94 protein-coding genes are annotated in these 109,199 nt (G+C 59.9%); 54 read left to right on the top strand and 40 right to left on the bottom strand.

The genetic code is table 11. From position 1 onward, the window contains the following. Window positions 1–118: 118 nt before the first annotated feature. The 4 genes from ACYYKW_RS10915 to ACYYKW_RS10900 all read right to left on the bottom strand — a co-directional run bounded on the left by ACYYKW_RS10915 (window position 119) and on the right by ACYYKW_RS10900 (window position 4,047). The gene (locus ACYYKW_RS10915; protein ID WP_464990114.1) at window positions 119–967 is read right to left on the bottom strand and encodes a cache domain-containing protein; all 849 of its coding nucleotides are present in this window, start codon (window positions 965–967) and stop codon (window positions 119–121) included. Window positions 968–1,097: 130 nt separating this feature from the next. Next, window positions 1,098–1,955 (bottom strand): ATPase, encoded by an 858-nt coding sequence (locus tag ACYYKW_RS10910; RefSeq protein ID WP_093098836.1) that lies wholly within the window; start codon window positions 1,953–1,955, stop codon window positions 1,098–1,100. Window positions 1,956–2,071: 116 nt separating this feature from the next. Further along, entirely contained in the window at window positions 2,072–3,064 is a 993-nt protein-coding gene (locus ACYYKW_RS10905; RefSeq protein WP_093098833.1) for an NAD-dependent epimerase/dehydratase family protein, read from the bottom strand. 95 nt (window positions 3,065–3,159) lie between these two features. After that, window positions 3,160–4,047 (bottom strand): LysR family transcriptional regulator ArgP, encoded by an 888-nt coding sequence (locus ACYYKW_RS10900; RefSeq protein WP_464990113.1) that lies wholly within the window; start codon window positions 4,045–4,047, stop codon window positions 3,160–3,162. 96 nt (window positions 4,048–4,143) lie between these two features. Here ACYYKW_RS10900 and ACYYKW_RS10895 point away from each other — a divergent pair, with 96 nt between their 5' ends. The 10 genes from ACYYKW_RS10895 (at window position 4,144) to ACYYKW_RS10850 (ending at window position 18,127) form a co-directional block, all read left to right on the top strand. Further along, the gene (locus ACYYKW_RS10895) at window positions 4,144–4,545 is read left to right on the top strand and encodes an ACT domain-containing protein (protein ID WP_464990112.1); all 402 of its coding nucleotides are present in this window, start codon (window positions 4,144–4,146) and stop codon (window positions 4,543–4,545) included. Window positions 4,546–4,550: 5 nt separating this feature from the next. Beyond that, window positions 4,551–5,153 (top strand): LysE/ArgO family amino acid transporter, encoded by a 603-nt coding sequence (locus ACYYKW_RS10890; protein WP_093098825.1) that lies wholly within the window; start codon window positions 4,551–4,553, stop codon window positions 5,151–5,153. A gap of 176 nt (window positions 5,154–5,329) precedes the next feature. Then, window positions 5,330–5,926, top strand: coding sequence for a superoxide dismutase (locus tag ACYYKW_RS10885; protein WP_093098823.1), 597 nt, complete (start codon window positions 5,330–5,332; stop codon window positions 5,924–5,926). 328 nt (window positions 5,927–6,254) lie between these two features. Then, the gene (locus ACYYKW_RS10880) at window positions 6,255–8,306 is read left to right on the top strand and encodes a putative bifunctional diguanylate cyclase/phosphodiesterase (protein ID WP_090285796.1); all 2,052 of its coding nucleotides are present in this window, start codon (window positions 6,255–6,257) and stop codon (window positions 8,304–8,306) included. Window positions 8,307–8,490: 184 nt separating this feature from the next. Further along, window positions 8,491–9,843 carry an imelysin family protein gene (locus tag ACYYKW_RS10875; RefSeq protein ID WP_464990111.1) on the top strand — a complete coding sequence of 451 codons (1,353 nt, stop codon included), beginning with the start codon at window positions 8,491–8,493 and terminating at the stop codon, window positions 9,841–9,843. 293 nt (window positions 9,844–10,136) lie between these two features. Further along, window positions 10,137–11,564, top strand: coding sequence for a di-heme oxidoreductase family protein (locus tag ACYYKW_RS10870; RefSeq protein ID WP_464990110.1), 1,428 nt, complete (start codon window positions 10,137–10,139; stop codon window positions 11,562–11,564). A 28-nt stretch (window positions 11,565–11,592) separates the two neighbouring features. Next, on the top strand, window positions 11,593–12,657 hold the full coding sequence (locus tag ACYYKW_RS10865) for an imelysin family protein (protein WP_090285802.1): 1,065 nt from the start codon (window positions 11,593–11,595) through the stop codon (window positions 12,655–12,657). A 14-nt stretch (window positions 12,658–12,671) separates the two neighbouring features. Next, the gene (locus ACYYKW_RS10860) at window positions 12,672–13,772 is read left to right on the top strand and encodes a DUF1513 domain-containing protein (RefSeq protein WP_464990109.1); all 1,101 of its coding nucleotides are present in this window, start codon (window positions 12,672–12,674) and stop codon (window positions 13,770–13,772) included. A 157-nt stretch (window positions 13,773–13,929) separates the two neighbouring features. Further along, complete coding sequence (locus ACYYKW_RS10855) at window positions 13,930–15,078, top strand: efflux RND transporter periplasmic adaptor subunit (protein ID WP_336355326.1); 1,149 nt, start codon at window positions 13,930–13,932, stop codon at window positions 15,076–15,078. Window positions 15,079–15,091: 13 nt separating this feature from the next. Next, the gene (locus ACYYKW_RS10850; RefSeq protein ID WP_464990108.1) at window positions 15,092–18,127 is read left to right on the top strand and encodes a multidrug efflux RND transporter permease subunit; all 3,036 of its coding nucleotides are present in this window, start codon (window positions 15,092–15,094) and stop codon (window positions 18,125–18,127) included. Window positions 18,128–18,284: 157 nt separating this feature from the next. On the opposite strand, the gene ACYYKW_RS10845 is transcribed toward ACYYKW_RS10850, so the two are convergent. The 5 genes from ACYYKW_RS10845 to colR form a co-directional block, all read right to left on the bottom strand. Continuing rightward, window positions 18,285–18,512 carry a hypothetical protein gene (locus tag ACYYKW_RS10845; RefSeq protein WP_090285811.1) on the bottom strand — a complete coding sequence of 76 codons (228 nt, stop codon included), beginning with the start codon at window positions 18,510–18,512 and terminating at the stop codon, window positions 18,285–18,287. A gap of 2 nt (window positions 18,513–18,514) precedes the next feature. Beyond that, complete coding sequence (locus ACYYKW_RS10840; RefSeq protein ID WP_090285813.1) at window positions 18,515–19,231, bottom strand: lipopolysaccharide kinase InaA family protein; 717 nt, start codon at window positions 19,229–19,231, stop codon at window positions 18,515–18,517. Between the two features lie 3 nt (window positions 19,232–19,234). After that, the gene (locus ACYYKW_RS10835; RefSeq protein WP_464990107.1) at window positions 19,235–19,903 is read right to left on the bottom strand and encodes a class I SAM-dependent methyltransferase; all 669 of its coding nucleotides are present in this window, start codon (window positions 19,901–19,903) and stop codon (window positions 19,235–19,237) included. A gap of 152 nt (window positions 19,904–20,055) precedes the next feature. Next, window positions 20,056–21,339: a sensor histidine kinase gene (locus ACYYKW_RS10830; RefSeq protein WP_090285818.1), complete on the bottom strand. Its 1,284-nt coding sequence runs from the start codon at window positions 21,337–21,339 to the stop codon at window positions 20,056–20,058. Then, window positions 21,339–22,010, bottom strand: a complete 672-nt coding sequence (gene colR, locus ACYYKW_RS10825) for a two-component system response regulator ColR (protein ID WP_064119015.1) — start codon at window positions 22,008–22,010, stop codon at window positions 21,339–21,341. Before colR ends, ACYYKW_RS10830 begins: the two co-directional genes overlap by 1 nt. 221 nt (window positions 22,011–22,231) lie before the next feature. Between colR and ACYYKW_RS10820 the strand changes: the two genes are divergently transcribed. Further along, window positions 22,232–22,975: a phosphatase PAP2 family protein gene (locus ACYYKW_RS10820; RefSeq protein ID WP_464990106.1), complete on the top strand. Its 744-nt coding sequence runs from the start codon at window positions 22,232–22,234 to the stop codon at window positions 22,973–22,975. 198 nt (window positions 22,976–23,173) lie between these two features. Here ACYYKW_RS10820 and groL read toward each other — a convergent pair whose 3' ends face one another. The 4 genes from groL to ACYYKW_RS10800 form a co-directional block, all read right to left on the bottom strand. Beyond that, window positions 23,174–24,820, bottom strand: a complete 1,647-nt coding sequence (groL, locus tag ACYYKW_RS10815; protein ID WP_090285825.1) for a chaperonin GroEL — start codon at window positions 24,818–24,820, stop codon at window positions 23,174–23,176. 50 nt (window positions 24,821–24,870) lie between these two features. After that, window positions 24,871–25,164 (bottom strand): co-chaperone GroES, encoded by a 294-nt coding sequence (locus ACYYKW_RS10810; protein ID WP_007916610.1) that lies wholly within the window; start codon window positions 25,162–25,164, stop codon window positions 24,871–24,873. Between the two features lie 259 nt (window positions 25,165–25,423). Then, window positions 25,424–25,900, bottom strand: coding sequence for an FxsA family protein (locus tag ACYYKW_RS10805; RefSeq protein ID WP_090285827.1), 477 nt, complete (start codon window positions 25,898–25,900; stop codon window positions 25,424–25,426). A gap of 72 nt (window positions 25,901–25,972) precedes the next feature. After that, window positions 25,973–26,698, bottom strand: coding sequence for a HugZ family pyridoxamine 5'-phosphate oxidase (locus tag ACYYKW_RS10800; protein ID WP_336355328.1), 726 nt, complete (start codon window positions 26,696–26,698; stop codon window positions 25,973–25,975). A gap of 163 nt (window positions 26,699–26,861) precedes the next feature. Between ACYYKW_RS10800 and ACYYKW_RS10795 the strand changes: the two genes are divergently transcribed. After that, window positions 26,862–27,620 (top strand): SDR family oxidoreductase, encoded by a 759-nt coding sequence (locus tag ACYYKW_RS10795; RefSeq protein ID WP_093106508.1) that lies wholly within the window; start codon window positions 26,862–26,864, stop codon window positions 27,618–27,620. A gap of 133 nt (window positions 27,621–27,753) precedes the next feature. On the opposite strand, the gene apbC is transcribed toward ACYYKW_RS10795, so the two are convergent. Then, window positions 27,754–28,848, bottom strand: coding sequence for an iron-sulfur cluster carrier protein ApbC (gene apbC / locus ACYYKW_RS10790; RefSeq protein ID WP_464990105.1), 1,095 nt, complete (start codon window positions 28,846–28,848; stop codon window positions 27,754–27,756). Between the two features lie 154 nt (window positions 28,849–29,002). On the opposite strand from apbC, the gene metG reads away from it, so the two are divergent. From metG to ACYYKW_RS10750, 8 genes are all read left to right on the top strand, one after another. Beyond that, window positions 29,003–31,054, top strand: a complete 2,052-nt coding sequence (metG, locus tag ACYYKW_RS10785; RefSeq protein ID WP_464990104.1) for a methionine--tRNA ligase — start codon at window positions 29,003–29,005, stop codon at window positions 31,052–31,054. A 114-nt stretch (window positions 31,055–31,168) separates the two neighbouring features. Beyond that, window positions 31,169–31,738 carry an electron transport complex protein RnfA gene (locus ACYYKW_RS10780; protein ID WP_464990103.1) on the top strand — a complete coding sequence of 190 codons (570 nt, stop codon included), beginning with the start codon at window positions 31,169–31,171 and terminating at the stop codon, window positions 31,736–31,738. Continuing rightward, the gene (gene rsxB, locus ACYYKW_RS10775) at window positions 31,735–32,742 is read left to right on the top strand and encodes an electron transport complex subunit RsxB (protein ID WP_464990102.1); all 1,008 of its coding nucleotides are present in this window, start codon (window positions 31,735–31,737) and stop codon (window positions 32,740–32,742) included. Before ACYYKW_RS10780 ends, rsxB begins: the two co-directional genes overlap by 4 nt. Further along, entirely contained in the window at window positions 32,729–33,712 is a 984-nt protein-coding gene (locus ACYYKW_RS10770; RefSeq protein WP_464990101.1) for an RnfABCDGE type electron transport complex subunit D, read from the top strand. The genes rsxB and ACYYKW_RS10770 overlap by 14 nt, the downstream gene beginning before the upstream one ends. After that, on the top strand, window positions 33,709–34,314 hold the full coding sequence (locus ACYYKW_RS10765; RefSeq protein WP_464990100.1) for an RnfABCDGE type electron transport complex subunit G: 606 nt from the start codon (window positions 33,709–33,711) through the stop codon (window positions 34,312–34,314). Before ACYYKW_RS10770 ends, ACYYKW_RS10765 begins: the two co-directional genes overlap by 4 nt. Further along, the gene (locus tag ACYYKW_RS10760) at window positions 34,311–34,892 is read left to right on the top strand and encodes an Rnf-Nqr domain containing protein (protein ID WP_093098784.1); all 582 of its coding nucleotides are present in this window, start codon (window positions 34,311–34,313) and stop codon (window positions 34,890–34,892) included. The genes ACYYKW_RS10765 and ACYYKW_RS10760 overlap by 4 nt, the downstream gene beginning before the upstream one ends. Beyond that, on the top strand, window positions 34,889–35,527 hold the full coding sequence (gene nth / locus ACYYKW_RS10755) for an endonuclease III (protein ID WP_464990099.1): 639 nt from the start codon (window positions 34,889–34,891) through the stop codon (window positions 35,525–35,527). The genes ACYYKW_RS10760 and nth overlap by 4 nt, the downstream gene beginning before the upstream one ends. Before the next feature lie 107 nt (window positions 35,528–35,634). Further along, the gene (locus ACYYKW_RS10750; protein WP_090285849.1) at window positions 35,635–35,814 is read left to right on the top strand and encodes a PA3496 family putative envelope integrity protein; all 180 of its coding nucleotides are present in this window, start codon (window positions 35,635–35,637) and stop codon (window positions 35,812–35,814) included. Between the two features lie 90 nt (window positions 35,815–35,904). On the opposite strand, the gene ACYYKW_RS10745 is transcribed toward ACYYKW_RS10750, so the two are convergent. Further along, window positions 35,905–36,531 (bottom strand): response regulator transcription factor, encoded by a 627-nt coding sequence (locus tag ACYYKW_RS10745; protein ID WP_090285851.1) that lies wholly within the window; start codon window positions 36,529–36,531, stop codon window positions 35,905–35,907. Between the two features lie 476 nt (window positions 36,532–37,007). Here ACYYKW_RS10745 and ACYYKW_RS10740 point away from each other — a divergent pair, with 476 nt between their 5' ends. After that, on the top strand, window positions 37,008–37,724 hold the full coding sequence (locus ACYYKW_RS10740; RefSeq protein WP_464990098.1) for a hypothetical protein: 717 nt from the start codon (window positions 37,008–37,010) through the stop codon (window positions 37,722–37,724). Between the two features lie 129 nt (window positions 37,725–37,853). Here the strand turns inward: ACYYKW_RS10740 and ACYYKW_RS10735 are convergent, their stop codons facing one another. Then, window positions 37,854–39,071 carry an argininosuccinate synthase gene (locus ACYYKW_RS10735; RefSeq protein WP_007916658.1) on the bottom strand — a complete coding sequence of 406 codons (1,218 nt, stop codon included), beginning with the start codon at window positions 39,069–39,071 and terminating at the stop codon, window positions 37,854–37,856. A 129-nt stretch (window positions 39,072–39,200) separates the two neighbouring features. Next, window positions 39,201–40,115, bottom strand: a complete 915-nt coding sequence (locus ACYYKW_RS10730; RefSeq protein ID WP_464990097.1) for a flagellar protein MotY — start codon at window positions 40,113–40,115, stop codon at window positions 39,201–39,203. A 160-nt stretch (window positions 40,116–40,275) separates the two neighbouring features. Between ACYYKW_RS10730 and pyrC the strand changes: the two genes are divergently transcribed. Together pyrC and rnt are read left to right on the top strand one after the other, a co-directional pair. Next, window positions 40,276–41,322, top strand: coding sequence for a dihydroorotase (pyrC, locus tag ACYYKW_RS10725; protein WP_336355338.1), 1,047 nt, complete (start codon window positions 40,276–40,278; stop codon window positions 41,320–41,322). After that, window positions 41,319–41,996: a ribonuclease T gene (gene rnt, locus ACYYKW_RS10720; protein ID WP_090285860.1), complete on the top strand. Its 678-nt coding sequence runs from the start codon at window positions 41,319–41,321 to the stop codon at window positions 41,994–41,996. Before pyrC ends, rnt begins: the two co-directional genes overlap by 4 nt. 74 nt (window positions 41,997–42,070) lie before the next feature. On the opposite strand, the gene ACYYKW_RS10715 is transcribed toward rnt, so the two are convergent. After that, window positions 42,071–42,673, bottom strand: coding sequence for a peroxiredoxin (locus tag ACYYKW_RS10715; protein ID WP_003227723.1), 603 nt, complete (start codon window positions 42,671–42,673; stop codon window positions 42,071–42,073). 312 nt (window positions 42,674–42,985) lie between these two features. Here ACYYKW_RS10715 and ACYYKW_RS10710 point away from each other — a divergent pair, with 312 nt between their 5' ends. Together ACYYKW_RS10710 and bfr are read left to right on the top strand one after the other, a co-directional pair. Then, entirely contained in the window at window positions 42,986–43,204 is a 219-nt protein-coding gene (locus tag ACYYKW_RS10710) for a bacterioferritin-associated ferredoxin (protein WP_090285863.1), read from the top strand. 200 nt (window positions 43,205–43,404) lie between these two features. Continuing rightward, window positions 43,405–43,878 carry a bacterioferritin gene (bfr, locus tag ACYYKW_RS10705; RefSeq protein ID WP_039758367.1) on the top strand — a complete coding sequence of 158 codons (474 nt, stop codon included), beginning with the start codon at window positions 43,405–43,407 and terminating at the stop codon, window positions 43,876–43,878. Window positions 43,879–44,055: 177 nt separating this feature from the next. Here bfr and grxD read toward each other — a convergent pair whose 3' ends face one another. From grxD to ACYYKW_RS10690, 3 genes are all read right to left on the bottom strand, one after another. Continuing rightward, the gene (gene grxD, locus ACYYKW_RS10700; protein WP_093098775.1) at window positions 44,056–44,397 is read right to left on the bottom strand and encodes a Grx4 family monothiol glutaredoxin; all 342 of its coding nucleotides are present in this window, start codon (window positions 44,395–44,397) and stop codon (window positions 44,056–44,058) included. A 99-nt stretch (window positions 44,398–44,496) separates the two neighbouring features. Then, the gene (locus ACYYKW_RS10695; protein WP_336355339.1) at window positions 44,497–46,602 is read right to left on the bottom strand and encodes a molybdopterin oxidoreductase family protein; all 2,106 of its coding nucleotides are present in this window, start codon (window positions 46,600–46,602) and stop codon (window positions 44,497–44,499) included. 135 nt (window positions 46,603–46,737) lie between these two features. Continuing rightward, window positions 46,738–47,028 (bottom strand): hypothetical protein, encoded by a 291-nt coding sequence (locus tag ACYYKW_RS10690; RefSeq protein WP_090285872.1) that lies wholly within the window; start codon window positions 47,026–47,028, stop codon window positions 46,738–46,740. A 404-nt stretch (window positions 47,029–47,432) separates the two neighbouring features. On the opposite strand from ACYYKW_RS10690, the gene argF reads away from it, so the two are divergent. After that, window positions 47,433–48,353: an ornithine carbamoyltransferase gene (gene argF / locus ACYYKW_RS10685; RefSeq protein WP_093098769.1), complete on the top strand. Its 921-nt coding sequence runs from the start codon at window positions 47,433–47,435 to the stop codon at window positions 48,351–48,353. Continuing rightward, window positions 48,350–49,459, top strand: a complete 1,110-nt coding sequence (locus tag ACYYKW_RS10680; RefSeq protein ID WP_203419324.1) for an ABC transporter ATP-binding protein — start codon at window positions 48,350–48,352, stop codon at window positions 49,457–49,459. The genes argF and ACYYKW_RS10680 overlap by 4 nt, the downstream gene beginning before the upstream one ends. Window positions 49,460–49,571: 112 nt before the next feature. Here the strand turns inward: ACYYKW_RS10680 and ACYYKW_RS10675 are convergent, their stop codons facing one another. Continuing rightward, entirely contained in the window at window positions 49,572–50,354 is a 783-nt protein-coding gene (locus ACYYKW_RS10675; RefSeq protein ID WP_464990096.1) for a PhzF family phenazine biosynthesis protein, read from the bottom strand. Window positions 50,355–50,452: 98 nt separating this feature from the next. Continuing rightward, entirely contained in the window at window positions 50,453–50,923 is a 471-nt protein-coding gene (gene ybaK, locus ACYYKW_RS10670; RefSeq protein ID WP_093098760.1) for a Cys-tRNA(Pro) deacylase, read from the bottom strand. Between the two features lie 351 nt (window positions 50,924–51,274). Between ybaK and ACYYKW_RS10665 the strand changes: the two genes are divergently transcribed. From ACYYKW_RS10665 to glpD, 4 genes are all read left to right on the top strand, one after another. After that, a complete protein-coding gene (locus ACYYKW_RS10665; RefSeq protein WP_093098757.1) occupies window positions 51,275–52,126 on the top strand; it encodes an MIP/aquaporin family protein in 852 nt (283 codons plus the stop codon). Between the two features lie 77 nt (window positions 52,127–52,203). Next, the gene (glpK, locus tag ACYYKW_RS10660; RefSeq protein ID WP_464990095.1) at window positions 52,204–53,706 is read left to right on the top strand and encodes a glycerol kinase GlpK; all 1,503 of its coding nucleotides are present in this window, start codon (window positions 52,204–52,206) and stop codon (window positions 53,704–53,706) included. 95 nt (window positions 53,707–53,801) lie between these two features. Then, window positions 53,802–54,557 carry a DeoR/GlpR family transcriptional regulator gene (locus ACYYKW_RS10655; RefSeq protein WP_007963957.1) on the top strand — a complete coding sequence of 252 codons (756 nt, stop codon included), beginning with the start codon at window positions 53,802–53,804 and terminating at the stop codon, window positions 54,555–54,557. A 218-nt stretch (window positions 54,558–54,775) separates the two neighbouring features. Then, a complete protein-coding gene (gene glpD, locus ACYYKW_RS10650) occupies window positions 54,776–56,311 on the top strand; it encodes a glycerol-3-phosphate dehydrogenase (protein ID WP_464990094.1) in 1,536 nt (511 codons plus the stop codon). A gap of 271 nt (window positions 56,312–56,582) precedes the next feature. Here the strand turns inward: glpD and ACYYKW_RS10645 are convergent, their stop codons facing one another. Further along, window positions 56,583–57,470 carry a LysR family transcriptional regulator gene (locus ACYYKW_RS10645; RefSeq protein ID WP_464990116.1) on the bottom strand — a complete coding sequence of 296 codons (888 nt, stop codon included), beginning with the start codon at window positions 57,468–57,470 and terminating at the stop codon, window positions 56,583–56,585. Window positions 57,471–57,575: 105 nt separating this feature from the next. On the opposite strand from ACYYKW_RS10645, the gene ACYYKW_RS10640 reads away from it, so the two are divergent. The 9 genes from ACYYKW_RS10640 (at window position 57,576) to ACYYKW_RS10600 (ending at window position 66,594) form a co-directional block, all read left to right on the top strand. Further along, entirely contained in the window at window positions 57,576–58,928 is a 1,353-nt protein-coding gene (locus ACYYKW_RS10640; RefSeq protein ID WP_464990093.1) for an MFS transporter, read from the top strand. Further along, the gene (locus ACYYKW_RS10635; protein ID WP_464990092.1) at window positions 58,925–59,380 is read left to right on the top strand and encodes a DUF4440 domain-containing protein; all 456 of its coding nucleotides are present in this window, start codon (window positions 58,925–58,927) and stop codon (window positions 59,378–59,380) included. Before ACYYKW_RS10640 ends, ACYYKW_RS10635 begins: the two co-directional genes overlap by 4 nt. Before the next feature lie 226 nt (window positions 59,381–59,606). Next, window positions 59,607–60,533 carry a glutamate/aspartate ABC transporter substrate-binding protein gene (locus tag ACYYKW_RS10630; protein ID WP_093098745.1) on the top strand — a complete coding sequence of 309 codons (927 nt, stop codon included), beginning with the start codon at window positions 59,607–59,609 and terminating at the stop codon, window positions 60,531–60,533. 193 nt (window positions 60,534–60,726) lie between these two features. After that, window positions 60,727–61,473 carry an amino acid ABC transporter permease gene (locus ACYYKW_RS10625; protein ID WP_090285893.1) on the top strand — a complete coding sequence of 249 codons (747 nt, stop codon included), beginning with the start codon at window positions 60,727–60,729 and terminating at the stop codon, window positions 61,471–61,473. Continuing rightward, window positions 61,473–62,144 (top strand): amino acid ABC transporter permease, encoded by a 672-nt coding sequence (locus ACYYKW_RS10620; protein WP_090285895.1) that lies wholly within the window; start codon window positions 61,473–61,475, stop codon window positions 62,142–62,144. The genes ACYYKW_RS10625 and ACYYKW_RS10620 overlap by 1 nt, the downstream gene beginning before the upstream one ends. Further along, window positions 62,141–62,875, top strand: coding sequence for an amino acid ABC transporter ATP-binding protein (locus ACYYKW_RS10615; RefSeq protein WP_007916729.1), 735 nt, complete (start codon window positions 62,141–62,143; stop codon window positions 62,873–62,875). The genes ACYYKW_RS10620 and ACYYKW_RS10615 overlap by 4 nt, the downstream gene beginning before the upstream one ends. 157 nt (window positions 62,876–63,032) lie before the next feature. Beyond that, the gene (aauS, locus tag ACYYKW_RS10610; RefSeq protein WP_093098742.1) at window positions 63,033–64,934 is read left to right on the top strand and encodes a two-component sensor histidine kinase AauS; all 1,902 of its coding nucleotides are present in this window, start codon (window positions 63,033–63,035) and stop codon (window positions 64,932–64,934) included. Further along, window positions 64,931–66,256: a two-component response regulator AauR gene (gene aauR, locus ACYYKW_RS10605; RefSeq protein WP_464990091.1), complete on the top strand. Its 1,326-nt coding sequence runs from the start codon at window positions 64,931–64,933 to the stop codon at window positions 66,254–66,256. Before aauS ends, aauR begins: the two co-directional genes overlap by 4 nt. A gap of 8 nt (window positions 66,257–66,264) precedes the next feature. After that, a complete protein-coding gene (locus tag ACYYKW_RS10600) occupies window positions 66,265–66,594 on the top strand; it encodes a GlpM family protein (protein ID WP_464990115.1) in 330 nt (109 codons plus the stop codon). 205 nt (window positions 66,595–66,799) lie between these two features. On the opposite strand, the gene ACYYKW_RS10595 is transcribed toward ACYYKW_RS10600, so the two are convergent. Beyond that, complete coding sequence (locus ACYYKW_RS10595; protein ID WP_464990090.1) at window positions 66,800–67,834, bottom strand: alpha/beta fold hydrolase; 1,035 nt, start codon at window positions 67,832–67,834, stop codon at window positions 66,800–66,802. A 218-nt stretch (window positions 67,835–68,052) separates the two neighbouring features. Between ACYYKW_RS10595 and metR the strand changes: the two genes are divergently transcribed. Beyond that, a complete protein-coding gene (gene metR / locus ACYYKW_RS10590) occupies window positions 68,053–68,970 on the top strand; it encodes a transcriptional regulator MetR (RefSeq protein WP_090285902.1) in 918 nt (305 codons plus the stop codon). 127 nt (window positions 68,971–69,097) lie between these two features. Here the strand turns inward: metR and ACYYKW_RS10585 are convergent, their stop codons facing one another. From ACYYKW_RS10585 to nosR, 4 genes are all read right to left on the bottom strand, one after another. Next, window positions 69,098–69,595, bottom strand: a complete 498-nt coding sequence (locus tag ACYYKW_RS10585) for an N-acetyltransferase family protein (RefSeq protein WP_464990089.1) — start codon at window positions 69,593–69,595, stop codon at window positions 69,098–69,100. Between the two features lie 2 nt (window positions 69,596–69,597). Continuing rightward, window positions 69,598–70,236, bottom strand: coding sequence for a LysE family translocator (locus ACYYKW_RS10580; protein ID WP_093098727.1), 639 nt, complete (start codon window positions 70,234–70,236; stop codon window positions 69,598–69,600). Between the two features lie 23 nt (window positions 70,237–70,259). After that, the gene (locus ACYYKW_RS10575; protein ID WP_093098725.1) at window positions 70,260–70,694 is read right to left on the bottom strand and encodes an NUDIX hydrolase; all 435 of its coding nucleotides are present in this window, start codon (window positions 70,692–70,694) and stop codon (window positions 70,260–70,262) included. A gap of 65 nt (window positions 70,695–70,759) precedes the next feature. Then, window positions 70,760–72,118, bottom strand: a complete 1,359-nt coding sequence (gene nosR / locus ACYYKW_RS10570; RefSeq protein WP_464990088.1) for a response regulator c-di-GMP phosphodiesterase, NosR family — start codon at window positions 72,116–72,118, stop codon at window positions 70,760–70,762. 292 nt (window positions 72,119–72,410) lie between these two features. Here nosR and ACYYKW_RS10565 point away from each other — a divergent pair, with 292 nt between their 5' ends. The 4 genes from ACYYKW_RS10565 to ACYYKW_RS10550 are packed head-to-tail and all read left to right on the top strand — an operon-like array spanning window position 72,411 to window position 78,458. Beyond that, the gene (locus ACYYKW_RS10565; protein WP_464990087.1) at window positions 72,411–74,282 is read left to right on the top strand and encodes a putative bifunctional diguanylate cyclase/phosphodiesterase; all 1,872 of its coding nucleotides are present in this window, start codon (window positions 72,411–72,413) and stop codon (window positions 74,280–74,282) included. Further along, on the top strand, window positions 74,270–75,247 hold the full coding sequence (locus ACYYKW_RS10560; protein ID WP_464990086.1) for a cytochrome-c peroxidase: 978 nt from the start codon (window positions 74,270–74,272) through the stop codon (window positions 75,245–75,247). The genes ACYYKW_RS10565 and ACYYKW_RS10560 overlap by 13 nt, the downstream gene beginning before the upstream one ends. Then, window positions 75,244–77,058, top strand: coding sequence for a DAHL domain-containing protein (locus ACYYKW_RS10555; RefSeq protein WP_464990085.1), 1,815 nt, complete (start codon window positions 75,244–75,246; stop codon window positions 77,056–77,058). The genes ACYYKW_RS10560 and ACYYKW_RS10555 overlap by 4 nt, the downstream gene beginning before the upstream one ends. Beyond that, window positions 77,055–78,458 (top strand): ATP-binding protein, encoded by a 1,404-nt coding sequence (locus tag ACYYKW_RS10550; RefSeq protein ID WP_093098710.1) that lies wholly within the window; start codon window positions 77,055–77,057, stop codon window positions 78,456–78,458. Before ACYYKW_RS10555 ends, ACYYKW_RS10550 begins: the two co-directional genes overlap by 4 nt. Before the next feature lie 7 nt (window positions 78,459–78,465). Here ACYYKW_RS10550 and ACYYKW_RS10545 read toward each other — a convergent pair whose 3' ends face one another. Both ACYYKW_RS10545 and ACYYKW_RS10540 read right to left on the bottom strand, forming a co-directional pair. Continuing rightward, on the bottom strand, window positions 78,466–79,791 hold the full coding sequence (locus tag ACYYKW_RS10545; RefSeq protein ID WP_464990084.1) for an APC family permease: 1,326 nt from the start codon (window positions 79,789–79,791) through the stop codon (window positions 78,466–78,468). A 327-nt stretch (window positions 79,792–80,118) separates the two neighbouring features. Next, a complete protein-coding gene (locus tag ACYYKW_RS10540; protein WP_464990083.1) occupies window positions 80,119–80,940 on the bottom strand; it encodes a carbon-nitrogen hydrolase family protein in 822 nt (273 codons plus the stop codon). A 124-nt stretch (window positions 80,941–81,064) separates the two neighbouring features. Between ACYYKW_RS10540 and ACYYKW_RS10535 the strand changes: the two genes are divergently transcribed. Together ACYYKW_RS10535 and ACYYKW_RS10530 are read left to right on the top strand one after the other, a co-directional pair. Beyond that, window positions 81,065–81,865 carry a helix-turn-helix transcriptional regulator gene (locus tag ACYYKW_RS10535; RefSeq protein ID WP_336355354.1) on the top strand — a complete coding sequence of 267 codons (801 nt, stop codon included), beginning with the start codon at window positions 81,065–81,067 and terminating at the stop codon, window positions 81,863–81,865. A gap of 158 nt (window positions 81,866–82,023) precedes the next feature. Further along, window positions 82,024–83,643 (top strand): FMN-binding glutamate synthase family protein, encoded by a 1,620-nt coding sequence (locus ACYYKW_RS10530; RefSeq protein WP_464990082.1) that lies wholly within the window; start codon window positions 82,024–82,026, stop codon window positions 83,641–83,643. A 51-nt stretch (window positions 83,644–83,694) separates the two neighbouring features. On the opposite strand, the gene ACYYKW_RS10525 is transcribed toward ACYYKW_RS10530, so the two are convergent. Continuing rightward, window positions 83,695–85,116 (bottom strand): amino acid permease, encoded by a 1,422-nt coding sequence (locus ACYYKW_RS10525; protein ID WP_464990081.1) that lies wholly within the window; start codon window positions 85,114–85,116, stop codon window positions 83,695–83,697. A 553-nt stretch (window positions 85,117–85,669) separates the two neighbouring features. On the opposite strand from ACYYKW_RS10525, the gene ACYYKW_RS10520 reads away from it, so the two are divergent. Then, the gene (locus tag ACYYKW_RS10520) at window positions 85,670–88,807 is read left to right on the top strand and encodes a transglycosylase domain-containing protein (protein WP_336355356.1); all 3,138 of its coding nucleotides are present in this window, start codon (window positions 85,670–85,672) and stop codon (window positions 88,805–88,807) included. 192 nt (window positions 88,808–88,999) lie between these two features. Continuing rightward, a complete protein-coding gene (locus ACYYKW_RS10515; protein ID WP_464990080.1) occupies window positions 89,000–94,111 on the top strand; it encodes an NEL-type E3 ubiquitin ligase domain-containing protein in 5,112 nt (1,703 codons plus the stop codon). Between the two features lie 47 nt (window positions 94,112–94,158). Here the strand turns inward: ACYYKW_RS10515 and ACYYKW_RS10510 are convergent, their stop codons facing one another. From ACYYKW_RS10510 to ACYYKW_RS10485, 6 genes are all read right to left on the bottom strand, one after another. Continuing rightward, on the bottom strand, window positions 94,159–95,385 hold the full coding sequence (locus ACYYKW_RS10510; RefSeq protein ID WP_464990079.1) for a hypothetical protein: 1,227 nt from the start codon (window positions 95,383–95,385) through the stop codon (window positions 94,159–94,161). A 19-nt stretch (window positions 95,386–95,404) separates the two neighbouring features. Continuing rightward, the gene (locus ACYYKW_RS10505; RefSeq protein WP_464990078.1) at window positions 95,405–95,917 is read right to left on the bottom strand and encodes a CS1 type fimbrial major subunit; all 513 of its coding nucleotides are present in this window, start codon (window positions 95,915–95,917) and stop codon (window positions 95,405–95,407) included. 32 nt (window positions 95,918–95,949) lie between these two features. Continuing rightward, window positions 95,950–96,693, bottom strand: a complete 744-nt coding sequence (locus ACYYKW_RS10500) for a molecular chaperone (RefSeq protein ID WP_336355360.1) — start codon at window positions 96,691–96,693, stop codon at window positions 95,950–95,952. 44 nt (window positions 96,694–96,737) lie between these two features. Next, entirely contained in the window at window positions 96,738–97,952 is a 1,215-nt protein-coding gene (locus ACYYKW_RS10495; RefSeq protein ID WP_464990077.1) for a hypothetical protein, read from the bottom strand. Between the two features lie 4 nt (window positions 97,953–97,956). Further along, complete coding sequence (locus ACYYKW_RS10490; protein ID WP_464990076.1) at window positions 97,957–100,479, bottom strand: CS1-pili formation C-terminal domain-containing protein; 2,523 nt, start codon at window positions 100,477–100,479, stop codon at window positions 97,957–97,959. Between the two features lie 112 nt (window positions 100,480–100,591). Then, window positions 100,592–101,083, bottom strand: a complete 492-nt coding sequence (locus ACYYKW_RS10485; protein ID WP_093098665.1) for a CS1 type fimbrial major subunit — start codon at window positions 101,081–101,083, stop codon at window positions 100,592–100,594. 509 nt (window positions 101,084–101,592) lie between these two features. On the opposite strand from ACYYKW_RS10485, the gene ACYYKW_RS10480 reads away from it, so the two are divergent. Both ACYYKW_RS10480 and ACYYKW_RS10475 read left to right on the top strand, forming a co-directional pair. Continuing rightward, window positions 101,593–102,168, top strand: a complete 576-nt coding sequence (locus ACYYKW_RS10480) for a PadR family transcriptional regulator (protein ID WP_464990075.1) — start codon at window positions 101,593–101,595, stop codon at window positions 102,166–102,168. Further along, window positions 102,165–102,953 (top strand): siderophore-interacting protein, encoded by a 789-nt coding sequence (locus ACYYKW_RS10475; protein ID WP_464990074.1) that lies wholly within the window; start codon window positions 102,165–102,167, stop codon window positions 102,951–102,953. The genes ACYYKW_RS10480 and ACYYKW_RS10475 overlap by 4 nt, the downstream gene beginning before the upstream one ends. Before the next feature lie 87 nt (window positions 102,954–103,040). On the opposite strand, the gene ACYYKW_RS10470 is transcribed toward ACYYKW_RS10475, so the two are convergent. Both ACYYKW_RS10470 and ACYYKW_RS10465 read right to left on the bottom strand, forming a co-directional pair. Further along, window positions 103,041–103,679: a Pr6Pr family membrane protein gene (locus ACYYKW_RS10470; protein ID WP_464990073.1), complete on the bottom strand. Its 639-nt coding sequence runs from the start codon at window positions 103,677–103,679 to the stop codon at window positions 103,041–103,043. A gap of 1 nt (window position 103,680) precedes the next feature. Next, entirely contained in the window at window positions 103,681–103,911 is a 231-nt protein-coding gene (locus ACYYKW_RS10465) for a VF530 family protein (protein ID WP_090285959.1), read from the bottom strand. A 301-nt stretch (window positions 103,912–104,212) separates the two neighbouring features. On the opposite strand from ACYYKW_RS10465, the gene ACYYKW_RS10460 reads away from it, so the two are divergent. From ACYYKW_RS10460 to ACYYKW_RS10450, 3 genes are all read left to right on the top strand, one after another. Further along, entirely contained in the window at window positions 104,213–105,574 is a 1,362-nt protein-coding gene (locus tag ACYYKW_RS10460) for a carbohydrate porin (RefSeq protein ID WP_464990072.1), read from the top strand. A gap of 217 nt (window positions 105,575–105,791) precedes the next feature. Beyond that, window positions 105,792–108,203, top strand: coding sequence for a glucose/quinate/shikimate family membrane-bound PQQ-dependent dehydrogenase (locus ACYYKW_RS10455; protein ID WP_090285963.1), 2,412 nt, complete (start codon window positions 105,792–105,794; stop codon window positions 108,201–108,203). Window positions 108,204–108,726: 523 nt separating this feature from the next. Beyond that, the gene (locus ACYYKW_RS10450; RefSeq protein ID WP_464990071.1) at window positions 108,727–109,101 is read left to right on the top strand and encodes a DUF6124 family protein; all 375 of its coding nucleotides are present in this window, start codon (window positions 108,727–108,729) and stop codon (window positions 109,099–109,101) included. The last annotated feature ends 98 nt before the right edge of the window (window positions 109,102–109,199 follow it).

The following is a 109,199-nucleotide window of genomic DNA, read 5'->3' as shown; positions in this document are numbered from 1 at the left end:
CAAGCTTGCACGGGTGGTATTTGCTCTGTTGAAAAACCAGAGCGAATACTCACCCAAAGGCGTTTAGGGGCTAGGCATGAACCATAGAATCTCCCACAAGGCGGGGCCGGTGTTTCGGTCAAGGACTGTAGTAACCCACTGCGACGAGGAAATGCCCGACCTTTTTCAGGTAGGCGTGTTTGTCCTCGACCTTGCCGGTCACCGGGTTTTTCCAGCGGTATTCGTATTCGCCTTCATCCTGCTTGCCGATCAGCGCCAGAATGGGTTCGCCCACCGGTTTGCCTTCCGGATCCTTGACCTTGGTGAAATCGGTGTTGATCAGCCGCAGGTTGGTGCCATGCGCCACGTAACGGCGGGTATTGAGGTCGACAACGAACACATACAGGTCATCCTGCAGGTAACCGCCCTTGAGCGAATTGACCGCGGTCAGCGTGCCCTTTTCGTCCTTGCCGAGGTCCGTCGCGGCTTTATCCAGCAGCGCTTTGGCCTGCTCGGCCGAAGCGCGCGGCAAGTAATAACCCACCGCCAGAATCCGCTGCCCGACGCGCTGATAAAATACGTGCTTGCGCTCGACCTTGCCGTCAGCCCAGTTCTGCCAACGGTACTCGGCCTGCTGGACGCCATTGCCCTCCGGGACTTTCAGGGCGTCCTTGAAGGCTTTTTGCAAATCCGGACCAAGTACTTCGCTGACGTCGCGGCCGATCAATGCCGCTGAAGGCCCGCCGCTGGCGAGCATCACACCCTTGGTATCGACCACAAAGACGTAGCGATCCTTGTCGACGAACTCACCCTGTCGGCTGAACGCGGCGAACGCCTTGTCGCCGTTGTCGTGGTAGTAAGCCAGGGCTTTTTCCAGCAGGGCGACGGCAGCCTGACTGTCATCCTTGCCACCGGTCGCGGCGCTGGCCTGGCCGAAACCGGCCAACAGCATCACGCCGAGCCAGGTCAGTTTATGCAAAAACCCCATAGCGCATCCCTCGTTCTTGTTGGTGTTTCAAGAGCGTAGACGGCCTGGGCTGATGTAGGGATATTCAGAGGGTTTCTGAACGTTACGCGGTGGCTGTGATAAGGCATGCCCCACCACAGCCAATCGACTATCAAGGTCGCGCGTTGATCTGCTGTTGCAGGTTCTGGATCTGCGCCTGCAGCGTGTTGAGGTTGCGCGTCATCTGCGCGCGGAAGGCGTCGAACTCAGCGGTGTTGCCGCCACCCTGTGGGGTTGCCGGGCGATTGTCCTGCTCGCTTTTGAGCACGACGATTTCTTGCTCGAGTCGATCGATGGCTGCGCTCGGGTTGCCCTGTTTCTTCAAGGCCACGATATCGGCGCCGAGGCTCTTGAACTGCGCATCGAACGCTTTCAATTCCGCGTCGAGCTTGCTGGTGTCAGCCGGTGTGCTTTTCAGCGTGGTCAGTTCCGTGCTCAAGGTCTTCACCTGCGCCTGCAACTGGCTGTTGGCGTTCTGCAGCTCGCTGGTCTGTGCGGTCATCTGCGCCAGACGCTTGTCCAGATCGCTGGCCTGCCCGGCAACGCCTTGCTGCTGTTTGCTCTGATCGAGCAACTTGCCTTCCAGTTGCTTGATTTGCAGCTTCAGCGCTTCGCTGTCGCTGCTGACGTTGGACTGGCTGGCCACAACCTTGCCGGAAATGTCCTGCAGGCGCCCGGCCGCTTCTTCGCTGATCCGCGCGAAGCTTTCCTGAGTCGCGACCAACTGCTGCTCCATCAACGAGATCTGCTGGAAACTCCACCAGGCCAGACCGATAAAGGCAAAGAACAAGGCGCCGACCAACGCCCACAAAGGTCCGGTGCTGGCTGCCTTGACCTTGACCACCGGGGGCGTGCGCGAGTGCACGGAGGTGCGGGCGGTGGTGGGAATGTCATCGTCGTCGAAGGGGTCGGCGCGCAGGCTGGGCACGTTATCGAAATCGTCGTCGTGAGCATCGTTACGCATGGACATTGAGGCAACCTTTGAGAAACGCGGTGATGGCTAAATGCTGCGAAGTATAACCGCCGCAGCCGCAGGCATTGACCCCCATCCGGGTGTGCGGTTCATTGCCAGCCGACCGAATGGTTTCAACGAATGTCCTGAGCCTTCCACCAGGCGCAGAACTCGTCGAGGGCCGACCACAGGCTGACTTTCGGATCGTAGTCCAGATAATGCCGGGCGCGGCTGATGTCGAGGGTGAAATTTTTGTTCATCACTTGCATGCCCAGCCGCGACAGCGTCGGCTCCGGACGCCCCGGCCAGAGTTTGCAGGCGCCTTCGTTAAGCGCGGCAACGCTGTAGGCCAGCGCGTAGGAGCGATACTTGCGCACCTGCGGCACGTCCATGTTGCGCATCACGTAGTTGACCACGTCCCACAGCGGCACCGGCGTGCCGTTGCTGATGTTGTAGGCCTTGCCCAGCGCCGAACCCGCCGCCAGCAAACCGCTGAGCATGGCTTCGTTGAGGTTGTGCACGCTGGTGAAATCGACCTTGTTCAGGCCATTGCCGATGATCGCCAGACGGCCCTTGCGCTGCATGTTGAGCAGGCGCGGAAAGATGCTCATGTCGCCGGCCCCGGTGACGAAGCGCGGGCGCAACGCGATGGTTTCCAGGCCGAATTCCTGAGCGCCGAAGACCTTCTGCTCGGCCAGGTACTTGGTCGCCGCGTACGGATGCCGAAAGCGCTTCGGCACCTGTTCTTCGGTCAGACCGAGATGGTCGCGGCCATCGAAATAGATCGACGGCGATGACAGGTGCACCAAACGCCGGACCCGCTGCTTGAGGCAGGCCTCAACGACATTTTCGGTGACCTGCACGTTGCCCTGATGGAAATCCTGATAACGCCCCCACACGCCGACCGCACCGGCGCAATGCACCACGGCTTCGACATCCGCGCACAGCTCGCGGGCCAGTTCGGCATCGGTCAGATCGCCGGGCACGAACTCGGCGCCACGGCGCACCAGATGCTCGACGCTCTCGGCCCGGCGCCCGTTGACCCGCACCTCAAGGCCCTGCTCCAGGGCAAAACGCGCAAAGCGTCCGCCAATGAAGCCGCTTGCGCCGGTAACCAAAATCTTCATCAAAAACTCCACAGATACAGCTGCAAGCTACAAGCCATTAGCTGCAAGTTAAAACGCTGCGCTTGCCGCTTGCAGCTTGACGCTCGCAACTGCTTCTAAGCCACTAGCCATTGCGGTGACGAGCGCAGTAATTGCTCGGTGAGCAGGTTGAGCAATTGCCCGCCGTTGCGCCAATGATGCCAGTACAGCGGCACATCGATGGGTTTATCTGGCAACAACTCGCGCAATACGCCGCTGCGCAACTGTTCGCGCACTTGCAACTCCGGCACCAGTCCCCAGCCGATTCCGGCTTCGGCCAAGCGGATGAAACCTTCCGAAGACGGACACAAATGGTGTTCGAAACCACCATCGACGCCCAGCGATGCGAGATAGCGATGCTGCAGAAAATCGTCCGGCCCGAACACCAGTGCCGGCGTGCGCGGCAGTTGTTCGGCGCGCACACCCTGGGAGAAATGCCGCTCTATGAAGGCCGGGCTGGCCAAAGCGCGGTAACGCATCGCCCCGAGCAACACACTGCGCGCGCCGGCCACCGGTCGCTCGCTGGCGCAAAGGCAGGCTGCCACTTCACCGGCGCGCATGCGTTTGAGGCCGACCGTCTGGTCTTCTACGATCAGGTCGAGGAGTAAATGCTGGGCAGCGCAGAAATCCCCCACCGCTTGCCCCCACCAGGTGGCGAGACTGTCGGCGTTCAGCGCGATGCGCAGACGATCCGGCAGCCCCTCTTCGTCCAGCGCCGGGACGACGCTTTGCAGGTCGCGCTCCAGCAAACGCACCTGTTGCACATGGTTGAGCAAGCGTCGGCCGATCTCGGTCGGCGCAGGCGGTGTGCCGCGAATCAGCACCGGCTGGCCGACCCGTGCTTCGAGCAGTTTGATCCGCTGCGAGATCGCCGACTGCGACAAACCCAGTACCTGCGCAGCCCGTTCGAAGCCAGCCTGTTCAACCACGGCGGCCAAGGCAGACAGCAATTTATAGTCGAACATCAGTTTTCCTAATGAGCGATCAGCAATATTGGTTTTTCTTATACATCGCTCGACCGGAGAATAGCCAGCAAGCACTCTTTCCCAAGGATCACGTTCATGGCCGGCGAAACTTCACTCACCACTTTATTGCGCAGCATGAGCCCGCAACTCAACGCCGGCGAATACGTGTTCTGCACCCTGTCCGATGGCGTGCTGCCGAGCGATCTTGAGATTGTTGGCAGCTTTCGCGAGCAGGAAGGCCTGACGGTGATCGTGCAGCGTGCCCATGCCGAACAGGCCGGTTTGCACTTCGACTATGTGGCGGCGTGGATCACTCTCAACGTGCACTCCGCGCTGGAAGCGGTCGGTCTCACCGCCGCGTTCGCCAAGGCGTTGGGCCAGGCCGGGATCAGTTGCAACGTGATTGCCGGCTACTACCACGACCATTTGTTCGTCGGCCAGGCCGACGCCGAACGCGCCATGCAAGTGCTGCGCGATCTCGCAGCCAACGCGGAGTAAACGTTATGTGGCAAAGCTATGTGAACGGCCTGCTGGTGGCCCTCGGGCTGATCATGGCGATCGGCACCCAGAACGCCTTCGTATTGGCGCAGAGCCTGCGCCGTGAACATCATTTGCCGGTCGCCGCACTGTGCGTGGCGTGCGATGCGCTGCTGGTGGCGGCCGGGGTGTTCGGCCTGGCGACGATTCTTGCGCAGAACCCGACGCTGCTGGCGATCGCCCGTTGGGGCGGCGCGACGTTTCTGATCTGGTATGGCAGCCAGGCGTTGCGTCGGGCCTGTTCGAAACAAAGCCTGGATCAAGGCGCAAAGCAGACCGTGCGTTCATTGCGCGCCGTGATGCTCAGCGCGCTGGCGGTGACGCTGCTTAATCCGCACGTTTATCTGGATACCGTGTTGCTGATCGGCTCGCTCGGCGCCCAACAATCGGTGCCGGGGGCTTATGTGGTCGGCGCGGCAAGCGCTTCGCTGCTGTGGTTTTTCACCCTGGCGCTCGGCGCGGCGTGGCTGGCACCGTGGCTCGCTCGCCCGAGTACCTGGCGGATTCTTGACCTGGTGGTGGCGTTGATGATGTTCACGGTGGCCGGGCAGCTGATTATTGCGAACTGATTTATTCCAAACGGCTCTGGAACCTCTATCCCACACAGTTGTTGCGTGGTTATGCCGCAACCCCGGTGCTATGATCCAGACCCTGCGCCGCAAAGAGTAAAAACTCGCCGGTGCATTTCTGGCCGCCCGTGATCGGCCTTGCGCTCACCGCAACAGACCTGATTAGGAGAATCATCATGGCTTTCGAATTGCCGCCGCTGCCTTACGCACACGATGCCCTGCAGCCGCACATTTCCAAGGAAACCCTGGAATACCACCACGACAAGCACCACAACACCTATGTCGTGAACCTGAACAACCTGGTGCCAGGCACCGAGTTCGAAGGCAAGACCCTGGAAGAAATCGTCAAGACTTCCTCGGGCGGTATCTTCAACAACGCCGCTCAGGTCTGGAACCACACTTTCTACTGGAACTGCCTGGCGCCAAACGCCGGCGGTCAACCAACCGGTGCACTGGCTGAAGCGATCAACGCAGCCTTCGGTTCGTTCGACAAGTTCAAGGAAGAGTTCAGCAAAACCTCGATCGGCACCTTCGGTTCCGGCTGGGGCTGGCTGGTGAAAAAGGCTGACGGTTCCCTGGCGCTGGCCAGCACCATCGGCGCCGGCAACCCGATCACCAGCGGCGACACCCCGCTGCTGACCTGCGACGTCTGGGAACACGCCTACTACATCGACTACCGCAACGTGCGTCCGAAGTACGTAGAAGCGTTCTGGAACCTGGTCAACTGGAAGTTCGTGGCCGAGCAGTTCGAAGGCAAAGCCTTCACCGCTTAAGCTGCACGCCAGACAAGAAACCCGGCTATTGCCGGGTTTTTTTATGCTCGCGGATGGCGTTTTTCTCACGCTGAAAACAGCTTCGTGCCGTTTGTCGGGAGCGCACGGGAAGCTACCATCACAGAGCGCAAAAAATATCATGTGCAGGCTCAAGTTGAGGGCCGCCACTACCGACACAGTTAATTCAGAGCTAATACTCCAATTGGCAGCATTTTGACCAAGGCACGGGTGAATCTCCCTGAGCCCGATTGTCCCTTTGACTGCCACCCCGGGATTGCCAATACTCATGGCAACTTGACGCTACCCGCACGGAACAAGGAATACCCCTTTGAAGCTGGAACTCAAGAACAGCTTGTCGGTGAAGTTGCTCCGGGTCGTGCTCCTGTCGGCATTGATCGTCGGCGTGGTCTTGAGCTGTGCGCAGATCGTCTTCGATGCCTACAAGACCCGTCAGGCGGTGGCCGGCGATGCCGAGCGGATTCTCGACATGTTCCGCGATCCGTCGACTCAGGCTGTCTACAGTCTGGACCGGGAAATGGGCATGCAGGTGATCGAAGGCCTGTTCCAGGACGATGCCGTGCGTCAGGCGTCCATCGGCCATCCCAACGAAGCCATGCTCGCGCAGAAATCCCGCGAGCTGCAGCATTCCAACAGCCGCTGGCTGACCGACCTGATCCTCGGTCAGGAACGTACCTTTACCACCCAACTGGTCGGGCGCGGGCCGTACAGCGAGTATTACGGCGACCTGAGCATTACCCTCGACACCGCCACCTATGGCGAAGGTTTTCTCGTCAGTTCGGTGATCATCTTCATATCCGGGGTCTTGCGGGCGCTGGCCATGGGCCTGGTGCTGTATCTGGTTTATCACTGGCTGCTGACCAAACCGCTGTCGCGGATCATCGAGCACCTCACCGAGATCAACCCGGATCGCCCCAGCGAACACAAGATTCCGCAGCTCAAGGGCCACGAGAAAAACGAGTTGGGCGTATGGATCAACACCGCCAATCAGTTGCTGGAATCGATCGAACGCAACACCCATCTGCGTCACGAAGCGGAAAACAGCCTGCTGCGCATGGCCCAATACGATTTCCTCACTGGCCTGCCGAACCGCCAGCAGTTGCAGCAGCAACTGGACAAGATTCTGGTCGACGCCGGCAAGCTGCAACGCCGCGTCGCGGTATTGTGCGTAGGGCTGGATGATTTCAAAGGCATCAACGAGCAGTTCAGCTACCAGACCGGCGACCAGTTGCTGCTGGCGCTGGCCGACCGTTTGCGCGCCCACAGCGGTCGCCTCGGCGCCCTCGCCCGACTTGGCGGCGATCAGTTCGCGCTGGTCCAGGCCGATATCGAACAGCCCTACGAAGCGGCGGAACTGGCGCAAAGCATACTCGACGATCTGGAGGCGCCATTCGCCCTTGATCACCAGGAGATCCGCCTGCGCGCGACCATCGGCATCACCCTGTTCCCGGAGGATGGCGACAGCACCGAGAAGCTGTTGCAGAAAGCCGAGCAGACCATGACCCTGGCCAAGACTCGCTCACGCAACCGTTATCAGTTCTACATCGCCAGCGTCGACAGCGAGATGCGTCGCCGCCGCGAGCTGGAAAAAGATTTGCGCGATGCGCTGATCCGCGATCAGTTCTATCTCGTCTACCAGCCACAGATCAGCTATCGCGATCATCGCGTGGTCGGTGTCGAAGCGTTGATTCGCTGGCAGCATCCCGAACACGGCCTGGTGCCGCCGGACCTGTTCATTCCGCTGGCCGAGCAGAACGGCACGATCATCGCCATCGGCGAATGGGTGCTCGATCAAGCCTGCAAGCAGCTGCGCGACTGGCACGATCAGGGTTTTGCCGATCTGCGCATGGCGGTCAATCTGTCGACAGTGCAATTGCATCACGCCGAGCTGCCGCGAGTGGTCAACAACCTGTTGCAGATGTACCGCTTGCCGCCGCGCAGTCTGGAGCTGGAAGTGACCGAAACCGGCCTGATGGAAGACATCAGCACCGCCGCCCAGCATCTACTGAGCCTGCGCCGCTCTGGAGCGTTGATCGCCATTGACGATTTCGGCACCGGTTATTCATCGCTGAGTTATCTGAAAAGCCTGCCGCTGGACAAGATCAAGATCGACAAGAGCTTCGTGCAGGACCTGCTCGATGACGACGACGATGCGACCATCGTTCGCGCGATCATCCAGTTGGGCAAGAGTCTCGGCATGCAGGTGATCGCCGAGGGCGTGGAAACCGCCGAGCAGGAGACCTACATCATCTCCGAAGGCTGCCACGAGGGTCAGGGTTATCACTACAGCAAACCGCTGCCTGCCCGTGAGTTGAGCGCTTATCTCAAGCAGGCGCAACGCAGCAATGCCGCCATTCTGTGAAATGCCGTGAACGCGGCATCTCTTGCCGATCAGGATCGTGCGCTTGATCCAGCGCACCCATGTTGTAAACAAGAAATATTTCCAGCCACAACCCTTTACACATAATGCGAAAGATTTGCATTATGTCGCAGTTTTGCGCGCCCTCGGCGCCAGTCCACTCAACTACCGAAGCAGGATGTTCGCCATGATTCGTATGCCTCTGGCTACCGCCAGTCTGCTGGCCATCGCTATTTCCCTCGCCGGTTGCGGCGAAGGCAAGGACAAAGAAAAAGCCTCCGAAATGACGCCGGCTTCCAGCAGCGCTGCTCCAGCCCCTGCCGCTACGCCTGCGCCTGCTGCCGGTAAAGTCGACGATGCTGCCGCCAAGGCTGTGGTCGCGCACTACGCCGACATGGTCTTCGCCGTCTACAGCGATGCCGAATCCACCGCGAAAACCTTGCAGAGCGCGATCGACGCGTTCCTCGCCAAGCCGAACGCCGAAACCCTGAAAGCCGCCAAGGCTGTCTGGGTCGCCGCGCGCGTTCCGTACCTGCAAAGTGAAGTGTTCCGCTTCGGCAACACCATCATCGACGATTGGGAAGGTCAGGTTAACGCCTGGCCGCTGGACGAAGGTCTGATCGACTACGTCGACAAATCCTACGAGCACGCCTTGGGTAACCCGGGTGCCACCGCCAACATCATCGCCAACACTGAAGTTCAGGTTGGCGAAGACAAGGTCGACGTCAAGGACATCACCGCGGAAAAACTCGCCAGCCTCAACGAGCTGGGCGGTTCCGAGGCGAACGTCGCTACCGGCTACCACGCCATCGAATTCCTGCTGTGGGGCCAGGACCTCAACGGCACCGGCCCGGGCGCTGGCAACCGTCCGGCCTCCGATTACCTGGAAGGCGCCGGCGCCACCGGCGGTCACAACGATCGTCGCCGTGCCTACCTGAAAGCCGTGACCGAGCTGCTGGTCAGCGATCTGGAAGAAATGGTCGGCAACTGGAAGCCAAACGTGGCCGACAACTACCGCGCCACGCTGGAAGCCGAGCCGGGTGAATCCGGTTTGCGCAAAATGTTGTTCGGTATGGGCAGCCTGTCCCTCGGCGAACTGGCCGGCGAGCGCATGAAAGTTTCCCTGGAAGCCAACTCCCCGGAAGACGAGCAGGATTGCTTCAGCGACAACACCCACTACTCGCATTTCTACGATGCCAAAGGCGTGCGTAACGTTTACCTGGGCGAGTACACCCGCGTCGACGGCACCAAGCTGACCGGCGCCAGCCTGTCGTCGCTGGTGGCCAAGGCTGATCCGGCTGCCGACACCGCACTGAAAGCCGATCTGGCCGCAACCGAAGCGAAGATCCAGGTCATGGTCGATCACGCCAACAAGGGCGAGCACTACGACCAGTTGATCGCGGCTGGCAACACCGCGGGCAACCAGATCGTTCGTGACGCGATCGCCGCGCTGGTCAAGCAGACCGGTTCGATCGAAGCCGCTGCCGGCAAACTGGGCATCAGCGACTTGAACCCGGACAACGCCGATCACGAGTTCTGATCAACGCGTGCGCTTCAAAAAAGGCGACCTTCGGGTCGCCTTTTTCATCTCTGCCTTTTGTGGTGATGCTGGTGGCCCCATCGCTGGCAAGCCAGCTCCCACAGGGAAGGGTTGGCGTACACAGATTTTGCAAACACTGCAAAACCTGTGGGAGCTGGCTTGCCAGCGATAGGGGCAGCACGGTCTCAAGTGAAACTCTGCCGCAAATCAAGCAAACGATAATTCCTCTTATTCAAACTCCCCGGCCCTGTTAGACTTTGCGCCTTTGTTTTCGCCCGTCTGCAGGATGTCTGATGCCCTCGCTGCCTCTTCGCTTGTCTGCACTGTTGCTGGCCCTGGGCCTGAGTGCCTGCGATGACGCCCCGCGTTTCACCCAGGCCGAGCCCGGTGAGGCGCGTTCGGGTGGTGCGGCGACGGTGCGCAAGAGCGATCAGAACGCGTTTTCCCTGCCGTCTGCCAATCTCCCACCCTCGCGACGGGTGGATTTCAGCGTCGGCAACAGCTTCTTTCGCAGCCCGTGGGTGATCGCGCCCTCGACCACTACCGCGCGCGACGGCCTCGGCCCGTTGTTCAATACCAACGCTTGCCAAAATTGCCACATCAAGGACGGTCGCGGTCATCCACCGGCGCCGGGCGCAAGCAATGCGGTGTCGATGCTGGTCAGGCTGTCGATTCCCGACTCGTCGCAATTCACCAAAGTCATCGAACAGCTTGGCGTGGTCCCGGAGCCGGTCTACGGCGGCCAGTTCCAGGACATGGCCGTGCCCGGCGTTGCGCCGGAGGGCAAGGTGCGCGTCGACTACACACCGGTGCCGGTGCGGTTCGCGGATGGCACGGAGGTCGAGCTGCGCAAACCGGTCCTGCAGATTACGCAACTGGGCTACGGGCCGATGCACCCGGACACGCGGTTTTCCGCGCGGGTGGCACCGCCGATGATTGGCCTGGGTCTGCTTGAAGCGATCCCCGAAGAGGCGATTCTCGCCAACGCTGCCGCACAAGCCAAAGACAACCAGGGCATCAACGGCCGGCCGAACCGGGTCTGGGACGATGAACTGCAGAAAACCGTCATCGGCCGTTTCGGCTGGAAAGCCGGGCAACCGAACCTCAATCAACAGAATGTGCACGCGTTTTCTGGTGACATGGGCCTGACCACCAGCCTGCGCCCGTTCGATGACTGCTCCGACGCGCAAACCGCCTGCAAGCAGGCACCGAACGGCAACGGCCCGGATGGCGAACCGGAAGTCAGCGACAACATTTTGCGACTGGTGCTGTTCTATAGCCGCAACCTCGCGGTGCCCGCGCGACGCGGCGTCAATGATGCCGAGGTGCTGGCGGGCAAGAATCTGTTTTTCCAGGCGGGTTGCCAGTCGTGCCATACACCGAAATACACCACCGCCGCCAACGCCGCCGAACCGGAACTGGCCAATCAGGTGATTCGCCCGTACAGCGATCTGCTGTTGCACGACATGGGCGAGGGTCTGGCGGACAATCGCAGCGAATTCCAGGCCACCGGCCGCGACTGGCGCACCCCGCCGTTGTGGGGGATCGGCCTGACGCAAGCGGTCAGCGGCCACACGCAATTTTTGCATGACGGCCGCGCGCGCAATCTGCTTGAAGCCGTGCTCTGGCATGGCGGCGAAGCGCAAGCCGCGCAGCAGCAGGTTTTGTCTTTCAATGCCGAGCAGCGCGCTGCGTTGCTGGCATTTTTGAACTCACTTTAAATACTGAAAAAAGAATCGGGAGCCCGACATGTTCCGTCCCAAGCTACTGTTCACCAGCCTTGCCGCGCTCGCCCTCGGCGCCTGCTCGCCGCAGGACCCGCAAGCGGTCACGTCGGCGGCCATCGCCAAGTCGGTGATTCTGCCGACCTATACCCGCTGGGTCGAAGCCGATAAACAACTGGCGGTCAGCGCCCTCGCCTACTGCCAGGGCAAGGAAACCCTGGAGACCGCGCGCGCCGATTTCCTTCATGCGCAAAAGGCTTGGGCCGAACTGCAACCGTTACTGATCGGCCCACTGGCCGAGGGCAATCGTTCGTGGCAGGTGCAGTTCTGGCCGGACAAGAAGAACCTTGTTGGCCGTCAGGTCGAGCAACTGGTCGTTGCCCAGCCGCAGATCGATGCGGCGGCACTGGCCAAGTCAAGTGTGGTGGTTCAGGGCCTGTCGGCTTATGAATACATCCTCTTCGATGCCAAGCCTGATGTCGCCAATGCCGAGCAGAAAGCCAAATACTGCCCGCTGCTGATCGCCATCGGCGAACGCCAGAAGCAATTGGCCGAAGAGATTCTGCAGGGCTGGAACAACACCGACGGCATGCTCGCGCAGATGAGCAAATTCCCGAATCAGCGTTATGCCGACTCCCACGAAGCGATCGCCGATCTGCTGCGCGTGCAGGTCACCGCACTGGACACCCTGAAGAAAAAGCTCGGCACGCCGATGGGCCGCCAGAGCAAGGGCGTGCCACAGCCGTTCCAGGCTGATGCGTGGCGCAGCCAGTCGTCGCTGACCGCACTGCAAGCCAGCCTTGCAGCGGCCAAAACCGTTTGGGAAGGCGTCGACAACAAAGGCCTGCGCGGTCTGTTGCCAGCCGAGCAGAAGCCGTTGGCCGACAAGATCGACGCCGCCTACGCCGCCTCGCTGAAACTGTTCGACAGCACCCAGCGCTCGCTCGGCGAAATGCTTGAAGACGACGCCGGTCGCCAGCAACTGAACGACATCTACGACAGCCTCAACGTCGTCCATCGCCTGCACGAAGGCGAACTGGCCAAGGCGCTGGGCATTCAACTGGGCTTCAACGCCAACGACGGTGACTGATGAGGGCAAGTGCCATGCTGCGACGCCAGGCTCTGACTTTAGGTAGTGTGCTGCTGGGAGCAGTGACGCTGGGCGGCTGGACGCTGTTCAAACGCAAGGATCAGAGCCCGCTGCTGCTGTCGGCGCGCGACGACACTGACGGCAGGCATTACGCCGTCGGTTATCGGCTCGACGGTACGCGGGTGTTCGCCACCCAGGTCGGCCAGCGCTGCCACGACATCATCAACCACCCGACGCAGCCGATCGCGCTGTTCGTGGCCCGGCGTCCGGGCACTGAGAGTTATCTGATCGACCTGCGCGACGGGACCTTGCTGCAAACCGTGACCTCGCAGCCGAACCGGCATTTCTACGGGCATGCCGTGGTGCACAAGGATGGCGAGTATTTGTACGCCACCGAGAACGACACCTCCGATCCAGGCCGTGGTTTGCTCGGCGTGTATAAATTCGAAGGCGAACGGCTGGTGCACAGCGGTGAGATTTCCACCCACGGCCTCGGTCCGCACCAGGTGTCGTGGATGCCCGACGGCGAAACCCTGGTGGTGGCCAACGGCGGGATTCGCACCGAGGCGGAAAGCCGCGTCGACATGAACCTCAACGCCATGGAGCCGAGCCTGGTGCTGATGCAGCGCGACGGTACGCTGCTGAGCAAGGAAACCCTCGCCCAGCAGATGAACAGCGTGCGTCACCTGGGCATCGCCAGTGACGGCACCATCGTCGCCGGTCAGCAGTTCATGGGCGCCTCTCATGAGCGCTCGGAGCTGTTGGCGATCAAGCGTCCGGGGCAACCCTTCGTGGCATTCCCGGTGCCGGAACACCAGCTGCAAGCGATGGGGCATTACACCGCCAGCGTCGCGGTGCACAGCGAGTTACGGCTGGTCGCGCTGACCGCGCCGCGGGGCAACCGTTTTTTCATCTGGGATCTGGACAGCGGCGAAGTGCGCCTCGACGCGCCGTTGCCCGATTGCGCCGGGGTCGGTGCGGTGCAGGACGGTTTTGTCGTGACCTCAGGTCAAGGCCGTTGCCGTTACTACGATTGCCGTCAGGCGGAGTTGCTGGCAAAGCCGCTGGAATTGCCCGCAGGGCTCTGGGACAACCATCTGCATCTGATGGCATAAGCCGCGCGCGGCAGCGGCTGACAGCATCTCGAGGGCGAGCGTCATTTCATGGCCCTCGCCCTTTTCATCGCCTGTAATAACTGCCAGTTGGAATACCCCTTGTACTCGGAGTAATGTGCCCGCCTGTCTCACCTGATTTATCCAAGGAACTGGAAATATGCTGCGTCGCCGCATGCTGATCATGTTGGGTGTTGTGTTGCTGATCGTCCTGGTGCTGGGCGGGTACAAAGCCTTTTCGATCTACACGATGATCCAGGGCTTTTCCAAACCGAAACCGCCGATCAGCGTCGCCGTGGCCAGGGCAAGCGAACAGCCATGGCAGATGCGTCTGCCGACAGTCGGCACGCTCAAGGCGCTGCAAGGTGTCGAACTGAGCCTGGAAGTCGCCGGCACGGTGACCGAACTCAAGTTCGAATCGGGGCAGAAGGTCAAGGCCGGGCAGCCGCTGCTGCAACTCGACAGCGCCGTCGAAACCGCGCTGCTGGAAACGGCCAGGGCTGATCTCGGCCTGGCACAACTGGATTTCGGCCGCGGCAGCCAACTGGTCGACAGCCGCGCCATCTCCAAAGGCGAGTACGACCGCCTCTCCGCTGTGCTGCAAAAGAACAAGGCCACGGTCAATCAGCTCAACGCGTCGCTGGCGAAAAAACGCATTCTCGCGCCGTTCAGCGGCACCATCGGCATCCGTCAGGTCGACGTCGGCGATTACCTCGCCAGCGGCACCCGAATCGCCACGCTGCAGGATTTGAGCAGCCTCTACGCCGACTTCTACCTGCCTGAACAATCGGTGCCGAAACTGGCCATCGGTCAACCGGTACAGATCGCCGTCGCCGCTTATCCGAAACAGAACTTCGCTGGCAAGATCAGCGCGATCAACCCGATCGTCGAAAGCAGCACGCGCAACATTCTGGTTCGCGCGACCCTGGCCAACCCCGATGGCAAGCTGCTGCCGGGCATGTTCGCCAGTCTCGAAGTGCTGCTGCCGGAGCCGCAGAAACACATCGTGGTGCCGGAGAGCGCGATCACCTACACCCTCTACGGCAACTCGGTGTACGTGGTCGGGCAGAAGAAAGCCGAGGACGGCAGCGTCGAAAAAGACGACAAGGGCCAACCGGTGCTGATCGCCGAACGCCGTTTCATCGAAACCGGTGAGCGCCGCGATGGCCTGGTGATGATCAACAAGGGCGTGCAGAGCGGCGAGCAAGTGGTGACGGCCGGCCAGATCAAACTGGACAACGGTGCACACATCGCCATCAGCGACGACAAGACCCTCGGCGAGCAGAACAGTCCGCCACGCGCCGACTGATCAAGGAATCCCCATGGCTTTTACCGACCCGTTCATCCGTCGCCCGGTGCTCGCCACCGTGGTCAGCCTGTTGATTGTGCTGCTCGGCTTCCAGGCCTGGAGCAAGTTGCCGCTGCGCCAGTACCCGCAGATGGAAAACGCGCTGATCACGGTGACCACCGCCTACCCCGGGGCCAATGCCGAAACCATTCAGGGCTACATCACCCAGCCGATGCAGCAAAGTCTGGCGAGTGCCGAGGGCATCGACTACATGACCTCGGTCAGCCGGCAGAACTTCTCGGTGATTTCGATCTATGCGCGAATCGGCGCCAACACCGATCGCCTGTTCACCGAACTGCTGGCCAAGGCCAACGAGGTAAAAAACAAGCTGCCGCAGGACGCCGAAGATCCGGTGCTGAGCAAGGAATCCGCCGACGCCTCGGCCCTGATGTACATCAGTTTCTTCAGCGAGGACCTGAGCAACCCGCAGATCACCGATTACCTGTCACGGGTGATCCAGCCAAAACTGGCGACCCTGCCGGGCATGGCCGAAGCAGAGATTCTCGGCAATCAGGTGTTTGCCATGCGCCTGTGGCTCGACCCGGTGAAACTCGCCGGTTTCGGTCTCAGCGCCGCCGATGTGACCAACGCGGTTCGCCAGTACAACTTTCTCTCCGCCGCCGGCGAAGTGAAAGGCGAGTACACCGTTACCAGCATCAACGCCAACACCGAGCTGAAGTCTGCCGAAGCCTTTGCCGCGATTCCGCTCAAGGTCGATGGCGACAGCCGCGTATTGCTCAGCGATGTCGCACGGGTGGAGATGGGCGCGGAAAACTACGACTCGATCAGCTCGTTCGGCGGCACGCCATCGGTGTACATCGGCATCAAGGCGACACCGGGGGCCAACCCGCTGGACGTGATCAAGGAAGTGCGCAAGCTGATGCCGGAGCTGGAAGCGCAGTTGCCGCCGAACCTGAAAAGCGAAATCGCCTACGACGCCACGTTGTTCATCCAGGCTTCGATCGACGAAGTGGTGAAAACCCTGTTCGAAGCGGTGCTGATCGTCATCGTCGTGGTGTTCCTTTTCCTCGGTGCGCTGCGCTCGGTGGTGATCCCGGTGGTGACCATTCCGTTGTCGATGATCGGCGTGATGTTCTTCATGCAGATGATGGGCTACTCGATGAACCTGCTGACGCTGCTGGCAATGGTCCTCGCCATCGGCCTGGTGGTCGACGATGCGATTGTCGTGGTGGAAAACATTCATCGTCACATCGAGGAAGGCAAGACACCGTTCGACTCCGCGCTGGAAGGCGCCCGCGAAATCGCCATGCCGGTGGTGTCGATGACGATCACCCTGGCGGCGGTGTATGCGCCGATCGGTTTTCTCACCGGCCTGACCGGCGCGCTGTTCAAGGAGTTCGCCCTGACTCTGGCCGGCGCGGTGGTGATTTCCGGCGTCGTGGCCCTGACCCTGTCACCGATGATGTGCGCGTTCCTGCTGCGGCATGACCAGAACCCCAGTGGCCTGGCTCATCGTCTGGACCGGATCTTCGACAGCCTCAAACGCCGCTATCAGAGCATGCTGCATGGCACGCTCAATACACGGCCGGTGGTGCTGGTGTTTGCGCTGATCGTGCTGTGCCTGATTCCGCTGTTCCTCAAGTTCACCAAGTCGGAACTGGCGCCGGACGAAGACCAGGGCATCATTTTCATGATGGCCAGTGCGCCGCAGCCGACCAACCTTGATTACCTGAGCACCTACACCGACGAATTCATCACGATCTTCAAGGAATTCCCCGAGTACTACTCCTCGTTCCAGATCAACGGCTACAACGGTGTGCAGGCGGGGATTGGCGGCTTCCTGCTGAAACCGTGGAACGAGCGCAGCCGCACGCAGATGGAAATCCTGCCGCAAGTGCAAGGCAAACTCGAAAGCATTCCGGGCTTGCAGATCTTTGGCTTCAACCTGCCCTCCCTGCCCGGCACCGGCGAAGGCTTGCCGTTCGAATTCGTGATCAATACGGCCAACGATTACGAACTGCTGCTGCAAGTCGCCGACCGAATCAAGAAACGTGCGATGGAGTCGGGCAAGTTTGCCTTCGTCGACCTTGATCTGGCGTTCGACAAACCGGAAGTGGTGGTCGATATCGATCGCGCCAAGGCCGCGCAGATGGGCGTGTCCATGCAGGACCTCGGCGGCACCCTGGCGACATTGTTGGGCGAGGCGGAAATCAACCGTTTCACCATTGAGGGACGCAGCTACAAGGTGATCGCGCAGGTCGAACGCGCCTACCGTGACAACCCGGACTGGCTGAACAACTACTACGTGAAGAACACCCAGGGCGAACTGTTGCCGTTGTCGACGTTGATCAAGGTCAGCGACCGTGCGCGACCGCGTCAGCTCAACCAGTTCCAGCAACTCAACGCGGCGAAGATTTCCGGTTTCCCGCTGGTGAGCATGGGTGAAGCCATCGACACGGTGTTGCAGATCGCTCGTGAGGAAGCACCCGCTGGCTTTGCTTTTGACTATGGCGGCGCCTCCCGCCAGTTCGTCCAGGAAGGCAGCGCCTTGTGGGTCACCTTCGCCTTGGCGCTGGCGATCATCTTTCTGGTGCTGGCGGCACAGTTCGAAAGCTTCCGCGATCCGCTGGTGATTCTGGTGACGGTGCCGTTGTCGATCTGCGGGGCGCTGATTCCGCTGTTTCTCGGCTGGTCGAGCATGAACATCTACACCCAGGTCGGGCTGGTGACGCTGATCGGCCTGATCAGCAAGCACGGGATCCTGATCGTCGAGTTCGCCAACCAGTTGCGCAAGGACAAAGGCCTGACCGCGCGTGAAGCGGTTGAAGAAGCCGCGGCGATTCGCTTGCGCCCGGTGCTGATGACCACGGCGGCGATGGTGTTCGGCATGGTGCCGCTGATTCTCGCGACGGGCGCGGGGGCGGTCAGCCGCTTTGATATCGGCATGGTGATTGCCACGGGCATGTCCATCGGCACGCTGTTCACGCTGTTCGTGTTGCCGTGCGTTTATACCCTGCTGGCGAAACCCGATCCCCAACCCACCACTTAGCCCCTTGCAGGAGTGAGCCTGCTCGCGATGGCGGTATGTCAGTTTCCATAATGTTGACTGACACACCGCTATCGCGAGCAGGCTCACTCCTACAAGGGGGAGCGGTGTGTAAAAAAAAGGCCTCGCATCTGCGAGGCCTTTTACGTGGGCATCAATTTCAACTGGCTGGCCTCATCCCTTGAGATAGCCCGAACATGAACAACAGCAGATCATGATCGGGTTTGGTCGCCACGGAGGCTTTCGCCACCCGAGGCAGCGTGCAATGAGCGTCCGTCGTGGACGCTCCGATGACCTGCATGCGGGGCTGCTCCCAGGCAGCCACCGCCAATGAAGCGACTGCCAAGGCTCCGACCAGAAACAAACCTCGTGCAATTTCTAGTTTCATCGCTATAAACCTTTGATAGCGCTGCCAAACGCCGTCTCATAAAAATAGACGAGTTTTTTCCAGTCGGCATCGCGGAACGACGAATGGCGACGCAGTTGCTTCATGTCGTGCTGTGCGGCGCGATAGGCGGTCAGGCGCTGGCGGCATTTTTCCAGATCGATCAACGCTACTTCGACCTTGGCCGACTCACCCTCGCCGGTCACCCGCACGAATACGTGCTTGATGTAGATGCAGCTGTGCTGCCAGCGACCCTTGTGCATGCGCGCGAGATTTTCCGCCAGGTCCTTGAGCACGCGCTCATAGACCACGTCGCCACATTGATCGCGACCGCCGGCAGCGGCCAGCCAATGCTCCAGTTCCTGGAAACCGTCCAGGGATTGGGTCACCAGCAGTGCGCGCCATTTGTGCTGCGGATCAGGCTGAGCACCACAGAAAACGATTTGCGGTACGCGTACACCGAGCTTGCTTACGCCGGTCAGCGCATCGAGTTCGCGCAATACGGTAGGACGACCGAACGGGTGCAACCAGCTGCGATAGATGTGTCCGGTCTGGCGCTTGGCGTACAGCAACTGACCGTCGCGACCAACGATGCGCTGTACCCCGCTTTCGCCACCGCGGCGTACGTTGGGTTCTTCAACCCATTCGCCACGCTGGGCCCAGTAATAATCGAAACCATCTTGCGAAGCGACGTTCGCTTCAACTGCTGCTTGCACTGCCATCCCTTACCTCTTGCGTAATACGTAAACCCGCCACATCGCATAGAGCGGTATAAAGTCCAGTTGTTCCTGAATGCGGAACCCGGCCTGTTGAAATTCTTTCTCGATCGTCGCCGCCGGAATCAGAAAACGATTCTGGTAATCACGATTCGGCCGGTCCAGCTCGGCGCGCTTGCGCTTCCAGGCTTTGAAATTGCCGTCTACCCACAATGAAACAATCACACTGTCGCGGCTCACGCGCTCGAATTCGCGCAGGATCACCTGGCGGTGCTCGGACTCACCGATGTGGTGCAGCAGCCGCATGCAGAAAATGCTGTCGACCGAGTTGTCCGGCAAGGCAATGTCGAACGCCGAGGTGTGCAGCGGTTGGACCCGCTTGACCACATCGGCCGGTTGCCCCTGCATTGCTGTCTTGATCATCGATTCGGAGTTGTCCGCACCGATGATCACCCGGTTGGGTTTTTCCGCGAGCATTGGCCAGAAACGCCCGGCACCGCAGGGCAAATCCAGCACCAGACCGGGATCGCCTGCGAGTGACAAGGCCTTGCGCGCCAACTGTTCATCGCGCCAATGCGACAAGCGACGGCCCATACTTTCCTTGTGCTTGCGCAGATATCTCTGCGCATGCTGGTCGTCGTACTTTTCCGAAAAATCGAGCTTGATCGGGTCGGCCATGATCTGGACTCCTGAATGTCTGATGACGCCACCTTAGTCAGCGGCGTGTCAGCGTCAGGTCATCCAATTGTGAAAAAAATGTCAGGTAAACCGGCAAAGTATTACAACGTTATACAGGAATCAGACAGCTTGACGGGAGTAGCCTGTCGCGACTATTTGCCTGCATTCACGCCAAGATCTACCTCGAATCGGCAGCCATTGGGTTCCATCGTGCTCAAGCTCACGGTCCAGCCCTGGTTTTCACAGATGCGCTGCACCAGCGATAAGCCAAGCCCGAGGCCGTCACCGCGTTTCTCACTGCCGCGCACGAACGGTTCGAACATCGCTTCGCGCTTTTCCTCGGGAATCCCAACGCCGGAATCCTCGACGATAAAGCCGTGAGCCGTCAGGGTCAGGCGAATGAAACCCTCCTCGGTGTAATGCAGCGCGTTGCGCAGCAGGTTGCCCATCACCGCGTTGAGTAACGTCGCGTTGTAGCGGGCGTCCGATGGGCTGCCCGGCTCGAACACCAGCCTCAGGCCCTTGCGCTCGATCGGCTCGCGCCACAGGCACAGCAGGCTTTGCGCCACTTGCGTAAGGTTGTGTTGCGGCGCCGCTCCGGGCTCTTCGTTTTGCGCGCGCGCCAGCATCAGGAACGTCTGCACCAATTCGCGCATCTCCTCACTGGCACGAGCGATACGCTCGACCTGCGAGCGACCGCGCTGATCGATGCCCGGATTCTCCAGCAGCAGCTCGCAGGAACTGGCCAGCACCATCAGCGGCGTACGCAATTCATGACTGACGTCGCTGGTGAACAAGCGCTCGCGGGTCAGCGCCTGACGCAGGCGCCCCAATGTCGCGTCGAACGCTACCGCCAGCTCACCGACTTCATCCGCCGCATAATCCGGCGCCAACGGCGGTGCCAGCCCGAGCAACTGATCGCGATGACGGACCTGCCGCGCCAGCCGTACCACCGGCGCCATCACCTTGCGCGCCAGCACCCAGCCGAGGAATACCGCCAGCGCCAGGCTGAGCACGAAACCCACCAGCACCACGGCAAACAGAACGCGTTCGCGCTCTTCGAAATCGCTTTGATCCTGCAACAGAACGTACCGGCGGCCATCGACGATCTCGACCATCGCGTGATACGACAGCTGCTCGCGGAACACTTCATGAAAACCGGCATCGAGATGGCGCAGGTCCTTGGGCAGATCGAAATCGCCCGGCCCGCCGCTGAAATAGAACAGCTGATCCGGTTCGGGGCGGTGGCTCCAGTCGGAAACGTTGTCCATCAGCAACAAGCGCTGCAAGTCGCCGCCCAGCCCCGCCGAAATCAGTTTTTCCTCGACCAGATGCACCGTCGCGACAATGCCCATGGCGAACGCGCCGGCCACCAGTGCACTCATCAAGGCAAAGGCAATGATGATCCGCTGCGAAAGGCTTTGCCTGAACTCCATTACACGTCGGCCAAGCGGTAACCCACCCCGTGCACGGTGTGCAGCAGTGGCTTGGCGAATGGCTTGTCGATCACCTGGCGCAACTGGTGCACGTGGCTGCGCAGGCTGTCACTGTCCGGGCAGTCATCGCCCCACAGCGCTTCTTCGAGAATTTCCCGGCGCAACACATGCGGGCTCTTCTGCATCAGCACGGCCAGCAGCTTCAGGCCGACCGGGTTGAGCTTGAGCAGTTTGCCGTCGCGCGTCACTTCCAGGGTGTCGAGGTCATAGCTCAGGTCGGCGACCTGCAAGGCGCGCCGGCCACCGCCCTGAGCGCGACGCATCACGGCTTCGACCCGCGCCGCGAGTTCGGACAAGGCAAACGGTTTGATCAGGTAATCGTCGGCACCCGACTTGAAGCCCTGCAAGCGGTCGTCCAGTTGATCGCGCGCGGTGAGCATGATCACCGGTGTGTCACGCCGTGCATCTTCGCGCAGGCGTTTGCACAGGGTATAGCCGTCGATCCCCGGCAACATGATGTCGAGGACGATCAGGTCGTAATGCTCGGTGGCGGCAAGGTGCAGGCCCGACAAACCGTCCTGCGCGCAATCGACGGTGTAGCCCTTGAGGCCCAGGTAATCGGCCAGATTGGCCAGGATGTCGCGGTTGTCTTCGACCAACAGAATTCGCATGGGCACCTCCTCCGAACGGGGTTACGGCCGTCTTGGCCCGCGCAGCTTACGGCCAAGTGTGGCTCACGGCTAGGCGTGTGTCGGGTTGTTTGGCGATAAAAGTGCTGATGCCGCCCGCCAACGTTTTTTTCACTTTCGATTAACGAATCGGCAACGCCCGTCCGCGCAGACTCCGCGCGATTGCGCTCCCCTGAACATACTTGCCGACCAAGGAATTGCCCATGGCGTTGACCTCTGCCCGTCCCGTTTCCCGGCCGCTGAATCTGTGGTTATGCCTGGGCATACCTGCGGTCGCGGCGATCATTCTGGTGTTGCTCGAACTGACCGATCTGGACATGGATCTGGCCCGACTGTTCTATGACCCGGTCGCCGGCGACTTCATCGGACGGCACAGCTATTTTCTCGAAGACATCCTGCATGACCGCGCCAAACAAGTGGTCATCGCCTTCTCGGTGTTCGCGATCCTCGGTTTCATCGCCTCGTTTTTCCTCGCCCGACTTAAACCGTTCAAGCGTGAGCTGGGCTGCCTGGTGCTGTCGCTGGGCCTGGCCACTTCGTTCGTCACCCCGGTCAAAGCCGTGACGGCGGTGCAGTGCCCGTGGAGCCTTGAGCAGTTCGGTGGGCATGAAACGTACAGCAAACTGATGGAACATCGTCCCGCCACCGACAAGCCGGGGCGTTGCTGGCCCGGCGGGCATGCGGCGACGGGTTTCACCTTGTTTGCGCTGTTTTTTGTTCTGCGCGATCGTCGCCCACGGCTGGCGCGGCAGGCGTTTGTTTTTGCCTTTGCGCTGGGCTCGGTGTTTTCGATCAGCCGGATGATGCAGGGCGCGCACTTCTTTTCGCATAACGTCTGGACGGCGATTTTCTGCTGGCTGATTTGTCTGGGGGCTTATTACTGGGTGCTGTATCGCCCGGCGGGCAAGACTGCAACGGTTGTCAAAGCACGCCCCGTCAGCGCTTGATCGGACGCAATCGCTGGCAAGCCAGCTCCCACAGGGACTGAGAGTGTTCACACACTATGTGCCTGACCTTGGACTCCTGTGGGAGCTGGCTTGCCAGCGATGGCCACACCTCGGTCTGTAGCCCACCCCAGAATTCGGGCAATAAAAAACCCCGCTGGCTTGCGCCGGCGGGGTTTTTCGTTACAGGGTAAGGCTGGCTTACATCATGCCGCCCATGCCACCCATGCCGCCCATGTCTGGCATACCGCCGCCAGCCGAGCCTTCTTTCTTCGGTGCGTCAGCAACAGCTGCTTCGGTGGTCAGGATCAGACCGCCGATCGAGGCTGCGGCTTGCAGAGCCGAACGAGTTACCTTGGTTGGGTCCAGGATGCCCATTTCGATCATGTCGCCGTATTCGCCAGAAGCAGCGTTGTAACCGAAGTTACCTTTGCCGTTCTTCACTTCGTTGACGACGACGCTTGGCTCGTCACCGGAGTTGGCAGCGATCTGACGCAGCGGCGCTTCAACAGCGCGACGCAGCACAGCGATACCGACGTTCTGGTCAGCGTTGTCGCCGGTCAGTTCGGTCAGGGCTTCCAGAGCACGGATCAGCGCTACGCCACCGCCAGGTACCACGCCTTCTTCAACGGCTGCACGGGTTGCGTGCAGGGCGTCTTCAACGCGGGCCTTCTTCTCTTTCATTTCAACTTCGGAACCAGCGCCAACCTTGATCACTGCAACGCCGCCGGACAGCTTGGCCAGACGCTCCTGCAGTTTTTCACGGTCGTAGTCGGAGGAAGTTTCGGCAACCTGGGCACGGATCTGAGCGATACGGCCTTCGATGTCTGCCTGCACGCCAGCACCGTCAACGATGATGGTGTTTTCCTTGGACAGGGTCACGCGCTTGGCGTTACCCAGGTGCTCCAGAGTGGTGCTTTCCAGGCTCAGACCGATCTCTTCGGAGATCACGGTACCACCGGTCAGAACAGCGATGTCCTGCAGCATGGCCTTGCGACGATCGCCGAAGCCTGGTGCCTTGACGGCAGCGACTTTAACGATACCGCGCATGTTGTTCACAACCAGAGTCGCCAGGGCTTCGCCTTCAACGTCTTCGGCAACGATCAGCAGCGGACGGCCGGCTTTGGCAACCGCTTCCAGAACAGGCAGCATTTCGCGGATGTTCGAGATCTTCTTGTCGACCAGCAGGATCAGCGGGCCGTCGAGCTCGGCAACCATGGTGTCCGGCTTGTTGACGAAGTACGGCGACAGGTAGCCACGGTCGAACTGCATGCCTTCTACAACCGACAGTTCGTTTTCCAGGCCCGAGCCTTCTTCAACGGTGATCACGCCTTCTTTACCGACCTTTTCCATGGCTTCGGCAATGATGTCGCCGATGGAGTTGTCGGAGTTGGCGGAGATGGTACCGACCTGAGCGATGGCCTTGAAGTCAGCGCATGGCTTGGACAGGGCTTTCAGCTCTTTGACAATGGCGATGGTTGCCTTGTCGATGCCGCGTTTCAGGTCCATCGGGTTCATGCCGGCAGCGACGGCTTTCAGGCCTTCGTTGACGATCGACTGAGCCAGAACGGTGGCAGTGGTAGTACCGTCACCGGCGTCATCGTTGGCACGGGAGGCAACGTCTTTGACCAGCTGCGCGCCCATGTTTTCGAAGCGATCTTCGAGTTCGATTTCTTTGGCGACGGATACGCCGTCCTTGGTGATGGTCGGAGCGCCGAAGCTCTTCTCAAGGATCACGTTACGGCCTTTCGGGCCCAGGGTCGCTTTTACCGCGTCAGCCAGAACGTTGACGCCTTTGAGCATCTTGGAGCGGGCGGCATCGCCGAACTTAACTTCTTTAGCAGCCATGATCGATATTCCTTAAATACTTTGTAGTAACGGGAAAATGAACGGGAGTATCAGCCTTCGATAACCGCGAGGATTTCGTTCTCGCTCATTACCAGCAGGTCTTCACCATCGACTTTCACAGTGTTGCTGCCGGAGTAAGGACCGAACACAACCTTGTCGCCTTCCTTCACGGACAGTGCACGCACTTCGCCGTTTTCCAGAGCTTTGCCCGGGCCTACAGCGAGAATCACACCGTGGTTGGCTTTTTCAGCAGCCGAACCTGGCAGGACGATACCGCCAGCGGTTTTCTTTTCTTCTTCGCTGCGACGGATGACGACGCGGTCATGCAGAGGACGAAGCTTCATTGTCGATCTCTCCTAATTGTGGTTTTCATCGGCCGGTGTAGTCCCGGCGGGTTTAACAAATCCGGCCTGTGCCGGGTGCGGCTCGTCGAGCGAACCGCGCAAGTCTGTCCGGTGTAATCACCGGAAACCTTTCGGTGACCGATACATAGGGGCGTACAAGCTGATTACAAGGGCTGGGGCAAAAAAAATTTTGACGCCGTCCGGCGATTTGGCCCCATAAACGAGCACGGCACCCGAAGGTGCCGTGCCGATGTTGACGTTACTTGTGGTCGCGGTGTTCGAACTCGCCTTCGATCACATTCGGCTCACGGCCCAACGGCTCGCGTGGTGCCGGACCGCCACGGGGTTGCAGGTCATCGGCGAAGGCGCGCTGGCGCATGGCCTGGTCTTCGGCACGCTGGCGCATTTTGTTCGCCAGCAGACGCCGGGTGAACGGCAGCAGCATGACCAGACCGACCACGTCGCTGATAAAGCCTGGAATGATCAGCAAACCGCCGGCCAGGGCCAGCATCAGCCCTTCGAGCATGGTTTGTGCCGGCAGTTCGCCGCGGTTCAGGCTTTCACGGGCACGCAGCGCCGTGGCCAGGCCGGCGATGCGCAGCACAAACACGCCGAACATCGAGCCGACGATAATCAGCAGCAGGGCCGGGAAGAACCCGATCGCCCCTGCCACTTTGACGAATACGAACAGCTCCAGCACTGGAAACAGCAGAAAGAGCAACAGAAAAGGGCGCATCAAAATTGTCCTCAACGCAAGAAATGCCTTGCAGTAAGCCTTAGATGACGTCGCCTTTGCGTGAATTCAACCTTAAGAAGGCGTATTTTTTGGCCAGACCTCAGCGTGAGCCAATGAAACCAGGGCTTCGCGCACTTGTGTCGGAGTATTGCAAGGGCTTGGGAAGCCTAGCCAGTACAACGCCTGACCGATGCGCAAGTGCATGCCTTCGCTGTCAATCCCGGCCAGTTGCGCCGGCACGCTGTTCGGCAAACCGGCGAGCTCGACGTAATGGGCGATAGCCTTGGCATGGTCGCTGTTCATGTGATCGACCATGCTGATCTCGGCCTTGCCGGCGAACGGGTTGGCCAGGGTCAACTGATCGATCCAGTGAATCGCACCGAAACCGCCGATGTAGCGGTGGCGTACCGGATCCAGTACCCAGAAGTCGAAATCGTGAGCCTTGTGGTAGTTCTGCGAATCCGGGAAGTAGCGGTAGTAACGTTCGGCGGCGGCTTCGATGGCGGCAGGGTCTTCGAGCTTTTGCGCTTGTGCAAGATAAGTAAGGCGCCCCACCGCTTGCACGTCATCGGCCTCGCGCTCGCCCACCAGCATCGAGCATTTCGGGTCTTTTTGCAGATTGTGGGTGTGCTGGGCGATGCGGCTGATCAGGATCAGCGGCCGGCCCTGCTCGTCCAGGCAATACGGGACCACGGAGCCGAACGGAAAACCGGGCATCGATCTGGAGTGGGTCGAGAGCACTCCACGGTATTCCTTGAGAAGCAATTCTCGGGCATTCTTCGCCACTTCAACGCTCAATTTATGACTCCTTGAATAGATTCCGTCGAAAAAACGGACGGGCGCGCGAAAACAGGTTTCGGCTACGCCATCGGGCAATTCTCCATTGCAACCCGGCCACGGCCGGGGCGGAACGGGAGCCGCCAAGAATAAAAACCATCAGACCAGCAATCGGGGCATGCGCATGCAACTCAACGACAAAGTAATCATTATCACTGGCGGTTGCCAGGGTTTGGGCCGCTCCATGGCCGAGTATCTCGCCGGCAAAGGCGCGAAGCTCGCGCTGGTCGATCTCAATCAGGAAAAGCTCGACGACGCCGTCGCGGCGTGCAAAGCCAGGGGCGTCGAGGCGCGCAGCTATCTGTGCAACGTCGCCAATGAAGAACAGGTCGAGCACATGGTCGCCCAGGTGGCCGCTGATTTCGGCGCAATTCACGGGCTGATCAACAATGCCGGGATCCTGCGTGACGGCCTGCTGCTGAAGGTCAAGGACGGCGAAATGAGCAAGATGAGCCTGGCCCAGTGGCAGGCAGTCATCGATGTCAACCTGACCGGCGTGTTCCTTTGCACCCGTGAGGTGGCGGCGAAAATGGTCGAGCTGAAGAACAGCGGCGCGATCATCAACATCTCGTCGATCTCCCGCGCCGGCAATGTCGGCCAGACCAACTATTCCGCGGCCAAGGCCGGTGTTGCGGCAGCGACGGTGACCTGGGCCAGGGAACTGGCGCGCTACGGCATTCGCGTGGCCGGCATTGCACCGGGCTTCATCGAAACCGAAATGACCTTGGGCATGAAACCCGAAGCGCTGGAGAAAATGACCTCGGGCATCCCGCTCAAGCGCATGGGCAAACCAGAAGAGATCGCCCATTCGGCAGCGTATATCTTCGAAAACGACTACTACACCGGGCGGATTCTGGAGATGGATGGCGGCTTGCGTATCTGACTGCCAACCCAAAACCAGATGTAGGAGTGAGCCTGCTCGCGATAGCGGTAATCAATTCACCACCGCTGGTGAATGTTAAACCGCGATCGCGAGCAGGCTCACTCCTACAAGGGATCTCAGCGTTGCTGATAGATCAGTCGTCGCTGATGGTGATATTCGGCATCGCCGGCGTCGCCGCTTCCTGCAACACGATCCGCGCGCCGACGTGGCGGGCCAGTTCCTGGTAGACCATGGCGATCTGGCTGTCCGGCTCGGCGATCACAGTGGGCTTGCCGCCATCGGCCTGTTCACGAATCAGCATCGACAGCGGCAGCGAGGCCAGCAATTCCACGCCGTACTGGGTGGCAAGCTTCTCGCCACCGCCCTCACCGAACAGATGCTCGGCATGCCCGCAGTTCGAGCAGATGTGCACGGCCATGTTTTCCACCACGCCCAACACCGGAATGTTGACCTTGCGGAACATTTCCACGCCTTTGCGCGCATCGAGCAGGGCCAGATCCTGTGGCGTGGTGACGATCACTGCGCCCGCCACCGGGACTTTCTGCGCCAGGGTCAGTTGAATGTCGCCGGTGCCTGGCGGCATGTCGATGACCAGATAATCCAGATCGCCCCACGCGGTTTGCGTGACCAGTTGCAGCAGCGCGCCGGAGACCATCGGCCCGCGCCAGACCATCGGTGTGTTGTCGTCGGCGAGAAATGCCATCGACATGACTTCGACACCGTGGGCCTTGAGCGGCACGAACCACTTCTGATCCTTGACCTCCGGGCGGGTGCGCTCGGGAATGCCGAACATGATGCCTTGGCTCGGGCCGTAGATATCGGCGTCGAGAATCCCCACTTTGGCGCCTTCGCGAGCCAGCGCGAGAGCGAGGTTGGCAGCCGTGGTCGACTTGCCCACGCCGCCCTTGCCCGAGGCCACGGCAACCACGTTCTTGACGTTGGCCAGCCCCGGAATCTGCGCCTGGGCCTTGTGCGCGGCGATCACGCTGTTGACCTCGACGCGGGCGATGACCACGCCCTCGATGTTTTCGATGGCCAGTTGCAGCAATTGCGCCCAACCACTCTTGAACAGACCGGCGGCGTAGCCGATTTCCAGCTGCACATTGACGCGGTCACCGATGATCTCGATGTTTTTCACGCAACCGGCGCTGACCGGGTCCTGGTTCAGGTAAGGGTCGGTGTATTGGCTGAGGACGGCTTCCACCGCTGCGCGAGTGACGGCGCTCATGGGCAACTCCGATAACAAGACTGGAAAAGATGGCGGCTATCCTACCCCTTCTATCCTCCGGACGGCATGCCCGGCAACGATTTGCAGGGGTGAAATATCTTGTCCGGCGCTTTATAGTGGCCGACCTCCGTTTCATCAAGTAGCGAAGCCCTACATGTCCGAGCCACGCAAGATCCTCGTCACCAGCGCCCTGCCCTACGCCAATGGTTCGATCCACCTTGGCCACATGCTGGAATACATCCAGACCGATATGTGGGTGCGCTTCCAGAAGCATCGCGGCAACCAATGCATCTATGTCTGCGCCGACGACGCCCACGGTTCGGCGATCATGCTGCGCGCAGAAAAGGAAGGCATCACTCCGGAACAACTGATCGCCAACGTGCAGGCTGAACACAGCGCCGACTTTACCGACTTCCTGGTTGATTTCGACAATTTCCACTCCACTCACGCCGAAGAAAACCGTGAGCTGTCGAGCCAGATCTACCTCAAGCTGCGTGACGCCGGGCATATCGCCCAACGCTCGATCACCCAGTATTTCGACCCGGAAAAGAAAATGTTCCTGGCCGATCGTTTCATCAAGGGCACCTGCCCGAAATGCGGCACCGAAGACCAGTACGGCGACAACTGCGAAAAATGCGGCGCGACCTACGCCCCGACCGACCTGAAGGATCCGAAGTCGGCGATCTCCGGTGCTACCCCGGTGCTCAAGGATTCCCAGCACTTCTTCTTCAAGCTGCCGGACTTCCAGGACATGCTGCAGGCCTGGACCCGCAGCGGCACCCTGCAGGACGCCGTCGCCAACAAGCTTTCCGAATGGCTCGACGCCGGCCTGCAACAGTGGGACATCTCCCGCGATGCGCCGTACTTCGGCTTCGAGATTCCGGGCGAGCCGGGCAAGTATTTCTACGTGTGGCTGGATGCGCCGATCGGCTACATGGCCAGCTTCAAGAACCTCTGCAACCGCACGCCGGAGCTGGACTTCGACGCGTTCTGGGGCAAGGATTCCACCGCCGAGCTGTACCACTTCATCGGCAAGGACATCGTCAACTTCCACGCGCTGTTCTGGCCAGCGATGCTCGAAGGTGCTGGTTTCCGCAAGCCGACCGCGATCAACGTGCACGGCTACCTGACCGTCAACGGCCAGAAGATGTCCAAGTCGCGCGGCACTTTCATCAAGGCCCGTACGTATCTGGACCACTTGTCGCCGGAATACCTGCGTTACTACTACGCGGCGAAACTGGGCCGTGGCGTCGATGACCTCGACCTGAACCTCGAAGACTTCGTGCAGAAGGTCAATTCCGATCTGGTCGGCAAAGTGGTCAACATCGCCAGCCGTTGCGCCGGGTTCATCCACAAGGGCAACGCCGGTCTGCTGGTCGACAACAATGCCGCGCCGGAGCTGACCGAGGCCTTCCTCGCCGCCGCGCCGAGCATTGCCGACGCCTATGAAGCACGCGACTTTGCCCGCGCCATGCGCGAAACCATGGCCCTGGCCGACCGCGCCAACGCGTGGATCGCCGACAAGGCACCGTGGTCGCTGAACAAGCTGGAAGGCAAGCAGGATGAAGTCCAGGCGATCTGCGCCACCGGCATCAACCTGTTCCGCCAACTGGTGATCTTCCTCAAACCGGTGCTGCCACTGCTGGCCGCCGATGCCGAGGCGTTCCTCAATGTTGCGCCGCTGACCTGGAACGACCACACCACGCTACTGGCCAACCATCAGCTCAACGAATTCAAGCCGTTGATGACCCGCATCGACCCGGTAAAGGTGCAAGCCATGACCGACGCCTCGAAAGAAGACCTCAGCGCCAGCCAGACCGACACCGGCGCAGCCGCACCGGCCGGCAATGGCGAACTGGCCAAGGACCCGCTGTCGCCGGAAATCGATTTCGATGCGTTCGCCGCCATCGACCTGCGCGTGGCGCTGATCGTCAAGGCTGAGCACGTTGAAGGCGCCGACAAGTTGCTGCGCCTGACCCTCGATATCGGTGACGAGCAACGCAACGTGTTCTCCGGCATCAAGAGTGCTTACCCGGATCCGTCGAAACTCGACGGCCGCCTGACGATGATGATTGCCAACCTCAAGCCGCGGAAAATGAAGTTCGGCATCTCCGAAGGCATGGTGATGGCGGCCGGGCCTGGCGGTGAAGAGATCTACCTGCTGAGCCCGGACAGCGGTGCCAAGCCAGGTCAACGTATCAAGTAAGAAGCTGCGGTAAATCGATCCCACCGGCGTGTCCCGCATGCCGGTGGGATTTTTCATAGGCGGCTGGATAAGGCCTAACCTTGAGAGACACCCGCCCGTTTCGCTGGCAGAACCATGACCGAATTCGTCCTAACGCTGATCAGTGCCGCGCTGCTCAACAACTTCGTCTTGCATTGGCCGCTGGGCGTCGATCCGCTGTTGGCGGCCAGCCGGCGCCAGGTGCATGCGTTGGGACTGGCGACCTTGTGTCTGATGGTTGTCGTCGGCGTGCTCGGCTACGCGATCTGGCACTGGCTGCTGGTGCCGCTGCAACTGCAAGCCCTGCGCCTGTTCGTGTTTCTGCCGTTGAGCGTTTTGCTGATCGCGCCGTTGTTGAAATGCCTGGCGCGCGGGTTGCCGAACCTGCCCTTCGACGGGTTGTGGCCGCTGTTGCTGGGCAATGCGGGCGTACTTGGCCTGACATTGATCAATGCGCTAAACGACCAAGGTCTGCTTCACACAATGGCGCTGAGCCTGGGTGCCGGGTTGGGGTTCTGGTTGGTACTGAGCCTGTTCAGCGACTTGCGTGAACGCACGGCGGGTAACGATATCCCTCTGCCCTTTCGCGGCTTGCCGATCGATCTGCTCGGCGCCGGATTGATAGCAGTGATTTTTCTCGGATTCACTGGACTGATCAAAACATGAGTCTGATCCAACGCATCGATGCCCTCCTGCCGCAGACCCAGTGCGGCAAGTGCGGCCATCCCGGATGCAAGCCCTATGCGCAAGGCATCGCCGCCGGCGAGCCGATAAACAAGTGTCCGCCCGGTGGCGAGGAAACCATCGCCGCGCTGGCTGAACTGTTGAAAGTACCGGTGCTGGAACTGGACATCAGCCGCGGTTCGGCACCGGCCCAGGTGGCGTTCATTCGCGAGGCCGAGTGCATCGGCTGCACCAAATGCATTCAAGCTTGCCCGGTCGACGCGATTGTCGGCGCGGCGAAACTGATGCACACCGTCCTGATCGACGAATGCACCGGTTGCGACCTCTGCGTGGCGCCATGCCCGGTGGACTGCATTGAAATGCACCCGCTGCCACCCGAGACCTTACCGGTGGTGGGCGGACTGGCGCTGAGCCTCGACGAGCAACGCGCACGCGCGGCCAAACGTGATCACGCACGGCAACGTTTCGAGCGGCGCAAAGAGCGCCTGCACCGCGAAGAGCAGGAGAAACAGGCTGAGCGTGAAGCGCGGGCGAAAAGGCCGGCGCAAGCGCAAGTGAGCATCACCGACCCGGTGCAGGCGGCACTCGAACGGGTGCGCACGCAAAAAGCGGCGAACGCGGACGCGGCCGTGAAGAAAGCCAAAGTCGATGTCGCGATGAGCCGCGCGCAACTGCACAAATCGCTGAAAGCCTTCGGCCATCCACCGACTTTCGAGCAGCAGGCGCAACTGATCGTCCTGCAACGCCAGTTCGAAGCGGCCGAAGCGGCGCTGGCGCAACTGGAAAAAACCGCCGTACCCACAGCTCCAGCACCGCCGCCCGCCAAAGACGCCGACTTGAAGCGCGCCAAGATCCAGCTGGCGATGTGTCGCGCAGAATACGGCAAGCTCGAACGTAACGCCGACACTCCCGCCGAGATTCTTGAAGAGGCCCGCGCACGACTGCAAGCCGCCGAGCGTCAGGTAAGCGAACATGCCGCCCCTTGAGGCAGCGGACGATCGCCTGCAACAGGCGATGAAAACCTTGCTGCTGGCCGCTATGCCAGGATTGCTGACGCTGTTGTGGTTTTACGGTTGGGGCGTGTTGATCAACCTGATGCTGGCGATCGTCACTGCGCTGATTGTCGAAGCGGGCGTTGCGCAACTGCGTCGGCGGCCTCTGCAGCCAGCGCTGCGCGACGGCAGTGCGCTGGTCAGTGCGACCTTGCTGGCGGTAGCGCTGCCGGCCTATTGCCCTTGGTGGCTGACGGTGACGGCAACCGCCGGGGGCCTGCTGTTTGGCAAGCACGTGTACGGCGGCACGGGGGAAAATCCGTTCAATCCGGCGATGCTCGGTTTTGCGTTGGTGATGATCATGTTCCCGCGCGCGATGACGCAGTGGCCGGCGCACGCTCTGGATATTGCAGCAGCCCTGCAGCAGATATTCGGCTCAGGTCAGGCGCCAGACGCTTGGGCACAGGCGACCGCGCTGGACACTCTGCGCGTCAACGCCAGCCTGACCATCGACGAACTGTTCGTCAGCCATCCGGCATTCGGGCATTTTGGTGGACGCGCTGCCGAGTGGGTGAATCTGGCCTTTTTGGCCGGTGGCGTGTTTTTGCTGCAACGTCGAGTGTTCAGCTGGCACGCTCCGCTGGGCATGCTCGCCAGTCTGTTGGTGATCAGCCTGCTGTGCTGGAATGGCTCGGGGTCGGATTCGCATGGCTCGCCGCTGTTTCATCTATTCAGCGGCGCGACCATGCTCGGCGCGTTCTTCATTGTCACTGAACCGGTATCCGGCGCGAAAACCGCGCTGGCGCGCCTGCTCTTCGGCGTTGGGGTCGGACTGCTGACATACGTGATTCGCACGTGGGGCGGCTACCCGGATGGGCTGGCGTTTGCGGTGTTGCTGATGAATCTCTGCGTGCCGGCACTGGAGCGATTCGCCGCGAATCGCCAGATCAAGGTGAACCCGTGAAGCGCCGGGCCAGCACCGTGATGGTGCTGCTGGTGGCCATCAGCGGGATTACCGCGACTTACCTTGTACAGCGTGGGAGCGCGCCACAAATCGCCGCCGCGCAGCACTTGCTCGACAGCCGTAAATGGCTCGACATGCTGGCGCCGGAGAGCTACGACAACCAGCCGCTGCAACAACCACTGAGCTTGACCGACACCCGACTGGACCACAGCCAGTTGAGCGCAGGCTATCGCGCGACCCGCAATGGCAAGCCCGTCGCAATACTGTTGCGCAGTCAGACTCAGGGCTATGTGGGCGCCATCGAATTGTTGATCGCCATCGAACCGAATGGCAGGTTGCTCGCGGTGAAAACGTCAGAACAGCACGAAACACCAGCGCTTGGCGGGCACCTGGCGAACCGACCGAATGCCTGGCTGCAGGCGTTTACCGGAAAGTCGAGCGATGCGCCGACGGCAGCAGGTTGGGCACTGAAGAAGGATGACGGACAATTCGATCAGATCGCCGGAGCCACCATCACTTCTCGCGCAGTCATCAATGCGGTGCATGACGCCCTGCGTTATTTTGATGACCATCGCGCGGCACTGCTGGGGAGCGGAACATGAAGCCGTCGCCGGGTCTGGCCCATTGCATGATGCTGCCGTTGCTGCTGGGCAGCAGTGGTTCACTGGTCAGCGCAATCGGCACGTTATTGATATTCAGCGTTGTCGTGGGCCTGTACGGTCTGTTCATGCCCGCGTTACGCCCGCGATTGACGGAAACAGGCCGATTACTGGTCAGCGTCTTGCTCGCCGCCACGCTCAGCAGTTGCACTGATGTGTTGGCGCAACGCTGGTTTCTGCCCTGGCAGCAAGCCTTCGGCTTGTATGCCAGCTTGATCGCCTTGCAATGCGTGGTGCTGGAATACAATGGCTTCTGGCGCCAGACACTGACTGAGCGCGGCAAACTCTGCGCTCTGTTCGGCGCATTGCTGTTGCTGCTGGGGACGTTGCGCGAGGTCGCAGGGAGCGGCAGCCTTGGCCGTGGCCCTTTCGACAGCTGGCAAGGCATCGTCCTGTTCAGCGACGCACTGCCACTGATCAGTCTGATCCCCGGCGCTTTTATTGTGTTGGCGCTGCTGCTGGCTGCGCGTCAGGCGCTGGTTCGCCCGAAATTGAATTCAAAGGAAATGCATCGCCCATGAATGCCGCAAAACGTCTGGAGATTTTCCGCCGTCTGCACGAAGACAATCCGGAGCCGAAAACCGAACTGGCGTATTCATCGCCATTCGAGCTGTTGATCGCGGTGATTCTATCGGCGCAGTCGACGGATGTGGGCGTCAACAAGGCCACGGCCAAGCTGTTTCCCGTAGCGAATACACCGGCCGCGATCCATGCCTTGGGCGTCGAAGGGTTGTCCGAATACATCAAGACCATCGGCCTCTACAACAGCAAGGCGAAAAACGTCATCGAAACCTGTCGTCTGCTGGTCGAACGCCATGGCGGCGAAGTGCCGCGAACCCGTGAAGAACTCGAAGCCCTGCCCGGCGTGGGCCGCAAAACCGCCAACGTGGTGCTCAATACCGCTTTTCGGCAACTGACCATGGCCGTCGATACGCATATCTTTCGGGTCAGCAACCGCACCGGCATCGCACCGGGCAAAAACGTGGTTGAAGTGGAAAAGAAACTGATGAAATTTGTACCAAAGGAATTCCTGCTCGATTCCCACCACTGGCTGATTCTGCACGGGCGTTATGTGTGTCTGGCGCGCAAGCCACGCTGCGGCAGTTGCCGGATAGAAGACCTGTGCGAGTACAAAGCGAAAACTTCGGACGATTGAGCGCTTATTGCCATTATTGATACGTCGATTGAAAAAATCTTTTTTACCCGCCATCCGAATGTCGATATAAGGAGCGCCAAAGGCAATCTTGGCCGGGAGTTAACCTTATGAGTACCGACAAAGAGCAATTGGACGTAGAAGACGATTTTGTCGCCGTTGAGCCCGACGAGGTAGAGCCCGTCGTCGAAGTTGCAAAGACCAACCTGAGCAAGCGCCGCACCATCGATAACCTGCTTGAGGAGCGCCGACTGCAAAGGCAATTGGCTGATTACGATTTTGATCTTTGATACCTGAAAGCCTCCCGAACCGGAGGCTTTTCACTTTCTGCAACTCGCTGAAATCCGCCCCTGCCCATGACCCGTCAGCTTTCGGGATATTCAGACCAGGCCGTTTCGCTGTGCCAACTCGATCAGGTCGACCAGCGAACGCGCATTGAGCTTCAATAACAAGCGCGTTTTGTAGGTACTTACGGTCTTGTTGCTCAAGAACATGCCGTCGGCAATTTCCTTGTTGGTCTTGCCTCGCGCCAACTGCTGCAACACCATCATTTCCCGACCGGACAGACGATCTACCATGTCCGCTTCGCTGGCATTGCCCAGACTGGTGCGCACGGTATGCAAGGCCTGATTGGGAAAATAGCTGTAGCCAGACAACACGGCCTTGATTGCACTGAGCAATTCGGTGAGGTCCTGCTGTTTGCACACATAGCCAGCGGCCCCCGATTGCATGCAACGCATTGAAAAGTGCCCGGGCGCCTGCGACGTCAACACCAATACTTTTATGGGCATAGCGGTCGAGCTCAGGCGCGCGATAACTTCCAGGCCGTCAAGTTTCGGAATACCAATATCCAGAATGACAATATCCGGCATTTGCTCTCGAGCAAGTTGTAATGCATCCACACCGTTGTCCGTCTCTGCGATGACTTCGTAGCCATGACGCTCCATCAGCATACGCACCGCAAGACGAATGACAGGATGATCATCCACGATCAGCACTTTATTCATGGGCAAGTCCAGTTTCGCTGTTCGAATTTTTAGAGCACGCACAATATCCCACTCACTTGCTCCATGGCATGCCAGGGTTGACATGCACTTGCATCGAGAGACATGCCCTACAGCGATCGCGGATTATTCCTACAAAAAAACAATAACTTCCTAATCACCCATCACTTTTACTGTTTGGCCTACGAAGAAATTTCACCTTTACTTTTGTTACAGGGTACGTCGTACAGAACTGAGAGCAGGACTCATCGCGATCTGTTTCTGCGCTCAAACGACGATTCAAGCCGCAGAATCCGCACCCTGAAACATATGCTTTAACGATTGGACATATGCTGAACCCACTGTTTCTCCGGCATACAAAACCCTCAAGAATATAAACACTTGAAACAAGATATTTGTACCCAACACAATATTTTTTCTATAAACATGAGTTCTTGGAACCCAACTAAAAATTCAACCAACACATAAAGAGCACACACATGATAAAACTCAAAAACAAGATCGCAAACCCAATGACGGTAATCGCCATATTCGCAGCCATCTCGGAAACATCCGCGGCGGTTTCCCTGCCATTTCTGGACAACGAAGACAGGGAGATATACGTGTGGTTCCTGATAAGCTTTCCTTTTTATTTACTGTTTCTTTTCTTTATCACTTTGAACTTCAATTATCGCTCCCTCTATTCACCTTCAGACTTTGATAAAGACAAGAGTTTTCTTAAAGTGATAGATAACAATGAACGCGACAACAAGCGCAGCGCATCATCCACGGAGCCCTGCGTTCAAGGTACATTCGGGCTATCCAGTTGTATCGTCTCAAGCGAGTCTGGCAGTGTAGAGCGCAAAGATTCGTGCAAAGTCCACAATGCGGCCGACCCGCCGACGGACAGCAATGCAAAATCCAGTCAGATCGTTCAGCACAACATACAACTGCCGGCGTTTGTCAGTCATTTGCATCTGATCGATGCACGGAATGTCGATGCAGCGAAGGAACTGGCGACGATTCTGAATAACATCCGCAACCTCGATCGCAAGACATCACGAGTGATCGTATTTCTTTCCAGTCACGTATCGGATGCCTTGCTTACCCAACATGCGCTGCTGCAAGCCAGGCAGATCAAGAAAGGCTCCGGCAAAACGCTCTGTATCGTCTACAACCTCTGCTCACACGCGGTGACGCGTCTGGGAAGAGTTTGAAAATGAACCACTGCCACGCACCGGTGCCTGGAAAAATGCTCAGTCGGAGCCATAACTCATTGATGCAAAAAGGGCGACCCTGTCTCGAAGACAAGGCCGCCCTTTTTGTTGTGCGTCCGCGTGTGATGCCTAGAACAGCTTGCGGCCCTTGTTGGCAGCAATGCGCATGCGCAGTGCGTTGAGCTTGATGAAGCCCGCCGCGTCGGCCTGGTTGTAAGCGCCACCGTCTTCTTCGAAGGTCGCGATGTTGGAATCGAACAGCGAATCGTCGGACTTGCGGCCAGTGACGATCACGTTGCCTTTGTACAACTTCAGGCGCACAACGCCGTTCACGTTGACCTGCGAAGCGTCGATCATCTGTTGCAGCATCAGACGCTCAGGGCTCCACCAGTAGCCGGTGTAGATCAGGCTGGCGTATTTCGGCATCAGCTCGTCTTTCAAGTGAGCAACTTCGCGGTCCAGCGTGATCGATTCGATGGCGCGGTGCGCGCGCAGCATGATGGTGCCGCCCGGGGTTTCGTAGCAGCCACGGGACTTCATGCCGACATAGCGGTTTTCGACGATGTCGAGACGGCCGATACCGTGAGCACCACCGATCTTGTTCAGCGTCGCCAGCACGGTGGCCGGAGTCATTTCAACGCCGTCCAGCGCAACGATGTCGCCGTTACGGTAGGTCAGTTCCAGGTATTGCGCTTTGTCAGGAGCGTTCTCCGGGGAGACCGTCCATTTCCACATGTCTTCTTCGTGCTCGGTCCAGGTATCTTCCAGCACACCGCCTTCGTAGGAAATGTGCAGCAGGTTGGCGTCCATCGAGTACGGGGATTTTTTCTTGCCGTGACGCTCGATCGGGATCGCGTGCTTCTCGGCGTAGTCCATCAGCTTCTCGCGCGACAGCAAGTCCCACTCGCGCCAAGGGGCGATCACTTTTACGCCTGGCTTGAGCGCGTAGGCACCCAGTTCGAAACGTACCTGGTCGTTGCCCTTGCCGGTCGCGCCGTGGGAAATGGCGTCGGCACCGGTTTCGTTGGCAATTTCAATCAGACGCTTGGCGATCAGCGGACGTGCGATGGAAGTACCCAGCAGGTACTCGCCTTCGTAAACGGTGTTGGCGCGGAACATCGGGAAGACGAAATCGCGCACGAACTCTTCGCGCAGGTCGTCGATGTAGATTTCTTTGACGCCCATGGCCTGGGCCTTGGCGCGGGCCGGCTCGACCTCTTCGCCTTGACCGAGATCGGCGGTGAAGGTCACCACTTCACAGTTATAAGTATCCTGCAGCCACTTGAGGATCACCGAAGTGTCCAGGCCGCCGGAATACGCCAGAACGACCTTGTTTACGTCCGCCATGCCATCACTCCACGGGGTTCTACGGAAAGCCGGGGAGTCTACCGCTCAAACGCGATAATTTACAGAGGCGCGACAGCTTAAGACGACAAAGCGACAGAATCTGTCGAGAGCGCGACGATGACCGGCGAGTCAGGAAGTCGTGGCAGCTGTGGCAGGCGCACTCGCTTGCGGCGCCGGGGCCGGGGCTGTCGTCGGTGCGACGCGCGCCAGCTTCACATTGACGCGACGGTTCTTCGCACGGTTGGCTTTGTTGGTGTTCGGCACGATCGGATACTGCTCGCCGTGGAAACGCACAGTGATCTGCGACTCCTGAATGCCATTGGCCTTGAAGAAGTCGACCACCGCCAGCGCTCGGCGGCGCGACAGCTCACGATTGGTCAGGCGATTGCCGCTGTTGTCCGAGTGGCCGTCGAGTTCGATGTGGTTCACCGTCGGATCAGCCTTCATGTATTCGAGCATCACTTGCAGTTTGGCTTTGGCAGCCGGGTCGAGATCAACGCCTTCGCCGGGAAAGCCGATCTGTGATTGCTTGATCTGGTCGAAATTCTGCGGCAGCAGCTTCGCCACACAGGTCTGATAATCGTTGAATGCCTTGCTGAACTTGACCGGCAGCAGGCGCACTTCCGACACCCGACCATCACCCGATGCGCGGCGCACGACCGGGCTGCGACCATCCAGCAGCCCGCTGATCAGCCCGCCAGCCTGCGACTGCGAACTGTTGAACAGGACATTGCCGCTGCCCAGCCGAACGCTGCCCAGATTGATGTCGCCACGCCCCGGCTGCCAGGGTGCAGCGGCCGCCAGCAGGGTCGCCGAACCGCCGCCGAGCATGGCGTTGTAGGCGTTGAGGCGGAAGATCGCCTGCTCGCCGGCCTTGCGCACAAACTCGCCCGAACCGAAATCGGTGATCGGTTGGGTCAGACGGCACTCGAACTTGTCGCCGGCGACCGTCCACTCAATGTTCTCCAGACGGGTCTGGTAGGTGAGCGCCATCGCAGGGAGGCTGGCAAACACACTGAGCAAGGCTAGATAACGCTGGCGCACGGGAGGCTCCATTGGCTTGTGAAACACAAACACCGATTCACACAATGTTTACGGCATACCTTCGGGATATCGGACGCTTGCTGCAAAACTTGATAGCGAGTGCCTGCAAGAGTCTTTTCCGGTAGCATTCGCCTCAGTTTGACCCGCCTGGAAGCCCCCCATGTCCGACCGCCTGACCCTGCTGCGTCCCGACGACTGGCATATTCATCTTCGCGATGGTGCCGTGTTGACCAATACCGTTGCCGATGTGGCTCGCACCTTCGGGCGCGCGATCATCATGCCGAACCTGGTGCCACCGGTGCGCAACGCCGCTGAAGCCGACGGCTACCGCCAGCGGATCCTCGCTGCCCGCCCGGCCGGCAGTCGCTTTGAGCCGCTGATGGTGCTGTACCTCACCGACCGCACCCAACCGGAAGAAATTCGTCAGGCCAAGGCCAGCGGTTTTGTGTACGCCGCCAAGCTGTACCCGGCCGGTGCGACCACCAACTCCGATTCCGGCGTGACCAGCATCGACAAGATTTTCCCGGCGCTGGAAGCCATGGCCGACGTCGGCATGCCGCTGCTGATCCACGGTGAAGTCACCCGTGGCGACGTCGATGTGTTCGACCGCGAGAAGATTTTCATCGATGAGCACATGCGCCGTGTCGTCGAGCGGTTCCCGACGCTGAAAGTGGTGTTCGAACACATCACCACCGGCGACGCCGTGCAGTTCGTCAACGAGGCCTCGGCCAACGTCGGCGCGACCATCACTGCGCATCACCTGCTGTACAACCGCAACCACATGCTGGTGGGCGGGATTCGCCCCCACTTTTATTGCCTGCCGATCCTCAAGCGCAATACGCATCAGGAAGCCTTGCTCGATGCCGCCACCAGCGGCAGCGCGAAGTTTTTCCTCGGCACCGACTCGGCACCGCACGCCCAGCACGCCAAGGAAGCCGCCTGCGGCTGCGCCGGCTGCTACACCGCGTACGCCGCCATCGAGATGTACGCCGAAGCGTTCGAACAACGTAACGCGCTGGACAAGCTCGAAGCCTTCGCCAGCCTCAACGGCCCGCGCTTCTATGGTTTGCCGGTGAACACCGATCGCATCACCCTGGTTCGTGAAGAATGGACCGCCCCGACCAGCCTGCCTTTCGGCGAGCTGACCGTTATCCCGCTGCGCGCCGGTGAAAAACTGCGCTGGCGCCTGCTGGAGGAACACGCGTGAGTGAAGAGCATTTCGACGACGAACTGGACGGTCAAAATGGCGGCGGCGGTTCCCGTCATCCGATGGCGGCACGATTTCGCGGCTACCTGCCGGTAGTCGTCGACGTAGAAACCGGTGGCTTCAACGCAGCCACCGATGCCTTGCTGGAGATTGCCGCGACCACCATCGCCATGGATGAAAAGGGGTTTGTGTACCCGGATCACACCTATTTCTTCCGCGTCGAGCCGTTCGAAGGCGCGAACGTCGAAGCAGCGGCGCTGGAGTTCACCGGGATCAAACTCGATCACCCGCTGCGCATGGCCGTCAGCGAAGAAACCGCGCTGACCGACATCTTCCGCGGCATCCGCAAGGCGCTGAAGGCCAACGGCTGCAAGCGGGCGATTCTGGTCGGACATAACAGCAGCTTCGATCTGGGCTTTCTCAACGCAGCCGTTGCTCGCCTGGACATGAAGCGCAACCCGTTCCACCCGTTCTCCAGCTTCGACACCGCGACGCTGGCCGGTCTTGCCTACGGTCAAACCGTGCTGGCCAAAGCCTGTCAAGCCGCCGGCATCGATTTTGATGGCCGCGAGGCGCACTCGGCACGTTACGACACCGAGAAAACCGCTGAGCTGTTCTGTGGCATCGTCAACCGCTGGAAGCAGATGGGCGGTTGGGAAGACTTCGACGATTGATCCTCGCCGAATAAAACCCGAGCACAAAAAAACCGGCCACTTGGGCCGGTTTTTTTATACCTCGACGTTGCGCCTTACAGGGCAGCAGCGTTCTCGGTCAGGTAAGCCGCAACGCCTTCTGGCGAAGCGTTCATGCCTTTGTCGCCTTTCTTCCAGTTGGCAGGGCAGACTTCGCCGTGCTCTTCGTGGAATTGCAGTGCGTCGACCAGACGGATCAGCTCTTCCATGTTACGGCCCAGCGGCAGGTCGTTGATGATCTGCGAGCGGACAACGCCCTTGTCGTCGATCAGGAACGCGCCTCGGAACGCCACGCCGCCTTCGGATTCAACGTCGTAGGCCTTGGCGATGTCGTGCTTCATGTCGGCTGCCATGGTGTATTTCACCTGGCCGATGCCGCCATTGTTGACCGGGGTGTTGCGCCAGGCGTTGTGGGTGAAGTGCGAGTCGATCGACACAGCGATCACTTCCACGTTACGTGCCTTGAAATCGGCCATGCGGTTGTCCAGAGCGATCAGCTCGGACGGGCAGACGAAGGTGAAGTCCAGTGGGTAGAAGAACACCAGGCCGTATTTGCCTTTGATGGCCGAGGACAGGGTGAAGCTGTCAACGATCTCGCCATTGCCGAGTACGGCCGGGACGGTGAAGTCAGGGGCTTGTTTGCCTACGAGTACGCTCATTGATATCTCCTGGTGTAAAGACTTGAAGTTCAGGGTCCGGGCCAGCCTGCCACCCTCAGGCGACAGCCCTGTGACACGAACCCTCTTCGCAAGGGACGACCATCATACACTGCGTTTTTGGCCTGTCCTCAACGGATTTTCCACGTCGGCTGTCCGTTGAGCATTTATAAGGACAGGCAAGCAACGCTCAAACACCGTTCGTCAGTCATGAGCCAAATAACGCCAAAAGCTGCCGCAAAGCACTTTGACAATCATTCTCGTTAACATTAAGATCCATCGCAATTGAGTCACAACCAGCGACGGTTCTTACTTATGTATGTTTGCCTCTGCACTGGCGTCACCGACGGACAGATCCGCGAAGCGATCTATGAAGGTTGCTGCAGCTACAAGGAAGTTCGCCAGGCGACCGGCGTCGCCAGCCAGTGCGGCAAATGTGCGTGCCTGGCCAAGGAAGTGGTTCGCGAAACCCTGACCAAGCTGCAAACCGCTCAGGCCTCGATTCCTTATCCTGCAGAATTTACTGCCGCCTGATCAGCCCAATTTCAAGGAACCGGACTTATGTCCGGTTTTTTTATGCCTGAAAATCAATCGCTTAGCGTCAAGACGCGGAACACAAACATTCTTATTCCGATTAATTTTCATATATTATTCAATAACTTAGGTTTGACACTTATAAGTGTGAAGCTCAAACTCCGCCTTATATACCGCGATTACAGGGCAGGACTCCGATCATGAAAGGCGACATTACCGTCATCCAGCATCTCAACAAGATCCTCGCCAATGAGCTGGTCGCGATCAATCAGTACTTTCTGCATGCGCGCATGTACGAAGATTGGGGTCTGAACAAGCTCGGCAAGCACGAATACAAAGAATCCATCGATGAGATGAAACACGCGGACAAGCTGATCAAGCGCATCCTGTTCCTGGAAGGCCTGCCGAACGTACAGGACCTGGGCAAGCTGCACATCGGCGAGCACACCCGCGAAATGCTCGAGTGCGATCTGCGTATCGAGAAGACCGGCCACGCCGACCTGAAGGCTGCCATCGCCCATTGCGAAACCGTTGCCGACTTTGGCAGCCGTGAACTGCTCGAAGACATTCTCGAGTCCGAAGAAGAACACATCGACTGGCTGGAAACCCAGCTGGGCCTGATCGACAAGATCGGTCTGGAAAACTATCTGCAGTCGCAGATGGGCGAAGAGTAAGTCAGCGCCCGCTGAACGCCAGACACGAAAAAGCCCCGCCCTCTGTTGAGGTGCGGGGCTTTTTATTGCCTGTCGCGTTGTAGGAGTGAGCCTGCTCGCGATGGCGCTGGATCAGTCAATATTTTAATCAACTGACAGAACGCTATTGCGAGCAGGCTCACTCCTGCAGAAAAGCGCTTAGGCTTCGGACTTGTTCGCCGCAGCGGCTTCGACAGCCGACTTGATGGTGGTCTGCAGCGAACCGTCAGCGGCCATCTCGGTCATGATGTCGCTGCCGCCGATCAGCTCACCGCCGACCCACAGTTGCGGGAAAGTCGGCCAGTTGGCGTACTTCGGCAGGTTGGCGCGGATTTCCGGGTTCTGCAGGATGTCCACGTACGCAAACTTTTCGCCACAGGCCATGACAGCCTGCGCAGCTTTTGCGGAGAAGCCGCACTGCGGGGCATTCGGCGAGCCTTTCATGTAAAGCAGAATGGTGTTGTTGGCAATCTGCTCTTTAATCGTTTCGATGATATCCATGGAGCACCTCGGCTGAACTTTCCGACTCATGGGTCGGCACGGTGGCGCATTGTAACGGAATCCCGAGCGCGCTGCTCGGTCTCCCCGACAGACACATGCTCAAGCCGCCACCACCGTCACCGGCACACCATTGAGCGCGGCGTTCCCCGACAACTCGTCGAGCTGGCATTCATCGGTCAGGTCGTTGGCACTCGAGCCCGGCTGGCCGCTGGCAATTGCCATTTGCACGCCCGGTCGCGCATGGCCCCAACCGTGCGGCAGGCTGACCACCCCTTGCATCATGTCGTCGCTGCCGAGCACCTCCACTTCGATCTGCCCGACCCGCGAACTGACGCGTACTCGCTGGCCGTCACTGAGGCCTCGACTGGCGAGATCGGCCGGATGCATCAACAACTGATGACGCGGCTTGCCTTTCACCAGACGATGGTAGTTGTGCATCCACGAATTGTTACTGCGCACATGGCGGCGGCCGATCATCAGCAGTTGATCGATGGCGGGCGCCTGCAATGCGGCGAAGCGTTGAAGATCGGCGAGTATCTCCGCCGGTGCGGCCTGTATGCGCTGATCAGGGGTTTTCAGGCGTGCAGCCAGATTCGGCTTCAGCGCGCCCAGGTCAATCCCGTGCGGATGATCGAACAGTGTTGCCAGCGACAGTTTGTGTTCGGACGCGTCGCCATAAAGGCCCATGCGCAGGCCCATGTCGATCATCTTCGACGGCGGCATGGTCGGTTTCAGTTCCTTGCCGGTCTGCGCCGCAAACGCCTTGGCGAGGCCGACGAAGATTTCCCAGTCATGCAGCGCACCTTCAGGTTTGGCGAGGATTGCGCGATTGAAGCGACTGACATTGCGCACAGCAAACAGATTGAACGTGGTGTCGTAGTGATCGTTTTCCAGTGCCGAGGTCGACGGCAGGATCAGGTCGGCGTAGCGCGTGGTTTCGTTGATGTACAGGTCAATGCTGAGCATGAACTCCAGCCCGTCCAGCGCCTGCTCCAGTTGCCGCCCGTTCGGTGTCGACAGCACTGGATTGCCAGCCACGGTGATCAATGCGCGGATCTGGCCTTCGCCTTCGGTGAGCATTTCTTCGGCCAGCGCTGACACCGGCAACTCGCCACCGTATTCGGGACGGCCCGAGACGCGACTTTGCCATTTGTTGAAATGCCCGCCCGAGGTTGAGGCCACCAGATCGACAGCGGGCTCTGTGCACAACGCACCGCCGGCCCGGTCGAGGTTGCCGGTGACCAGATTGATCAACTGCACGAGCCAATGACACAGCGTGCCGAACGCCTGGGTCGAAACGCCCATGCGTCCGTAACACACCGCACTTGGCGCAGCGGCGAAATCGCGCGCCAGTTGGCGGATCTGCTCGGCCGGAACCGCACACAACGGGCTCATCGCCTGCGCTGTGAACGTTGCCACCGCGGCGCGCACCTCGTCGAGACCATCGACCGGCAGATGGCTGTCGCGAGTCAAACCCTCGCTGAACAGGGTATTCAGCACGCCAAACAACAGCGCAGCATCGCCGCCCGGACGCACGAACAGATGCTGATCCGCCATCGCCGCCGTTTCGCTGCGACGCGGATCGACCACCACCACTTTGCCGCCGCGCGCCTGAATCGCTTTGAGACGCTTCTCGACATCCGGGACGGTCATGATGCTGCCATTGGAAGCCAGCGGATTACCGCCGAGGATCAACATGAAATCGGTGTGATCGATATCCGGAATCGGCAGCAGCAAGCCGTGGCCGTACATCAGGTAACTGCTGAGGTGATGGGGCAACTGGTCAACCGACGTCGCCGAGTAGCGATTACGGGTTTTCAGCAAGCCGAGAAAGTAGTTGCTGTGGGTCATCAGCCCATAATTATGTACGCTCGGGTTGCCCTGATAGACCGCCACGGCGTTTTGCCCATGACGCTCCTGAATCGCCGCCAGCTTCGATGCCACCAACGCAAACGCTTCATCCCAGCCGATCGGCAGCCACTCGCTACCCACCCGCCGCATCGGTTGGCGCAAGCGATCCGGGTCGTTCTGGATATCTTGCAGCGCCACCGCTTTAGGACAGATGTGGCCGCGACTGAAGGTATCGAGGGCATCGCCCTTGATCGAAGTGATTGCGACATGGCCATCGGTTTCAGTGGTCTCGATGGTCAGGCCACAGATGGCCTCACACAGGTGGCAGGCACGGTGATGGAGAGTCTTGGTCATGGCCAGTCTCTGTCTTGTTCGGGGCGGGCGATTGCGCCCGCGGGAACAAAACTATGGCCCCGCCAACACCATGGCGCCAGCGACGTTCGTCTTGTGAATCGGGGCTTATCAGGCGAGCCGATACCGCTGCAGCCGTCAGTTCGACGGCAACTGGGGTGGCGGCGCCAGCTGAATTTCCTGAATGGTTTCGATCTGCTCGTGAGCGACGTGCACGCCGGTCAGTTCGCCAATCAGGCGCCAATGCTCGTCGAGCCCGGCGCTGATAGTGGCCATGCGGTCAATCATATGCCGACCGGCCGTCTTCACCACTTCGTCTTCACTGCGCAGCAGTTCAAACGACATCGAGGTGACCGACGCGGTAAGGTGGGTCAAGGAGCGAGCCGTGTGACCCAGCAGTTCCATTAACAGTTGTTCTTTCGATTCCATGCGGAGGCTTCCTGCGTCGCTCGAATGTTATTTATAACCCAGCACTTTGCTTTAGCAAATGTTTCAGCCCGGACATCCGACCAAGAGAATCCGCCGCGACCCCGCCTCAAACCGACCAAAGCCACGCCGTGTGCGGCGCGGCGCATTGCCAAGCGCGGCGGGGCCAGTGTACAAAGAGGCTCGCTGCCGCCCTGAAGCCGGCTTCAAATGCGCGATTGCAATTGGCGGCGCGCCCTTCGATTCCCTTGTAAACCGTAGCCTATTGGCGTAACGCGACATTTAATGTCAATATCGCGCCTTCCCCTATTCCGTCGCCCCGTGCGGCTTACGCCGCAGGTCTCGCCCGTTGTTCCGATAAACAAGGCTTTGAGCATCTGCGGTTGGTAGCAAAAAGGTAGTCAATGATGAGCGCAAGGCACTTTCTCTCCCTGATGGATTGCACGCCCGAAGAGCTGGTCAGCGTGATCCGTCGAGGCGTTGAGCTCAAGGACCTGCGTAAGCGCGGCGTACTGTTCGAGCCTCTGAAAAACCGCGTGCTGGGCATGATTTTCGAAAAGTCCTCGACCCGCACCCGCATCTCTTTCGAGGCCGGGATGATCCAGCTCGGTGGTCAGGCAATCTTCCTCTCGCCGCGTGACACCCAACTGGGCCGTGGCGAGCCGATCGGCGACTGTGCCATCGTCATGTCGAGCATGCTCGATGCGGTGATGATCCGCACCTTCGCCCACAGCACCCTGACCGAATTCGCCGCCAACTCGCGCGTGCCGGTGATCAACGGCCTGTCCGACGACCTGCACCCGTGCCAGTTGCTGGCCGACATGCAAACCTTCCTCGAACATCGCGGCTCGATTCAGGGCAAGACCGTGGCGTGGATCGGCGACGGCAACAACATGTGCAACAGCTATATAGAAGCGGCGATCCAGTTCGACTTCCAGTTGCGCGTTGCCTGCCCGCAGGGCTATGAGCCGAACCCCGAGTTCGTCGCCCGTGCCGGTGACCGCGTGACCATCGTCCGTGATCCGCAGGATGCCGTACGCGGCGCGCATCTGGTGAGCACCGATGTCTGGACTTCGATGGGTCAGGAAGAGGAAACTGCCAAGCGCCTCAAGCTGTTTGCGCCGTTTCAGGTCAACCGTGCCCTGCTCGACCTCGCCGCCGAGGACGTGCTGTTCATGCATTGCCTGCCGGCGCACCGCGGCGAAGAAATCAGTCTCGACCTGCTTGATGATCCGCGCTCCGTCGCCTGGGATCAGGCAGAAAACCGTCTCCACGCACAGAAGGCCCTGCTCGAGTTCCTCGTCGAACCGGCATATCACCACGCATGAGTCATGAATTACTGCTGAACCTGCGCAACCTCGCTTGCGGCTATCAAGATCAACGTGTGGTGCAGAATCTCAATCTGCACCTCAACGCCGGCGACATCGGTTGCCTGCTCGGCTCGTCGGGCTGCGGCAAGACCACCACGCTGCGCGCCATCGCCGGTTTCGAGCCGGTGCACGAGGGCGAAATCACCCTCGGTGGCGAAACCCTGTCCAGTGCCGGGTTCACCCTGGCGCCGGAGAAACGCCGAATCGGCATGGTGTTCCAGGATTACGCGCTGTTTCCGCACCTGAGCGTCGCCGACAACATTGCCTTCGGCATTCGCAAGCATCCGAACAAGGAGCGCGTCACCGAAGAGCTGCTGGAACTGGTCAACCTGAAGAACCTCGGCAAGCGCTTCCCGCACGAATTGTCCGGCGGTCAGCAACAGCGTGTCGCCCTCGCCCGCGCCCTGGCGCCAGAGCCGCAATTGCTGCTGCTCGATGAGCCGTTTTCCAACCTTGATGGCGAACTGCGGCGCAAGCTCAGCCATGAGGTGCGCGACATCCTCAAGGCGCGTGGCACCAGCGCAATTCTGGTGACCCACGATCAGGAAGAAGCCTTCGCCGTCAGTGATCATGTCGGCGTATTCAAGGAAGGTCGGCTGGAACAATGGGACACGCCGTACAACCTCTACCACGAGCCGGCGACGCCTTATGTCGCCAGTTTCATCGGTCAGGGTTATTTCATTCGCGGGCAACTCGCCAGCCCGGAGTCGGTGCAGACCGAACTCGGTGAACTGCGCGGCAACCGTGCTTATACCTGGCCAATTGGCGGAGCGGTGGATGTGCTGCTGCGTCCGGACGACATTGTCTATGCGCCGGACAGCGCATTGAAGGCGCGGATTGTCGGCAAGACGTTCCTCGGTGCTTCGACGCTGTATCGCTTGCAGTTACCGACCGGTGCGCAGCTGGAATCGATTTTCCCCAGCCATGCGGATCATCAGGTCGGTGCGGATGTGGGTATCCGGGTAGTGGCCGAGCATTTGGTGCTGTTCCAGGCATCCGGCAGCACGGCGGCGCAGATTCCGGCAGCGGAAAACGGCGTGCGCCGGCATAGCACAGCCCTCTGATCTGATTCGCTCCCTGTAGGAGTGAGCCTGCTCGCGATTGCGGTATGTCGGCAAAAATGCGTTGGCTGATAGACCGCTATCGCGAGCAGGCTCACTCCTACATAGACCGGGGTTAGTTGAGAAACAGGGTGCCGCTTGCCACCAACGTCGCATTGCCGCCGATCTTCACCCGCTCACCTTCCAGTCGACAGAACAACTCCCCGCCTCGCGCCGAGCGCTGGCAGGCGGTCAGGCTCGATTTTCCCAGTCGTTTCGACCAATACGGAATCAGGCTGCAGTGGGTCGATCCGGTGACCGGATCTTCATTGATGCCAATCGCAGGGGCGAAATAACGTGAGACGAAATCATGCTGGTTGCCGCGAGCGGTAACGATCGCGCCCAGCCACGGCAGCTTCGCCAGCGCCGCCATGTCCGGCGTGCAATCAAGCACCGCCTGCTCCGACTCCAGTACCACAAACAGTTCGTTGGAGCCGAGTACATCAACCGCTTCGACACCCAACGCGCGCTGCACATCCAGTGTTACGCCGATCTCTGTCGGCACAATCGTCGGGAAGTCCAGCCACAACCGATCGCCTTCACGACTGACACTCAGCGGCCCGGATTTGCAGATGAAGTCGATACGCTCAGCGGTTTCACCGTAGATCTCGAACAACACATAAGCGCTGGCCAGCGTCGCGTGCCCGCACAGTGGCACTTCGGTGGTCGGGGTGAACCAGCGGATATGCCAGGCCTGGCCTTCGCGCACCAGGAACGCGGTTTCCGCCAGATTGTGCTCGGCGGCGATCTTCTGCATCAACTCCTCGGCGAGCCACGCATCGAGCCGATAGACCATGGCCGGATTGCCACTGAACGGCCGGTCACTGAACGCGTCGACCTGATGAAACGCAAGCTGCATAACCTTCTCCTTAAGTCAGTCGGCACAGCATGCTACTGCGCGGCGGGCGGTGCCAGTGACAGAACCCGCGATATTCTTTCATACAGTGCCGAGGCCGTTTAGGGTCGGCCGATGTCAGCGAATTTCGCCTGAGTGTGTTCGGCAAGCACTGCCGGCGCCAACTCGACTTCCAGTCCTCGGCGCCCGGCGCTGACATAAATGGTGGCGAAGCCTTGCGCCGAGTTATCGATGAACGTGCGCAGGCGCTTCTTCTGTCCCAGCGGACTGATGCCGCCCAACAGATAACCGGTGGAGCGCTGCGCCGCTGCCGGGTCAGCCATTTCGACTTTCTTCACCCCCGACGCATGCGCCAGGCCTTTGAGATCAAGGCTTCCGACGACCGGCACTACCGCCACCAGCAATTCGCCTTTTTCGCTCGCCGCCAGCAGCGTCTTGAACACCTGCGCCGGCTCAAGCGCCAGCTTCTCTGCAGCTTCGAGCCCGTACGAAGCGGCTTTGGGGTCATGTTCGTAACTGTGCACGCGATGTTCGGCACGAACTTTTTTTAACAAGTCCAACGCAGGGGTCATGGCAGCTCCGGGCTCGGCAGTGACGGGAAAAACCTGCGCCGGATTCTAGGCGATCACGGTGCAAAAGGCTCTAGTGCACGCCACGATTCCCGGGACCTGCAGCGATTCCAGGCCAACCAGACGGCACCTTCGACGAGGGATCATTCACGCTACGAATAGTTTTATTGTGACTGACAGTTCACTTTCGACCTTTGACAGGTTTGTTTCTTGTCTATATTTTTTCGAAACTGAATAATGTAAGAATTATCGATATTGCAGTACCCGGGGACGGAATGGGGATTCCTGACCGGCGGATATCGCGCCTTGCCCTGTTGGCAACGCGCCAGACAACAACAAAAACCGAGGTATTCAATGACCACTGCTTTACCGCAACCATCGCTTTGGGGCCAATGCCTGGCCGAATTTCTCGGCACCGCCCTGCTGATATTTTTTGGCACCGGTTGTGTTGCCGCGCTCAAAGTCGCGGGCGCCAGCTTCGGCCTGTGGGAAATCAGCATCATCTGGGGCGTCGGCGTGAGCATGGCGATCTACCTGACGGCCGGGGTTTCCGGCGCGCATTTGAACCCCGCCGTAAGCATCGCTCTGGCGGTTTTCGCCGATTTCGAAAAGCGCAAACTGCCGTTCTACATTCTTTCGCAGATCGCCGGCGCCTTCTGTGGCGCGCTGCTGGTCTACACGCTATACAGCAATCTGTTCTTCGATTTCGAACAAACTCACCAAATGGTTCGTGGCTCGGCAGCCAGCCTCGAACTGGCCTCGGTGTTCTCGACGTTCCCGAATCCGGCGCTGTCGACCGCTCAGGCGTTTCTGGTCGAGATGATCATCACCGCAATCCTGATGGGCGTGATCATGGCCCTGACCGACGACAACAACGGCCTGCCGCGCGGCCCGATGGCGCCGCTGCTGATCGGCTTGCTGATCGCCGTGATCGGCAGCTCGATGGGCCCGCTGACCGGTTTTGCGATGAACCCGGCGCGAGATTTCGGTCCCAAACTGATGACTTTCTTCACCGGCTGGGGTGAAATTTCCTTCACTGGCGGCCGTGACATTCCGTACTTCCTGATTCCGATTTTTGCACCGATTGTCGGTGCCTGCCTCGGCGCTGCCGGGTACCGCGGGCTCATCGCCCGCCACCTGACCGGCGCCACACCTGCTACAAAGGATGCAGAACCGGCCATTGACGGCAAACCCAGAACGTCCTGAAACAGTCGGCGCAGGCTCCTGCCCGTACGAGCCTGCGCCACGGCCCACTCTCCCTTATTTCGTCCAAGGCAATCGACATGACCGACATTCAGAACAAGAACTACATCATTGCCCTCGATCAGGGTACGACCAGTTCGCGCGCGATCATTTTCGACCGCGATGCGAACGTGGTTTGCACCGCGCAGCGCGAGTTCGTCCAGCACTACCCGCAGGCCGGTTGGGTCGAGCATGATCCGATGGAAATCTTCGCCACCCAGAGTGCGGTGATGGTCGAAGCGCTGGCCCAGGCGGGCCTGCATCACGATCAGGTGGCCGCCATCGGCATCACCAACCAGCGTGAAACCACTGTTGTGTGGGACAAGACCACCGGCCGCCCGGTGTACAACGCCATTGTCTGGCAGTGCCGCCGCAGTACCGAAATCTGTCAGCAACTCAAGCGTGATGGTCATGAAGACTACATCCGCGACACCACCGGTCTGGTCACCGACCCGTACTTCTCCGGCACCAAGCTGAAGTGGATTCTCGACAACGTCGAAGGCAGCCGCGAGCGTGCGCGCAACGGCGAGCTGCTGTTCGGTACCGTCGATAGCTGGCTGATCTGGAAATTCACCGGCGGCAAGGTGCACGTCACCGACTACACCAACGCCTCACGCACCATGCTCTTCAACATCCATTCGCTGGAATGGGATTCGAGGATGCTGGAAATTCTCGACATCCCGCGCGAAATGCTCCCGGAAGTCAAAGCCTCCTCGGAAATCTACGGTCGCACCAAGAGCGGTATCGCCATCGGCGGCATCGCCGGCGACCAACAAGCGGCACTGTTCGGTCAGATGTGCGTCGAGCCGGGTCAGGCGAAAAACACCTACGGCACCGGCTGCTTCCTGCTGATGAACACCGGCGACAAAGCGGTGAAATCGCAGCACGGCATGCTCACCACCATCGCTTGCGGCCCACGCGGTGAAGTGGCCTACGCACTGGAAGGCGCGGTGTTCAACGGCGGTTCGACCGTGCAGTGGCTGCGTGACGAACTGAAAATCGTCAACGACGCCCACGACACCGAATACTTCGCCAACAAGGTCAAGGACAGCAACGGCGTCTATCTGGTACCGGCCTTCACCGGTCTCGGCGCGCCGTATTGGGACCCGTACGCCCGCGGCGCACTGTTCGGCCTGACCCGCGGCGTGCGTGTGGATCACATCATCCGCGCCGCGCTGGAATCGATCGCCTACCAGACCCGCGACGTGCTCGACGCCATGCAACAGGACTCCGGGGAACGCCTCAAGGCGTTGCGTGTGGACGGCGGCGCAGTGGCGAACAACTTCCTCATGCAGTTCCAGGCCGACATCCTCGGCACTCAGGTCGAGCGCCCGCAAATGCGCGAAACCACCGCCCTCGGCGCGGCGTATCTGGCCGGTCTGGCGTGCGGTTTCTGGGGCAGCCTGGACGAACTGCGCGGCAAAGCGGTGATCGAGCGCGAGTTCGAACCGAGCCTGGACGAAGCCGCGAAAGAGAAACTGTACAAAGGCTGGAAAAAAGCCGTCAGCCGCACCCGTGACTGGGCGCGCGAGGACGCTGAATAAGCCAAGGTTCAGTTACAGACAGGCATCAAACTGGTAGGGAGCGGATTCCTGCGGCATCATGGGCAAATTTTGCTTGGCAGCCCAAAGGAAGCCCCATGAATCTGCCTCCCCGTCAGCAGCAAATCCTCGAGCTGGTCCGCGAACGCGGCTATGTGAGCATCGAGGAAATGGCCACGCTGTTCGTTGTTACCCCGCAAACCATTCGCCGCGATATCAATCAGCTCGCGGAAGCCAATCTGTTGCGTCGCTATCATGGCGGCGCGGCTTATGATTCCAGCGTCGAAAACACCGCCTATGCGATGCGCGCCGATCAGATGCGCGATGAAAAACAACGCATCGGCGAAGCCATCGCCGCGCAGATCCCCGATCACGCCTCGCTGTTCATCAACATCGGCACCACCACCGAATCGATTGCCCGCGCCCTGCTCAATCACAGTCATTTGAAAATCATCACCAACAACCTCAACGTCGCGTCGATGCTCAGCGCCAAGGATGATTTCGACGTGCTGTTGACCGGCGGCAATGTGCGGCGCGACGGGGGTGTGGTCGGTCAGGCAAGCGTGGATTTCATCAATCAGTTCAAGGTCGATTTCGCCTTGGTCGGGATCAGCGGCATCGACGAGGATGGCAGCCTGCTCGACTTCGATTATCAGGAAGTCCGTGTATCGCAGGCGATCATTGCCAATGCGCGCCAGGTGATTCTGGCGGCAGACTCGAGCAAGTTCGGGCGCAATGCGATGATCCGGCTGGGGCCGATCAGCCTGATCGACTGTCTGGTGACCGATCAGCAACCGGTGCCGGCATTGGCGCAGCTGCTGAGTCAGCACAAGATTCGCCTGGAAGTCGTTTAACCTCTCGTTCCCACGCTCTGCGTGGGAACGATCTGCATCACCTCTTCTGCGCCTTCTCGCGCACCTCATGTTCGATAATTTTCCTTTCTTCGCCCTTCGATGAGTTTTTTCAATCGAAGGCGGCTGGCTGTGCGCGTCTTTATGGGCTACCATTTTCGCAAATGAACATTTATGTTCGATTTCAAATATAGAAAATCAAAAAAGCCCGAGGCCAGCCAATGTCCACCTCTACCTTGCGAACGCCCCCTGTCTCCGAGATCTACGATATCGCCGTCATTGGTGGCGGGATCAATGGCGTCGGGATCGCTGCGGATGCCGCCGGTCGCGGGCTCTCGGTGTTCCTTTGCGAAAAAGACGACTTGGCCAGCCACACCTCGTCGGCGAGCAGCAAGCTGATCCACGGTGGCTTGCGCTATCTCGAACACTACGAATTCCGTCTGGTGCGTGAAGCATTGGCCGAGCGCGAAGTGCTGCTGGCCAAGGCGCCGCACATCGTCAAACCGATGCGCTTCGTGTTGCCGCACCGCCCGCACCTGCGCCCGGCGTGGATGATCCGTGCTGGCCTGTTCCTGTATGACAACCTCGGCAAGCGCGAAAAACTGCCAGGCTCGAAAAGCCTGAAGTTCGGCGCCGACAGCGCGCTGAAAAGCGAGATCAAGAAAGGTTTCGAATACTCCGATTGCTGGGTCGACGACGCCCGCCTCGTAGTGCTTAACGCTATGGCCGCCCGAGAAAAAGGCGCCCACGTGCACACCCAGACCCGTTGCGTCAGCGCGCGCCGGGCCAAAGGCTTGTGGCATCTGCACCTGGAACGCGCTGACGGCAGCCTGTTTTCGATCACGGCCAAAGCTCTGGTCAACGCAGCAGGCCCGTGGGTCGCCAAATTCATCCGCGACGATCTGAAGATGGAATCGCCGTACGGCATCCGTCTGATTCAGGGCAGCCACATCATCGTGCCGAAGCTGTACGAAGGCGAGCATGCGCACATTCTGCAAAACGAAGATCAGCGCATCGTTTTCACTATTCCATACCTGAACCACTTCACCCTGATCGGCACCACCGACCGCGAATACAACGGCGACCCGGCGAAGGTGGCGATCACCGAAGTCGAAACCGACTATCTGCTGAAAGTGGTCAACCAACACTTCAAGAAGCAGCTCAGCCGCGACGACATCCAGCACAGCTACTCGGGCGTACGTCCGTTGTGCAACGACGAATCGGATAACCCATCGGCCGTGACCCGCGACTACACGCTGGCGCTGTCCGGCAACGCGCAGGAAGCACCGTTGCTGTCGGTGTTCGGCGGCAAGCTGACCACCTACCGCAAACTCGCCGAGTCGGCGATGGCGCAACTGATGCCGTTCTTTACCCAGATGCGCCCTAGCTGGACCGCCACGGCGACCCTGCCCGGCGGCGAAGACATGACCACCCCGCAGGCACTCAGCGCACTGATCCGTGACAAGTTCGACTTCGTCCCGACGGAAATCGCCCGTCGCTGGTCGGTGACCTACGGCAGCCGCACCTGGCGCATGCTCGAAGGCGTAGAAAGCCTGGCCGACATGGGCGAACACATCGGCGGCGGTCTCTACACCCGCGAAGTCGATTATCTGTGCAGCGAAGAGTGGGCTACGACGGCGCACGACATTCTGTGGCGCCGCACCAAGCTCGGGTTGTTCACTACGGCGGACGAGCAGCAGAAGCTGGCGACGTATCTGGGCAAGGTTGAGCAGAACCGCAAGATCGAAGCGGCGTGATGTGAGCGACGCTTGAACGAAAGCCCCTGAATCGGCAGATTCAGGGGCTTTCGTTTTGTGGGCCTTGCAGAAACTGATGGGGTCAGTCAGATCTTTTCCCCCTCACCCCAGCCCTCTCCCCCATGGGTAGAGGGGGAAGGGAGCCGATCTTCATGAGGTTCAAATTCTGAGTTCGACTCGGTATGCCAGATTAGTGCATCTCGCCCAGTCGCCAGGATCAGTCCCATCTCCCTCCGAGAGAGGGCTAGGGTGAGGGGCTTTCAGGTCGGCATCACCGAGACAGGTGAAGAAACAGAAAATCAATGAACGCCCGTGACTTGTGCGGCAGGTGCGCTGTGTTGGGAAACACTACATTGATCGACTGTGATGGAAGTGAATAGCCAGGCAGCAGACGCACCAGACGCCCGGCGACAATATCGTCTTCGACCATCCATGCCGGCAGTATTGAAGCACCCAGCGATGACAAGGTCATCGAGCGGATCGCTGTCGAGGAATTCGACTCGAAGTGACTGGTACCGTTGACCTCCACGCTTCGCCCTTGCCCGTCGCGCAACGTCCACTGCGTCGGCGCCTGAAGATTGCTGTTGGCGATCCACGGCAGGTGATTCAGGTCTTGCGGTTCTGCTACTGGATGGCGGGCGAGAAACGCCTCGGTGGCCACCAGGACGATTTCGTAGTCCGCCAACTTGCGACACTTGAACGCCGAGTCCGCCAGATTACCCAGACGTACCACCAGATCGAGTTTTTCTGCGACCAGGTCATTCAACGAAGAATTAAAGTTGTAGCACAGGCGAATCTCCGGATAGCGCTCGGAAAACAACGGTATCAACGGCAGGATAAACTTCTCGCCATACTCGCTGGTTGAACTAATCCGTAACTTGCCCGACACCCGATTATTACCCTTCAATACATTGTCAAAGGCATTGTCGATATCCGCGACAATACCCTTGAACTTTTCATAAAAGTCCTGCCCTATCTCCGTCAGGGCTATGTTGCGGGTATTGCGTATCAGCAACGTCGCCGACAGGACTTCCTCAAGTGCCTTGACATGCAGGCTGGCCATGGCTTTACTGATGCCGAGGTAATTCGCGGCCTTGGTATAAGAACCAAAATCGACCACCGCGAGAAACGTCTGAACCCGATTAAGGTGAGAGTGCATGAAGCGATGGCTCACTGTTAAATCCTGCCAAACATTGTTTTAAGCATAGTCGTATCGACACTTCAAGTCCATCGCCCCTATCCTGCGCGGCAAAGAGGATGCGCAATGAACTATCGCTACAAGATCGCGCTGATCTTTCTGATCGGCTTCTTTATTGACTGTATAAACATATTTATGTCGGCGGTAGCCCTGCCAAGTATATCGGCAACTTTACACGTGAGTACTTCATCGGTGGCATGGGTCGCCAATGCTTATATTCTTGGTCTGACCCTGATTATTCCAGTCAGCACCTGGCTGGCCGGACGTTTTGGCAGCCGCGGGATTCTCACGGCGTCGATGCTGGTGTTCACAGGTTCGGTGTGGATGTGTGGGCTGTCTGACAGCTTCCACGAACTGGTTGCCTGGCGTTTCCTGCAAGGAATAGGCGGCGGGTTGTTGATTCCGGTCGGGCAGGCTTTGACCTTCAATTTGTTTCAGGGTGAAGAGCGGGCAAAAATCTCCACACTGGTGATGGCCGTCGCACTGATCGCCCCGGCCATCTCACCGACTGTTGGCGGCATTATTGTCGACAGCAGTTCCTGGCGCTGGGTGTTCTACAGCAACATTCCGTTCTCGCTGATCGCCGCCGGGCTGTCGTGGTTCTGGATCAAGGAAAGCAAACCGACCAGCCTGCCCCGCCCGGACATCAAAGGCCTGTTGCTGGTCAGCGCCGCACTCGCCAGCCTGCTGCTGGGCATGTCGTTGTACGGCGGCGATTACCCGTCGTTGGTCGCGCTGATCTGCGTCGCGGCCGGCCTGATGTTCATCGCGCTGTACCTGCTGCACTACCGCCGCTGCCGCCATGCGATCATTGAATTGAGCCTGCTCAAAAGCAAAAAGCTCAGCACCTCGATCCTCATCTATTACGCGATTCCCGGTGTGTTCACCGGGGTCAATCTGATGAGCATTTTCTTCCTGCAGGACACCCTGCATTTCAGCGCCCGCCTGACCGGCATGTTCATGATTGTCTATGCCATCGGCGCGTTCATCGCCATGACGATTTGCGGCCGTGTCTACAACCGCGTCGGGGCCAAGCGTCTGTTCACCTTAGGGATGATGCTGCACAGCGCCGGTATCGCTACGCTGATACTGGTCAACGACCCGACGGACCTGTGGGTGATTTTCATCGCTTACAGCTTGATGGGCGTTGGCGGCGGCATCGGTGCCAGCACTGCACAAACCACCTCGCTGATGGACTTTGCCGGCGGTGATACGCACAAGGCCAGCGTGATCTGGAACATCAACCGGCAGATGTCGTTCAGCCTCGGTGCCGCGTTGTTTCTGATGATTTTCAACGTCCTGCTCAAGCAGTTCGAAATCACCGCTGCCTATCACGCCACCTTCGCGATGGCGGCACTGATCGGGCTGTTCCCGCTTTTTCAGATGAGCCAATTGAACCCTTCAAAGGAAAACCCATGACGCACGAGCTGATTGAACTGGCCAAACACAGTATTCACCACGTTCACGACCTGATACATCGTGTGTTCACCGATACCGACGGAACCGGCGAAGCGAGCATAGAGCCGTTGCTGCACGCGTTTGCAGATGACTTCAGCATGGTCGGGGTTTCGGCAATTCCTTTGAACCGCTGTGAAGTCGAGCAATTGTTCAGGGGTGCCGTTGGGGTACGTCCGGGACTTGAGATCGGCATCAGCGATTTGCACACTGTCTGGCAGGAGGATGAGACGCTGGCGCTGAGCTATGTGGAAACCCATCGGCTGCATGGCATTGAACATTCGCGGCTGTCGGTGGCGATCCTGCGCGCATCCTTACAAGGCGTGAAGTGGGTGTATTTGCATGAAACACCCCTTGCGGATAAACGCTTGACGAGTCCGCACGCCATGTTCGGTTTTCCGAACGAGACTCTATAGTCGATTCGGTAAACCGGATCAGCCATCCACAAAAACACCATCACAAAAGTTTAATCATGTTACAAAACAATAACTTAGCCATCGTCGCCTGCTCTGGCACGACTCATGCTCTACACTCTCTCGACGAATGCCCGCTGAGCCAACACTTCAGGAGCCGTCAGGCATTCGAAGCACAAAAGGGCCGACAAACTGGCTCCATAAAAAAAACAATGTCGAGGAAAATTTGATGCGCATCGTTCCCCATATCCTGGGCGCAGCCATTGCTGCCGCTCTGATCAGCACGCCAGTTTTCGCCGCCGAACTCACCGGCACCCTGAAGAAAATCAACGATTCCGGTACCGTCACGCTCGCTCACCGCGACAGCTCCATCCCGTTTTCCTACATCGCGGATGCCTCCGGCAAACCAGTGGGCTACTCCCACGACATTCAGATGGCGATCGTTGAAGCCCTGAAAAAAGACCTGAACAAGCCAGACCTGCAGGTCAAGTACAACCTGGTAACCTCGCAAACCCGTATCCCGCTGATCCAGAACGGCACCGCGGATATCGAGTGTGGTTCCACCACCAACAACACCGAACGCGCCCAGCAGGTCGACTTCACCGTCAACATCTTCGAAATCGGCACCCGTCTGCTGGTCAAGAAAGACAAGGAAGGCAAGCCGTCCTATAACGACTTCGCCGATCTCAAAGGCAAAAACGTCGTGACCACCGCTGGCACCACGTCCGAGCGCATCATCAAAGCGATGAACGCCGACAAGCAGATGGGCATGAACATCATCTCCGCCAAAGACCACGGCGAATCCTTCAACATGCTCGAAAGCGGCCGCGCCGTTGCCTTCATGATGGACGACGCCCTGCTGGCCGGTGAAGAAGCCAAGGCCAAGAAGCCGACTGACTGGGTCATCACCGGCACGCCGCAGTCCTTCGAAGCCTATGCCTGCATGGTTCGCAAAGGCGATGCGCCGTTCAAGAAAGCTGTCGATGACGCCATTGTCGGCCTGTACAAGTCTGGCGAGATCAACAAGATCTACAGCAAGTGGTTCGAAAGCCCGATCCCGCCAAAAGGCTTGAACCTGAACTTCCCGATGAGCGACAAGGTGAAGGATCTGATCGCCAACCCGAGCGACAAGCCTGCGCCTGACGTGAAAATCTGATTCCTGACTAACCTTATCGTCTGAGGGAGCGACCCTCCCTCAGACGTCTGTTACTGCCTGCTGGCTTTGCTGTGGAACACTCGACCTGGCGGTTTTCGAGCCGATCGCGTGTGTCCGGCGTTCCTCGTCGGACGGGAAAGGAACTTCCCCAAGCGGGTGCTTGTACATCGATCGATTTCGAGGGGAGACCCTAATGAATTACAACTGGGACTGGGGCGTGTTCTTCAAGTCCACCGGCGTTGGCAGCGAGACTTATCTCGACTGGTACATCGCCGGTCTGGGCTGGACCATTGGCATCGCTGTCGTGGCGTGGATCATCGCCTTGCTGCTGGGCTCCATTCTGGGGGTCATGCGCACTGTGCCAAACCGCATCGTAGCCGGCATCGCGACCTGCTATGTGGAACTGTTTCGCAACGTGCCGCTGCTGGTTCAGCTGTTCATCTGGTACTTCCTGGTACCCGACCTGCTGCCGCAGAACCTGCAGGACTGGTACAAGCAAGACCTCAACCCGACCACCTCGGCTTACCTGAGCGTTGTCGTGTGCCTGGGTCTGTTCACCGCTGCCCGTGTCTGCGAGCAGGTGCGCACCGGTATCCAGGCGCTGCCACGCGGCCAGGAAGCCGCCGCCCGCGCGATGGGCTTCAAGCTGCCGCAGATCTACTGGAACGTGCTGCTGCCGCAGGCTTACCGGATCATCATTCCGCCGCTCACCTCGGAATTCCTCAACGTCTTCAAGAACTCCTCCGTGGCGTCCCTGATCGGCTTGATGGAACTGCTGGCGCAAACCAAACAGACCGCCGAGTTTTCCGCCAACCTGTTTGAAGCCTTCACCCTGGCCACGCTGATCTACTTCACCCTGAACATGAGCCTGATGTTGCTGATGCGCATGGTCGAGAAGAAAGTCGCGGTGCCCGGCCTGATCTCCGTGGGGGGTAAATAATGGACTTCGATTTCAGCGGCATCATCCCCGCGATCCCGGGCCTGTGGAACGGCATGGTCATGACCTTGCAGTTGATGGTCATGGGCGTGATCGGCGGCATCGTGCTCGGCACGATCCTGGCGCTGATGCGCCTGTCGTCGAGCAGACTGCTGTCGAATATTGCCGGCGCATACGTCAATTATTTCCGCTCGATCCCGCTGCTGCTGGTGATCACCTGGTTCTACCTGGCGGTGCCGTTCGTGCTGCGCTGGATCACCGGCGAAGACACGCCGATCGGTGCATTCACCTCGTGCGTCGTGGCGTTCATGATGTTCGAAGCGGCGTATTTCTGTGAAATCGTCCGGGCCGGTGTGCAGTCGATTCCCAAAGGTCAGATGGCTGCCGCGCAAGCGATGGGCATGACCTACGGCCAGACCATGCGCCTGATCATCCTGCCCCAGGCGTTCCGCAAGATGACGCCGTTGCTGCTGCAACAGAGCATCATCCTGTTCCAGGACACCTCGCTGGTCTACACCGTGGGCCTGGTCGACTTCCTCAACTCGGCGCGCTCGAACGGCGACATCATCGGCCGTTCCAACGAGTTCCTGATCTTCGCCGGTGTCGTCTACTTCATCATCAGCTTTTCCGCCTCGCTGCTGGTCAAGCGTCTGCAAAAAAGGTTCGCCGTATGATCTCTATCAAGAACATCAACAAGTGGTATGGGGACTTCCAGGTGCTGACTGATTGCAGCACCGAGGTCAAGAAAGGCGAAGTGATCGTGGTCTGCGGCCCGTCGGGCTCGGGCAAATCGACGCTGATCAAGTGCGTCAACGCGCTGGAGCCGTTCCAGAAAGGCGACATCGTCGTCGACGGCACGTCGATTGCCGACCCGAAGACCAACCTGCCGAAACTGCGTTCGCGCGTGGGCATGGTGTTCCAGCATTTCGAATTGTTCCCGCACCTGACCATCACCGAAAACCTGACCATCGCCCAGATCAAGGTGTTGGGCCGGAGCAAGGAAGAGGCGACCAAAAAAGGTCTGCAACTGCTTGAGCGCGTCGGTCTGTCGGCGCATGCCCACAAGCATCCAGGGCAATTGTCCGGCGGTCAGCAACAGCGTGTGGCAATCGCCCGTGCGCTGGCGATGGACCCGATCGTCATGCTGTTCGACGAACCGACCTCGGCGCTCGACCCGGAAATGGTCAACGAAGTGCTCGACGTGATGGTGCAACTGGCCCACGAAGGCATGACCATGATGTGCGTGACCCACGAAATGGGCTTCGCCCGTAAAGTGGCCGACCGCGTGATCTTCATGGACGCCGGCAAGATCATCGAAGACTGCCCGAAAGAGGAGTTCTTCGGCGACATCAGCGCCCGTTCCGAACGCGCGCAGCACTTCCTCGAGAAAATCCTGCAGCATTGAGTAAACACCGCTATCCCTGTGGGAGCGGGCTCGCCCGCGATGGGGTCGTGTCAGTCGCTACTGCTGTGACTGACAGACCGCTATCGCTGGCAAGCCAGCTCCCACAGGGACGGTGACAGCTTTCAGTAAGTGTGGTGGTTGACCCAAGGCAACTGTGATGAAATGCGACCCCAATCTTTATCGCGCAGCGCCGCCATCACTTGCCGTGAAGCCCCGTCTGATTCGTCATTTGTTCCTGCCGCCGCTGGTCATCGCCTTGATGATCGGTCTGGGTTTCATCGGCTTCTGGACGAGTGAGCATTTCGGCATCCGCAGCCTCGGCGAAAATGGCCAGCGTCAGCTGGAACTGCATGCCCGCGCGGTCGAAAGCGAGATCAGCAAATACACCTACCTGCCCAGCCTGCTGGAACTCGAAACCAGTGTTTCGCAGCTGCTGGCCGACCCGACCCCGGAAACCCGGCGCACGGTCAACGATTACCTTGAAGGCTTGAACCGGCGCAGCCGCAGTCGGGCCATCTACGTCATGGACACCACCGGCCGGGTCATGGCCACCAGCAACTGGCGCGATGTCGACAGCTACCTCGGCGAGGACCTGTCCTTTCGCGCCTACTTTCAGAAAGCCGTTCGCGGCGAGCCGGGGCGCTTCTACGGCATCGGCAGCACCAGCGGCGAGCCCGGGTATTACCTCGCCCACGGCCTCGAAGAGCACGGCAAGATCATCGGCGTCGCGGTGGTCAAAGTGCGCCTGGAAGCCATGGAAGAACGCTGGCAGCGCGCGCGTCTGGAAGCCTTTGTCAGCGACGAGAACGGCATCATCATTCTCTCCAGCGATCCGGCCCGGCGCCTCAAGTCGGTGATCCCGCTGAGCGACGAGGTCAAAGAGAAGCTGGCGCGCAGCCTGCAGTATTACTGGTTCCCGCTCAATGAACTGCAACCGCTGGCCCGCGAAACGCTGGACGAAGGCGTGGAAAAACTCACCTTCCCGGCCAACAGCGAAGTGCAGTCCGACGAAGACGACATCAGTTACCTGGCGCAGACCCGGCCCCTGAGCGACACGCCGTGGAATTTCACCCTGCTCACCCCGTTGCAGGACTTGCGCCGCGAAGCGATCAATCAAGGCATTCTGGTTGCCGTCGCGTTCGCCTTCCTGGCCTTCCTGCTGATCGCCTGGAACGAGCGGCGCAAAGTCATCGCCACCCGCCTCGCCGCCCGTGAAGCCCTGCAGGAAGCCAACAATCAACTCGAGCGTCGGATTACCGAACGCACCACTGACCTGCGCGCCAGCAACGAACGTTTGAAGAGCCAGATCCGCGAACGCCGTCAGGCCGAAGAGACTTTGCGCCGCGCCCAGGATGAACTGGTGCAGGCCGGCAAACTCGCCGCCATCGGCCAGATGTCGACCAGCATCGCTCACGAACTGAACCAGCCGCTGGCGGCGATGCGCACGCTATCTGGCAATACCGTGCGCTTCCTTGAGCGTGGGCAACTGGACGTCGCCAGCACCAACCTCAAGACCATCAATGACTTGATCGATCGCATGGGCCGCATCACCGCCAGCCTGCGCTCGTTCGCCCGGCGCGGCGACAACCACGGCCAGGCCAGCCTCGGCAAAGCCGTCGAGGCGGCGCTGCAATTGCTCGGCGCACGCCTGGAAAATTCAACGCTGCAGATTCATCGGCAATTCAGCGATGTGCAGTTGCACATTGACCAGACCCGTCTGGAGCAGATTCTGGTCAACCTGATCGGCAACGCCCTCGACGCCATGCACGCGCAAGCGCAACCCGAGTTGTGGCTGGAAGGCGAAGAATTCGACGGCAAGTATCGCCTGCGCGTGCGCGACAACGGCCACGGCATAGACGCCGAAGCGCGCAAGCATCTGTTCGAACCATTTTTCACCACCAAGCCCGGCGCGCAAGGTCTGGGCCTGGGCCTGACGCTTTCCGCCAGCCTCGCGGCCGCCACCGGCGGGCATCTGGGTGTCGAACACCCGGCCAGCGGTGGCACCACTTTCGTCCTCAGTTTACCGTTGGTAAGCCCTACACCTGCCGAGCCCATATGAATAACGATCTCAGTGTGCTGATCGTCGAAGACGACCCCCATGTGCTGCTCGGCTGCCAACAGGCGCTGACCCTGGAAGACATCCCCTGCATCGGCGTCGGCAGTGCCGAAGAAGCGCTGGAGCAGGTCGGCGACAACTTTGCCGGCATCGTCATCAGCGACATTCGCCTGCCGGGCATCGATGGCCTGGAACTGCTGACCCGCCTCAAGGCCCGTGATCGCAGCCTGCCGGTGGTGCTGATCACCGGCCATGGCGACATTTCCATGGCCGTTGGCGCGATGAAAAAAGGCGCCTATGACTTCATGGAAAAACCCTTTTCGCCGGAACGGCTGGTCGATGTCGCGCGGCGAGCGCTGGAACAACGCAGCCTCGCCCGCGAAGTGTCGTCGCTGCGCCGGCAACTGGCCGAACGCGATTCGCTTGAGGGACGGATCATCGGCCGTTCGCCCGCCATGCAGAACCTGCGCGAACTGATCGCCAACGTCGCCGACACCTCGGCCAACGTACTGATCGAGGGCGAGACCGGCACCGGCAAGGAACTGGTCGCACGCTGCCTGCACGATTTCAGCCGCCGCCACAGCAAACAGTTCGTCGCGCTGAACTGCGGCGGCCTGCCGGAAAACCTCTTTGAAAGCGAGATCTTCGGCCACGAGGCCAACGCCTTTACCGGAGCCGGCAAGCGCCGCATCGGCAAGATCGAACACGCCGACGGCGGCACGCTGTTCCTCGACGAAGTGGAAAGCATGCCGCTGCCGTTGCAAATCAAGCTGCTGCGCGTGTTGCAGGAACGCACCCTCGAACGCCTCGGCTCAAACCAGAGCGTGGCGGTGGATTGCCGGGTCATTGCGGCGACCAAATCCGACCTCGACGCCTCGAGCAAGGCCGGCGAGTTTCGCAGCGACTTGTACTACCGCCTCAACGTCGTGACCCTGGAACTGCCGCCGCTGCGCGAACGCCGCGAAGACATCCTGCAACTGTTCGAACACTTCACCCAGCAATCGGCGCTGCGCTTCGACCGCGCCTTGCCGGAGCTGGACAACCAGACGCTGTCGAACCTGATGAGCCACGACTGGCCGGGCAACGTGCGCGAACTGCGCAACGTCGCCGAACGATTCGCCCTCGGCTTGCCGGCGTTCAAGAAGTCCGGCGCCAGCAGCGGTCAGGGTCTGGCGTTTGCCGAAGCGGTGGAAGCGTTCGAACGCAACCTGCTCAGCGACGCCCTGCAACGCAGCGGCGGCAACCTGACCCAGGCGAGCCTGGAGCTGGGCATGGCCAAGACCACGCTGTTCGACAAAGTGAAAAAATACGGGCTGAGCCACTGATGGACCTGATTCTCAAAGCCGCGATCGGCGCCGCCGTGGTGCTGATCCTCGCGGCGCTGTCCAAGACCAGGAACTATTACATCGCAGGTCTCGTGCCACTGTTTCCGACCTTCGCGCTGATTGCGCACTACATCGTCGGCAAGGGCCGCTCGACTGACGATCTGAAAACCACAATCGTCTTCGGCATGTGGTCGATCATTCCGTACTTTGTCTATCTGGCGACGTTGTATGTGATGGTGGACCGGATGCGGCTGGAGGCTTCGCTGGCTGTGGCGGCGGTGGCGTGGTTGATGGCGGCGACGGTGCTGGTGAGCGTTTGGGTGCGGCTGCACAGCTAAGATCAAAAGCCCCTCTCCCCAACCCTCTCCCAAAGGGAGAGGGGGCCGACCGCAGGGTTCTTGAGGGTTTCGTCGAGCTGAAAAACCGAGTCGATTGTGGATTCGGTAAAGCATTTCCAGGTCGATGCAACTTTCGAATATCCCCCAATCAGTCCCCTCTCCCTCCGGGAGAGGGCTAGGGTGAGGGGCTCTTGATCTTCGCCACCTAAAGCACATCCCCACCCGCCACCGGCTCAACCCGCGCCCAATGCGACGTATCCTCACGATGGGCCTGCAAATAAGGCAACACCGCCGCCAGCAACGGCTCCTTGAACGCCTCCTGAAACCGATGCGCCAGCCCCGGAATCAACTTCAACTGACTGCCCTGAATGTGCGCCGCCAGATGCACGCCATGCATCACCGGCAGCAGCGGATCCGCCGTGCCATGCACCACCAGCGTCGGCACGCGCAACTGGTTGAGCAGGGCCACCCGGCTCGGTTCGGCGAGGATCGCCATGATCTGGCGCTTCACACCCTCGGGGTTGAACGCTCGGTCATAGGAGGCCGCGGCCTGTTGCAGCAGGGCCTGACGATCATCCGTAACGTTGGGGCTGCCCAGCGCCGCGAGCAGATCCGCTTGTTGCTCCAGCGCTACCTCACGATTCGGTGCGCCGCGGCGCGACAGTAACTGCACCAGCGCGGCACTCGGTGCCGGCAAACCTTCGGCGCCGGAAGTGCTCATGATCAACGTCAGGCTCTCGACGCGCTGCGGCGCCATCGCCGCCATGTGTTGGGCGATCATCCCGCCCATGCTCGCGCCGAGCACATGGAATTGCTCGACCTTCAACGCGGTCATCAAACCCAGCGCGTCGTCGGCCATGTCGGTCAGGCTGTACGGCGCCGCCACCGGCAAACCGAGTTTGTAGCGCAGCACTTCAAAGGTCAGGTTGGCTTCAACCGGCGCCTGGCGCCAAGTCGACAGACCGACATCGCGATTGTCATAGCGAATCACCCGAAAGCCTTGCTGACACAATGCGAGAACCACCTCATCCGGCCAGTGGATCAACTGCCCGCCCAGGCCCATCACCAGCAGCAGAGCCGGGTCCGAGGCACGGCCAATGCTCTGATAGGCGATGCTCACCTGCGCCAGATCGGCCCGCTCGGTCGGCACATTGACATCGCAACGCCCTGCCGCCGCCGCTGAAGCGCCGAATAAAAGCGCGGCCAACATGGCCGCGACAAAAAGAAAATGCTTACCCATGAAAAACACCGAAACGCAGAACCCCAGTAAGCCGCGAGTCTGATGATGTTTGTTCAAGCGCGCTGCCACAGTTCGATGACAGTTTGATGAAGAGTGCCGAGCGGTCGCTGGCGTGCCTTGGGCCGATTTACCGGACGGGTCAGTCGACAGCTTTCTCTGCATGAGACAAACTCAATGTATTCCCCGCTGATCACAAATTTTCTTCATGGAGATTCTCGGTGCTTGAAATCCGTCACCTGAAAACCCTGCATGCCCTGCGCGATGCCGACAGCCTCGTCGATGCTGCCGATCGCCTGCACCTGACACAGTCGGCGTTATCGCATCAGTTCAAGGAACTCGAAGAGCGCCTGGGCATGGCGCTGTTTGTGCGCAAGACCAAACCGGTGCGTTTCACCAGCGCCGGTTTGCGCCTGCTGCAACTGGCCGATGCGACCTTGCCGCTGCTGCGCGCAGCCGAGCGCGACATCGGCCGTCTGGCCGGTGGCACTGCCGGGCGCCTGCACATGGCGATCGAATGCCACAGTTGCTTTCAGTGGTTGATGCCAACCATCGACCAGTTCCGTGACGCCTGGCCTGAGGTTGAACTCGACCTCGCTTCGGGCTTCTCCTTCGCGCCGCTGCCGGCACTGGCCCGTGGCGATCTGGATCTGGTGGTGACGTCGGACCCGCTGGACATTGCCGGCATCACCTACGTGCCGCTGTTCACCTACGAAGCCATGCTCGCGGTGGCCAATCAGCATGCGCTGGCGAGCAAGCCGTACATCGTTCCCGAAGACTTGCTCAGCGAAACCCTGATCACCTATCCGGTGGAACGAGATCGTCTCGACATCTTCACGCGTTTTCTCGAACCGGCCGATATCGAACCGGCACAGGTGCGCACTTCGGAACTGACGGTGATGATGATGCAACTCGTCGCCAGCGGTCGTGGTGTCTGCGGCATGCCGCACTGGGCTCTGCACGAATACAGCTCGCGCGGGTATGTGAAGGGCAAGCGGCTTGGCGAGAAAGGCCTGTTTGCGACGCTGTACGCGGCAATTCGCACCGACATGCTTGATGCGCCGTACATGCGCGATTTCCTGCTGACGGCCAAGGACACCTCGTTCTCGACCCTGGACGGGGTCAGCGCGGTGCGCTAAATCCGTCACGCCGCCGATCCCCTGTAGGAGTGAGCCTGCTCGCGATAGCGATCTGTCAGTTGATATCTTCTGTGACTGGCACACCGCAATCGCGAGCAGGCTCGCTCCCACAGGGGCCAGTGTGAAGTCAGATCTCGCGCCACATGTGGATTTTGTCGAAGTAGTCTTCGCCCACCCGCACCGCCAGCGGTTCGAAGCCGTACTGGATGAAACCGCAACGCTGATACAGCTGAAAAGCCGCATCGTTGCCGGCGGTGACGGTGAGCTGGAGCAGTTTCAGCGCCGGATGCTTTTGCGCTTCAGCCAAAGCCGCCTGAACCAGATCAAAGCCCAGCCCCTGACGACGAAAATCCGCCGAAACATACATGCCGAACAGCGTCGCTTTGTGCCGGGCTTTTTCCCTTGGTTCGAATGCCAGGCCGACGATTCCGGCCAACGTACCGGCTTCGAACGCGCCGAGAACGACGTCGAGCTTGCTGGTCAGGCGCCCTTCCCACCAGCTCAACGGCATCACCGCGCGCTCGCGCACGCTTGAGGTGAACGCCTGCGGATGGCGGTCGTAGGCTTCGAGCATCAATTCGCGATAGGCCAGTGCATGGCTGGCGTCCAGCCGTTCGATCCACATGTTCAGGCCGTCTTGCGCTGTTCGAGCATCAGGCGCACCGCCAAAGCGGCGAGCACGAAACCCATCACATAACGCTGCAGCGACAGCCACATCGGATTGCGCACAAACCACGCCGCAATGCCCGCCGCAAACAACGCGATCAGCAGATTGACGCTGAAACTGACGCTGATCTGGGTCAGGCCCAGAACGATGCTTTGCGCGAATACCGAGCCGTGTTCAGGGCTGATGAATTGCGGAAACACCGAGAGATAGAACACTGCAATTTTCGGGTTCAGCGCACTGGTGAGAAAACCCATGGTGATCAGTTTGCGCGACGAGTCCGCCGGCAGTTGCTGCGCCTCGAACGGTGAACGTGCCCCCGGTTTGACCGCTTGCCAGGCCAGCCAGAGCAGGTACAGCGCACCCGCCCACTTCAACACTTCATAGGCCAACGGCACGGCCAGAAACACGGCGGTCAAACCCGCCGCCGCCGCAAACATATGCACGAAAAATCCACCGACCACGCCGAGCAACGACGTCACACCGGCCCGGCGTCCCTGACAGATCGAACGCGAGATCAGATAAATCATGTTCGGCCCCGGTGTCAGCACCATCAACAACGCAGCGGCGGCAAAAATCAGCAGGTCTTCAAGCGGGATCATGGCAACGTCCCTTGCGTGGATGATCAGGCGAGTGCGCTCAGTGAACGGCGATAAAACGGCAGGATGTGTTCGCGTGTCAATGGCGCCAGTTCAACGGCGGGATCCATGGCCGGATCGACCCAGATGACTTCCTCGATTTCCGCCGCCGGGCAGACGTCAACTGCGATGGTCAGCTGGAAAATCTGTGCATACACGACAAACCCCGGCTCGTTGGCTGCCGGTGCGGAAAATTCGCCGAGGAACGTCGCTTGCGCGGGATTGATGTGCAGCCCGAGTTCTTCTTCCAGCTCACGCGCGAGGGCATGCACCGGTTCTTCGCCGGCTTCAATCTTTCCCCCTGGTTGCATGAACGCCGTAGTGCCGCGCTTGCGCACCAGCAAGGTCTGCCCTTGCGGGTTGAGCAGCAGCGCGGCAGCGATACGGAGGGTGCGGGGCGAAGTGTCAGAAGTCAGCGGCATGAGGCGGAAAATCCCTGGGGCAAAAACCCAAGGATCCCATGCCCGACCACCCGCCGTCATGCACCTCAGCCCTGTGCCTCGAGCGCCGCCTCTGGCTCCTCGGGTTCTTTGACGAAGACCCGGTACTTGCCACCCTCCATGGCTTCGAAGGCAATCAGCTTCTCGATCAACGGGCCGCTCAGCACTTTGCCGGTGTTGAGCAGGAGCATGCCGTTATCGGCATTGAGGTTACGCGCCAGAATCATGCCGGCGGCCAGCTCGCGGGTGTTGAGTACCTTGACTTGCGGGTCGATCAGGGCGACATCGTTGAGCAATGTCATACAGACCTCGATGAACGCCTCAACCAACTCCGGATCGTACAGGCGGCCACTGTACTGACGCAGGTACAGCAGCGCTTCGTCGTTGTTCATCTGCCGTTCGAGAATCAAGCCGCGTTGCAGTTCGACGAAGTCCACCGCCAGTTTCAGCAACCGCGAGCCGAACGGAATCGCCTCACCCTTGAGCCGATCGGGAAAACCGCTGCCGTCCCAGTGTTCCTGATGATGCAGGATCAGCCGGGCGGCATCTTTCATCGGATCGAGGGTCATCAGCAGTGATTCGCTCTGCTTCGGATAGCCGCGATAGCGTTCGCGCTCTGCCGAATGCAGCAGGTCCGACGGCGTGACCATCATCGAATCCGGCCAGCTCAGTTTGCCGATGTTGTACAACGCCGCGGCCATGGTCAGGTCGCGACTCGACGCTTCGTCGAGGCCATGGACCTTGCTGTAGCCGCGCACCAGCTCGATGATCTGCCGGTTGGTCTGTTTGGCGGGCGGCAAACGCAGATTTGCCAGCAGTGAAAACACCTCGGTGCCGGTGACATAGCTGCGTTTGAGTTCTTCGTATGCCAGATCGAGCATGTCGGCAGTCTGCTGCAACTCGGCAGTGCGCGCCGCGACGTGTTTTTCCAGCGACGTGTTGAGCTGTTTGAGCTGAGTATTCTGCGCCCGGGCCAGACGCTCCAGGCGCTGCCGCTCACGCTCCGAATGTTGATGCTCCAGCGCCTGGCGCAGGATCAGCAGCAACTCTTCATCGTTCCACGGCTTGCTGATGTAACGGTGGATCTGCCCGTCATTGATCGCCTTGATAATGGCGCTCGGGTCGGCATAACCGGTAAGCATGATGCGCAGAGCCCCTGGATGACGTTCGCGCACCTGCGCCAGCAACGTCGCGCCGTCCATGCCGGGCATGCGCGCATCGCTCATCACCAGGTCCACCGGTTGCTGCGCCAGCAGGTCCAGCGCCTGGGCACCGCTGGTGGCCAGCAGAACGTCATAGGGCTGACCGCGTAACAAGCGGCGCAGACTGTTGAGAATGGATTCTTCGTCGTCGACCAGCAGCACCTTCGGTCGCTGACTCGGTGTGGGCGTGGTTGGCTCTTCCATGGCAAGGCCTCAAGCAAAACAGTGGACATGAACGATGCGCAGCACACCCCCCGGTGTCGCGGCGCCTGCTTCAAGGCTAGATGATTTTTTACACTTTCACGCAAAACTTCTGTCGGCGCTCGCAGGCAAAATGGCGAGGCGCCAACTACGCTCAATCGAGTAAACGACTGCGGTCGTCGAACAGGTCCAGGACGAGGGCAAGGATGTTCCCGATGACAACAGCGTGTTTATCACGAGCAACCCCAACGCTGAGGGCCCGGGATCATCTGTCCGATGTCGGGGGGCACAGGAGATGAAGACACCCTTCGCACAAACCAATCGACGCGTTCTGATCATCGATGACACACCGGCGATTCACGATGACTTTCGCAAAATCCTCGCGCCACGCGCTCAGGACGAAGTCGAGTTGCAGCAGCTGGAGCAAACGCTGTTTGGCGATGCGCAAGCGCCGCATCTGACCTTCGAGCTCGATTCGGCCTATCAGGGTCAGGACGCCCTCACCCTGGTCGAGCGCGCGCTGCACGCAGGCAATCCGTATGCGCTGGCCTTCATCGACATGCGCATGCCGCCCGGCTGGGATGGCCTGGAAACCATTGAACAATTGTGGCGGGTCGATCCCAACCTGCAGATCGCCTTGTGCACGGCATTCAGCGATTACAGCTGGGAAGCGATGGCCGAGCGGCTGGAATTCGGCGATCAATTGCTGATCCTGAAAAAGCCCTTCGACAGCCTGGAAATCCGCCAGATGGCCAATGCCCTGACCTGGAAGTGGCAGCTCGCTCAGGATGCGGCGCTGAAGATGCTCAGCCTGGAGCGCACGATCGAGGCCCGGGTTCAGGAACTGCTCAAGGTTTCGCACCTGTTGCAATACGACTCGCTCACCGGGCTGCCCAACAGCACCCTGCTCGGCGATCGTTTGACCCAGGCACTGGCGAACTGCCGCCGGCATGACAAACAACTGGTGGTGATGTTTCTCGGTCTGGACCGCTTCAAGCGCATCAACAATGCGCTGGGACACCCGGCCGGCGACGAAATGCTCAAGCGCACCGGCCAGCAGCTGTGCGCGTGCGTACGCGACTCGGACTCGGTGTTTCGCTACGGCGCCGATGAGTTCGTGGTGCTTCTCGGCGACATCCATCATCCCCAGCAAATCCACGGCATCGCCGAGAAACTGCTCGCGGCCATTCGCCAACCGCAGACCATTGCCGGCCACGAGATCAGCGTGACCGCCAGCCTGGGCATGAGCCTTTATCCCGAGGACGGGCTGGAGGCCATCGAACTGATCAAGAAAGCCGAAACCGCAATGCACAACGTCAAGGAACACGGCCCCGGTTCCAGCGCCTTCTTCATCGAAGCCATGAACCAGCGTGCCCGTGAACAGCACAGCATCGAATCCGGTCTGCGCCGCGCCCTGCAGCAGCACGAATTCGTCCTCCACTATCAGCCGAAAATCGATCTGCGCAGTACTGCCGTGGTCGGCGCCGAAGCGCTGGTGCGCTGGCAGAAGCCCGGACAGGCGCTGATCTATCCGGGCGACTTCATTGCCGTGGCCGAAGACAGCGGACTGATCGTGCCACTGAGTCAGTGGGTGCTCGCTGAAGCCTGCCGCCAGGCGCGCGAATGGCACCAGGCCGGGCTGCCGCCGCTCAGCCTGTCGGTGAATATTTCGCCGATCGATTTCCGACAGCCTGGATTCGTCGACAGCATCGAGCGAGTACTGGAGCAGTCCGGGCTGGCCGCGCAGATTCTCGAACTGGAAATAACCGAAGGAGTATTGATGCAGAACGTCGAGGCGACGATGACCGCGCTCAATCGTTTGAAAGCACTGGGCGTACGGCTGGCCATCGATGATTTTGGCACCGGCTATTCGAGCCTGAGTTACCTGCGCCGGTTTCCCATCGATGTGCTGAAGATCGATCAGTCATTCATTCGCGGCTTGAGCTGCGACAGCAACGATGCCGCCCTCGTCGATGCGATCATCAGCCTGGGCAGGAGTCTGGGTCTCAAGGTCATTGCCGAAGGCATCGAGACGGCCGAGCAACTGGCATTTCTCAAGGATCACCATTGCGAAGAAGGCCAGGGATATTATTTCAGCCAGGCATTGCCGGCGGCGGCATTCGCCCAATGGCTCGCACAGGGAAAAAGCGCCCCATGCAGTCACTGAGCCGCCTGTCGAAAGGCCTGTGGCGGTGCGTTTGGGCATTGCTGCTGTGCCTTTGCGCTGGCAGCGCTACGGCCGAACCGTTGAACGAGCCGCTCAAACCCTTGCCCACCGCGACACGCCAGAGCCCGGAGCGCGTGGCCCTCGGCCGGCAGCTGTTCCATGATCCCCGGCTATCGGTCAATAACACCCTGTCCTGCGCCAGTTGCCATCAACTGGACAAGAACGGTGCCGACAACCGCGCGCTGTCGTTGGGGTTCGACGGCCTGCCGGTGGCGGTCAATACACCCACGGTGTTCAACGCCAGCCTCAACTTTCGGCAGTTCTGGGACGGTCGCGTCGAGACGCTCGAAGAGCAGACTGATGTGGTCATCACCAGCCCGCATGAAATGGGCAGCGACTGGGCCACCGTTGTAAAACGCATCGGCGAAGACGCTGATTACCCGCGCAAGTTTGCCGCGATCTACCCGGACGGAGTCACCAAGACCAATATCCAGCGGGCGCTGGCGGCTTTCGAACGCACCTTGTTGACCCCCGGTTCACGCTTCGATCAGTACCTGCTGGGCGACACCGCCGCCATCAGCTACGAAGAGAAACAAGGCTATCAGCGCTTCAAGGAATACGGCTGCATTGCCTGTCATCAGGGGGTAAACATCGGCGGCAACATGTTCCAGAAGTTCGGTGTGTTCGACGATTACGTTGCCGATCGCGGCCAGGCAACCAAGGCCGATCAGGGGCGCTTCAACGTCACCGGTGACGAAGCTGATCGGTCGGTGTTCAAGGTGCCCAGCCTGCGCAACGTCGCCCTGACCGCGCCGTACTTTCACGACGGCTCGGCGGCGACCCTCGAGCGGGCGGTGGACATCATGTTTCAGTACCAATTGGGGCGCATGCCGAGCGCCGAAGACAAAAGCCTGATCGTGCTGTTTCTCAAGACCCTGAGCGGCCAGTGGGAGGGCAAGCCATGATGGACGTTTCGCGGCGCCGCAGCCTGCTGATGCTGACGCTGATCGCCTCGGTACTGGCCTCCGTTCTGCTGTTTCTGTACATCAAGTCCAGCGCCGACCAGACCCTGATGTATACCGAATCGCGGGATCTGATCCGGCAAATCAAACAACAGGATTCGCTTTGGGAAAACGAAATCCTCAAGGCCAGGGTGGCGATTTCTCACAACTACGACCCACTGGTCTCGCCGCTCAATGCCATCAACCAGCTCTGGGAACGCTTCGACGCTATCGAATCCGGTTTCGGACGCAACCACGGAGCGCAATGGAATCAGGCGCACAGTGATTTTCTGCAGGCCATCAAAGAGAAAACCCGCCTGGTCGAGCAGTTCAAATCGCACAACGCCCTGTTGCGCAACTCCCTGGCGTTCCTGCCGACCGCCGAGGACGATATCCAGCAGCAACTGGCCAACCTGCCCGATTTCGACAAACTGCAGTTGCAGAACATCACCACCGACACCTACGACCTGCTGCTCAGTGCACTGGAATACGCCCAGGTCACCAGTGCCGAGCGCGCCGCTGAAATCGATCTGGGGCTGAACAAACTGGCGGTGAATGCGCAACGGTTGCCGCAGGAATTCCAGGCACCGATCAGGATACTCAGTAATCACATCGCGCTGATCGGGCGAGAACAGCCGGTGGTCAATCAGTTGCTCGAAAGCATCGAAGCCATTCCCGTGGCCGAACGCCTGGACACCATCACCACCCTGCTCGATCGCGACCAGCAGCGAGCCGAGAAAATCGATCGGCAATACCATTTCTACATGCTGCTGTTTTCCGTGCTGCTGGTGTTGTCGCTGGTGGTTCTGGCCATTCGCCTGATCGGCAGTTTTTCCGAAATCAACCGGGTCAATGCGGCGCTGCAAACCGCCAACGATGTGCTGGAGCAACGGGTCGAGGAACGCACCCGCGAACTGAAAAATGCGCAAAGCGAACTGCTCGACGCCGCACGTCAGGCCGGCATGGCGGAAATCGCCACCAACGTTTTGCACAACGTGGGCAACGTGCTCAACAGCGTCAACATTTCTGCCGACCTGATCGCACGCAAGTTGCGCAACAGCAAGACACAAGGCCTGGGCAAAGCCATGCAACTGATCAATGAACACCCCGACGATCTCGGCGTATTCCTGCAAGACGATGCCAAAGGCAAATTGCTCCCCGGCTACCTCAACCAGCTGGTCGGCGCCATCGCTCAGGAACAGCAGGAAATGACCGAAGAGTTGAGGCAAATGAGCAAAAGCGTTGATCACATCAAAGACATCGTCGCCACCCAGCAATCCTACGCCGGCGCCAGCAGCATGACCGAGCCGCTGTTTATCGATGAGCTGCTCGAAGACGCCTTGCGCATGAACGCTGGCGCCCTGACCCGCCATCACGTCACGGTGGTCAGGGATTACGGCGACGTGCCGCAAGTGATGGGCGACAAACACCGGCTGCTGCTGATCCTGGTCAACCTCATCAGTAACGCCAAGTACGCAATGTCGGACCTGAGCAATCGTCCGCGCACCATGACTCTGGCAGTGAAGACCGTCGATGACAGCTTTTTGCAGATCAGCGTCAAGGACGACGGCGAGGGCATCGCCGCCGAGAACATGACGCGGATCTTTGCCCACGGCTTCACCACCCGCAAGGAAGGCCACGGCTTTGGCCTGCACAGCTGCGCTCTGGCCGCGATCGAGATGAATGGCCATCTCAGCGCGCATAGCGACGGGCCGGGAAAAGGCGCGCTGTTCACCTTGCAGATACCGCTGATCACTGTAACGGAGCACGCATGAGCGAACTGTCGAACCGCCGCATTCTGTTGATCGACGATATGCCGTCGATTCATGAAGACTTTCGCAAGATCCTCACTCCCGCGACGGCGCAGTCAGCAGAGCTGGACGAGATGGAAGCCGCGCTGTTCGGCGCGCAGACTCGTCCCCAGCGGCCGTTGCTGGAGCTGGACTCGGCCTACGGTGGTGAGGAAGGGCTGGGCAAACTGATCCAGGCGCTGCAAGAGCAGCGCCCGTACGCATTGGCCTTTGTCGACATGCGCATGCCTGACGGCTGGGACGGGGCGAAAACCATCGAACACCTCTGGCAGCACGATCCGCAGTTGCAGGTTGTGGTCTGCACCGCCTATTCGGATTACTCCTGGGACGAATTGCTTGACCGTCTGCAGGCGCACGACCGATTGCTGATTCTGAAGAAGCCGTTCGACAATATCGAAGTGCAGCAGATGGCCAACACCCTGCTGACCAAATGGCAGATGACCGAAAAGGCTTCACTGCAAATGCACCATCTGGAGCATCTGGTTGACCAGCGCACCGTGCAGTTCAAACAGGCCAGCGAAGCCCTGCAACGGGAAATCGATGAGCGCAAGCAACTCGAAGGCCAACTGGTGCAGTCGGAAAAGCTCGCGTCGCTGGGGCAACTGGCGGCGGGTGTCGCCCATGAAATCAACAACCCGATCGGCTTCATTTCCTCCAACCTCGGCTCCCTCGACGGCTACTTCAAACAGTTGCTGTCGCTGCTCGACGCGTACCAGAGCTCTGCGCCAACCCCTGACAGCGAGACCGCCGCCAGACTGCAGCGCCTGCGTGAAGAGGCGGAGCTGGATTTTCTCCTGGAGGACATTCCACTGCTGATTCGCGAGTCCAAGGAAGGCATCGGCCGGGTCGGCCAGATCGTCAAAGACCTGAAGGACTTTTCCCGCGTCGACAACAATCAGCAATGGCAGTGGGCCAATCTGCAACAAGGTATCGAGTCGACCCTGAACATCGTCGCCAGCGAACTGAAGTACAAGGCCGACGTGATCAAGGAGTACCAGCCATTACCGGACATCGAATGCCTGCCGTCGCAGATCAATCAGGTGATCATGAACCTGGTGGTCAACGCGGCTCAGGCCATGGGGCCGGAGCGCGGCACCATCACCTTGCGCACCGGCCTGCAGCAAGACATGGCCTGGGTCGAGGTCGCCGACACCGGGTCGGGCATCGCGCCGGACACGCTGCAGAAAATCTTCGATCCGTTCTTCACCACCAAACCGGTCGGTCAGGGCACCGGGCTTGGCCTGTCATTGTCTTACGGCATTGTCAAAAAACATGGTGGAGACATTCAGGTGCGCAGCGAACTCGGCGTGGGCACGACGTTCCGTGTCGAGCTGCCCATGCGCCAGAACCGCCCGGCCGCTTGAGGCAGAGTCAGTTCGCTTCCTGAAAATCCAGCTCCGGCGGCTGGCGTCGGAAACCACCGGTAAGCACGGCCAGGTACATCACACCAATCGCCAGCCAGCTCAGGCCCAGGTAGACCGCGAGGTGATCGAGGCTGACCATCAGCCAGACATCGGCAGCCAGTCCGATAAACGGAAAGAGCAAAAACAGCACGAGTTCGCGCAGTCCCTTTTTCTCGCCACCGATCCAATAATGAAAGATCACCGACAGGTTGACCAGGCTGAACGCCAGAAACGCGCCGAAGTTGATGAACGAAGTCGAGGTGGTCACGTCGAGCTTCAGCGCCAGCAACGCCACCGCGGCGCACAGCAGAATGCTGTTGACCGGTGTACCGAAGCGCGCGTGCAGCGTGCCAAAAAACGCTTTCGGCAGCACCCCGTCGCGGCCCATGGCAAACAGCAGGCGCGAGCCGCTGGCTTGCGCCGCCAGCCCCGACGCGAACTGGCCGACGATCAGACCGATAAGGAAGATCGACACGAACAGGTCGCCACCAATATTGCGCGCAATTTCATAAGCCGCCGAGTCGACACTGTCGAACTGGAACGACGGATGCGCCCTCTGCACGAAGTATGAGACGCCGATAAAGATCAGCCCGCCAATCAAGGTAATCAGCATGATTGCCCGCGGAATGGTGCGACGCGGGTCGCGGGTTTCTTCGGTCAAAGTGCTCACCGCATCGAACCCGAGAAACGAATAACAGGCGATCGCCGCACCGCTCATGATCAACGGCATCTGCAGGTCGCCATTGAAGAACGGCTCGATCGACCACAACGGCGTGCTGGCATCGCCGCCGATGTAGTGCACGCACAGCGCGACGAACGCGATCAGCACCAGAAATTGCACCAGCATCAGCAAGGCGTTGATACCGTTGGCCAGTTTCAGGCCGACGATGTTGATCGCGCTGGTGATGCCGATAAACGCCAGCACCCACAGCCATTGCGGGATCGACGGGAACGCCGAGGCCAGATACGCCGCGCCGATCAACCAGATCGCCATCGGCAGAAACAGGTAATCGAGCAACACCGCCCAACCGGCAATGAAACCGAGCTTGGGGCTGATCGCCTTGCGCACATAGCTGTAGGCGGAACCGGCGACCGGAAACGCGGCGGCCATGCGGCCGTAACTCAACGCGGTGAAAAACATCGCCCCGAGCGCGGCCAGATAGGCGGCCGGAACCTTGCCGCCGGTGGTCTGGGCGAGGATGCCGAAGGTGCCGAGGACGATGATCGGTGTCATATAGGCGATGCCGAACAGCACCACCGCCCCCAGTGAAAGGGTGCGTTGCAAACGAGCCATGGGCGACTTACTCCGAATTATTGGTTTTATGGCAGAGCCGGGTTCGGCGAAAATTTCGGGTGTGTTTTTTATTGTGGTGTTACGTGGTTTTGTGTTGCTGATCGTTCCCACGCTCTGCGTGGCAATGCCTCAACGGACGCTCCGCGTTCGCTCTTGGGACGCCGAGCGTCCCGGGCTGCATTCCCACGCAGAGCGTGGGAACGATCAGGAGAGAACCCATGTTCAACTGGGTCTTGCAGGTCGACGTACCTCGAACAATCAACTCGGTCAGTCCCCTCTCCCCCCGGGCGGTCCGACGTTTCGGGAGGGTTAGGGTGAGGGCAGCGGTTATCGGCGTGGAATCAACAACTCGCGAACACCATCGCTGCGCTCCACCACCTCCCCCGGCAACTTCAAACGCTGATCATCCAGATAGCGATAATCCCTGCGCGCAATTTCCAGTTGCGCAAAATCCAGCTCAACCCTGAACTGCCCTTCGTCACGCCCGGCCTCGAACAAAAGCGTCCCCAGCGGATCGACCAGCGCACTGCCGCCGGCGAAAACCAGTCCGTCATCCCCGGTCTCGACGCGATTGACCATCAGCGCAAACGCCTGATTCTCCTGGGCGCGGGCCATGATCGCGGTGCGGTGGGTCGGGCCGTACGGGTCCATGTTGCCGTTGGTCACGATCAACAGGTCGGCGCCCAGTTGCGCCAAGGCTCGGGCCGACTCCGGGAATTCGATGTCGTAGCAGATCAGCAGACCGACGCGCACGCCGTTCCACACGCAGGTCGCGTAACGGTCGCCGGGTTCGAACACGCCGCGATCCGAGGCCCACAGATGGGTCTTGCGGTATTTCAGGGCGATGCCTTCGGGGGTGAGCAACAGCGTAGTGTTGTAGAAGCGGCCATTGTCGTTCTCGGCCATTCCGATCACCACGGCAATATTGCGTTCGCGCGCAGCCGCCAGCACGGCGCTGACACTCGGGCCGTCGACGGGTTCGGCGATTTGCGCCACGGTCTCGCTGTTCGGGAAGCCCATCAGGTGGGTTTCCGGAAACACCAGCAATTGCGTGTCAGCCGCGCACGCCGCGATGGCTGCCAAGGCACGTTGCAGGTTGTACGCCGTGTCGTTGTCACGGCCCGCCAGTTGGGCGAGTTCGACTTTCATGAGTGTTCCTTGTTATCGCACCGGGTGCGGAAAGATTGCCCGGCCTCTGTCTGTGGGCCAGTATGCGCAGCAAGCAACCGGCCAGGGAATTACGCGGCTGGGGTAACCCGATAGGGGTAGATCGATGACACTTTCGCTGGATGACATCACCTGGCACCGCGCTGTCGGGCAACTGATCGATGCGCTCGACAAGCCGAATTTCTGGGCGCAACTGCTGCGTTTGCTTGAGCAATACGTGCCATTCGATAGCTGGGTGGTGCTGCTGTTCAGTGCTGATCAGCGCCCGCAAGTCTTCGCCGAAAGCCCCGGCGAAGACGGCAGCCCCGACCCGTTGTTTCAGGATTATCTGCGCGGCCTGTACCTGCTCGATCCGTTTTACATCGCCTGCCGCGAGCAATCGCGCACCGGCCTTTATCGCCTCTCGGAAGTGGCGCCGGAGCATTTCGAACTGACCGAGTACTACCAGCGATACTTTCGTCTGAATGTGGTCGCCGATGAAATCCAGTTCAATTGCCAGCTCGAAGGCGAGCGCACGCTGTGCCTGTCGCTGGGCAGTGAAAAACCTTTCACTGGGCAACAGATCGCCTTGCTGTCTTTGATTCAACCCTGGGTGCTGGGCCTGTTGCGCCAGCGCCTGCCGTACGAAATCAACGAAACCGTCGCCCTCGCTACCGCGCCGGCCCCCGCCGACTGGCGGGTGCAACTGGAAGCCTCGGTGCAACAACTCAAAGGCGCGCAACTGACGGCGCGTGAACTGGATGTCGGGCGCTTGATGCTCAGCGGTTGCTCCAGTAAAGAAATCGCCCGCAAGCTGGAAATCTCCGTGGAAACCGTGAAAGTCCATAAGAAACACATGTACAGCAAGCTCGGGATCAAGTCCCAATCCGAGCTGTTTTCGATTTTTCTGCAAGCACAGAACGCCTGAGTGCCAGATGATTGTTTTTTGTAGGAGTGAGCCTGCTCGCGATTGCGTCGGGTCAGCCAAATCATAGGTAGCGGGTATACCGCTATCGCGAGCAGGCTCACTCCTACATTGAGAATGTGTGTAACCCGCTGATTTGAGTCCGAACCCAAGGAAACCGTATGAGCCTGTCACTGCTGAGCCGCTACGCCTTCTTTGCCGTCTGCGTGGTGTTCACCCTCGCCAGCCTGCCCTTTCTACAACATGACTGGCTGTGGCCGATCACCGCTGTCACCGGCGTTTTGAGTCTGATCGGTCTGTTCGATCTGCTGCAGAGCCCTCACGCGGTGCGGCGCAATTATCCGATTCTGGGCAACATCCGTTATCTGGTCGAAGGCATCCGCCCGGAGATTCGCCAGTACCTGCTGGAATCCGACAGCGATGCCCTGCCCTTTTCCCGCGCCCAGCGTTCGCTGGTGTATTCGCGGGCGAAAAACGAAACTGCCGACAAACCGTTCGGCACGCTGATCGACGTCTACCAATCGGGTTTCGAGTTCATTGGCCATTCGATGCGTCCGGCGCCGCTGAGCGACCCGAGCGGTTTCCGCGTCATCGTCGGCGGCCCGCAATGCAGCCAGCCGTATTCGGCCTCGGTGTTCAATATCTCGGCAATGAGTTTCGGCTCACTCAGCGCCAACGCCATTCGCGCGCTGAACCAGGGCGCGAAACTCGGCAACTTCGCCCATGACACCGGTGAAGGCAGCATCAGCCCGTATCACCGCGAACACGGCGGCGACCTGACCTGGGAATTGGGCAGCGGCTACTTCGGCTGCCGCACCAGCGACGGCCGTTTCGACCCGGAGCGCTTTGCCGTGCAGGCGCAGAACCCGCAAGTGCGGATGATTGAAATCAAGATGAGCCAGGGCGCCAAACCCGGCCACGGCGGCATCCTGCCCAAGCACAAGGTCACTCGGGAAATCGCCGACACGCGCGGCATCCTGATGGGCGAAGACTGTGTTTCACCGTCGCGCCATAGTGCGTTTTCCACGCCGCTGGAAATGATGCATTTCATCCAGCAACTGCGTGAACTGTCCGGCGGCAAACCGGTGGGCTTCAAGTTCTGCCTCGGCCATCCGTGGGAATTCATGGGCATCGCCAAAGCCATGCTCCAAACCGGAATTCTCCCAGACTTTATCGTCGTCGATGGCAAGGAAGGCGGCACCGGCGCCGCGCCAGTGGAGTTCACCGACCACATCGGCGTGCCGCTGCGCGAAGGCCTGCTGTTCGTCCACAACACCCTGGTTGGCCTGAACCTGCGCGACAAGATCAAACTCGGCGCCAGCGGCAAGATTGTCAGCGCCTTCGACATCGCCAGCGTACTGGCCATCGGCGCCGACTGGGCCAACGCCGCGCGCGGCTTCATGTTCGCCATCGGCTGCATCCAGTCGCAAAGCTGCCACACCAACAAATGCCCGACCGGCGTCGCCACTCAGGACGCGCTGCGCCAACGCGCACTGGTGGTGCCGGACAAGGCCCAGCGGGTATTCAACTTCCACCGCAACACGCTCAAAGCGCTGGCGGAAATGCTCGCCGCCGCAGGGCTTGAGCATCCGTCGCAACTGTCGGCCAAGCACTTGGTGCGACGCATGTCGGCGACCGAGATCAAGCTGTTCTCGCAGTTGCACGTGTTTTTGAAACCGGGGGAATTGCTCACTGGGGAAGTGAACGGCGAATTTTATTCGCGGATGTGGCAGATGGCGCGGGCGGACAGTTTTGAGCCGCAGGAAGTGGCCGCTGCCTGAAACACAGCGGGCGTACAGAAATGTACGCCCGCTTTGCGACTGACTATCGATTCAGGAAACCGAGCGCGCCGAGCCCTGCGCTACCTCGGTCGGCTGCAACTTGAACACGTAAAACAACACCGTCAGCAACACCAAAAACGCCGGCCCCACATACAGCGCCACGCGCGTATCCGGGAAGTACGCCATCAGGCCGACTACCAGCACCAGGAACGCCAGCGCAAAGTAAGAGCTGACCGGGTACAGCCACATCCGGTACTTGAGGCCGGCACGTTCGCTGGCGCTCAGGCCTTTGCGGAATTTCAGCTGGGCCAGCAGGATCATCACCCAGGTCCAGATCGCGCCGAAGGTGGCGATCGAGGTGACCCAGACGAAGACTTTCTCCGGCACCAGATAGTTGAGCATCACGCCCAGCAGCAACACCGCAATCGACAGCAGCAGCGCACGGCGTGGTACGCCATTGTTCGAGGTCTTGGCAAAACCGGCCGGGGCCTGACCGTTCTGCGCCAGGCTGTAGAGCATCCGCCCGGTGCTGAAGATGCCGCCGTTGCACGACGACAGCGCGGCGGTGATCACCACGAAGTTGATGATGCCGGCGGCGGTCTTGATGCCCAGACGTTCGAAGGTCATCACGAACGGGCTGCCTTGGGTGCCGATTTCGTTCCATGGGTAGATCGACAGAATCACGAACAACGCGCCGACGTAGAACAGCAGAATCCGCCAGAACACCGAGCCGATCGCATCGGGAATGGTTTTTTGCGGGTTCTTGGCTTCACCGGCGGTGAGGCCGATCATCTCGACACCGAGGTAGGCGAACATGACCATTTGCAGCGACATCAGCACGCCGGTCACGCCATTGGGCATGAAGCCGCCATGCGCCCACAGGTTGGAAATGCCCAGCGCCACGCCATCGTTACCGAAACCGAACGCGATAATGCCGACGCCGCCGATGACCATCGCAATGATCGTGACGATCTTGATCAGGGCGAACCAGAATTCGAACTCGCCGAAAGCCTTGACCGCGATCAGGTTGATCGAGCCCATGCTGATCAGCGCCGCCAACGCCCAGATCCAGCGCGGCACATCGGGAAACCAGATGCCCATGTACACCGCCACCGCGGTGATTTCCGCCACGCACGTCACCAGCCACAGGAACCAGTAGTTCCAGCCGGTGAGGAAACCAGCCAGCGGGCCAAGATAGTCCTGCGCGTAGCGACTGAACGACCCGGCCACCGGGTTATGCACCGCCATCTCACCGAGGGCGCGCATGATCACCAGAATCGCCAGACCGCCAAGAATGTAGGACAGCATGATTGCCGGGCCGGCCATTTCAATGGCCTTGGCCGAACCGAGGAACAGGCCGACGCCGATACAGGCACCAAGCGCCATCAGGCGGATATGCCGTTCGCCGAGTTCACGTTTGAGCGGACCGCCCTGAGCGGTATCGCCGTCAGGCAGAGAATTGCCAACTGGCATAGGGGTACAACCTCGTCTTGTTATTGGGTATGACCACTGGGTTTCGAAGCGTCGGCCGATAGGCCTTGGCTGGGCAGGAAACCGCGTCGGCTTCGTGGGCAGACGCGTCTTGCAGGGCAACCTGAAAGATCAGCGGGACGTCAGTATAAAAACCTTGCTGCAGGTCTTTTCACTCTAAAAAACACGGGATTCAGCGAGAATTGTCGCATTAAGCCGATAGACCGATCCGATCAACTGGTCGCATAGCAAAACTCGCCAATCTCTAACGGCACCGAGTATTGCACGGCAGTGGTGCATCGTCATGCCCGGATTTCGTCGTCAGGTGTGCGCTGACCGCTCTATTGCGGTGCTCTTACGTCTACGGCAACGCCGCCGCTGCGTCACCACGTGAAGGAGGCAAGCAGCGGCAAACTTGCGCCATGGCACTGAAAAGGCGACAGCGCTTTATGGAGAAATCGGCAGCACCCCACCCGCCTTATTTTCTTCGCCAGCGCCAACCACCGTCTAAGCTTCAGACAAGTCCGATCAATCTGCGTGTATGGATCAATCGACTATGGGCGCTTTATGGCAAACCGATTCGAGTAAAACCGTGGTTCCGACTGAACGTATGGATGAAGCGCCTGTACCTGAAAAACCCCGTCGCAATCGGCATGGGTGGAAGGCTTTCTGGTTGTTGCTGCTGATCATCGCGATCGTGGTGGGGCTGGCTGCATCCAAAGAAATGCGCACCTCGCGCTTTCAGTCGCGCGAACTCAGCCAATACGCCGCCTCGCTGACGTACAAACTGGAACCGGGGCCGAGCGAAGCAATTCGATATCCGGGCAACGGGCCGTTCGATCTGCGTCTGGGGTACAGCTCGCTGGATGAATTCCTGCCGCGCTTGCTCAAGCGCAATTACGTGATTACCGAACAGACACGGTTTTCGCCGGCGCTGCTCAGCTACACCGACAAAGGCCTGTTCGTGCCCTATTCGGAAAAGATTCAGGCCGGCCTGTCGATCACCGATTGCCGCGCGGCGCCGCTGTACCGCTACAACTATCCGCAGCAGCTGTATGCCGATTTCGCGGCGATCCCGCCGGTGGTGGTCAACAGCCTGCTGTTCATCGAAAACCGCTTTCTGCTCGACCCGAAGCAACCGCTGGCCAACCCGGCAGTGGACTGGCCGCGTTTCGGCATGGCCGCGTGGTCGCAGGTGGCGAAGCTGTTGCGCCTGCCGGGGCAATCGGCCGGTGGCAGCACGCTGGCGACGCAACTGGAAAAATATCGACACTCGCCGGAAGGCCTTACCGCGTCGGGCGCGGAGAAACTCCGGCAGATGTTTTCCGCCAGCGTGCGCGCTTATCAAGACGGGCCGCAGACCCTGGGGGCACGGCAGAACATCGTGCGTGATTACCTCAACAGTGTGCCGCTGTCGGCGGTGCCAGGGCACGGCGAAGTGCATGGCATGGCTGAAGGCTTGCGGGTCTGGTACGGCAGCGATTTTGCCAAGGCCAACGAGCAACTGAACAGCCCGGCCACCGACCCGCAGACCATGGCTGCCAAAGGCCTGGCCCTGCGTGAAATGCTCTCGTTGATGATCGCCCAGCGCCGCCCTTCGTATTACCTGACCAAGGGCCGCGAGGATCTCGCCAGCCTGACCGACAGCCACCTGCGCCTGCTCAAACAGAACGGCGTGATCGACAGCGCACTCGCCGATGCCGCGCTGGCGAGCATCGTGTCGTACCGTGACTGGCAGACCCAACCGACGATCCAGCCGATCGAAACCAACAAGGGCATCAGTGCCGCCCGCAGTCGTCTGGCAAGCATGCTCAACCGGCCGCTGTACGACCTTGATCGCCTCGACCTGTCTGCTACCAGCACCTTGCAGGGCGACCTGCAAACCCAGGCCACCGCGTACCTGAAAAAACTCGCCGACCCGGCCTACGCCGCGGAAATCGGCCTGCTCGGCGAGCGCCTGCTGACGCCGACCAGCACCACGCAAGTGCGTTACAGCTTCACCCTGTTCGAGCTGACTGCGGACGGTTCCCGCGTGCGGGTGCAGACCGACAGCACCGACCAGCCTTTCGACATCAACGAAGGCAGCAAACTGGAACTCGGCTCAACGGCGAAAATGCGTGTGCTCACCACCTACCTGCAAATCATCGCCGAGCTGCACGACAAGTACGCCGCGATGAGCGCAGCCGAGCTGAAGAAAGTCGAGGTGCCCGATCAGGACCGGCTGAGCCGCTGGGTCATCGATTATCTGATGCAGAACAAGGATCACGACCTGTCGAAGCTGCTCGCCGCCGCGCTGGATCGCAAATATTCAGCCAGCCCCGGCGAGGCGTTTTTCACCGGTGGCGGTTTGCATACCTTCCACAACTTTCGCAAAGAGGACAACGGCCGCCTGCCGACCCTGCGCGATTCACTTCGCGAATCGATCAACCTGCCGTTCATTCGGCTGATGCGCGACATCGTCCGTTACACCACCTACTCCGGGCCGAACGCCGAACTGCTCAAGGACGATCGTGACCCGCGGCGTCAGGAATACCTGGCCAGTTTCGCTGATCGTGAAGGCACCTCGTTCCTGCTCAAGTTCTGGAAGAAATACCGGAACAAAGACACCCAGGCGCGTCTCGACACTTTCCTCGACAGCATGCGCCCGACGCCGATCCGCATGGCCGCTGTGCATCGCTATCTGCTGCCCGAAGCCAGTCAGGAAGATTTCAACCGCTTTGTGCGTTCGCACCTCAAGGGCACCAAGCTCAACGAAAAACTCACCGACGATCGCTTGATCCGCCTCTATGATGCCTATGGCCCCGGCAGTTATGACCTGCCCGACCAAGGCTTCATCGCCAAGGTCCACCCGTTGGACCTGTGGATGATCGGCTATCTGCTGCACCACCCGGACGCCACCTTCAGCGAGATCGTCAAGGCCAGCCATTTCGAACGCCAGGAAGTCTACAGCTGGTTGTTCAAGAGTCGGCACAAGGGCGCGCGCGACAGCCGCATCCGCACCATGCTGGAAATCGAAGCGTTTCTGGATATTCACCAGCGCTGGCAAAAAGTCGGCTATCCGTTCGATCACCTGGTGCCGTCACTGGCCACTGCCATCGGCAGTTCCGGCGACCGCCCCGCCGCCCTCGCCGAGTTGATCGGCACCATTCTCAATGACGGCGTGCGCATGCCGACGCTGCGCATCGATAGCCTGCATTTCGCTGCCGGCACGCCTTACGAAACCAAAGTGGTCAACGACCCGCATGTCGGTAAACGGGTGATGCCCGTTGAGGTTGCCAGAGCCATGCGCGAGGCGCTGTCGCAGGTGGTCGATGCCGGTACGGCAAAACGTGTTTCCGGCAGTTTCAAACTGGCCGATGGCACGCCGCTGGCCATGGGTGGCAAGACCGGTACCGGAGACAACCGCATTGCGGCCATCGGCTCGGGCGGGCGCATCATCAGTTCGAAGTCGATCAACCGCACCGCGACCTTTGTGTTCTACATCGGCGACCATCATTTCGGCACCCTGACCGCGTTCGTTCCGGGGCGCTCGGCAGAGAACTTCAAGTTCACCTCGGCCCTGCCCACGCAGGTGCTCAAGGGCATGGCGCCGATCCTGACGCCGTATCTGCAACCGGGCAGCGCCTCGCAATGCCAGCCGACGCAGACCGCGAGCGTGGCGCTGAACGACACACCGCGTCCTACAGTGAGGTAACAAATCGTGTCGGGGCATTCTGAATCAGGGTGAGGCTTTTTCCCGTCGGCGGGTGGTACTCCTGTACTTTTCCGATTCGAATTTTCGTCGGGTTAGTCACCCGCAGCAGCGTTTGCCTGGCGAACTTTGAACTTTTGTTTTGCCCTGCCGTGGGTAGGCTGATCATTCCTCAACAATCAAGGATGATTGGCCATGTCTCCCGCTCCCCTGCCTGCCGAACAACCAGACAAAGGCCGGCATTACGAATTCATCAAGTCTGCCGTCCACGACAGCTTCAAAAACGCAACCGTCAACCGCGCCCGCGCCTTGGCCGACGTGTCCCTGAAGCCCCAGCCCTGGTACACCTCGGCGAGCGCCGCTGACCTGAAAGAACTGGCCGCGGCCAATCTTAAAGCATGGAACTCGCAGAATCAGGTCGATCATCTGCTGGAGAAAACCGACCTGTATGCCTTCGCCGAGCCGCTGCTCAAGGCGAAAATCAAGTTGCTTCATGGCATCGAGCCGGACGTCAAAAGCACGTACCTGCGCCTTTATCTTCCCGCTGAAACCCCTTGGTACGCGATCAATGTGTCTGAGGGCGTCGTCACCCGAACGGTATCGCTGCTCGATGCCGCACTGCACAACTTCGCCCGCAGCGAAACGGCCGGGCGTGGCTCGGATTACATCAGCAAGCCTGATGACCGCGGTCTGTTCGACGTCTTGCCAATCAAAAACACCATGCCGATCAGCGATTTCCAAAAACTGTGCCGCGAGCTAGACCTCGGCGCGAGGTACAAGAAGCACCTGGAAAGCTATCTGCTGCCTGGTGAGCCACTGGCCGAAAGTGTCCTGCAATACAAAGTCAGCCAAAGCCAAAAGGATGCCCTCGCGGTCGCCGCGCAATTAGCCCTGATCAAACGCGACATCTTCTCTGACGCCTACAAAATGTTGTTGGACCTGAGAGAGGAAAGGCGCCCGCTGATGCTAAACGACCGCCCGCTGGTGTACGCCGATCTGTCGCTGCTCGGCACCAGACTGACCGGGATCCTGCTGCTGACCCCCACACAAAACGACAGCCGCGGCATTCGTCGTCTGATCGCGTACATTCCGCACGATCCGGATCACCCGCTCAAGGAATACGCCTCGCTGAAAGCCTTTCGCGAGGAATTGACCCGACAGCTGCGCGAAGACCGCTTCAGCGACGCGACGCAACAGACCTACCGGCAGTTCTTCAGTCAGTTCGTCGATCATCAGCAACGCGGGCACTTTTTCGCCGAACTCGAACAGCGCCTGTTTGTCACCCGTTATCACCCGCGTGACGACCCGACCGATCAGCGCCCTGCGTGGCGCAAGGATGCCGTGGACAATCCCCACCTGCAATTCGCACGGCTGAAAGTCTCGGGCGATTACTGGCGCCACGCCTATCAGCAGAAGCTCAACAAGATTCTCAACGACGCGCGCGAGATCGCCGTCTCCACCGCCGACACCGACAGCAAGGCGCGCTGGGCCTGGTGGGACAACTTCAAGAAGATCCTCTCCGACATTTTCAATGTCGCCCTGTTGATCGTCACACCGTTCGTGCCGGGGCTGGGTGAGCTGATGATGGTTTACACCGCTTACCAGCTGACCACTGAGGTTATCGAAGGCATCGTCGATATGGCCGAAGGCCTGTGGCAGGAAGCGGGTGAGCATGTCATCAGCGTGGTGACCAACATCATCGAACTGGCCGCGTTCGGCGCCGGTGCGGAAATCGCCGGGGCGTTCAAGGTCAAGCTATCGCCATTGGTGGACGGCATGAAGCCGGTGCGATTGCCGGATGGCAAAGCATCGCTGTGGAACCCCGATCTTGGCCCCTATGAACAAAAGAACCTGCAACTCGATATCGCCTCCAAACCCGACGCCCATGGCCTGCACGATAACGGCCGCGAACGCCTGCTGCCGCTCGATGGCAAGCTCTACAGCGTGGAGAAGGCCTCGTCGCGTCCCGAGGTGAAAACCTGGCGGGCCAAGCATCCCGAGCGTGCCAACGCCTACAAACCACTGCTGGAACACAACGAGCACGGCGCGTGGCGGCATGAGGCAGAGAACCCGGCGGACTGGAACGACAACGCATTGATGCCGCGCCTCGGCCATCGCGCCCAGCGCTTCTCGCCCACGCAACTGGAGCAGATTCGCATCAGCAGCGGCACCGGCCACCATCACCTGCGCCGGATGCACAGCGACAGCAGCCCACCGCCGCCCTTGCTGGCGGACGGTCTCAAGCGTTACGCGGCCTACGACGATGCGCAGGTCGCCAGCGCCAACATCCGCGCCGGCAAGCCGATCGCGGCCGAGTCGGACTGGTTCGAGCCGATCGCCACCAGCCTGCCGGGCTGGCCATACGAGCGCGCGTTGAAGGTTGAGTATGACCATCTGGACGGTTATTCCCGCCAGTACGGTAACCCGATGGCCAGCGCCGCCGACACGCTGACTGTTACCCAGTCAGAGCTTTGCGCGGGACAGTTGCCGGAACGTCTGCTGGCCTTTCTTGACGAGGGGCAGATGCGCACACTACTGGGTCGTAACGTGCCCGTCGCCGAACGGGTGCAAGCACTGCGCAACAAGCTCGCCGATGCCGTCGACAAACGCCGCGAGGACGTGTCGAAGCGTCTTTATCAAGCGGCCGATCGCACCGGCAAGGCTGACCTGCAGGTGGTGCGCAAGACCTTCCCCGAACTGCCGTTGCCGCTGGGTGAAAAACTGCTCGGCCAGGCCAGCGCCGCTGAAATGCAACGCACCCTGAACGAACAGCGCTTGCCGTTGCGTCTGAAAAATCAGGCACGGGAGCTGGATTTCGAAGCCAGGAGCAGCCGTGCCTACGAGGGTTTCTATCGCGACCATCAACTGAGCTCCGACAGCGAACGCCTCGCGCTGGGAACCTTGCGCCTGCACACCGACACCTTCGCCGACCTGCGCATCGAGGTGCGCGACGGCACCTTTGACGGGCCCTTGCGTTGCAGCAGCGGACCGGACAACGCAAAAACGCTCAGGCGTCTGATCAGAAACGAACACGGCCGCTACGAAGTGTTCGACGCCAACGCCCGTTCGCTGCATGCCGCCGCCGAGTTTCATGAAGCGATCTTGCGTGCCCTGCCTGACGAAACACTCACCAGCATCGGCTATCGACGCGGCCAGGGCGCTGCGCTGAAGGTCTGGCTGATGGAACTGGCGGCTGCCCCCGCCGAGCGCCGCACGGTCCTCGCTGAACCGCCGATTCGCCCGATGGTGAGCGTCGAAACCGAAACACTGCTGGGCTTGCCGAGGTTTCTGCGCCGCTCGACTCCTGAGGAACGGATCCGCGATCTGTATCCGGCAATGACGGAAAGAGAAGCCAACACGTTTCTTGAAGCACTGACGCGCAAGGGCGAGCCGAAAGACGCCATTGCGCGGCTCGAGCAGGAACGCAAGGATCTGCAAAACGAGTTAACAGACTGGCGCGGCAGTTATACAGAGGTCGATCCGGAAACCGGTTATCCGGGCTTGTCCTCGGACTACCTGCACAAGGGCGGCGACTTTATCGAGGAGCGCCTGAAAGAGTGCTTCGAGCGCCGCAGCGAAATGTTCGGCGAACGCAGCGCCCGTCCAGATCAAGGCTATACGCTCGATCTGTCTTCCGATCTGGTGAGCCATGATCTGAAGCGCTGGTGGAATGACCTGATCAGGCGGCCGAAAATGAAACAGCACCTTGATCGTATCACCGCACTGAAACTGGACAGAGCGCGTCTTTCGCCGGATCCGAGTGCGATGCTGAGCAGCTTGCCCAATCTGCGCCAACTGAGCGCTCGGCAGTGTGAGTTGCAGGCGCTCCCGGACATCATCGGGCTGATGCGTCCCTTGCAGGACCTGGATCTGGCCGATAACAGAATCAAACTGACGTCCGAATCGCGGCAACAGCTTGGCCAGCTGGAACAGTTGCGCACGCTGAATCTGAACGGCAATCCGCTGGACCTGCCACCGGATGTCGGCGCGATGAACCACTTGACCGAACTGAGCCTGGCCAACACCCGTATCGAGAGCTGGCCCGAAGGTTTGTTCAGGGTTGGCGCGGTGGACAAGCAACGTCCGCAAAGCTTCATGCTGGATATGCGCGCAGCGCCGATCAAATCGTTGCCCGAAGTCACGCCCGGCTCGGTGCAGGCGCGCATCCTCAGTCGAGCGCGGCTCGATACGTCGCGGCTGTCCGTTGAGGATCGCGTTCGCCTTGGCGGTTATCGCGAGTCCGTCGGCCTGGCATTGGTGCAGGATTATTTCTCCGCAGCTGACGACGAGATTCGCCACTGGCGATCGTTTCCTCAACAACCCGACACGCTCGGCCCGACAGCATCCTTCAGCAAATACCGCGAAGAGTCCTGGCACGATCTGATGGCGGAGCCGGACAGCGCCGGTTTTTTCAGCGTGATTCGCAAGCTTAGAGAAAGCGCCGATTACCAGACTGACAATGGTCGCAGACGCTTGACCCAACGCGTCTGGGAAATGGTCGATGCTGTGGCGCTGGACGCGAAACTGCGCGAGACGCTGTTCCAGCAGATCGTCACGCCCGAGGACTGCGGCGATTTCGGCGCGCAGCTGTTCAATTCGCTGGGCCTGAAAGTACTGGTGTCCAAGGCTTACGGCGAATCGACATCGCCTGCCGTACTTGAAGACAAACTCGTGCGCCTGGCCCGCGCGGCGGCACGCTTGAACCGAGTGACAGACGAAGCTGCGCTTGAATACAGGACACAAGTGCAACTGAACAAAAACGACTCGCGCAATTTGCCACCGGACGAAGTCGAAGTGCACATGGCGTTCGAAACGGGGCTGGCCGAGCGCCTGCAACTGCCCTGGCAATCAGAAGGCATGCTTTACCGGCCACGCTCGGGTGTGACTCAAAAGAAAGTCGACATCGCTTTCGAGACGATCACCAAAGCCGAACAGGGCGATGGTCTGGTCAACGGCATGCTCGATTTGTATTACGAGAATTTCTGGGAAGAACATTTGCTCAAGGCCTACCCGGACCAATACGAACGCAATGCTCGCGAGTTCGAGCCGCAGGAAGGCTGGCTCGATGAACTGCGCGAGGCGCAGGCGCAGTGGGCCAGCACGACTGATCTGGCCAGTCTGACTCCCCTCAACCGAAAGATCGAGCGCCTCGCAGGCCAGTTGGGTATCGCTGATACTGCGCAATTTTTCGAAAACAAACCAATGAGCGACGCCCGTTACGAAGAGCTGTTGATCGGCATCGGTTATCAGCGCAACGAACTGTCGCGGCGCCTGACCCGTGAGGCACTGAAAAGAGCCGGCCTCTGAATGTTCAGCGCGGCCGGCGCCTCACCGCTCGGCCGCGCTGGCAATCCTTAACCGACCTCCGAATCCCAGATCACCGTGATATTGCCTTGATAAGGCCGGCCTTTCGCGTTGTCGATCAGCAGATCGGTGTAGTTCTTGTCGACCTCGAAATGCAGCGTTCCCGGTTTGCGATCGACGTAGATGCTCGGCTGAAACACCGGGCTGGTCTGCGGCCGCAACGGAAAACGTTTGACCGCCTGGCCGGCGCCATCGGTCAAGCCGTTGGGCAGGCTGACGCTGACATCGACCACCCCGCCGTAGCGGGTTTCGCGGTCGATAATGGCGCAACCGGAGCCCACGCCCATGCTGTGCTCGCATTCCAGTTTCATGGTGAATTTCGACGACGCAGAGATGTGGAAAATCTGATCGCGATACAGCCGCACGGGTTTGCGTCCGTTTTCCAGCCAACTGCGCCAGCCGCCCTGAGGTTCCAGCACGATATGATTGCCGCCTGACGGGACATCCACCTTGAGGGTGTGCTGCACGTCCAGCACGAAATCCAGCGTCAGGTTGGGATCATCCGCCTGCATCAGCGAACCCATGTCGAAATCCCCACCGGGGCCAAGCGTGTAATTCAGGGAGCCAACATAACGGCCAGAGGCCATTCCCAGTGGGTTGGGTGTAAGCATTTCGTAGGCGAAATCCAGCGTATCGAAAGACATGCCAGGAATGTGGTAGGCCGGGACCTTTGCGCACATCGCCTGGAACGGGGTCTTCCAGAAAAACCGGAAGCTTTCCGGGCCATGTTCGGCCACGCCGCTGTAAGTGCAGGGTCCCGGTACGCCGTTGACCCAACTGTTCGTCGTCCACAGTCTGCCATGTGCCTCAAGCGGCGTGCTGCCACCGGCCAGACGCATTGCCGGATGGCTTAGCACGTAATTGGAGCCAAGCCCCGTGATGCGCACCGCAAGCATTTCGGTAGTCTGTGTCTGGGTATTGGTCACGATCAGATTGCGCCAGGCGGCGGGGGCTTTGACCCCGACCGAGTCGCCGATGCCAACGTAGCGGCTCGAGGTGAAACGCGCCGGTACGCGAATGCTGAACATACGAAAGTTGGCACACTCAACCGGATGAGCCTGACAATACCCGCTGTTCGGTGTCTGGTTGACGAATGCATTCTTGGTGGGCTTCGACGAATCAGGCTGAAACAGTGCCCGAATCTCCTGATTCATCGCCTGCGCCTCGGGGACGCTCGCCATCAACAAAAGGCCCAGCGCCAGGGTGATTCTTTTCATGGTTGTATTCGCCTGAAACTCATGGTGCTGCCTCCCCGGAGGGTGCCGCAGCAGTGAACATCAGCAACACATTGCCGTTGTAGTCGCCCGAGCGGTAACCGCCGGCCGGCTCGATCGGTTCGATCTTCAGTGCCACGCGTTTGCCGGCAGCCGCCTCCTCCCTCGAGACCACTTGCTGCGGAACGATGTGCGAACTGAGCACCACGTTATTGAAGGTGACACGCAACGAGATCACTTCATTGGGTCGGCCATTTTCCAGATACGGGTCAAACAGCAGGCGCGCATCGATCGCGCTACTGTCATGCCGAACGTCGAAGTTTTTCTCGAGGCTGCCCAGGGTGGCCTTGGGATAATCCCACCACAACTGTTGCGGCCGGTGAATCCAGTCCGGCTCGGCAGGAATGACATAAAACGGCCGACTGGGAATGGTCAGCGACACCTCGAAGGTGTGCTCTTCCCGAGCCGCCCACGCCAGCGCGCCGGTCAGCCCGGTGGCGAGCATCAGCGCGATGATGGTGCATTGCTTGATCATGTTGATTACCCGATGCGTCAGTGGAAGCGGATCTAGCGACTGGCGGTTTTCAGGGCTTTTTTGTCGGCCCCTTCGATCAGGAAGAAGCGGTATTCGCGGCCCTTTTCCTTGTCGAAGGCGAAGCTCTTGCCAGCCAGCACATGGTGTTTGGTGGTCGCGCCGCAGTCGCTGTCCGTGGTCAGCGAACAGCTCTTGAACTCATCGACGATGATCACCGTGTTGCCGTTGTTGCGCAGTTCGTAACGGTTGGCGCTGTCATTGACCACCGTGTCGAAACGCGCGTCTTTGGGCCGGACGAAAAAAATCGTGCCGAAGCCGGTCATCACGTTGACCCCGGCTGAGAGCGAGTTCTTGTAGTCCTCACGTTCCTCGTTAGTGACCACGAATTCATCCTCCTTTTCTGGCACCACCGGCACGAAGCGCACGCGAAAATAGCGCTCGCGATCACGCGCGCCCATGTACAGCAAGCGCGTGCCCTGCATGCCCTGCGCAGGCACGATCAACCGTGCGGGGCTGGCCATCAGGCCGTTTCGCGAAGCGCCGTCGGCGGCGTTCTCGACGGCAATTTCCTGCGAGGTGCCATCAGCGTCGTAGACGATTTCCAGCACATTGACCTTGACGAACGCCGTGGCATCGCCGCTGTTGAACACGCGCTTGAGGTAGGTACTTTTATCGGCATCGAGATAGTCGTACACGGTGCCGACATTGATCTGCGGACCGGCCTGGGCAGTCAGGCAAAACAGGCTGAGCACGCCCAGCAGAAAACCACGGTTCATCGTTGAGAACTCCTGAACGGTTGCGAAGATACGGACTGAAAGGCTCATGCTTCCGAATCCCAGATAATGGTGACATTGCCACGCAAGCGGTCGTTGACGCCGGGTCTGAGGAGAAAATCGATGGCAAACCGCGTCATTTCGAAATGGATCGCACCGGGCTTGCGGTCCAGATAAAGGCCTGGCTGAAACGGCCCGATCCAGTCGTTGAAACGCAGGGGAAGCCGCTTGACCTCAAGGCCGCCGGCATGGGTGATGCCTGGCGGCAAGGTCATGAACACCTCCACCTCTGTAGAGTTACCCTCCGTGCTGCCCAGGTTGCAGGTGTTGCCCCCTTGCGAACTGCACAGCATCATGACCTTGAAGCGTGACGACGCCGAAATGTGAAACGGCTGGTCGCGAAAGATCCTGTTGGGCTTGCGTCCGCTGTTTATCCACGGTGCCCAGCCGCCTTCGGGCTCCAGCGTGACGTTGTTGCCTCCGGGTGGAATGTCGACTTTCAGGGTGTGCTGCACATCGAGGACGAAATCAAGGGTCAGGTTGCTGTCGTCGGACTGAAACGCTGCGCCCATATCGAAGTCGCCGCCGGGGCCCATCGTGTAGTTGAGAGAACCGGTGTACAGGCCGCTAGTCATGCCCAACGGGTTGGGCGTTTTCAGCTCGTAGGCGAAGTCGATTGTCTCGTAGTCCATTGAGGGAATGCGAAAAGCCGCCGTCTTGGTGCACGCAGCTTCAACTGGCGTGCGCCAGAAAAAACGATAGGCAACGTCGCTGTAACTCGCCAGGCCCGAGCCCAGGCAAGGCGCCGGGGCGTAAAGCCAGCCAGACTGGGAAGTCCAGAGAATGTCATGGCCTGTGGGTTGCTCGACCCCCGTCAGGTTCTTCACGGTATCGCCCAGCACAAATCGGGAGCCGATGCCGGTTACCCGCAGTTCAACGACTTCCGTTTCCTGAGTATCCATATTGGTCACCGTCAACTGTCGCCAGCCCGCAGGTGCACGCAGCGAGACATCGTCCCCCGGCATGATTGCGCGAGTAGATTGATAACGGACCGGCAGTTCAATGCTGAACATGTTGTTGGCGGCGCACTGTGGGGGGAAATTCAAGCAATACCCGCTGTTGGGCGTCTGGTTGACGAACAGGTTCTTCGACGGCTGCGCAGGATCGGGCTGGAACATCGCACGAATTTCCTGATTCACGGCCTGTACCGGGAACGCGCTCAACGCCAGCGCCAAAGCGCAACCGGTGGTCATTATCTTCATGGGATCAACCTGCCTTCTGTTCAGTGGTCGTGACATCCGCCAACGTATCCGGCGTGCAACGCAAATCCCCGATCATCAGCACGTCGTTCTCGCTGCGATGGTCTGCCTCGTTGAGACGGAACTGGCACAGCAACTGATTGCCCTGACGCACTTCCAGAGTCGGCGAGCCGGCATTCATTTCCATCGAAAAGAACCCGTCGACTTCGGTCACGCCACGGCTGGCGTGGTTGATCACGTGGTGCCCCTTGAGCGGTTGGCCCTGGGCATTGACCAGTCGACCGAGCACGGTGAAGGTTTTCATCACGCGCACCTTGCGGTACTCGACGCCGCCCTTGTTCAGGTGATAACGGGTACGTGCCGGCTCGATCGTTGCCGCCGGGACGTTGTTGCCTTCGAAGTCGAAACTCACCGAGCTGTTCTGGTACGCCGTGATCGGAATGAAATTGCGCCCCGGCTTCAACGCCGCACCGCCGCCGCTGTAGTCATCGGCGCGCAGGACGATATCGTCGATGTCCGACTCGACGTCGACGATCAGCCCGGCGCCGCGCACTTCGCTCTGGCTGGTCAGGAGCATTTTTTCGCCGCCGATCACCAGCGTGCTGTCGACGTTGAGGCCGCCGGTGTAATTGCCGTTGTACGAGGAGCGCTGGACAAACGCGTCGCCGTTGACCGCATCGGTGCGGAAGTTGGTCAGGCCGGACATGCCCAGACCATAGGTGTCGGTGAGCGCGGTGACCGATACGCTTTGCAGCACGTGATCCTTGAAATCCTTGCGCCAGCCGAGCGAAGCGTTGTTGTCGCGCTGGCCATCGCGGGCGGTGCGCGAGCCGATGCTGCCGGTGATCTGCTGGCCGGGCGCACCGAGCGCCAGGTTGATGCTCAGGTCGACGCCACGATTGCGCGCATCGCCACTGCTGTAGCTGCCCGGCCGATCGAAAATCGACAAACGCCAACTGGCGTCACTGCCCAACAGCGTGGTGCGCTGGGTCCAGCCGAGATCGATGCCCAAGCCCTCGACATTGCCCTCACTGTGCGCCACTCGAGCGTTGACTGAACTCTTGCTGCTGACCCGATGATTGAGCGCCAGCGAGGAATTGCTGGTCTGGCCGATGAACACGTTACGCGGGCGAATCCGTGTGCCATCGGGCAAGGTGTCATAGGTGTTGGTGGTGTCGAGCCAGCTGCGGTTGTGGCTGACGACAATGCTGCCGGCACCGTAGTTGTACAGGCTCTGCAGATCGAGTCCGGTGCCGTAATCCTCGGTCTTGTAGACGTTGGCGTAGAGGCTGACATGATTGGCCAATGTCCAGTCGATCGAGGTGCCGTACTGCAGTTTTTCGCGAATCTGCCGCGCCGATGCGCCGACAATCACCCGCGGATGCAGCAAGTAGTTCACCGCCGCGCCGGCGGTCGGACTGCCGCTCGATTGCGTGTCCCAGTTGCTCAGCAGTTTGCTTTCTTCGCCGGCGAACAGGTTGTAGCGCCAGCGCTCGTCGAGGTTGCGCCAGTTGCTGGGCTTGTACACCAGCTCCTGGGTGGTCGAAGTGATCTGGCCGTCTTCGATCAGACGCACTTCCACTTCGTAGATACCGCCGGGCAATGGCCGGGTGTCGAGGGTCTGCAACCCGGCCGGTACTGATTGCGTGTTGATCAGCAGGCCGTCGCGCCAGATCTCTACCGAACCCTGGCGGTTGGCGGTGACGTAGATCGGGTACACGCTGGGCATCGGGCTATTGATGGCCAGACTGTCGGAGCTGCCATACATCACGCCGACAGCGGTGTCAGGGCTGGTGCCGAACGTACGCGGTTGGCGCGTCAGCCCTTCGGAATTGGGGGTGAAATAGCCCAGGCGGAAGAAACTGCCTTGCAGTTCGCGCTGGGTGTGCAGTTCATGCACGGCGTGATAAAGCTTGTCGTCCGGGCCGCCGAGACGGGCCATTTGCAGGTTGAGGGTCTGGCTCCAGTTGCCCAGGCTCGCGCTGGCTTCAAGGCCGAAACGCCCACCGAGGTCCTGATCCTGACCACCGTTGAGGTTGAGCTGGTTACGCACCATCAGGCCGCTGCTGCCGCCGCTGGGTTGCTCGAAATAACGCTTGGCCTCAACGTCGCGTTCGGCGTTTTCGGTGACAATCGAAACCAGTGAGTCTTCCAGGTTGTAGTGCACGGCCAGAAACTGATCCGGGCAGGAACCGCTGCACCCACCCAAGGGCACGCCGGGCTTGAGATAACTGGCCCACTTTTCCCGCTCGGACGGGCCGAAACGGTTTTCACTGGTGTCGGTGAATTCGAGGAGGGTGATGCGATCATCGCGGGACAACACCACCATGGCTTCGCCCAGCGGCTGCTGGTCGACTTCGACCCGCACCGCCAGCGGCACATCAAAGAAATGCTCCTCGAAATCCGCTGGCAGGCCTTTGGCCTGCGCCAGCAGACTGCGTGGCGTGGTACCGGCGGTGTTGGATGCGACGGCTGCGCTGGCACAAAACAACAGCGCAAGCGCAGCCGCGATGGGGGTCATCGGGAACATGAACTCGTACTCTGGTTTACTGACAATGAAAGTCCGGCGGGGCACACATCGCTGCCTGCCCCGTCGGTTGACGCCACGCGTGAAAGCGAGCGCTATGAACCTGATCAGTCGATCAGTTGCCGCCGACCGGTGGCACAGCGTCGAAGATCATTGCCACGGAACCTGTGTAATCGCCCGGCTGGAAGTTGCTGCCCTTGGCAGAAATTTTCAGCGGTGCACGGTAGTTGACGTCAGACTCGGCTTCACCGACGACCATTTGCGGGGTCAGGGTCAGTTCCTTGTTGTTAAGCATGACCTGCAGGTCGATCGAGGTACTGCCGGACACCAGTTTTGGTGCACTTTCGAGGCTGGCGTGTACCGAACCGTTGTTGTTACGCACGTCGAAGAAACCATTGACGTCGGCCATTTTGCCGGTAGTCGGCTGGTAGCTCATGTCCTGGTCCTTGTTGACCAGATCCGGGTCAGTCGGCACGACGTAGAAACCGTTGGTCGGCACATGCGCGACAAGGCTGATCGAGTGCGACGCTTCGCCGGCGGCGAATGCGCCAGTGGAGGTCATTGCCAGGAGAGCCAGTGGAGCGGCGATTGCAAGTTTCTTGAACATCGTTATGTACCTGTTTGCTTGATAGGGGGATGAACATTGAAAGTTCAAGCAGACACTGCTCGAGTCGTCGCTCGAGTTGAGCCAGATCAACTTGAACTTTCAATGTGGGCGCATCATCGGCTGTCGACTCTGGAAAGTAAGCAGGCAACTTCCGACAACCTCGTAGTTAAACAACCCTATGACCTGCAAGAAAAAACAGCTAAATAGCGATATTCGAAACAGTAACTGTAAGCGATGCCCTACAAACAGTTTTAGTTAAAAAACCATACAGCAACTTCGCCCCGCCCCGGCAGTAACTTCGCAACTTTTAGAACTTATACTCTACAACAACTAGAGCCATGACTTTAACTTTCCGGTCATTGCGCGTGGCTCCGCTTGCGTGATTTCTGTGCTTGCGTTTCGCTGGCGCCTGCCGCTCGTCAGCCACGCAGACCGCAGAGAAAAAACGTCTTGCACCCTCGTTAAGATATATCTTACGTTGTATCTAAACACGACGAGAGAAGACTGAAATGAGAGACCATCATTCACCCCACCGCGAACACGGTGAGCCCCGTGACGGCTTCGACCGTCGCCCCGGCCGCGAACGCGGTGGCCGCGGCCCACGAGTATTCGCCCCCGGTGATCTGAAATTGCTGCTGCTGGCGCTGGTCGCCGAACAGCCGTGCCACGGCTACGACCTGATCCGCCAGATCGAAAGCATGTTCGACGGCGCCTACAGCCCGAGCCCCGGGGTGATCTACCCGACCCTGACCTTTCTCGAAGAAAGCGAACTGATCAGCGGCGACGCCGAGGGCGGCAAGAAACGCTACAGCGTCACCGACGCCGGGCGTATCTCGCTTGAGGAACAAGCGGTGGCGCTGGACGGCGTACGCATGCGCATCGAGGTCAGCAAACGCTCGCTGCGCGGTCACGACCGGCCGCCGGAAATCCACGAGGCGGTGCACAACCTGCGCCACGCTCTGCAAATGCACCACGGACGCTGGAGCGCGGAAGAAATCCTGCGTGTGCGCGACCTGCTCAACAACACCGCCAAAGCCATCGTCGACGGCCCCGCCGCTCGACCTCCCTCGGAGACTGCCGAATGACCGCCGTCGATACCCAGACCATTCACCGCGTCATGCATGAAATCAAACGTCGCAAGCTGCAAGTGTTGCGCGTGGTCGACCTGACGCCGCGCATGCGCCGCATCACCCTCGGCGGGCCGGAGCTGGCGGGTTTCATCAGCCTGGGCACCGATGATCACGTGAAATTGCTGTTTCCGCAGAACGCCGAGCAAGCAGCAGCGCTGGAAAATATGGAACTCGGCGCCGCCAAGGACAACGGACCAAAACCGGAAATGCGCGACTACACCCCGCGTCGCTACGACCTGGAAAAAATGGAGCTGGACATCGACTTCGTCCTGCACGGCGACGGCCCTGCCTCGACGTGGGCCGAGCAGGCGCAACCCGGCCAGTTTCTGCACATCGGCGGCCCGCGTGGCTCGATGATCGTGCCGGACATGTTTGACAGCTACCTGCTGATTGGCGATGAAACCGCCCTGCCCGCCATCGCCCGCCGCCTCGAAGGCCTGGCGGCCAATCGCAAGGCGCTGGTGGTGGTGGAAGTGGAAAACGGCGCCGAGCAGCAGCGGCTGGAAAGCGCCGCGCAGGTCAATGTGATCTGGGTGTTGCGCGAGGGCGGCAAGGACAACCTGCTGACCACCGTCAAACAACTGCAGGTGCCCAAGGGCAATCTGTATGCGTGGGTCGCGACCGAAACGAAAGTCTCACGGCAGATTCGCCGGGTGTTGATCGATGAGCACGGGCTCGATGAGCAGTTCATCAAGGCCGCCGGCTACTGGCGTGCCGAAGCCACTCCCGAGGAGGAATGAGACCGCCTTGCAGGAGTGAGCCTGCTCGCGATAGCGGTCTGACATTCAGTATTTCTGTTGACTGACACACCGCCATCGCGAGCAGGCTCACGCCTGCATTGAACGTCGTCGATCCAGGCTGATCACCAACAGGCCAATCAGCACAAACCCCACCAATATCCCCCCGGCATTGATAAACACCTGTGGATAACCCAGCACCGCCACATCAATGAACGGATACGCATACGCGCCGAGCTGATGCCCGCGCAGCAAGGCGTAGATGAAATACACCAGCGGATAGATCAGCCACAGCGGCAAATGCCACAAGCGCAACGTGCCCTTGGGAACGCAGTACCACCAATACGCGAGAAACAGCAGCGGCATCACGTCGTGGAGCAATTCGTCAGCGATGAATTGCCAGCCTTCGGGATGCCACAGATGTCGCAGCAAAATGCTGTAGGCGAGGCCGACCACGGCGATGCTCACCGCCACCCCGCTGCTCACCCATGGCCGCAGAAACCAGCGCTGCGCTGCCGATTCACGCGGTGTGACGGCACAGGTCAGCACCGTCGCCACCAGTGTATTGGTCAGTACCGTGAAGTAACTGAAGAAGCTCACCAGCCCGCCAAGCAGGCTCGCGCCGACGTTCAAACGGGCGAAGAAGATCAGGTACAGCTGAATGCCCAATCCGGCCCAGCCCAAAACAGCGGCGCAGGTGATCAGGCGCTGACGCCAGATTGCGTCCATCTCAAAGCGGTCGCTTGGTGCGCATCAGCTTGACGTAAAGACGTTCGACCTTCTCCCGCGCCCACGGGGTTTTGCGCAGGAATGTCAGGCTCGACTTGATGCTCGGATCGCTCTTGAAACAACGGATATCGATCCGCTCGGCCAGGCCCGACCATTCGTAGTGGGTCACCAGCGCGTTGAGGATCTGTTCAAGGGTCACGCCGTGCAGCGGATCAGGGGTTGGTTCGTTCATGCCAGGCCTTCGAGCGAAGTGAAAATGCGTAAAGCCGCGCACCTTAGCCGAGGGGGGGATCGGGTGAAAGGCCTGACTGTAAATGTAGGTCAACCCGAGAACATCGCGGGCCGGCGAGCGGGCGACGATGCGCCCGTTTGCCGCACTGTTACCGAATCCGAAACGCTGCATGTCTGCAAAAGCCCTTTCTCAATTTGTTACAGATCATTATCCTGCCGCCCTTCCGCTGAATCGCTTCACTGCCTGCGTCATTTTGAAGCGCCGAAATTGCACTCCCAAAACATCAAAAAAAGACTTATCCATGGCTGATTTTTCCTTCTCCCGAGACAGCGCTATCTCCACGTTGCGCATCCTTGGCGGCTGCACTGCGCTGGGCCTCGCCACTTGCGCGCAAGCGGCGCCTGCGTTCGACAGTGAATCACCGTACATGCTCGGTGACTGGAACGGCACGCGCACCGAACTCGCGGAAAAAGGCTACGACTTCAAACTCGACTACACCGGCGAAATGGGCAGCAACCTGCACGGCGGCTACGACCATGACCGCACCGCGCGTTACAGCGACCAGTTCGGCCTCGGCACGCACCTGGACCTGCAGAAGATCCTCGGCTGGGACGCCGCCGAGTTTCAGCTGACCATTACCAAACGCAGCGGCAACAACATCAGCAACGACCGCATCAACGATCCACGGGTCGGTGGTTTCACTTCCGCTCAGGAAGTCTGGGGCCGTGGCCAGACCACCCGGCTGACGCAAATGTGGTATCAGCAGAAATTCTTCGACCAGAAGCTCGACATCAAGGTCGGCCGTTTCGGCGAAGGCGAAGACTTCAACAGCTTCCCCTGCGATTTCCAGAACCTGGCGTTCTGTGGCTCGCAGGTCGGCAACTGGGTCGGCGGCATCTGGTACAACTGGCCGGTCAGCCAATGGGCGCTGCGGGTCAAATACCACCTGACGCCGGAGCTGTACGCACAGGTCGGCGCGTACGAGCAGAATCCGTCCAACCTTGATCGCGGCAACGGCTTCAAACTCAGCGGCAGCGGCACCCAAGGGGCGATCCTGCCGATCGAACTGGTGTGGACGCCGAAGCTCAACGGCCTGCCGGGCGAATACCGTGCCGGTTATTACTACAGCAATGCCAAGGCTTCGGACGTTTACAAAGACCAGAACGACCGACCAGCGGCCCTGAGCGGCGCAGCCTATCGCAGTGCGTCGAGCAAACACGGCGTGTGGCTGGGCCTCCAGCAGCAGATCACCAGCGTGGCCAGCGATAACAGCCGCGGCCTGAGCGTGTTCGCCAACGCGACGATGCACGACAAGAAAACCAACGCGATCGACAACTACGTGCAGGCCGGCCTCACCTACAAAGGCCCGTTCGACGCGCGCGCCAGGGACGACATCGGTTTCGCCCTGGCCCGTGTGCACGTCAACCCGGCCTATCGCAAGAACGCCGAAGCGAGCAACCGCGCCAACGCCGTGTATGACTACGACGATCCGTCCTTTTTGCCACCGCAAGACACCGAATACAGCGCCGAGCTGTACTACGGCGTGCACGTGACGAACTGGCTGACCGTACGCCCGAACCTGCAATACATCCGCCACCCCGGTGGCGTGAACGACGTCGACGACGCCCTGATCGGCGGGATCAAGATCCAGTCGTCGTTCTAAAGAATACGCAACCTCCTGTAGGAGTGAGCCTGCTCGCGATAGCGGTGTTCCAGGCGACCTCTCCAGTGACTGAAAAACCGCTATCGCGAGCAGGCTCACTCCTACACAAATGCATTTCGTTAGCCGAACAAGTTTTTATCTGAACCATGCCTGCGCCAAATCGTCATCTAAAGTGACTACAGCGCGGGACTACATAAACGTCACGGAGAATCACACTATGAGCACCGAAAGTGCTTCGAGCCGGGGGCGGCTGCTACCCGCCCTGCTCGGCATCCTGCTTCTACTGATGGGCCTGGCCATGCTGGCCGGGGGAATCAAGCTGAGCACGCTTGGCGGCTCGCTGTACTACCTGCTGGCCGGTATCGGCATCGCCTTGAGCGGCATTCTGCTGCTGATGCGTCGTCGTGCGGCGCTGGGCCTGTACGCCATCGTCCTGTTCGCCAGCACCGTCTGGGCGCTGTGGGAAGTCGGTCTGGACTGGTGGCAACTGGTGCCGCGTCTGGCGCTGTGGTTTGTCCTCGGTTTCGTGATGTTGCTGCCGTGGTTCCGCCGTCCGCTGCTGCTCAACGGCCCGGCGAAAATGGGCACCGGCGGTCTGACCGTCGCGGTGATCCTGGCCGGCGTTACCGCTTTGGCCAGCCTGTTCACCCATCCGGGCGAAACCTTCGGCGAACTGGGCCGCGAAACCGCCGGCACGACCAGCACCGCACCGGCCATGCCGGACGGCGACTGGCAGGCCTACGGTCGCACCGAATTCGGTGACCGTTACTCGCCGCTCAAGCAGATCACCCCGGCCAACGTCGGCAAGCTGCAGGAAGCCTGGCGCATCCAGACCGGCGATCTGCCAACCAAGGATGACCCGGTCGAGCTGACCAACGAAAACACCCCGCTCAAAGCCAACGGCATGATCTACGCGTGCACCGCGCACAGCAAAGTGCTGGCGCTGGACCCGGACACCGGTAAAGAGCTGTGGCGCTTCGACCCGCAGATCAAGAGCCCGGTCGGCTTCAAAGGCTTTGCGCACATGACATGCCGTGGCGTTTCGTACTACGACGAAGCCGCTTACGCCAAGTCGGAAAACGCCAGCTCCGCGGTCATCTCCGCCGCCGGCCAGGCCGTTGCCCAGGCCTGCCCGCGTCGCCTCTACCTGCCAACCGCGGATGCCCGCCTGATCGCACTGAACGCCGACACCGGCAAGATCTGCGAAGGCTTCGGCACCAACGGCGTGGTCGACCTGACCCAAGGCATCGGCCCGTTCACCGCCGGTGGCTACTACTCCACCTCGCCGGCGGCAATTACCCGTGATCTGGTGATCATGGGCGGTCACGTTACTGACAACGAGTCGACCAACGAGCCATCCGGCGTGATCCGCGCCTTTGACGTGCGCGACGGTCACCTCGTATGGAACTGGGACAGCGACAAGCCAGACGCCACCGAGCCTCTGGCCCCAGGCGAAACCTACAGCCGCAACTCGGCGAACATGTGGTCGCTGGCCAGTGTCGACGAAAAACTCGGCATGGTTTACCTGCCACTGGGCAACCAGACCCCGGACCAATGGGGCGGCAACCGCACCCCGGGCGCCGAGAAGTTCAGCGCTGGCGTCGTTGCGCTGGATCTGGCCACCGGCAAAGTGCGCTGGAACTACCAGTTCACCCACCACGACCTGTGGGACATGGACGTGGGCAGCCAGCCAACCCTGCTCGACATGAAAACCGCCGAAGGCGTGAAACCGGCGCTGATCGCCCCGACCAAACAGGGCAGCCTGTACGTCCTCGACCGTCGTGACGGCACGCCGATCATCCCGATCCAGGAAATCCCGGTCCCGCAAGGCGCTGTCAAAGGCGACCACACTGCACCGACCCAGGCCCGCTCGGACCTCAACCTGCTGGCCCCGGAACTGAACGAAAAAGCCATGTGGGGCGCGACCCCATTCGACCAGATGCTGTGCCGCATCCAGTTCAAGGAACTGCGTTACGAAGGCCAATACACCCCGCCATCGGAACAGGGCAGCCTGATCTATCCGGGTAACGTCGGCGTGTTCAACTGGGGTGGCGTTTCGGTCGACCCGGTTCGCCAGATGCTGTTCACCAGCCCGAACTACATGGCCTTCGTGTCGAAAATGGTGCCGCGCGAGCAAGTCGAAGCCGGCAGCAAACGCGAAAGCGAAACCTCGGGCGTGCAGCCAAACACCGGCGCGCCTTACGCCGTGATCATGCACCCGTTCATGTCGCCACTGGGCGTACCGTGCCAGGCCCCGGCCTGGGGCTACGTCGCCGGTATCGACCTGACCACCGGCAAAGTCGTGTGGAAACGCAAGAACGGCACCAGCCGCGACAGCTCGCCCATCCCGATCGGCTTCACCCTCGGCGTGCCAAGCATGGGCGGCTCGATCGTCACCGCTGGCGGCGTCGGCTTCCTCAGCGGCACCCTCGACCAGTACCTGCGCGCGTACGATGTCAACTCCGGTAAAGAGTTGTGGAAATCGCGTCTGCCAGCCGGTGGTCAAGCGACCCCGATGACCTATACCGGCAAGGACGGCAAGCAATACGTCCTGCTGGTTGTCGGCGGTCATGGCTCGCTGGGTACCAAGATGGGTGACTACATCATTGCGTACAAACTGCCGGAATAAGCGTTAGCCGCGGTAAAAATGAAGGCGATGTCTCGTGAGGGACATCGCCTTTTTTGTGCACGCCAGTTTTTTGAATCCCCCACAAAACCTGTAGGAGTGAGCCTGCTCGCGATGGCGGTATGACATTCAACATCCCGGTGACTGATTTACCGCCATCGCGAGCAGGCTCACTCCTACAAAGGACGGTGTTCGTCCTACAGAAGCACGTTGTGAGCGAGAGTTTTCCGACACATCGCGTCGGTTGTGCCTCGGAAATCGGCTGGATAGGCTCTTAGCGTCGCTGCAAATTCAGCGAACGGGCGTCGCGGCCCGGGCTGTTCATTCGATTTGATGCATAATCGCCAACCCCAACCGAAGCGCCCCGGTGCTTTCTGTCTGGTTTGATGGTGGCTGTGCGCGGGATACCTTCGGGTATGCCGAGATTGCCGAATGGCTCGGTCCGCGAACCCGCGTACAGCTGCCACCCTCTGTCGCGTCGCGGTGATTGAGAGTGACAGCCCCATTTATCATTCGGAGCTTCACAATGAAAAAACCGACCCCCAATCCGCCAGAAACCGATGACACCTCGCCATACGAATCCCCCGATTCCAAGAAATTCCACGAAGCCGCCGACCGCGCCCTCGACCACTACCTCAAACCCAACGCCCTGACCCTGCGCTTTCACAAACCCAGCACCATGTTCCAGGTCGCCCCCGATCAGGACAGCGAAAGCCTGCTGGTCCACGCCTGCGAATCCCTGGCCCAGGCCAGCCTGATGACCAGCGACATCGCCGCCTACATCGACCTGCCGCAACGCCGGACCATACTGGCGATCCAGCAGATCATCATGCTGGCGGAACTGGCCGTGAACCGCGTGCTGGATAACCACGAAATCCACCAAACACCAACACCCAGCTGAAAAGCCCCTCACCCTAACCCTCTCCCGGAGGGAGAGGGGACTGACCGGGGTGGATGCGAGAGCTACGTCGACGTGAAAACCGAGTCGAACACACATTT

The sequence above is a fragment of the Pseudomonas sp. 15C genome, assembly GCF_055484735.1.
The sequence above is the reverse complement of the archived record's forward strand: the minus strand, read 5'-3'. Positions and strand labels throughout refer to the sequence as shown.

What these genes read in the sequence shown, in the direction of transcription:
- ACYYKW_RS10905 (WP_093098833.1), bottom strand. Translation starts at nt 3,064, where the DNA reads ATGAAGATTTTGGTTACCGGCGCAAGCGGCTTCATTGGCGGACGCTTT.
- ACYYKW_RS10480 (WP_464990075.1), top strand. Translation starts at nt 101,593, where the DNA reads ATGAGAGACCATCATTCACCCCACCGCGAACACGGTGAGCCCCGTGAC.
- grxD (WP_093098775.1), bottom strand. Translation starts at nt 44,397, where the DNA reads ATGGATATCATCGAAACGATTAAAGAGCAGATTGCCAACAACACCATT.
- ACYYKW_RS10850 (WP_464990108.1), top strand. Translation starts at nt 15,092, where the DNA reads ATGGCTTTTACCGACCCGTTCATCCGTCGCCCGGTGCTCGCCACCGTG.
- colR (WP_064119015.1), bottom strand. Translation starts at nt 22,010, where the DNA reads ATGCGAATTCTGTTGGTCGAAGACAACCGCGACATCCTGGCCAATCTG.
- ACYYKW_RS10795 (WP_093106508.1), top strand. Translation starts at nt 26,862, where the DNA reads ATGCAACTCAACGACAAAGTAATCATTATCACTGGCGGTTGCCAGGGT.
- ACYYKW_RS10875 (WP_464990111.1), top strand. Translation starts at nt 8,491, where the DNA reads ATGATTCGTATGCCTCTGGCTACCGCCAGTCTGCTGGCCATCGCTATT.
- ACYYKW_RS10665 (WP_093098757.1), top strand. Translation starts at nt 51,275, where the DNA reads ATGACCACTGCTTTACCGCAACCATCGCTTTGGGGCCAATGCCTGGCC.
- ACYYKW_RS10740 (WP_464990098.1), top strand. Translation starts at nt 37,008, where the DNA reads ATGATAAAACTCAAAAACAAGATCGCAAACCCAATGACGGTAATCGCC.
- ACYYKW_RS10655 (WP_007963957.1), top strand. Translation starts at nt 53,802, where the DNA reads ATGAATCTGCCTCCCCGTCAGCAGCAAATCCTCGAGCTGGTCCGCGAA.
- ACYYKW_RS10535 (WP_336355354.1), top strand. Translation starts at nt 81,065, where the DNA reads ATGACACTTTCGCTGGATGACATCACCTGGCACCGCGCTGTCGGGCAA.
- ACYYKW_RS10645 (WP_464990116.1), bottom strand. Translation starts at nt 57,470, where the DNA reads ATGCACTCTCACCTTAATCGGGTTCAGACGTTTCTCGCGGTGGTCGAT.
- ACYYKW_RS10575 (WP_093098725.1), bottom strand. Translation starts at nt 70,694, where the DNA reads ATGCCGCTGACTTCTGACACTTCGCCCCGCACCCTCCGTATCGCTGCC.
- apbC (WP_464990105.1), bottom strand. Translation starts at nt 28,848, where the DNA reads ATGAGCGCCGTCACTCGCGCAGCGGTGGAAGCCGTCCTCAGCCAATAC.
- ACYYKW_RS10555 (WP_464990085.1), top strand. Translation starts at nt 75,244, where the DNA reads ATGATGGACGTTTCGCGGCGCCGCAGCCTGCTGATGCTGACGCTGATC.
- ACYYKW_RS10460 (WP_464990072.1), top strand. Translation starts at nt 104,213, where the DNA reads ATGGCTGATTTTTCCTTCTCCCGAGACAGCGCTATCTCCACGTTGCGC.
- ACYYKW_RS10760 (WP_093098784.1), top strand. Translation starts at nt 34,311, where the DNA reads ATGAAGCCGTCGCCGGGTCTGGCCCATTGCATGATGCTGCCGTTGCTG.
- ACYYKW_RS10550 (WP_093098710.1), top strand. Translation starts at nt 77,055, where the DNA reads ATGAGCGAACTGTCGAACCGCCGCATTCTGTTGATCGACGATATGCCG.
- ACYYKW_RS10635 (WP_464990092.1), top strand. Translation starts at nt 58,925, where the DNA reads ATGACGCACGAGCTGATTGAACTGGCCAAACACAGTATTCACCACGTT.
- ACYYKW_RS10620 (WP_090285895.1), top strand. Translation starts at nt 61,473, where the DNA reads ATGGACTTCGATTTCAGCGGCATCATCCCCGCGATCCCGGGCCTGTGG.
- glpD (WP_464990094.1), top strand. Translation starts at nt 54,776, where the DNA reads ATGTCCACCTCTACCTTGCGAACGCCCCCTGTCTCCGAGATCTACGAT.
- nosR (WP_464990088.1), bottom strand. Translation starts at nt 72,118, where the DNA reads ATGGAAGAGCCAACCACGCCCACACCGAGTCAGCGACCGAAGGTGCTG.
- ACYYKW_RS10520 (WP_336355356.1), top strand. Translation starts at nt 85,670, where the DNA reads ATGGGCGCTTTATGGCAAACCGATTCGAGTAAAACCGTGGTTCCGACT.
- ACYYKW_RS10840 (WP_090285813.1), bottom strand. Translation starts at nt 19,231, where the DNA reads ATGGCAGTGCAAGCAGCAGTTGAAGCGAACGTCGCTTCGCAAGATGGT.
- ACYYKW_RS10485 (WP_093098665.1), bottom strand. Translation starts at nt 101,083, where the DNA reads ATGTTCAAGAAACTTGCAATCGCCGCTCCACTGGCTCTCCTGGCAATG.
- ACYYKW_RS10695 (WP_336355339.1), bottom strand. Translation starts at nt 46,602, where the DNA reads ATGACCAAGACTCTCCATCACCGTGCCTGCCACCTGTGTGAGGCCATC.
- bfr (WP_039758367.1), top strand. Translation starts at nt 43,405, where the DNA reads ATGAAAGGCGACATTACCGTCATCCAGCATCTCAACAAGATCCTCGCC.
- ybaK (WP_093098760.1), bottom strand. Translation starts at nt 50,923, where the DNA reads ATGACCCCTGCGTTGGACTTGTTAAAAAAAGTTCGTGCCGAACATCGC.
- ACYYKW_RS10870 (WP_464990110.1), top strand. Translation starts at nt 10,137, where the DNA reads ATGCCCTCGCTGCCTCTTCGCTTGTCTGCACTGTTGCTGGCCCTGGGC.
- ACYYKW_RS10515 (WP_464990080.1), top strand. Translation starts at nt 89,000, where the DNA reads ATGTCTCCCGCTCCCCTGCCTGCCGAACAACCAGACAAAGGCCGGCAT.
- ACYYKW_RS10895 (WP_464990112.1), top strand. Translation starts at nt 4,144, where the DNA reads ATGGCCGGCGAAACTTCACTCACCACTTTATTGCGCAGCATGAGCCCG.
- ACYYKW_RS10865 (WP_090285802.1), top strand. Translation starts at nt 11,593, where the DNA reads ATGTTCCGTCCCAAGCTACTGTTCACCAGCCTTGCCGCGCTCGCCCTC.
- ACYYKW_RS10465 (WP_090285959.1), bottom strand. Translation starts at nt 103,911, where the DNA reads ATGAACGAACCAACCCCTGATCCGCTGCACGGCGTGACCCTTGAACAG.
- ACYYKW_RS10890 (WP_093098825.1), top strand. Translation starts at nt 4,551, where the DNA reads ATGTGGCAAAGCTATGTGAACGGCCTGCTGGTGGCCCTCGGGCTGATC.
- ACYYKW_RS10735 (WP_007916658.1), bottom strand. Translation starts at nt 39,071, where the DNA reads ATGGCGGACGTAAACAAGGTCGTTCTGGCGTATTCCGGCGGCCTGGAC.
- ACYYKW_RS10595 (WP_464990090.1), bottom strand. Translation starts at nt 67,834, where the DNA reads ATGGGTAAGCATTTTCTTTTTGTCGCGGCCATGTTGGCCGCGCTTTTA.
- ACYYKW_RS10490 (WP_464990076.1), bottom strand. Translation starts at nt 100,479, where the DNA reads ATGTTCCCGATGACCCCCATCGCGGCTGCGCTTGCGCTGTTGTTTTGT.
- ACYYKW_RS10455 (WP_090285963.1), top strand. Translation starts at nt 105,792, where the DNA reads ATGAGCACCGAAAGTGCTTCGAGCCGGGGGCGGCTGCTACCCGCCCTG.
- ACYYKW_RS10475 (WP_464990074.1), top strand. Translation starts at nt 102,165, where the DNA reads ATGACCGCCGTCGATACCCAGACCATTCACCGCGTCATGCATGAAATC.
- ACYYKW_RS10830 (WP_090285818.1), bottom strand. Translation starts at nt 21,339, where the DNA reads ATGGAGTTCAGGCAAAGCCTTTCGCAGCGGATCATCATTGCCTTTGCC.
- ACYYKW_RS10770 (WP_464990101.1), top strand. Translation starts at nt 32,729, where the DNA reads ATGCCGCCCCTTGAGGCAGCGGACGATCGCCTGCAACAGGCGATGAAA.
- ACYYKW_RS10780 (WP_464990103.1), top strand. Translation starts at nt 31,169, where the DNA reads ATGACCGAATTCGTCCTAACGCTGATCAGTGCCGCGCTGCTCAACAAC.
- nth (WP_464990099.1), top strand. Translation starts at nt 34,889, where the DNA reads ATGAATGCCGCAAAACGTCTGGAGATTTTCCGCCGTCTGCACGAAGAC.
- ACYYKW_RS10855 (WP_336355326.1), top strand. Translation starts at nt 13,930, where the DNA reads ATGCTGCGTCGCCGCATGCTGATCATGTTGGGTGTTGTGTTGCTGATC.
- ACYYKW_RS10545 (WP_464990084.1), bottom strand. Translation starts at nt 79,791, where the DNA reads ATGGCTCGTTTGCAACGCACCCTTTCACTGGGGGCGGTGGTGCTGTTC.
- pyrC (WP_336355338.1), top strand. Translation starts at nt 40,276, where the DNA reads ATGTCCGACCGCCTGACCCTGCTGCGTCCCGACGACTGGCATATTCAT.
- ACYYKW_RS10510 (WP_464990079.1), bottom strand. Translation starts at nt 95,385, where the DNA reads ATGAAAAGAATCACCCTGGCGCTGGGCCTTTTGTTGATGGCGAGCGTC.
- ACYYKW_RS10860 (WP_464990109.1), top strand. Translation starts at nt 12,672, where the DNA reads ATGCTGCGACGCCAGGCTCTGACTTTAGGTAGTGTGCTGCTGGGAGCA.
- ACYYKW_RS10505 (WP_464990078.1), bottom strand. Translation starts at nt 95,917, where the DNA reads ATGATCAAGCAATGCACCATCATCGCGCTGATGCTCGCCACCGGGCTG.
- ACYYKW_RS10675 (WP_464990096.1), bottom strand. Translation starts at nt 50,354, where the DNA reads ATGCAGCTTGCGTTTCATCAGGTCGACGCGTTCAGTGACCGGCCGTTC.
- ACYYKW_RS10750 (WP_090285849.1), top strand. Translation starts at nt 35,635, where the DNA reads ATGAGTACCGACAAAGAGCAATTGGACGTAGAAGACGATTTTGTCGCC.
- groL (WP_090285825.1), bottom strand. Translation starts at nt 24,820, where the DNA reads ATGGCTGCTAAAGAAGTTAAGTTCGGCGATGCCGCCCGCTCCAAGATG.
- ACYYKW_RS10470 (WP_464990073.1), bottom strand. Translation starts at nt 103,679, where the DNA reads ATGGACGCAATCTGGCGTCAGCGCCTGATCACCTGCGCCGCTGTTTTG.
- ACYYKW_RS10500 (WP_336355360.1), bottom strand. Translation starts at nt 96,693, where the DNA reads ATGAACCGTGGTTTTCTGCTGGGCGTGCTCAGCCTGTTTTGCCTGACT.
- ACYYKW_RS10820 (WP_464990106.1), top strand. Translation starts at nt 22,232, where the DNA reads ATGGCGTTGACCTCTGCCCGTCCCGTTTCCCGGCCGCTGAATCTGTGG.
- ACYYKW_RS10715 (WP_003227723.1), bottom strand. Translation starts at nt 42,673, where the DNA reads ATGAGCGTACTCGTAGGCAAACAAGCCCCTGACTTCACCGTCCCGGCC.
- ACYYKW_RS10630 (WP_093098745.1), top strand. Translation starts at nt 59,607, where the DNA reads ATGCGCATCGTTCCCCATATCCTGGGCGCAGCCATTGCTGCCGCTCTG.
- ACYYKW_RS10910 (WP_093098836.1), bottom strand. Translation starts at nt 1,955, where the DNA reads ATGTCCATGCGTAACGATGCTCACGACGACGATTTCGATAACGTGCCC.
- rsxB (WP_464990102.1), top strand. Translation starts at nt 31,735, where the DNA reads ATGAGTCTGATCCAACGCATCGATGCCCTCCTGCCGCAGACCCAGTGC.
- ACYYKW_RS10810 (WP_007916610.1), bottom strand. Translation starts at nt 25,164, where the DNA reads ATGAAGCTTCGTCCTCTGCATGACCGCGTCGTCATCCGTCGCAGCGAA.
- ACYYKW_RS10745 (WP_090285851.1), bottom strand. Translation starts at nt 36,531, where the DNA reads ATGAATAAAGTGCTGATCGTGGATGATCATCCTGTCATTCGTCTTGCG.
- ACYYKW_RS10560 (WP_464990086.1), top strand. Translation starts at nt 74,270, where the DNA reads ATGCAGTCACTGAGCCGCCTGTCGAAAGGCCTGTGGCGGTGCGTTTGG.
- aauR (WP_464990091.1), top strand. Translation starts at nt 64,931, where the DNA reads ATGAATAACGATCTCAGTGTGCTGATCGTCGAAGACGACCCCCATGTG.
- ACYYKW_RS10625 (WP_090285893.1), top strand. Translation starts at nt 60,727, where the DNA reads ATGAATTACAACTGGGACTGGGGCGTGTTCTTCAAGTCCACCGGCGTT.
- ACYYKW_RS10530 (WP_464990082.1), top strand. Translation starts at nt 82,024, where the DNA reads ATGAGCCTGTCACTGCTGAGCCGCTACGCCTTCTTTGCCGTCTGCGTG.
- ACYYKW_RS10915 (WP_464990114.1), bottom strand. Translation starts at nt 967, where the DNA reads ATGGGGTTTTTGCATAAACTGACCTGGCTCGGCGTGATGCTGTTGGCC.
- glpK (WP_464990095.1), top strand. Translation starts at nt 52,204, where the DNA reads ATGACCGACATTCAGAACAAGAACTACATCATTGCCCTCGATCAGGGT.
- ACYYKW_RS10615 (WP_007916729.1), top strand. Translation starts at nt 62,141, where the DNA reads ATGATCTCTATCAAGAACATCAACAAGTGGTATGGGGACTTCCAGGTG.
- ACYYKW_RS10845 (WP_090285811.1), bottom strand. Translation starts at nt 18,512, where the DNA reads ATGAAACTAGAAATTGCACGAGGTTTGTTTCTGGTCGGAGCCTTGGCA.
- ACYYKW_RS10525 (WP_464990081.1), bottom strand. Translation starts at nt 85,116, where the DNA reads ATGCCAGTTGGCAATTCTCTGCCTGACGGCGATACCGCTCAGGGCGGT.
- ACYYKW_RS10580 (WP_093098727.1), bottom strand. Translation starts at nt 70,236, where the DNA reads ATGATCCCGCTTGAAGACCTGCTGATTTTTGCCGCCGCTGCGTTGTTG.
- argF (WP_093098769.1), top strand. Translation starts at nt 47,433, where the DNA reads ATGAGCGCAAGGCACTTTCTCTCCCTGATGGATTGCACGCCCGAAGAG.
- ACYYKW_RS10540 (WP_464990083.1), bottom strand. Translation starts at nt 80,940, where the DNA reads ATGAAAGTCGAACTCGCCCAACTGGCGGGCCGTGACAACGACACGGCG.
- ACYYKW_RS10900 (WP_464990113.1), bottom strand. Translation starts at nt 4,047, where the DNA reads ATGTTCGACTATAAATTGCTGTCTGCCTTGGCCGCCGTGGTTGAACAG.
- ACYYKW_RS10640 (WP_464990093.1), top strand. Translation starts at nt 57,576, where the DNA reads ATGAACTATCGCTACAAGATCGCGCTGATCTTTCTGATCGGCTTCTTT.
- aauS (WP_093098742.1), top strand. Translation starts at nt 63,033, where the DNA reads ATGAAATGCGACCCCAATCTTTATCGCGCAGCGCCGCCATCACTTGCC.
- ACYYKW_RS10835 (WP_464990107.1), bottom strand. Translation starts at nt 19,903, where the DNA reads ATGGCCGACCCGATCAAGCTCGATTTTTCGGAAAAGTACGACGACCAG.
- ACYYKW_RS10495 (WP_464990077.1), bottom strand. Translation starts at nt 97,952, where the DNA reads ATGAAGATAATGACCACCGGTTGCGCTTTGGCGCTGGCGTTGAGCGCG.
- ACYYKW_RS10565 (WP_464990087.1), top strand. Translation starts at nt 72,411, where the DNA reads ATGAAGACACCCTTCGCACAAACCAATCGACGCGTTCTGATCATCGAT.
- ACYYKW_RS10585 (WP_464990089.1), bottom strand. Translation starts at nt 69,595, where the DNA reads ATGTGGATCGAACGGCTGGACGCCAGCCATGCACTGGCCTATCGCGAA.
- ACYYKW_RS10690 (WP_090285872.1), bottom strand. Translation starts at nt 47,028, where the DNA reads ATGGAATCGAAAGAACAACTGTTAATGGAACTGCTGGGTCACACGGCT.
- ACYYKW_RS10805 (WP_090285827.1), bottom strand. Translation starts at nt 25,900, where the DNA reads ATGCGCCCTTTTCTGTTGCTCTTTCTGCTGTTTCCAGTGCTGGAGCTG.
- metG (WP_464990104.1), top strand. Translation starts at nt 29,003, where the DNA reads ATGTCCGAGCCACGCAAGATCCTCGTCACCAGCGCCCTGCCCTACGCC.
- ACYYKW_RS10710 (WP_090285863.1), top strand. Translation starts at nt 42,986, where the DNA reads ATGTATGTTTGCCTCTGCACTGGCGTCACCGACGGACAGATCCGCGAA.
- ACYYKW_RS10885 (WP_093098823.1), top strand. Translation starts at nt 5,330, where the DNA reads ATGGCTTTCGAATTGCCGCCGCTGCCTTACGCACACGATGCCCTGCAG.
- ACYYKW_RS10450 (WP_464990071.1), top strand. Translation starts at nt 108,727, where the DNA reads ATGAAAAAACCGACCCCCAATCCGCCAGAAACCGATGACACCTCGCCA.
- ACYYKW_RS10680 (WP_203419324.1), top strand. Translation starts at nt 48,350, where the DNA reads ATGAGTCATGAATTACTGCTGAACCTGCGCAACCTCGCTTGCGGCTAT.